The following is a 112,463-nucleotide window of genomic DNA, read 5'->3' on the forward strand; positions in this document are numbered from 1 at the left end:
CGCATCTTCGCGCCTCATCGTCACCGAGGGCATTCATGATCGCTTCGTGGCGGCCATGGGCGAACGGATGAAGGGGCTTGTGATCGACGACGCCTTGAAGGCCGGCACCCAGATCGGTCCGGTGGTCGATGAGAGCCAGCTCAACCAGGACACCGACTATATCGCCATCGGCCGCCAGGAAGGCGCCAAGCTTGCCTTCGGCGGCGAGCTTCTGAAGCGCGACACGCCCGGNAGCCAGCTCAACCAGGACACCGACTATATCGCCATCGGCCGCCAGGAAGGCGCCAAGCTTGCCTTCGGCGGCGAGCTTCTGAAGCGCGACACGCCCGGTTTCTACCTGCAGCCGACGCTGTTCACCGAAGCGACGAACGCGATGCGCATTTCTCGGGAAGAGATCTTCGGGCCGGTCGCATCCGTCATCCGCGTCAAGGACTACGATGAGGCGCTCACTGTCGCCAACGACACGCCCTTCGGTCTGTCCTCGGGCATCGCCACCACCAGCCTCAAGCACGCGACCCATTTCAAGCGCAATGCCGAGGCCGGCATGGTGATGGTCAACCTGCCGACGGCGGGCGTCGATTTCCACGTGCCCTTCGGCGGYCGCAAGGGTTCGTCCCACGGCTCGCGCGAGCAGGGGCGCTACGCCGCCGAGTTCTACACCACCGTCAAGACGGCCTACACGCTCGCCTGAAGCACGCCGTCATCGGACCCGCGTGAACGGTGCGGGCCGCATAAGGAAGGAAGAGATGAAGAAGAAAGCTGAATGGCCGCGCAAGCTGCGTTCGCAGGATTGGTTCGGCGGTACCGGCAAGAATGCCATCATGCACCGCTCCTGGATGAAGAACCAGGGCCTGCCCGCCGACACCTTCGATGGCCGGCCGATCATCGGCATCTGTAACACCTGGTCGGAGCTGACGCCGTGCAACGCGCATCTGCGTGATCTCGCAGAGCGGGTGAAGCGCGGCGTCTACGAGGCCGGTGGCTTCCCGGTCGAATTCCCGGTGTTTTCCGTTGGCGAAAGCACGCTGCGGCCCACGGCGATGATGTTCCGCAATCTTGCGGCCATGGACGTCGAAGAGGCGATCCGCGGCAATCCGGTCGATGGCGTCGTGCTGCTCGGCGGTTGCGACAAGACCACGCCGAGCCTGCTGATGGGGGCTGCCAGCGTCGACATCCCGGTCATCCTCGTTTCTGGCGGCCCGATGCTGAACGGCAAGTGGCGCGGCAAGGATGTCGGCTCGGGCACGGCGATCTGGCAGTTTTCGGAAATGGTGAAGTCCGGCGAGATGTCGCTCGCCGAATTCATGGATGCGGAGCAGGGCATGGCCCGCTCGGCCGGCAGTTGCATGACCATGGGCACGGCCTCGACCATGGCCTCGATGGCCGAAGCGCTCGGCATGACCCTGCCCGGCAATGCGGCGATCCCTGCCGTCGATGCCCGCCGCCGGGTGATCTCCCAGCTCTCCGGCCGCCGCATCGTCGACATGGTCAAGGAGGATCTGAAGCCTTCGGATATCCTGACGAAGCAGGCCTTCGAGAACGCCATTCGCGTCAACGGCGCGGTCGGCGGCTCGACCAACGCCGTGCTGCACCTCTTGGCGCTTGCCGGCCGTGTCGGTGTCGACCTCAGTCTCGACGATTGGGATCGCCTCGGCCGCGACGTGCCGACGATCGTCAACCTGCAGCCGTCGGGCAAGTACCTGATGGAGGAGTTCTATTATGCCGGCGGGCTGCCGGTCGTGATCAAGGCCGTGGGCGAAATGGGCCTCCTTCACAAGGATGCTGTGACCGTCACCGGTGACACGATCTGGAACGACGTCAAGGATGTCGTCAACTACAATGACGACGTCATCGTGCCGCGCGACAAAGCGCTGACCAAGTCCGGCGGCATCGCGGTGCTGCGCGGCAATCTTGCGCCCAAGGGCTGCGTGCTGAAGCCGTCCGCCGCATCGCCGCACCTGATGCAGCACAAGGGCCGGGCGGTGGTGTTCGAGAGCATCGAGGACTACCACGCCCGCATCAATCGCGATGATCTCGACATCGACGAGACCTGCGTGATGGTGCTGAAATATTGCGGCCCGAAGGGTTACCCGGGCATGGCCGAGGTCGGCAACATGGGCCTGCCCCCGAAGGTGCTGAAAAAGGGCATTACCGACATGATCCGCATCTCCGATGCGCGCATGTCCGGCACGGCCTACGGTACGGTCATCCTGCACACGGCGCCGGAAGCGGCCGATGGCGGCCCGCTGGCACTGGTTCAAAACGGCGACATGATCGCCGTCGACGTGCCGGCCCGCACCATCCATCTCGATGTCTCCGACGAAGAACTGGCCCGTCGTCGCGCTGCCTGGGTGTCGCCGGTGATGCCGCTCAAGGGTGGTTATGCCGGCCTCTACGTCAAGAGCGTGATGCAGGCCGACACGGGCGCGGATCTCGACTTCCTCGTCGGTCCGCGCGGCGCGGAAATTCCGATGAACCGCGACAGCCACTGACGCTGTCGGCGCGAGAGCGGACAGTTCGCTCTTGTCTTTGGCGCTCAACACAGCTTGCGTCATAACAGACGCGCAAAGGCCGCCGTCGCACCGTAATTGCGGTGCGACGGTCCCAGGTGCCAGCGTCGAGGAGGCCGCTGCGAGCTGAGCAGGCTTGGCGCACCCGCAAGCATCGTCGCGGGACGGGACCTGTAACTTTTATGCTCGCACTGACCCGCGACCGTCTTCATCGCTGCAATCAGCCCTAGTCGGCGGGCCTGTTCATCTTCCCTTACCTCTGGGTAACCACTGACCGCGCGGTGCGTATTGGCCTCGCAGCGTCGACGTCATAGTTTTCTCCCGCGACGTTGCGTGCCTGCAGGTGGGCGGCCGCGGCAGTGCTCCATTGATCGGAGACGATCGAAGGATAAATGCAGCAGCCGAACAGCCGTCAGCTATCTTGCGGCGAGAAGGAGCATGCTCCTCGACTTGGCCGTCGGAGCGTGTCGGAACCTATGATCTAAGGGAGTGAAGAAGCGTGCCGTTAACAGATCTTATCGATTCGTATTGCGCTGCCTGGTCGTCGGAGGACGCCGAGCAGAGGCGGGCGTTGCTGGTGCCGATCTGGGCCGATGGCGCAACGTACACGGACCCGACGGTTCATGCCGCCGGTGCAGAAGAACTGCTCGCGCACATTGCAGGTATTCAGGCTGGGCACCCGGGCGCGCGTATTACTCGGACAAGCGACGTGGATGTTCATCATGGGATCGCACGCTTCGCCTGGCGATTTGTGATGCCCGACGGATCATCTTTCCCCGAGGGTCTGGACATCGCATTCCTCGATCCCAACGCGACGCGCATTACGCGCATCATCGGCTTTTTCGGGCCATTGGCCAGCCTTACAACGGCGCGCGTCTCATCAGACGTCCTTTGATCCGCTAAGAGCCTCAGAACGATCACCGCACCACTTTCAGTGCGGCGATCCTGTTTGGGTGCCAAGGCCATCGTTTCGAAAAGACACGCCTTCGGCCGCATCTTCGCCCTGTGTTATCCACACCGGGCAAAACCCTCGCTTTTCGGCTGATCCGCTGCAACCGGCAGCAACCCTGCGACGTATCCCCTTTGTCGGGGCCATTCCGACCCTGACCTTGTTAGGAGGACGATCATGCGGAGGAATGTATTTGCGTTGTCGCTCGGTCTTCTTGCGACGGTGGCGCTGTCCCAGCCGGCATTTTCACAGAGTGCGAACGGTCTTGGCGTCGGCGTGTCCGTCGGTGGCCCGAGCGGGCTGAACGCCAATGTCGGACTTGGTGGCTCGAACGGCCTTAAGGCCGATGTCGACGCATCGCTCGGCGGCGCAAACGGCGTCAATGCCAACGCAAACGCCTCGATCGGCGGTGCGCAAGGCGTCAACGCCGATGTGCAGGCGAGCGCCGGCGGCGCCAATGGCATCAACGCGGATGCCGATGTCGGCCTTGGCGGCGGAAAAGGGCTCAACACTTCGGTCAATGCCACGGTCGGTGGACGGAATGGCCTGACTGCTGGTCTCAAGGCCAATGCAGGCGGCGGCAACGGCGTCGGGCTTGGGCTCGGCGTGGGAGTTGGAACGGGATCCGGCGGCGGGAGCTCCGGGGGTGGCGGCAGCGTTGGCGGTGGAACCGGAGGCGGTTCGGGAGGCTCGGTTTCACCAGGCGCTTCGATGGCCGCGTTCAATGCACTGCCCGTCGGCGAGCGGGTCAAGCTGATCAAACGCTGTCGCGATGTCGTTGGCGGCGGTTATGACAGCGGGCTGGTTTCGCTCTGCCGCATCCTGCAGGCGAGCGCCTCGCGGTAGTTGCAACACCCTGCAGCTTCGGCGGGGCGTCCTCGCCGCCCCGCCTCAGGCCCTACTGACTCTGATTTTGGCTCTGGCCCCGGGCCTGGCTTTGGTTTTGGCTTTGCTGCTGCTGTTCGACCGTGACCGACACCTTCAGCGTCTCCTTCGCCTCGCCGTGGATCAGCCCGGAGATGGGGGCGGCGTCGCGGTAGCAGAGGCCGGAGGCGATGCGGACATAGCGATCATCTGGGCAGATCTTGTTGGCTGCATCGAAGCCGACCCAGCCGAGCCCGTTGAGATGCACCTCGGCCCAGGCGTGGCTGGCCGTCTGTTCGGGGTGCCCCTCCATCATCAGGTAGCCCGAGATGTAGCGCGCCGGTAGATCGAGCGAGCGCGCCGCTGCGATCAGGATATGGGCATGGTCCTGGCAGACGCCCTGGCCGCTTTCCAGCGCATCCTCGGCCGTCGTTTCCGCATGGGTCTCGCCGGGTTTGTACGTCACCGCCTCGTGGATCGTCTCCATCAGCGCATGCATGCGGGCAAGGGCGGTGTCACCTTCGGCGGATTTTGCGAGCTCGCGGATGAGCTTTCCGGCCTTGGTAAGCGGTGTTTCGCGTGCAAAGAGCCACAGCGGCACATAGGACTGGTGCGGGCCGAAGACGCCGGCGCGGTCCTCCGTGTGGACCTCGCCGGAGGCCGTGATATGGATCGTTTCGCGGTCGCCGTCGATGCTGACGAGGTGAACACGGTTGCCGAAGTGGTCGTCGTAGTTCACTTCGATCGCAGCGCCATCGACGAGGGTCTCCCAGCCGAGCACGGTCTGGCCCACCTGGGTGAGCGGCGTCAGCCGCAAGCGCTGCAGGGCATACTGCACGGGCTCGTCATAGTGATATTCGGTCGTGTGGCTGATCTTCAGGTGCATGCCATCCTCCGATCTAGAACGCTTCCGGTCAAAACGGAGTTGTGAAAGCGCTCTATCTCCTTGTTTTTACGCAATTCCAAACGCGAAACGGCGTTACACTTTCGCTGAAACTGCTCTAGTAGAATCGGTAGCCGTCGGAGATTTCCTGTCCCAGACGGTTGTTGTGGCTGATGAATTCTTCGAGATACTCATGCAGCCCCTGATCCATGATGTCCTTGATCGACTGGCTGCGCAGCGACGCTAGCGTCCGGTCGGCCGTCTCGTGGGCGGCATGGCGTTCGCCATACTCCCGCTCGAGATAGCCGAGGTTGCTGGCGATCTTCTCGTAGCAATAGGCAAGCGAGCGCGGCATGCGGCCGTTGGAAATCAGGAAGTCGGCGATGTTGGCGGGGCGAAGTTCGGCGTCATAGACCCAGCCATAGGCGCGATGCGCCGAGACCGAGCGCAGGATCGATTCCCACTGCACATTGTCCATCGACGAGCCGACGGCGGCGACCGCCGGCAGAAGCACGTAGTACTTCACGTCAAGTATGCGGGCGGTGTTGTCGGCCCGTTCGATGAAGGTGCCGATGCGCGAGAAATTGAAGATCTCGTTTCGAAGCATGGTGCCGTGGAAGGCGCCACGGATGAGGCCGGCGCGGCGCTTGATCATGTCGATGATCTCCGGCATGTCCGTCGGGCGCGCCTTCTTCGACAGCATTGCCCTCATCTCGAGATAGCACTCGTTGGTGGCTTCCCAGGTTTCGCGCGTCAGCGCCGTGCGCACCATGCGGGCATTGTGACGCCCCGCCTCGATGCAGGACATCACGCTTGAGGGGTTGGCCCGGTCGCGCAGCAGGAAGTCGATCGCGTCGATGCTCGTCAGCGTTTCGTGCACCTCGTCATAAAGTTCGCGCACGCCCGCACTTTGCAGCACACCGTCCCAGTCGCCCTCCGTTGCCTCGCTGCGGGTCAGCGCCATGCGCAGGCCGGCATCGATCAGCCGGGCGCTGTTTTCGGCGCGTTCGATATAGCGGAACATCCAGTAGAGGCCGTTTGCAGTTCTTCCCAGCATCTCTCAGTCCTCCAGCACCCAGGTGTCCTTGGTCCCGCCACCCTGGCTGGAGTTCACGACGAGCGAACCGGCTTTCAGCGCCACGCGCGTCAGGCCGCCGGGGATGATCTGGACCTTGTCGGAGACGAGGACATAGGGGCGAAGGTCGACGTGCCGGGGCGCGATGCCCTTGTTGACGAGGATCGGCACGGTGGAAAGGGAAAGCGTCGGCTGGGCGATGTAATTGGTCGGGCGGGCTTTCAGCTTCTCGGCGAAGACGGCGCGTTCCTTCCTGGTCGCCGTCGGGCCTACCAGCATGCCGTAGCCGCCTGAGCCGTGGACCTCCTTGACCACCAGCTCTTCCAGATGCTCGAGCACGTATTTGAGACTCTGCGGCTCGGAACAGCGCCAGGTCGGGACGTTTTCCAAGAGCGGCTTGCGGCCGGTATAGAACTCGACGATCTCGGGCATGTAGGAATAGATCGCCTTGTCGTCGGAAATTCCGGTGCCGGGCGCGTTGGCAATGGTGATGTTGCCGGCGCGGTAGACGTCCATGATGCCGGGAATGCCGAGGGCGGAATCCGGTCGGAAGGTGAGTGGGTCGAGGAAGTCGTCATCGACGCGGCGGTAGAGCACGTCGATCGCCTCGTAGCCGCGGGTGGTGCGCATCTTCACCTTGCCGTCGATCACCCGCAGGTCCGATCCTTCGACGAGCTCGACGCCCATCTGGTCGGCGAGGAACGCGTGTTCGTAGTAAGCCGAATTGTAGATGCCGGGCGTCAGCACCGCGACGCGCGGCTTGCCGCTGCAGCCGGGAGGGGCTAGCGACGAAAGGCTCTGCCGCAGCAGGTAGGGGTAGTTCTCGACCGGGCGCACGCGGTTCTGATGGAAGAGTTCCGGGAACATCTGCATCATCGTTTCGCGGTTTTCCAGCATGTAGCTGACGCCGGACGGGGTACGCGCGTTATCTTCGAGAACGTAGAACTGGTCTTCGCCGGTTCTGACGATGTCGGTGCCGACGATATGGGTATAGACGCCGCCCGGCGGGCGGAAACCGATCATCTGCGGCAGGAAGGCTTCGTTCTTCTCGATCAGTTCGCGCGGGATGCGGCCGGCGCGGATGATTTCCTGCTTGTGGTAGATGTCGTCGAGAAAGGCGTTGAGAGCGATGACCCGCTGTTCGATGCCCTGGGCGAGCTTGCGCCATTCGCGGCCGGAGATGATGCGGGGGATGAGATCGAAGGGGATGAGCTTTTCGGAACTGTCTGCGTGTCCGTAGACCGCGAAGGTGATGCCGGTTTTCCGGAAGATGTTCTCGGCGTCCTTGGATTTCGCTATGAGCCGATTTCTGTCCTGGCTGGCATACCAATCATGATAGGTCGAATATGGCTGGCGCGGACTGCTGTCCGCATTCATCATTTCGTCAAATGCCAAAGGCGTGGTCCCCTTATTTTTGACCATTTGAGTACAAGGCTGGTTGCAATGCAAGAAGCGTGCTCAGTCGCCTGAAAAGAAAGTTGGCCACGCCAGAAGCGCCCGTTCGCGGGGAAATCTGCCCAACGACAGGGCAGCCGCATCCGGTCGCAGAAAGTGGTTGCGACCGGGTGGGCAAGAAATATGCACTTGCTCTAAATTTGGACGCGGGCGCCGAAGCTAGCCGAGACCCAGGCAGACGATCGCGAGGACCGCGAGGACACCGAGCACCAGCAGCGACAATGTGGCGGCAGCACTTGCACGCGGCCCGCAATGGGCGAGCGCGCGGATGTCGACCTCAAGGCCGAGGGCGGCCATGGCGATGACCGTCAGCCAGGTGGAGACCGTCACGGCGTCGGTCGCGAGTGTGTCGGAGATTGCGCCGCTGTTGCGGGCGATCGCAACGGCGAGGAAACCCAGAATGAACCAGGGAACGAAATGGAGGATCGTGGCGAGGCGCGACTTCCGTTGTCCGGGCGCTTTGCATTCCGGCTCGGTATCGCGGCTGCCAATTAGCGAGAAGCAGAAGACGACGGGGCCGAGCATCAGCACGCGCACGAGCTTGACCAGCGTGCCCACCTGGACCGAGAGCGGGCTGAAGGGGCTGGCCGCGGCCAGGACCTGGGGTACGGCATAGACGGTCATGCCGGCAAAGACGCCGTAGCCCTGAGGCGTCATGCCGAGCCAACCGCCGACGAAGGGCAGCGACAGGACGACGGCGATGCCGAGGATGGCGGTAAAAGAAATTGCAGCTGCGACCTCCTCGCCGCGGGCACCGATGGCCGGTGCGACGGCGGCGATCGCCGAGTTGCCGCAGATGGCGTTGCCGCAGGCAATCAAGGTCGCCAGGCGTTTCGGCAGCCCGAGCATGCGCGCAATCACGTAGCCGGTGGAAATCGACAGAAGAACCATGGCGACGATGGTGACGAGCAGGGTCGGCCCGCTCGCGGCGATCGCATCGAAGCTCAGCATCGCGCCGATCAGCACGATCGCTGTCTCCAGCAGGACTTTCGCCGAGAAGTGGATGCCGGAGAGGAAGCGGGGGCCGGGTGTCCAGAGGCTGCGGACGATAGCGCCGAGAAGGATCGCGAGAACGAGCGCTTCCAGCCAGGCGCGGCCGGTCCAGCGCCGCTCGATCCATTCCAGACCGATGGCCGCAAGTGCGACGAGACAGCAGAGGAAAAGGCCCGGAAGAATGCACGTCAGGCGGGAGGCGACTGAGGAAAATTGGGAGCGAAATGGGGAATGCGATCTGGACATGGGCGCAACCTACGCTCATCCATGAATCAGTCTAACGGATTATTCTTGTCATTCTGATCGATTTTTGCGATTGATCTACCATGACACTCGATCAGCTTAAAATCTTCGTCGCGGTCGCCGAGCGGCTGCACATGACCAAAGCCGCCGAGGCGATGAACGTCACGCAGTCGGCCGCAAGCGCGGCCATCGCGGCGCTCGAAACCCAGCACGACATCAGATTGTTCGATCGCGTCGGCCGCGGCCTGACGCTGACCGATGCCGGCAAGATCTTCCTGCCGGAGGCAAAGGCGGTGCTCGCCCGGGCGCTCGCCGCCACTGCCTGCCTGCGCGATCTCTCGGAGCTTCGCCGCGGCGAACTGTCGATCGCTGCCAGCCAGACGGTCGCGAGCTATTGGCTGCCGTCGCGCCTTGCCCGCTTCACCCACGACTATCCCCAGGTCGATGTGAAGCTCACCGTGCGCAACACGGCCGTCGTCGCCGAGGCGGTGGAAGAGGGCACGGCGCAGCTCGGCTTCGTCGAGGGGCGCGTGGATGGCGCCAAGCTCGACCATCGCCGCGTCGCCGTCGATCGCATCGCCGTCTATGCCGCGCCCTTGCACGCGTTCGTTGGGGCTGCCGTCAATCTGGAAATGCTGCTTTCTGCGCGCTGGGTGCTGCGCGAGGAAGGCTCCGGCACGCGGGCAATGTTCCTGCAATCGATGAATGATCATGGAGCAGACGTCGATCGGCTCAGGATCGAGCTTGAGCTGCCCTCGAACGAGGCGGTGCTGACGGCGGTCGAAAGCGGTCCTTTCGTCACGGCCGTTTCCCGGCTCGCAGCACAACCTTTCGTCGATAGCGGCCGGCTCGTGGAACTGCCGTTCGAACTGGCTGAGCGCAGCTTCGAGCTTTTGACCCACCGCGAGAGGCAGTTCAGCCACGCGGCGCGGGCCTTCGTGGAACTGCTTTGAGGCAAATTCCGTTTTGCTCCAGGGCTTGCCATGCGGGAGACCCCTGGCAATCGCTGCAGGATCTCTTTTTTAAGAGGCGACCATGGTGTTCGAAATTGTCGAGAGACCCGCACAGCGCATTTCCGGATCGTTCTGGGAGGGCACCTTCGGCGAGGCGGCCGATGGTGCCGTTCGCCGGCTGATCGCCGAAATGCAGGGGCATCACCAGCATCTGCATCCAGGCGATCATGCAGCCTTGGTCGGCATCTCCTGGAACGATCGCCCGGATGGATTCCGCTATCTCGTCGGCTATGTTTCCGACAAGGCAGAGACGACCGTGCACCCAGGCTTTGTCGACCTGCCGGCCATGCGCTTCGTCACGGCCCTGCATCACCCTGATAGTGGCGACGTCTTTGCCCATTACCAGAGAATGTTCGACTGGATCGCGGCCGAAGGCCACGCGGTCGATACCGCCTTGCTGCACTATCGCGAGGAGTACGATCCCGGTTTCGTCTCGCTGTCGCTATCCTCGCTCAGGCTGATGGTTCCGATTGGCTGATGCTTCCCATCAGAAAAATTGCTTTGACCATCGATACCGGCGCGGATACTTGCATGAGTGCTTAAATCGGAGGGATTTGAGCGCGAAATCAGCGGCAGATCAAAGCGTTACAACAGCCCGACGCGCTTCAGCGAGGGCGGTTCATTGCTTCCACCTGCCGCCGTCATTCCGATAGGCTCACCATGCTCGCCCGTCTGGCTCCCGCCATCTTCGTTCTGCTCTGGTCCACCGGCTGGGTGGTGGCGAAATATGCTGCGGTCTACGCAGATCCGCTGACCTTTCTCGTGTTGCGCTACACGCTGGCGATCGCGCTCTTCATCCTGTTCTGCGTCGTCACCGGCGCACGATGGCCGAAGTCCTGGAAAATGGCCGGTCATGCGATCGTGTCCGGCATGTTCCTGCACGGGCTCTATCTCGGGTCGGTCTGGTGGGCGATCGGCGAGGGCGTGCCGGCCGGCATTTCCGGCATCATCGCCGGCCTGCAGCCGCTGATGACCGCGGTCGCCGCGGCCTTCGTCATCGACGAGAGGCTGAGCACGCAGCAGAAGCTCGGGCTGGTGCTCGGCTTCTTCGGCATTGCGCTTGCCGTCCTGCCGAAGGTGCTGGCGATCGACACGGGGGCGACGCCGATCCACTTTCTGCCTGTGATCATCAACGTGCTCGGCATGGGCGCCGTCACCTATGGCACGCTCTACCAGAAGCGCCATCTGCAGAGCGGTGACATCCGCACCATCGCAGCGCTGCAATATCTCGGCGCGCTGATCGTGACGATCCCGCTGGCGCTGATGCTCGAAGACTTGCACGTCACTTGGAACCTCCAGGTGGTTCTGGCACTTGCCTGGTCGGTTCTCGGGCTCTCGATGGGCGCGATCGCGCTGCTGCTTTATTTGATCCGTCGGGGGCAGGTGTCGCGCGCAGCGTCGCTGATCTATCTCGTGCCGCCGCTTGCCGCCGTGCAGGCGTGGCTCTTCTTCGGCGAAGCGCTGACGCTGCCGATGGTCATCGGCACCATCATTGCCGTTGCCGGCGTCTATCTCACCAACCGCAAGCAGGCGTGAAGCACGACGCGCGAGAGTGTGAAGCGGTTTTGCAATAGCGGCATGCGCTTGGCCCAAAACTAAAACGGCGGGCCGAAGCGACCCGCCGTTCACATTTCAAAATTCTACGCTGGCTTTTGCGCGCCCGGTTGACGCGCAGCGCCTGGGTCAGCCCTGGTGGCCGCGATTGCCGCCATTGCCCCGACGCTGGCCCTGGCCGCCTTCGCGACGCTCGCCACCGCCACGGTTTTCGTTGCGGCCGCCATGGTTGCGGTCACGACGTTCGCCCTGCTTCTGGCCGGGACGTCCGTGGTGCTTCTTGCCTTCGTGGTTGCGGTTGCCTTCGCCACGGCCGTCGGTCTGCGGATGGCCGTGATCGCGGCGCTCCTGGCGCTGCGGGCGACGCTCGTCGCGCAATAGGTCGTCACCGGTGAAGCCGCTGGTCGCAGCAACCGGCTCGCCGGCCGGACGCTCACGGCGCGGCGGACGGCCGCCGTTCTGGTGGTGACCGCCGCCATTGCCCTTGCGGTGGCCGGCGCCGTTGTTGCCACGGCCGCCGCGGCCCTTGGCCGGACGCGCCTGGTCGGCGGGAGCCTCGCCGCTGGCAACGGCAATGTTGATGCCCATCAGCTTCTCGATGTCGCGCAGCAGGCGGATTTCGTCCGGCGCGCAGAAGGCGATGGCGATGCCGTCGCGGCCGGCGCGCGCGGTGCGGCCGATGCGGTGAACATAGGCATCCGGCACTTCCGGCAGGTCGTAGTTGTAGACGTGAGTAACGCCGGGGATGTCGATGCCGCGGGCGGCGACGTCGGTCGCGACCAGCACGCGGATCTCGCCGTCACGGAAGGCCTTGAGCGCGCGCTCGCGCTGGCCCTGGCTCTTGTTGCCGTGGATCGAGGCGGCCTTGAAGCCGACGTGGTCGAGATGCTTCATCAGCTTCTCGGCGCCATGCTTGGTGCGGCTGAAGATCAGCGACAGGCCGTCCGGGTTCTCTGTCAGCGTCTTCTTGAGGATGGTCGTCTTCAGGTCCTTGCCGGGAACGAAGTGAACATACTGTTCGACCTTGTCGGCAGCCTTGCCCGGAGGCGTGACTTCGACCTTGACCGGGTTGGTCAGGTACTCGCCAGCAAGCTCGGCGATCTGCTTCGGCATGGTGGCCGAGAAGAGCAGCGTCTGGCGGTTCTTCGGCACCAGCTTGGAGATCTTGCGCAGGTCGTGGATGAAGCCGAGGTCGAGCATCTGGTCGGCTTCGTCGAGAACCAGGTAGCGGCCCTGCGTCAGCGTCACGGCCTTGCGGGCAACGAGGTCGAGCAGGCGGCCGGGGGTTGCGACCAGGATGTCGACACCGCGGGCGAGCTGTTCGGTCTGCTTGTTGATCGAGACGCCGCCAACGACAACGCCGATCTTCAGCGGTGACTTCTTGACGAACAGCTTGAGGTTGGCGGCGATCTGGTTGACCAGTTCGCGGGTCGGCGCCAGAACCAGGGCGCGAATGTTGCGCGGATCGGGGCGCTTGCCTTCGGCAACGAGCTTCTCGATCATCGGCAGGCCGAAGGCGGCCGTCTTGCCGGTGCCGGTCTGGGCGAGACCGATGAGATCGTTGCCCTTCAGCACCAGCGGGATCGCCTGAGCCTGGATCGGGGTCGGCTTTTCGAAGCCGTTGGCAGTCAGGGTTTCCAGAATGTGCTCGGAGAGGCCGAGATCTTTAAAGGTGGACAAATGCATATACCTTTTGGGGGCGCCAAACGCATTCGCCGGAACCGCATCGTTGCTGTTCCGGTGTCGTTCGGCGTCAAGAACCCCGCGTGAATTGGGAACTTGTGGGTTGAATTAAGTCGTCAAGCGCCTGTGCTGTACCGCCTATCGCGGTGATATGTGCGCTATCCTTCTTCACGGCTTTCGATGTCTGCCGAGGGCGCGCTCACGCGGCGGCCGGAAGGTGACGCTGGGCACCATGTCGTTGGTTTGGACGAAAAAGTCAAGGTCCATCTTTTCGCAGGTGCGAAATGAGATCTACTCAAGCGCGAGATCGAAGCCCGCTTCTGCCGCTTCCTGGCCGTTGACGAGGATGACGATGCGATGCGCGCCCGGGTAATAGCGACGGGTCGTAATGGGCCGGATCGCATGGCGTTTCTCGATCTCGATCGAGCCGCCGGGGACAAGCGTCGCGGATGTCCACTTGAAGACTTTCGGCGAGGTCGCACCGTTTGCCTTGCGATGGTGCACAGCGTAGTCGATCATCACCTTCTGGCTCGTCTCGGCGTCATGGCTGACGGCGAGGCGCAGGCCGAGGCTTTCGCCAAGCACGATGTCCGAACGATCGAGCGAAAAGCGCGCATTGATGCCGGCCGGGGGAGCGAAACCGAAATTGCCGAGCGCGTCCGCGTGCCCCTGCTTCAGCAGCGTGCGCGAGGCGTGGCGCAGAAGCTGGCGGCGCTCCGGCGATGCGTCGCCGATCTGTTCGGCGACGAAAGCAGCCACCAGATCCGAATGGTCCTTGGCGATGTCGTTGAGGCTGTTGGCAACCGAGCGGCGCACATACTCCTCGGGGTCGTCGAGAAGCGCGGTCAGGATCGGCAGGATCGGCTGCGGATCGCGGATGAGCTGCAGCAGTCGCATCGCCCAGGGCAGGCGCGGGCGGGTGCCTTCGCTCGCCAGTCGCCGGACGTGATGGTTGGGATCCTTCGTCCAGTCCCGGATCGTCGCGAGGGCGCGCTCCTGGTCGCGATCGATGAAGACGCGGATGCCGAACTCGGCTGTGAAATGCGGCGTCAGCGCCCGCAACAGCGACAGCGACAGGTCGAAGTCGTCGAGGCCGCGCAAGGCGACGTACTGGCTGAAGGGCAGCAGCGACCAGCCGCTGATACCGTCCGCGCCGTCGCGAGGAAGGCAGGCGTGGAGGTTGGCGGCCGCCTCCGGAAACGCCTGCGGCAGCGTCTCGACCAGCGCGTCGCGGATCTGCAGCGAGCGCTGCATCAGCTCCAGCGCCTCCAGCCCGTCACCCGCAAGCGCCACGAACCTCTTGCGGTCGAAACCGGCGGCGTTGCGTTCGAGCGCATCGGCGATGGCGATGACGACACCGGGGTGCAGCAGATTCTTCAGTGGTTCGGCCATCGCTCAGGCAGTCCTTTGCTCGTCCAATTCCGGGCCGGTCAGATCCTCTGGCCGCCGCTAAAATGCTGCACGAGCATTACCGCGCTGATCGTCGCTGCGTAAGGTGCGAACTCCGGATCGACCCGGACGCGCTCTCCGGCCGATTGCGCAGCCTCCAGTGTCTCCCATTCGACCAGGTCTGCGAACATGCCCGAGGTCTCGCAGGAATCGACCGCGCGCCAGGAGACGAAGCCCGGATAGCGGGAAACGGCCTGCATCGCTCGCTGGCGCGTGGCTGTGGCCGCCGGCCTGTCGGTGACGATGCAGACAGCAAGTTCAAGGATGTGATCGCTGGTCATGATGAGGCTCCCTGTGAGTTGTCGCTTGATTTAACACAGGGCAACTGACAGCCTTATGGCCATTATCGACGGTGCCGTGCTTGTGGACACGCGATGCGCGCGGTAGCCCTTTTGAACGAAGTCTTGCCGCGGGGAGGCCAGGCATGAGACCCGCCGACCGGCTGTTTCGCATCATCCAGCTCCTGCGCGCGAGCGGCCGGGTGATGACGGCGCGCGAGATCGCCGAGAAGATGGAGGTCGCCCAGCGCACCATCTATCGCGACATGGAGCACCTGATCGCCTCCGGCGCGCCGATCGACGGCGAACGCGGTGTCGGCTATCTCCTGCGCGGTGCGTTCGATGCGCCGCCGCTTGCCTTTACCTTCGAGCAGCTGGAAGCGCTCGCTTTCGGCGCCCGCGCCGTGCAGATGCTCGGCGACGGCAGGCTCGCCCAGGCGGCGCGCGAGGCGATGGAGAAGATCGCCCATGGTCTGCCGCCCGAACATCGGCAGCGGCTGACAGCCGCGCCCCTTCGCGCCTTCCGCTCTTCGCTCCAGCCGGAACCGCCGGCGCTGCTCGGCGAGATCCGCCTGGCGATCGCCGGTCGCCGCAAGCTTCGCCTGGCCTATGACAGCCTCAAGGACGAACATTCCGAGCGCACCATCTGGCCGCTCGGCCTCAGCGTCTTCGGCCACTTCTGGCTGCTGACGGGCTGGTGCGAACTGAGGTCGGATTTCCGCGATTTCCGGGTCGACAGGATCAGCACGCTTCGTGTCCAGCGCGAGCGTTACGAGGTGACGCCGGAACGCAGCTTCGAAGCCTATATCGCGCGGATGTGACCGGCGCATCCGGCCAAATAATCAGCATCATCGCCACCTTCCGATGGAACCGGATCGCCGCTCGTTCGTTTCCTTTACAGGGTTTTCATGACCCTTCGCGATCCACACCTTTCACTGGGAGACAATCGTGCAGAACCGGACTTGGATACTGGCCGCGGATGGCAACACCGCGCGCATCGTCAAGGGCGTGAACCTGTTGAAGGAAGAGCGCCAGCGGCCGGAGGAGGAGACCTTTCACACCGAACCGAAGCGCGTTCAGGACATCATGGCCGACAAGCCGGGCCGGTCGCATTCGTCCGTCGGACACGGACGCTCGGCCATGGAATACAAGAGCGATCCCGTTCGCGAGGAGCAGCAGCGCTTTGTTGCGGACGTGGCCGGAAGGCTGGAGAGCTACGCCGCCAACCATGCCTTCGACAGCCTGGTGATTTGCGCAGCACCCCGGACGCTTGGCGATCTCCGCAAGCAGCTTTCCGCCCATGTCCGCGAGCGGACAGTCGCCGAGATCGACCGCAACTGCGTGGCTGCAACCACCGAGCAACTGATCGCAACGGCACGGGCCGCGGTGTTCCCTTAAGGCTCGGCCGCAGCCGGACTTCGTAACGCTTTCCGGTTTACCCAAGGCGTCCCGTCAGAAGTCGGTGGGGACGCCGCCCTCGGCCTTGCGTTTGGCGACAAAGGCATCGAGTTCCTCCTCGATCGCCGGATCGAGGGGCGGGCGCTCGTATTCGTTCAGCTTCTGTTTGAAGATCCGGTTGGCGTGATCGTATGTCGTCGGCCGCCCGGCTTCGGTCCAGGTCTCGAAGTTGCGCCAGTCCGACAGGATCGGTGAATAGAAGGCGGTCTCGTAGCGCTGCAGCGTGTGCAGCGTGCCGAAGTAATGGCCGCCCGGGCCGACGTCGCGCACGGCATCGAGGCCCAGCGCATCTTCGCTGACATCAAGCGGGATCAGGTATTCCGCCACCATCTGCAACATGTCGACGTCGAGAATGAACTTCTCGAAGGAGGCCGTAAGCCCACCTTCGGTCCAGCCGGCGGCATGCATGACGAAATTGCCGCCCCCTTGCGTCAGCGCCCAGAGCGACATGGCGGATTCGTAGGCCGCTTGAGCGTCCAGCGTATTGGCGGCGTTGGTGTTCGAGGTGCGGTAGGGGATGTTGTAGCGGCGGGCGAGCTGGCCCCCGGCGACCACCGCCTTCATGTATTCCGGCGTGCCGAAGGCGGGCGCTCCGGTCTTCATGTCGACGTTGGAGGTGAAGCCGCCATACATCACGGGTGCGCCGCGCCTGACCATCTGGGTGAAGGCGATGCCGCAGAGCGCTTCGGCGTTCTGCTGGACGAGCGCACCGGCGATCGTCACCGGCGCCATGGCGCCGGCGAGCGTGAAGGGCGTGACGACCACCACCTGGTTGCGCGAGGACATCTCGATGATGCCCTGCAGCATCGGCCCGTCGAGCCGGAGCGGCGAGGAGGTGTTGATGATGGTGAAGAGCGACGGCTCGCGCTCCATCTGCTCCATCGTGATGCCACGGCCGATGCGGGCGATCTCGATGCCGTCGGTGTTGCGCTGCTTGCCCAGCGAATAGACGTGGAACACCTTGTCGGTGAGCTTCACCATGTCGGAGAGGCAATCGAGGTGGCGCACCGAGGCATGGATGTCGACCGGCTCGACCGGATAGCCGCCGGTCGTGTGGACGATGTCATAGGACTGCGCGAGCTTCACCAGCTTTCGGTAGTCTTCCTGGTTGCCGGTGCGGCGGCCGCCGTCCCGGTCTGCGACGAACGGCGCGCTGGCGATCTGGGCGAAGACGAGATTGTTGCCGCCGATCGCGACATTGCGGGCCGGGTTGCGGGCGTGCATGGTGAAGGCCGGAGGAACAGAGGCGATCATGTCCATGATCAGGCCGCGGTCGAAGCGCACCCGGTCGGTGCCGGGCGTCAAGTCGGCGCCAGCCGCCTTCATCCGCTCGCGCGCCTCCGGCAGGATAACGTCCATGCCGATCTCTTCGAGGATCGTTAGCGATGCCTCATGCACCGATTCAAGCGCATCATCCGAAAGTACGGTGGATTTCGCCAGCGTATTGACAAGATTGAGATATTTCCCGCCGGGAGACTTGCGCACACGCTCGGCGCTGCGCCCGCCCGGGCGGCGTCGGCGCTCCAGCGGCGTCGAGGTTGCGTCGCCGGTTGCTGCATCGGGAAACTGATCGTCGTTCATGAAAGACCCACCGTGTTGCCGATGGGGAGTGTGTCGCAGATTCGAGACGGCGATGGCCCGCCATTTGCGACAGTTCAGTTCTCTTGTGGAGTAAAACGCTTGCGCTGACGCATTTCTGCAGTCGGGTGGCGCAACCGTTCAAGACAGGCCGCAATCGCGACGAGCGCTAGGGTCGGTCGCCCCGCAGCATCTCGCGTTTGCCGGCAAAACCCTTGCGCTTCTCGACGGCAAAGCCTGCGGCCTGCAAATTGCGTCGGACGAAACCGGCGGCGGCATAGGTGGCGAAGCTGCCGCCGGGCGTGGTCTTTTCGAAGACCAGCCGCATCAGTTCCTCCGACCACATGTCGGGATTGCGCGACGGCGCGAAGCCGTCGAGATACCAGGCTTCGAACGGGTCTTCCGCGCGGGCGACGCCGCCGAGTGCCGCGCCGCAGACGACCGTGAGGCTGACGCCGTCACCAAAGTCGATCTGGACATCACCATCAGGCTCGACCGGCCAGCGCGAGGCCAGCGCCTGGTGCTCCGTGTCGATCTCTGGCCAATGGCTGAGGGCGCGCGAAATCTCTTCGGCCGCCATCGGAAAGCGCTCGAAGGACACGAACTGCAGCTGGTCGCCAGCGGCCGCGGTCATCTTCCACTGGCGCCACGTCTCGCAGAAATTGAGCCCGGTACCGAAGCCGAGTTCGCCGATGCGGAAGGTGCCCGCACCGACCCAACGATCGGGCAGGCCGTTGCCCGACAGGAAGACGTGGCCGCACTCCAGCCGCCCGTCGGTGCGGCAATAAAAGTGATCGCCAAACTCCCGGGAATAGGGCATATCGCCCTCGTGCCAATCAAGGTTCTGGTGCGCCGGGGGCTCGATCGGGTCTGCGGATCCTGTCATGGCCAAGGCGATAATCCGCCGGCCGGAGAAGGTCAATCGATGAGCGAGCTTTTGGTCGTCGGCGGCGGCATCATGGGGCTGTGGGCCGCCATTTGCGCCACGCGCAGGGGCATGGCCGTGCGGGTCGCCGAGCAACAAGCGATCGGCGCAGGCGCCAGCGGTGGCCTTTTGGGCGCGCTCATGCCGCATATGCCGGATCGCTGGAACGATAAGAAACAGTTCCAATTCGACGCGCTTGTGACGCTCGAGGAAGAGATAGCGGCGCTCGAGGCGGAGACAGGGCTTTCGACCGGCTATCGGCGGACGGGTCGTTTGATCCCGCTTGCCAAGCCTCACCTGCGCGATATCGCCCTCCGGCACGAGCAGGATGCACGGAGCCATTGGCGCGCGGCCGACAGGCAGTTCCACTGGCACGTGAAGGACGACGGGCCTGAGGGCTGGCCGGGTGCTGCCGCGGCGGCGCATGGCATGGTCTTCGACACGCTCGCCGCACGGGTTTCGCCGCGTCGCATGCTTGCTGCGCTCCGCACAGCGCTCCTGCAGGCACCGAACGCCTATTTAGACGAGGGCAGGGGCGTGCGCCGGATCGAGCCGGAACGCGGCCGGGCCGAACTCGACGATGGCACCCGGATCGATTTCGAGCATTGCATCATCGCGGCCGGCGTCGGCAGTTTTCAACTGATCGACGACGTGTCGGTGCCGCTGGCGGAAACGAGCGGCACGGCTGTCAAGGGGCAGGCGGCACTGCTGCGCGCGGAGATCGATCCGGCGCTTCCGGTGATCTTTGCCGACGGCGTCTACATTATTGCCCATGACGACGGCCATGTGGCGGTCGGCAGCACCAGCGAAAACAGTTTTGCCGATCCCCTGTCGACGGACGAGCAGCTGGATGAGCTGCTTCGGCGCGCCGTAGCGCTCGCGCCGCGCCTGGCGGGTGCCGAGGTGGTGGAGCGATGGGCAGGGTTGCGCCCGAAAGCGACGGGGCGCGAGCCGATGGCAGGCCGGCATCCGGACCATCCGAACGTCTCGGTCCTGACCGGCGGGTTCAAGGTGAGCTTCGGCATCGCACACCGCCTGGCGCGTTTCGTCGTCGAAGAGATCGCCGGTTCTCCGGCGATCGATATTCCCGATTCTTTCTTCTGCCGGAATCACATAGCCGCACTTCGCGAGAAACATCTTTAGGGCCGGACATGCGAAGGGCCCCGCCCGCGGCGGGACCCGAAAGATCGAAAGTCAGGCATTACATCCAGTAGGGCGGCACGCCGTAGTAGTCGTAGACACGGCGTCCGTTTTCCGCGTTCCAGTCGTATTCTTCGGTGCCGTGATATTTCGGCGCGTTTTCGACCTGATCGCGAGTCACATCAGTGCGATAGCCGCCGAGCTTCTCGTCATAGGTCAGCTTTGCCCAAGGCAATGGATAGTGGTCTTCGCCGAGGCCGAGAAAACCGCCGAAGCCGAGCACCGCATAGGCGACGCGCCCGCTGCGCTTCTCGATGATCACGCGCTCGATCGAGCCGATGTGTTTGTCGTCGGGGCCATAGACCCTCGTGCCTTCAACCTTGTCGCTTGCGATCAGGTCGTGGGTCTCCTTGATCCGGGCGTCCTGAAGGTTCGCATTGTGATAGGTCACGCTTCTTCTCCATCCTTGTTTTCCTACCTTTTAGGAACGGGCGATGGGCCGGATGGTTCCGAAAAACGAGGGGTGACGTTCGCACCGCTGCCGCGCTCATCCCCGGCCGACTTCGTCAATCTGTCACGCAAATCACCTAAGACGCGGCCATTGGACAAGTCGGGGTGAGGGCGGAAAACCGCAGCTATTGCTCATCCTGCGCTGACGGATACCCGGAGCCAGCCGATGCGCTATGCCATTTGTTTTACGCCGCCGATGGCCGACCCGCTTTCCGCGACCGCTGCAAGCTGGCTGGGGCGCAATGTCTATTCCGGGGAACCTGCCGAGTTGCCGTCGGTCGCGGGCTTGAGCGCCGCGGATGTCGCCTATCACACGGCGGTTCCGCGACGCTTCGGCTTTCATGCGGTGATGATGTCGCCGTTCCGCCTGCATCCGGACATGACGGAACCGAAGCTTCTGAAGGCGCTGATGCATTTTGCCGGCGCCCAGACTCCGTTCGAAATCGATCGCCTGGAGGTCGCCCGCATCGGCCGATGCTTCGGGCTGATGCCGCAGGTGCCGAGCACGGCCATGCATCTGCTTGCGGCCAACGTCATCCAGGAGTTCGACGCCTTCCGCGCGCCGCTCAGCGAAGACGAGATCGAGCGCTCCGATCCGGACCGGCTGACCGCCCCACAGTTCTCCAACCTGCACCGTTGGGGCGATCCGCATGTGATGGACGAATACCGTTTCCACATGATGCTGACCGGTCCGCTTGCGCCAGACGCGATGCGGCGGCTCGAGGCGCCGCTCCGTGACCTGTTCGAGCCCTGCCTATCAAAACCGCTTTCGATCGGCAGCCTTGCGCTGTTTGTCGAGCAGGAGACGGGCGCACCCATGCGGGTGCATTCACAGCACCCGCTCGGCAAGATCTCGACGAACACGCGCGCAGAGCGGGCGAAGCGGGCCGCCGCCGACCCATCGCTGGCGCCGCAAGGCGCGGTCCGGCCGCTGCCGCTGATCGTCGCTGCGCTGATGGCGCAGCGCTAATCGGAAACGGACGCGGGCGAAGCTGCAAAGAGCAGCGCTTTCGGATAGGGCAGGCCGAGGTCCGGCATGTCCGCCGGCGCGAAGTAGCGCAGCGACTTCGTTTCGCCATCGGTGATCGGCTGCTGGGAACCGACGATCCGGCATCGATAGAGGGTAACCACATATTCGACGTGGTCGCCGTTCGGGTAGGTGTAGCGAAACGCTTCTCCGCCGAAGACGCCCAGTATCCGCTCGACCGAGACCGGATAGCCGGTTTCCTCCATGACCTCGCGGATGACCGCATCGACAGGCGTCTCGCCCGGCTCGATCGCGCCGGCCGGCAGGCTCCAGCCTTCGCCACTTGCTTTCTCCTGCAAGAGGACCCGGCCATCGGAATCGACAATGACGGCCGCCACTGACGGGCAGAGAAGCAGGCCGGGACCGACTTTTTCGCGGAGCGCTTGAATGTAGGATTTCATCTCGATGAGGGCCGTTGTCCTTGCCGATCCATTCAACGCTGTTTCGAAAAATCTCTCAACCTCGGGCTCAGCCGAATTTTTCTGGTAATTTCCGTCAGGGCCGTGGCGCTGCCGCTGCCCTGCCTCACGTCATTTCGGTATCGACAATCCGGTCGGCGGTGATACCGTTCCTAAAAATTCGAAGGGTGATTTGATGTCTGAGACTAAGTATCCGCGCGACCTCGTTGGCTACGGCCGCAATCCGCCGAAGGCAAACTGGCCGGGCGATGCGCGCATCGCCGTGCAGTTCGTGCTGAACTACGAAGAGGGCGGCGAAAGCTGCATTCTCGATGGCGACCCAGCGTCCGAGTGCCTGCTGTCGGAAATTGTCGGCGCGCAGCCCTGGGCTGGCCAGCGTAACCTCAACATGGAATCGATCTACGAATACGGTGCCCGTTCCGGCTTCTGGCGGCTGTGGCGCATGTTCACCAGCCGCAACGTCCCGCTGACCGTCTATGGCGTGACGCAGGCCATGGCGCGCAATCCGGAAGCCGTCGCTGCCATGAAGGAAGCCGGCTGGGAAATCGCCAGCCACGGTCTGCGCTGGCTGGAATACAAGGACGTGCCGGAAGAGGTCGAACGCGAGCATATCCGCGAGGTCGTCCGCCTGCACACGGAGCTCACCGGCGAGCGGCCGCTCGGCATCTACCAGGGCAAGCCTTCGGCCAATACGCTGAAGCTGGTGCTGGAGGAAGGCGGGTTCCTTTACTCCTGCGACAGCTACGCCGACGAACTGCCCTACTGGGTGCCGGGTCTTTCGGCCGACAAGCCGCACCTGATCATTCCCTATACGCTTGATGCCAACGACATGCGCTTTGCGACGCCGCAGGGCTTTAACAGCGGCGACCAGTTCTTCAGCTACCTCAAGGACACATTTGACGTGCTCTACGAGGAAGGTCGCCAGGGCGACGCCAAGATGATGAATATCGGCCTTCACTGCCGTCTCGTCGGCCGCCCGGGCCGCGCTGCTGCGCTCGCTCGCTTCATCGACTACGTCATGTCGCACGACAAGGTCTGGGTGCCGCGTCGCATTGACATCGCCAACCATTGGTACCAGCACCACAAGCCGGAAGGGGCGCTCTGATGACCGACCGTGATGCCTTCGTTGCCCGTTTCGGTGGCGTGTTCGAGCACTCGCCCTGGGTTGCCGAACGCGCCTACGACCGAGCCGCGGCGACCGGGCTGACGGCGGGCACGGTGCATTCGGCGCTCTGCCAGGCCTTTCGCACGGCGCTGCCGCGCGAGAAGATGCAGGTGCTGCGCGCGCACCCCGATCTTGCCGGCAAGCTGGCGATCGCCGGTAAGCTGACGGCGGACTCGACGGCGGAGCAGGCGTCTGCCGGCCTCGACCGGCTGACACCAGAGGAGCATGAGCGCTTCACCGCGCTCAACGACACCTACACGAAAAAATTCGGCTTCCCCTTCATCATCGCGGTGAAGGGGCTGACCAAGGGGCAAATTCTTGCCTCCTTCCAAAGCCGCATTGACAATTCGCCCGAAGAGGAATTTGAAACCGCTTGCGCACAGGTCGAGAAAATCGCCCGCCTGCGCCTGCAGTCGATGATTCCTGGAGACGAAAATGCCTGACAAAACCGTTCGATGCCTGTCCCCGCTCATGAGGAGGGCCCTCGAACTGGATCGGACATCCGCAAGCGCAAAATCGTCCTGCGAGGTCTCCGCATAATGTCGCGCCTGCTCGAAATCGAACCGCTGACACGCGAGGCCTTCGCTCCCTTCGGCACCATCATCGAAGCCGATCCGGCAACGATGCGCCACATCAACGGCGGCAACACGGAACGTTTCCACGGTCTTGCGCGTGCCGATGTCGTCGGCGACGGCGCCAATGTCATCATCAACATCTTCCGCGGCCAGCCGCGGTCTTTCCCCTATTCGGTGACGATGATGGAGCGCCACCCGCTCGGCAGCCAGAGCTTTTCGCCGCTCGACGACCGCCCATGGCTCGTCGTGGTGGCGGACGACGAGGACGGGCGCCCGGGCACGCCGCGCGTTTTCCAGGCGAACGGCCGGCAGGGCGTCAACTACGGCCGCAATATCTGGCACCACCCGCTGATGTCCGTCGGCGCCGTCAGCGATTTCCTCATCGTCGACCGCGAAGGGCCGGGTAACAATCTCGAGGAGTTCTTCTATGACGAGCCTTTCGTCATAGACAGCGCTATCTAGCAGGACGTGCGCGCGGCTTCTGACAGCATCCCGCGCCAATGTGTGAAAGAGAGAAGCCATGAGCAGCGCCGGCCGCCTGACCACCCATGTTCTCGATACCGCTCTCGGGAAACCGGCCGAGGGTCTGCGCATCGACCTCTACTGGCTGGAGGGGGAAGAGCGGCAGTTGATCCGCACCGTACATACCAACAGCGACGGCCGTGTCGACGGCCCGATGGTCGAAGGCATCGGCTTCATGGCCGGCAACTACGAGCTGGTGTTCCATGCCGGCGACTATCTGCGCCGGTCCGGCGTTACACTGCCGGAGCCGGCCTTCCTCGACCGCATCCCCTTGCGCTTCGGCATCGCCGATCCGGCGAGCCATTATCACGTGCCGCTGCTTCTCTCGCCCTATGGCTATTCGACCTACCGCGGCAGCTGAGATTGAAGGATGAGTGTTCGTGGTGATGCAAAGGGTGATATTTAAAATATAATTTTCAATGGCTTAAACATCATCATTTCTCTTGGATCCAAGCGATATGTTTTTCAGATTGCTGGCCTCTCTGTGCCTCGTCCTTCTCTGGAGTGCCAATGCCAGCGCCGGCGTTATCGAAGGCGTAGGCGCCAAGAAGCTTGAGGTGGTCGACCCCGTCGAGCAAAAGCCGATGGATGCGGTCGTGTTCTTTCCAAGCCCCGACCAGACGGATGTCAGCAGCATCGGACCTTACGAGGTCGACGTGTCTCGATCGGCGCCCATCGGTGACGACCGCTACCCTTTGATCATGCTCTCGCATGGCAGCATGGGGAGCATGTGGGGCCACCACGACCTGGCTTCGTCCCTCGCGCGGCAGGGATACATGGTCGTCAGCGTCACGCATGTCGGCGACAATTTTCAGGACACAAGTCGGATCAGCACCGCCGGCGCCATCTACGGACGCGCCATGCAGATATCGGCGGCTTTGACGGCCACCCTCGATGATCCCGTCCTTGCTCTGCACATCGACCGCGAGCGGATCGGCTTCGTCGGGTTTTCCGCAGGCGGGACGACGGGGCTTATCCTGGCGGGAGCCAAGCCTGACCTTTCCCGTCTTGTAGGCTATTGCGCCAAACGTCCCGATGATCGCCATGTCTGCGAAGCTCGCGGGCGCATCGGGGTGGAGGGTGCCGAACTTGGGGCTTCAGCCGACGCGCGAATCCGATCCTTCGTTTTGCTGGCACCGCTCAGCGTCCTCTTCCCTACGGAAGGGCTAAAATCCGTTGCGGCTCCGATATCGGTCTATGTCGGCGAAAAGGATGAGGAGCTATCGCCTGATGACAACGCCCTGGCGCTTGCGCGCGACATGCAGTCCGAAATCCGCGTCGAGGTCGTCCCAAACGCCGGGCATTTCACGTTCCTTGCTCCGTGCTCGCCGCAAATGAGAGACGCCGTGCCCGCGATATGCGCGGATCCTCCCGGGGTTGATCGGGTAGAACTCCATCGCACCATCAACGCTGAAATCGCAGCCTTTTTCACCAGAACGCTTGCTGTGGCGGTTCCGTAAGCAATCTTCGCCACGAACTCGGTTGTCCGAAGCCGACCTTATCGACGGCGAGCCGGGTACTTCGGATTGAGAGAAGACCCTGAAGCCCTCCCTCATCCGGGCAACAAATGCGGATCGCTGACGCGGTCGATCAATCCGCGAGAATGTCGCGGTTGACGTCGTTGATATCGCGCTTGCCGCAGAGGGCCATGGTGATGTCCATCTCCTTGCGGATGATTTCCAGCGTCTTGGTGACGCCCTCCTTGCCCATGGCGCCGAGGCCGTAGAGGAAGGGGCGGCCGATATAGGTGCCCTTGGCGCCCATGGCGACGGCCTTCAGCACGTCCTGGCCGGAGCGGATACCGCCATCGATATGCACCTCGATCTGGTGGCCGACCGCATCGACGATGCGCGGCAGCATGCTGATCGAGGAATGGGCGCCGTCGAGCTGGCGGCCGCCGTGGTTGGAGACGATGATCGCGTCGGCACCGGTCGCCGCTGCCATCTTGGCGTCCTCGGGGTCGAGAATGCCCTTGAGGATCAGCGGTCCGCCCCAGCGTTCCTTGATCCAGGCGACATCCTTCCACGAGAGCTGCGGGTCGAACTGTTCCGCCGTCCAGGCGCCGAGCGACGAGAGGTCGGTGACGCTTTTCGCGTGGCCGACGATGTTGCGGAAGGTGCGGCGCTTGGTGCCGAGCATCTTCATGCACCAGCCGGGGCGCGTCGCCATCTGCCAGAGGTGCTTCGGCGTCATCTTCGGCGGTGCCGAGAGGCCGTTGCGAAGATCCTTGTGACGCTGGCCGAGGATCTGCAGGTCGAGCGTCAGCACCAGCGCCGAGCACTTCGCCGCCTTGGCCCGGTCGATCAGGTTCAGCACGAATTCGCGTTCGCGCATGACGTAGAGCTGGAACCAGAAGGGCTTGGTGGTGACCGAGGCGACGTCCTCGATCGAGCAGATGCTCATCGTCGAGAGCGTGAAGGGCACGCCGAAGGCTTCAGCCGCCTGGGCTGCCAGCATTTCGCCGTCGGCGTGCTGCATGCCGGTGAGGCCGGTCGGGGCGAGTGCCACCGGCATCGACACCTTCTGGCCGATCATCGTCGTTTCCAGCGACCGGTCGGTCATATCCACCAGCACGCGCTGGCGCAGCTTCACCTTGGCGAAATCCTCCTCGTTGGCGCGATAGGTGCCTTCGGTCCAGGCGCCGCTGTCGGCGTAATCGAAGAAGAGTTTCGGCACCCGGCGCTTGGCGAGCGCCTTGAGATCGCTGATTTCGAGGATTTGCGTCATGGATAAGGCCTTCGTCCAACGGAGATTGAACGAGCCATTACCATGTTTGGCAGAGGCTTGTTAATAGCCAGAACGCAGAGAGGTCAATTTTCTTGACCTCTCTGCTTTTGGTCGGTCATGCGGCGGCAAGCGCCGATTTTGCCGGCTTGCCGGCGACATAGGTTTCGACGATCGACCGGTCGTCGCCCATGGTCTGCAGCAGGAAGAGTTCGTCTGCCAGAGAGTTGACCACTTCGGCCCGAAGCGCCATCGCCGGCGTCGCCGCCATGTCGAGCACGATGAAATCGGCGTCGGTGCCGGCTTCCAAAGTTCCGATCTTGTCGACCAGCGATAGCGCCTCGGCATTGCCGCGGGTCATCATGAAGAAGCTGTCGAACGGGTTCAGCCGCTCGCCCTGCAGCTGCAGGATCTTGTAGGCCTCGTCGAGCGTCTTCAGCATGGAATAGCTGGTACCGCCGCCGATGTCGGAGGCGACCGAGGTGCGCACCGGCTTTTCGCGGCGGCTGAGCGCGCGCAGCGGGAAGAGGCCAGAACCGAGAAAAAGATTGGAGGTCGGGCAGAAAACGGCGACCGAGCCGGTCTCGCTCATGACATCCGCCTCGCGCTCAGACAGATGGATGCAGTGGCCGAACAGGCTCTTCGGTCCGAGCAGGCCGTAGCGGGCGTAGACGTCTGTGTAGTCCTTGGCTTCCGGATAGAGTTCGCAGGTAAAGGCGATCTCGTCGCGGTTTTCCGAAAGGTGCGTCTGGAGGTGCAGGTCGGGGAATTCGTGCACCAGCGACTTCGCGACGTCCATCTGCTCCGGCGTTGAGGTGATGGCGAAGCGCGGGGTGATCGCCACATGATTGCGGCCCTTGCCGTGCCATTCGCGGATGACCGCGCGGGTTTCGTCGTAGCTCATCTGCGGCGTGTCGAGCAGGCCTTGCGGGGCGTTGCGGTCCATCATCACCTTGCCGGCGACCATGCGCATGTCGCGGCGCAGCGCCTCGGCGAAGAAGGCATCGGCCGACGCCTTGTGAACCGAGCAATAGGCGGTTGCTGTTGTCGTGCCATAGCGCACCATCTCATCGAAGAAGCGCGTCGCGATGCGCTCCGCATGGGCGGTCTCGACGAAGCGGCACTCCTCGGGGAAGGTGTAGGTGTTCAGCCATTCAAGCAAGTTGGCGGCATAGGAGGCCATGACCTGCATCTGCGGGAAATGCAGATGCGTGTCGATGAAGCCGGGCACGATCAGGTGTGGGCGATGGTCCACTTCAGCGACGCCGTCAGGCGCGCTTGCCTTGACCGCAGCATAGGAGCCGCTCGCGGCGATCTGTCCCCCCTCAATCAGAAGCGCACCGTCCCTCTCGTAGCTGTAGGCGGCGCTGTCGTCGATCGACGATGGCGCGCGGTTGAAGCTCAGCAATCGGCCGCGGATGAGGGTGGTCGTCATTGTGTCTTGCCTTCCTCGACGGCGCTTTCGAACCAGGCTGTCAGAAGCTGGCGCTCGTCCGTCGTCATGTCTGTCACGTTGCCGGGCGGCATCGCATGGCTGCGCCCGGCCTGGATATAGATTTCGCGGGCATGGGCGGCAATCTCCGCGTCGCTTTCGAGCATCACGCCCTTCGGCGCCTGGGTGATACCCTCATAAACCGGTTCTGCCGCATGGCACATGGAACAGCGTGTCGAGACCGTGTCCTTGACTGCAGGGAAGTGGGCATTGGCGGCGAAGCGGCTGAAGGCGGGCGCAACCTCGGCCTTTTCGCCGCCGGTCAGCACCTTCGGCACGGTCGAAAGCCACATGATCAGGATGAAGAGGAGGGCGGTGACGAGCCAGGTCCAGGTCGGCCGGCCCTTGCGGGCGTGGGTGGTGTTGAACCAGTGGCGGATGGTGACGCCCATCAGGAAGACGAGTGCGGCGATGATCCAGTTGAACGCGGTGGCAAACGCAAGCGGATAGTGGTTCGACAGCATGAAGAAGATGACGGGCAGCGTCAGGTAGTTGTTGTGCAGCGAGCGCTGCTTGGCCTGCGCGCCGAGTTTCGGATCCGGCGTGCGGCCGGCGATCAGGTCGGCGACGACGATCTTCTGGTTGGGGATGATGATGAAGAAGACGTTGGCCGACATGATCGTCGCGGTGAAAGCGCCGAGATGCAGGAAGGCGGCGCGGCCGGTGAAGACCTGCGTATAGCCCCAGGCCATGACGACCAGCGCCACATAGAGCAGTGCCATCAACCCCCAGGTGTTCCTGCCGATCGGCGACTTGCAGAGCAGATCGTAAAACAGCCAGCCGATGCCGAGCGAGGCGAGCGAAATCAGGATCGCCGTGGTCGCCGAGATGTCGAGCACGTGGCGGTCGATCAGGAACAGATCGGCGCCGCCATAGTAGACGACACAGAGCATGGCGAAGCCAGAAAGCCACGTCACGTAGGATTCCCATTTGAACCAGGTGAGATGCTCGGGCATCGAGGCCGGTGCGACCAGGTATTTCTGGATGTGATAGAAACCGCCGCCATGGACCTGCCATTCTTCGCCATAGGCGCCGACGGGCAAGTGATCGCGCTTCACGAGACCCAGGTCGAGCGCGATGAAATAGAAGGATGAGCCGATCCAGGCGATGGCGGTGATGACGTGCAACCAGCGCACGGCAAAGGCCAGCCATTCCCAGGCGATGGCGAACTCGTACATTCAGATCCCCTTTGTCTCCGTTGCCTCACTTTGCGCATAAACCACGGAGGGGAAAAGGGGCTTCGACGCTCCTCAAGCGCTATTTGCTTGCAGGAAGTTCGGCGCGCAAAGTTCGCCGAGGATCCAGTCGCGGAAAATCCTGATCTTGGGTGTGTTGCGGCGGGCGTGCGGATAGGCGAGCCAATAATCGCAGCCGTCGCTGCAGCGCAGCTCGAAGGGCTGGTAGAGCCGACCGAGCGCCACGTCATCGGGGTAGAATTCCGGCGTCAGGATCGCCACGCCCTGGCCGGCGATGGCGGCGCGCGCCTCGAAGGATTGCGCGCCGAGGCGGCTGTGCGGCCGTCCTTCGAGATCGGGATCCTTGACGCCGGCGGCCTTGAACCACATCGGCCACCAGGGGTCACCGGGATCGATGATGCGCAGCTTCAGCAGGTCGCGCGGCTCGTGCACGCCGCCAATGGTCTCGGCAAGCGCCGGACTCAGCATCGGGCTGAATTCCACCCGCATCAGCGGATGCGTGTCGAGGCCGGGCCAGACGCCGGCACCGGAGCGGATGGCAAGGTCGGCCGGTTCGCGGGTAAAATCGGTGAGCGAGTCGCTGGTCGTCAGCCGAACGGCGATGTTCGGATGGGCGAGCTGGAAGCTGCCGATGTTGCGGGCAAGCCATTGCGAGGCGAAGGTCGGCGTCGAGCTGATCAGGAGCGCGCTGTCGATATCGCCACGGGCATTCGAAACCGCTTCCTGCAGCATCTCGAAGGCTTCGGTGACGCGCGGCGCCATGCGCTGGCCGACTTCCGTCAGCGAGATCTGGCGCGGGCGCCGCAGGAACAGCGGCTCGCCGACATTCTCCTCGATCAACTTGACCTGGTAGCTTACGGCCGTCTGGGTCATGCCCAGCTCTTCACCGGCCTTGGTGAAGCTGCCGAGCCTTGCGACCGCCTCGAAGACCCGCAGCGCATTCAGCGGAAACTGCTTCGACATCTTCATGGATAAGTTCTCTTGATGCATCCAGACGGATGTTCGATTGGATTTCGATCCTCCTCCACGGCATCCTTCAAGTCAACTTCCCAAGACGAAACAGGTGCTGAAATGACTTGCGACACTTACGAACGTACTGAAAGAAAAGCATTTCTTTCATTCGAGCCGGTCGCCCGGCTCACAGCCGCCCTGTTCGGTGGCCTTGTTGCCCCCAAGCCGATGCTCGATGTCAACACGCTCTCCGATCATATCAAGAGAGACATGGGTTTCATGGATGTTCATAGCCCGCACCGCGACGACGAGGAGGCGATGGCCAACGCTCGCCGCCTGTTCAGCATCAATGAACTGCCGCGGATCTGAGGCAAATCGTGATGGCTGTCAGCGATTGCGCAGACGTTCGACGGCCATCAGCACACGCTCCGGTGTTGCCGGAGCATCGAGCCGCGGGCACTCGCGGTAGTCGGCGACACTCGCCACCGCCATCGACAGGGCTTCCAGAACCGAGATCGGCAGCATGAAGGGCGGCTCTCCCACCGCCTTGGAGCGGCCAATGGTCTTCTCGGCGTTGCTCGACCATTCGGCAAGCTTGACGTTGAAGATCTTCGGCCGGTCGGAGGCAAGGGGGATCTTGTAGGTGGAGGGGGCGTGCGTGCGAAGCCGTCCCTTGTCGTCCCACCAGAGCTCTTCCGTCGTCAGCCAGCCCATCCCTTGCACGAAGCCGCCCTCGATCTGACCGAGGTCGATCGCCGGATTGAGCGAACGGCCGACGTCGTGCAGCACGTCGACCCGGTCGACCATGTATTCGCCGGTCAGCGTGTCGATCGAAACCTCCGAAACCGCAGCGCCATAGGCGAAGTAATAGAAGGGTGTGCCGCGGCCGCTGGCTCGATCCCAGTGGATCTTCGGCGTCTTGTAGTAGCCGGCGGCCGAAAGCTGGATACGGCCCATATAGGCCTGCTTGATGAATTCAGGGAAGGGGATCAGCTCCTCGCCGATCTTCACGTGGTTGGCGACGAAGCTGACATTCTCGGGCGTCGTCTGCCAGCGCTCGCAGGCGAAACCGACGAGACGGTCCTTGATCTGGCGCGCGGCGTCGAAGGCGGCCATGCCGTTCAAGTCAGAGCCCGAAGAGGCGGCGGTCGCCGACGTGTTCGGCACCTTGCCGGTCGTCGTCGCAGTGATGCGAACGCGGTCGAGGTCGACCTGGAAGCTGTCGGCGATCACCTGCGCGACCTTGATGTAGAGGCCTTGGCCCATCTCGGTGCCGCCGTGGTTGAGGTGGATCGAGCCGTCCTGGTAGATATGCACAAGCGCGCCCGCCTGGTTGAAGGCGGTCATGGTGAAGGAGATGCCGAACTTCACCGGCGTCAGCGCGATGCCCTTGCGGATGACGCGGCTTTCCCGATTGAACGCGAGGATCGCCTGACGGCGCGCCTGATAGTCGGCGCTTTCTTCCAGCTCCGCGACGATCTGCGCGATGATGTTGTCTTCGACCTGCTGATGGTAGGGCGTGACATCGCGGCCGGAGCCCTTGTCGCCATAGAAATTCAGCTTGCGGATTTCGAGCGGATCCTTGCCGAGCTGGTAGGCGATTTCCTCGATGATGCGCTCGCCGCCGACCATGCCTTGCGGGCCGCCGAAGCCACGATAAGCGGTGTTTGAGACCGTGTTGGTCTTCAGCGGCTGTGAGGTGAGCTTCACATGCGGATAGAAATAGGAGCTGTCCGCATGGAACAGCGCACGGTCTGTGACCGGGCCGGAGAGGTCCGAAGAGTAGCCGCAGCGCGCCGCGTAGTTGGCATGGACCGCATGGATGCGGCCCTCGTCGTCGAAGCCGACGTCGTAATCGACGAGGAAGTCGTGGCGCTTGCCGGTTGCCGTCATGTCCTCGTCGCGATCCGGGCGGAACTTGACGGCGCGGTTGAGCTTCTTCGCCGCGACCGCGGCAAGGGCTGCGAACTGGTTTCCTTGCGTTTCCTTGCCGCCGAAGCCACCACCCATGCGGCGCACGTTCACGGTCACCGCATTGGAGGGCACGCCGAGCACGTGCGAGACCATGTGCTGGATCTCGCTCGGATGCTGGGTCGAGGACCAGACGGTGACCTCGTCGTCCTCGCCGGGAATGGCAAGGGCGATATGGCCTTCGAGGTAGAAATGCTCCTGTCCGCCGACGCGCATGCTGCCTTTGAGCCGCCGTGGCGCCTTTTCCAGCTCCGCCTCGGCATCGCCGCGCTGCAGCGTGAGCGGCTGGGTGACCAACTGCCCGCCATGGGCGACGGCATCGAGAATGTCGGTGAAATGCGGCAGGTCGCGATAGGTGATCTTGGCGAGCCTTGCCGCCCGACGGGCGATGTCACGGGTTTCTGCAATCACGGCGAAGGCCGGCTGGCCATGAAACTGCACGAGGCCATCGGCAAGCACCGGCTCGTCATGCAGGTGGCTCGGGCTGATGTCGTTGGAATGCGGCATGTCCTTGGCGGTCAGCACCAGCATGACACCGGGCACGGCGGCGACGGCCGAAAGGTCCATGGCGGTGATTTCCGCATGCGCCCGGTCGGTCATGCCAAGCGCGCCATGCAGCGTGCCCGCCGGCTCGGGCATGTCGTCGATGTAGTCGGCGGTGCCGGAGACATGCTTGTGGGCGCTGTCGTGACGCTGGGAAACATGCATCTCGCCGCGGATCGTCTTGCGTTCCTCGAAGGTGGATTTGTCCATGACTATCGGCCTCCCGCAGCAAAGCGAACCAGTTGCGCCGGCTCGCCGCCGCTTTCCAGGAAGAAACGCATCAGAAGGTTCTTCGCCGCAAGCATGCGGTAGTCGCTCGTTGCCCGCCAGTCGGTGAGCGGCTGGTAATCGCTCTCGAAGGCGGCTTGCGCGGCGCGGACCGTTTCCTCGGTCCATGGCTTGCCGATCAGCGCCGCCTCGACGTTGCTGGCGCGCTTGGGCGTCGCGGCCATGCCGCCGAAGGCGATGCGGGCGGAGCGGACGATGCCGCCATCCACCGATAGACGGAACGCGCCAAGCAGCGCGGAGATATCTTCGTCGCGGCGCTTGGAGATCTTGTAGGCGGCAAAGAGATCGCCCGCCGGCAGGCGCGGCACGAAGATGCTTTCGACGAATTCGCCGGGTTGGCGATCCTGCTTGCCATAAGCGATGAAGAAGGATTCGAGCGGCAACGTCCGCCGACCGGCGGTCGAGCGCAGGGTCACCGTCGCGCCAAGCACGATCAGGGGCGGCGGACTGTCGCCGATCGGTGAGCCGTTAGCGATATTGCCGCCGATCGTGCCCATGTTGCGCACCTGTTCGCCGCCGATGCGGTTGATCAGCGGACCGAGCCCGAGAAACGTCTTGGCGAGGGCGGCATAGGCCATGGTGTAGCTGACGCCGGCGCCGATAATCAGGCCGTCCGCGGTTTCCTCGATCTGCTGCAATTCGGTGATGCCGTTGATGAAGATCACCGGGTTGATCGCCCGCATCTGCTTCGTCACCCAGAGGCCGACATCGGTGGAGCCGGCAACGACCGTCGCCCCGGGATGGTCGGCGAGTGCTTCCGCCAGGCCACTGCCGTCGGCCGGCACGATCAGACAATATTCGCCCTGGCGGAGTGTGATCGTTTCCGTCGGTGCCAGCGCCTTCAGCCTGATGGTGATCGTTTCCCGCTCCCTGGTGATCGGATCGAAGATGTCGGAGGGGCGCGCCTCTGCCGCCGCTTCGGCCGCGCGCACGATGGGCTCATAACCGGTGCAGCGACAGAGATTGCCCTGCAGCGCCTTTTCGATATCGGCGCGGCTGGGGCTGTCGTTGCCAAGCCAGAGGCCATAGAGCGACATGACGAAGCCGGGCGTGCAGAAGCCGCATTGCGAGCCGTGAAAATCGACCATTGCCTGCTGCACCGGATGCAGCGTGCCATCCGGACCGGCGAGATGCTCGACGGTGACGACATGGGTTGCCTGCAGCGAGCCGAGGAAGCGGATGCAGGCGTTGACGCTCTCATAGACGAGCCGGTCGCTGACCAGCCGCCCGACGAGCACGGTGCAGGCGCCGCAGTCGCCCTCCGCACAACCTTCCTTGGTGCCGGTCAGCCGGCGTTCCAGCCGCAGATAGTCGAGCAGCGTCGTTGTCGGTGCGATGTCGGAAAGAGCGACCTCGCGGTCGTTGAGGATGAAGCTGATTGAACCGGTCGGTTGGGGCATGCCATTCATTCCCTGCTGCTGCATACGTCCTGAAATCACTTTGATCTTAGGTGGTTATGCAGAAAAGCAAAGGGCTGGGCGGACTTTTGCACGCCATGCGGGCAGCGCGGGGGGCATCCGGTCCGCGCTGCCGACCACTTGACGAATGTCGGCCGTTACTGCGCCGTCCAACCGCCGTCCATCGACACATGGGTGCCGGTGATCTGTGCCGCGTCGTCGCCGGCGAGATAGACGGCAAGGGCTGCGACCTGTTCGACGGTGATGAACTTCTTCGTCGGCTGCCCCTTCAGCATCACGTCGTTGATCACCTGCTGCTCGGTGATGCCGCGGGTGCGGGCTTGATCGGGGATCTGCTTTTCGACGAGCGGCGTCAGCACGTAGCCCGGGCAGATCGAGTTCGCGGTGATTCCGCTTTCGGCCACTTCGAGCGCCACGGTCTTCGTCAGACCGAGAACGCCGTGCTTCGCCGCCACATAGGCCGCCTTGAAGGGCGAGGCGACGAGGCCATGGGCCGAGGCGATGTTGATGATGCGGCCCCAACCCTTCGCCTTCATGCCGGGAATAGCGGCGCGGATCGTGTGGAAGGACGAGGAGAGGTTGATCGCGATGATGCGGTCCCATTGCTCGATCGGGAAATCCTCGACCTTCTCGACATATTGGATACCGGCATTGTTGACGAGGATATCGACGCCGCCGAAGCGGGTCGTCGCCGTGGTGATCAGATCGGCGATCTCGGCTGGCTTCGTCATGTCGGCGGCATGATAGACGACCGTTCCTGTCGTCAGCGCGCTCACGTCGTCCGTCGCCTTCTTGATTTCGTCCGGGCTACCGAAGCCGTTCAGCACGATATTGGCGCCACCCTTGGCGAAGGCCTTGGCGATCGCAAGCCCGATGCCGCTCGTCGAACCGGTGATGACCGCTGTTTTCGTCATTGCTGCTCTCTCCCTTTGTGGCGCCGCGCACTGCTTTGTTGCGGCGCAACAGCGCCAGCCTACGCGGAAAACGCCGGCGCTGACAATTGTGTTTTTGGGATCGGGACCGCAGAGTTGAGGAGGGGAATGGCGAAGTCGGCGGTTGCGTTTTGTTTTCGTTTGACATTCGTTTTGCCATCGTATTGAAGTTTTCGAAATGAGATCCCGCCTTCAAGGCCGGGTGAACAAACATGCGTGTGGCCGGGGAGGGGCATATGGGCGGATATATTCTCGCGATCGATCAGGGTACGACCTCGAGCCGGGCGATCATCTTCGACGGTCAGCAGCAGATCGCCGGGGCCAGCCACAAGGAATTCAAGCAGTATTTTCCGAAATCCGGGTGGGTCGAACACGATCCCGAGGAAATCTGGCAAACGGTGCTTTCGACGGTTGAGGACGCTATCGCCAAGGCCGGCATCAAGGCCGGCGACCTTTCGGCGATCGGCATCACCAACCAGCGCGAAACCGTCGTCGTCTGGGATCGCAAGACCGGCAATCCCATTCACAACGCCATCGTCTGGCAGGACCGTCGCACCGCCTCCTATTGTGATCGGCTGAAGAAGCAGGGGCTGGAAAAGACTTTCACCCGGAAGACGGGCCTGCTGCTCGATCCCTATTTCTCCGGTACCAAGCTCAACTGGCTGCTGACCAACATCGACAGGGCGCAGGCCCGCGCCGCCAAGGGCGAACTCTGCTTCGGCACCATCGATACCTTCCTCATCTGGCGGCTGACCGGCGGCAAATCCTTCGTGACCGACGCGACCAACGCCTCGCGCACGCTGCTCTATAACATCGCCGAAAATGCCTGGGACGACGAGCTTCTGAAGATCCTCAAGGTGCCGCGCGCCATGCTGCCCGAGGTCAAGGATTGCGCCGCCGATTTCGGCGTTACCGATACCGCACTTTTCGGCGCGGCGATCCCGATCCTCGGCGTTGCCGGCGACCAGCAGGCGGCGACCATCGGCCAGGCCTGCTTCAAGCCGGGCATGTTGAAATCCACCTATGGCACCGGCTGCTTCGCACTGCTCAACACCGGCAAGGACATGGTGCGTTCGAAGAACCGGTTGCTCACCACCATTGCCTACAAGCTTGATGGCGAAACCACCTATGCGCTCGAAGGCTCGATCTTCGTCGCGGGTGCTGCGGTGCAATGGCTGCGCGACGGGCTGAAGGTGATCAAGGCTGCGCCCGATACCGGGACGCTTGCCGCAAGCGCCGATCCGACGCAGGACGTCTATCTCGTGCCGGCCTTCACCGGGCTCGGCGCGCCGCATTGGGATCCGGACGCGCGCGGCGCGATCTTCGGCATGACCCGCAACACCGGTCCGGCGGAGTTTGCCCGCGCGGCACTCGAAGCCGTCTGTTACCAGACGCGCGACTTGCTTGAGGCGATGCACAAGGACTGGCGCAGCAACGGCAAGGAGACGGTTCTGCGCGTCGACGGCGGCATGGTTGCCTCCGACTGGACGATGCAGCGGCTTTCCGACCTGCTCGACGCGCCGGTCGATCGGCCCGTCATCCTGGAAACGACTGCGCTCGGCGTCGCCTGGCTTGCCGGCAGCCGCGCCGGCGTCTGGCCGAAGCAGGAAGACTTTGCCAAGTCCTGGGCACGCGACCGCCGCTTCGAGCCCGCCATGGACGAAAAGACGCGTAAGGCCAAGTTCAAGGGTTGGCGCAACGCGGTCAAAAGGACGCTGAGCTAAGAGCCGGGCGAGCGGCGATTTTCGCCGCGCGTCCGTTTCTCCCGACCATACTCTGCCTTCCGGGCCGACGCGCGGTGCCGCAAACCGGGCCGCCGTCAGTCGATGACAGCGACCGCTTCCACCTCGAACAGCATGCCGTCGACCGCCAGCTTGGGCACGGGTACCAGTGTCTGCGCCGGCAGCGTCGCGCCGAACATTTCCTTGACGCTGCCGGTCAGGACCTCGAGCTTGGACATGTCGTGGTCGACCACGAAGATGGTGAGCTTGGCGACCTGGTCCGGCCTTGCGCCGAGCCCCTCGAGCGCTGCGCCCAGATTGGCATAGGCCTGCTTGACCTGAACCGCGAAGTCGGGAGACAGGCCGCCGGTGCTATCCTGGCCGCCCTGTCCTGAAATGTAGGCCACCCGTGCCCCGGCAGGCACGATCACCGCGGTGCTATAGCCATGCGGCGTCGGGTCGTAGAGGTTCTTGGGGTTGACGACCGTCAGCTTGGCCGCCTGCTCGCTCGCGGTGGCCGCCGTGGAAACGCCCGTAGTCATGATGATGAGTCCTCCGATCATGAGATGTCTGATTGCGCGTGACATGGTGTTCTCTCGTCTCCGAGGTCTGCGCGCGATGCCGCTTGCAGGCCTGCAGGTTTGACCTTTCGCCGACGCTCTTGCTATTGACTCGTACAGCGTACGACTCATTTACATCGTACGCCGTACGAGTCAATCGTTCAGGATCGACATCCGGCGCGTTGTCGGCGTAAATCGACACTCCAATCAGCAAGGAAGACGCATGGCGGCGAAAGGGAACGGCGGGCAGGGCAAACGCTCCCAGCGGATAGAGTCGGCAGCCCAGGCCGGGAAGAAGCCGGGCGGCGAGCCGTCCCTGTCTCTGGAGCGCATCGTGGCGACTGCGGTCGAATTGCTGGACGCCGAGGGTATCGACGGCTTGAAGATGCGCCGTCTCGCCGACCGTCTCGGTGCGGGCGTCATGAGCCTCTATTGGCATGTCGCCAACAAGGAGGAGGTTTTCGACCTGGCGCTCGATGCGGTGTTTGCCTATCGCGCCCCCCCGCAAAGGATCGAGCCCGAGGACTGGCGCAGGGATGTGGTTCACATGCTCGAAGACTGGCGCGCAATCATGCTGCGCCATCCCTGGTCGGCGTCGCTGCTGCCGCGCCGGGCGCTCGGCGCGAATGTACTCGGCCGCCTGGAAACCATGAGCGAGGTGCTGTCGAGAGCCGGCGTTGCCGACGCGGACATGAATGTCGCGATCTGGTCGCTCTGGAACTACGTGCTCGGCGCCACCGTCACCCGGGCGAGCTTCGCGCTTTCGCACGCCGACCAGGCTGCCGGACAGAAGCGCCTCTCGGCGCTCAGCGAACGCTACCCGACGATCGAGCGCACGCGCCTGCTCCTGGACAGCGATTGGGATGGCACGTTCCGGAAGGGCCTCGACGTCCTGCTTGACGGTCTACCGAGAGGGTAAGGTCTCGTTCGTATGCATCCGGGAAACACAGCGTTTCCCGGATGCGCATTTGCTGCTCATGTGTGCGCCAACTATCTGTTGTGCAAACAGAAAAAGGACAGACCTCATGGAACTCGGGCTTTACACATTTGCGGATGTCGATCCGAACGCGGATCACAAGGGCATGGAGGGCCAGCGTCGCCTCAAGAACCTTCTCGAGGAAATCGAGCTTGCAGATCAGGTTGGCCTCGATGTTTTCGGGCTCGGCGAACACCATCGGCCTGACTACGCGGCCTCCGCGCCGGCGGTCATCCTCGCGGCCGCAGCGGCAAAAACGAAGAATATCCGGCTGACCAGTGCCGTCACGGTGTTGAGCTCGGACGATCCCGTACGCGTCTTCCAGCAATTCTCGACCCTTGATCTGATCTCGGGCGGCCGCGCCGAGATCATGGCCGGTCGCGGGTCGTTCATCGAATCCTTCCCGCTCTTCGGCCAGTCGCTCGATGACTACGACCAGCTCTTTGCCGAAAAGCTCGACCTCCTGATGGCGCTGCGCGAAAGCGAAAAGGTCTCGTGGGCCGGCGAGATGCGGCCGGCGATCCATGATCGCGGCGTCTATCCGCGGCCGCTGCAGGAGGTGCTGCCGCTCTGGATCGCCGTAGGCGGCACGCCGCAATCGGTGGCCCGCGCGGGTGCGCTCGGCCTGCCGGTGGCGCTTGCGATCATCGGCGGAGAGCCGCGCCGGTTTGCGCCGCTGTTCGATCTCTACCGCGAGGCGGCCCGGCGTGCCGGCCAGGACGCCGCCAGGCTGAAGACCAGCATCAACGTGCACGGCTTCATCGCCGATACGACCGATCTTGCCGCCGACCAGTTCTACGGGCCGCAGGCGGAAGTGATGAACCGCATCGGCCGCGAGCGCGGCTGGGGACCGACGAACCGGGCGCATTTCGACCAGGCGCGCAGCCCCTCCGGCAACCTCTTCCTCGGTGATCCGGAAACGGTGGCCGAGAAGATCGTCGAGAACTGGAAGCTGTTCCGTAACGATCGCTTCCTGCTGCAGATGGCGATCGGTCCGATGCCGCACGACCAGATCATGCGCGGCATCGAACTCTACGGCACCAGGGTGGCGCCGCTCGTGCGCCAGGCGTTGGCCGAGGAAAGGGCAGCAGCGGCGGCCTCCGTCTGACCATTCGACGACCGGGGCTGGGGCCCGGCTCCGGTCGTCCCGCTCGACGCTGGCATAACGCGTTGCGACACGCTACATGTGAGCGCGAAAGCGAGACACGGATGACCCTCAACAACGAAGAAGATCTGCTGCGGCTGAAGGAAATCGGCCGCATCTGCGCCAATGCCCTGCAGACGATGGGCGAGGCGCTCGAGCCCGGCATTACCACTGCGGAACTCGATGCGATCGGCCGCAAGGTACTGGAAGAGGCCGGCGCACGCTCGGCGCCCGAACTCTGCTACCAGTTTCCTGGTGCCACATGCATCAGCGTCAACGAGGAAATCGCCCACGGCATTCCCGGCAACCGCGTGATCAAGGCCGGCGATCTCGTCAACATCGACGTCTCGGCCGAAAAGGACGGCATCTTTGCCGATACCGGCGCCTCGTTCCCGGTACCGCCGGTCACGGCCGCGATCGACCGGCTCTGCCGCGATGGCAAGCGGGCGATGTGGGTGGGCCTCAAGCAGGTGCGCCCCGACCAGCCGCTGGCTGCCATCGGCAACGCGATCGGCGACTTCGCCCGCAAGAACCGCTATTCGCTTGTCACCAATCTCGCCAGCCACGGCATCGGCCGCTCGCTGCACGAGGAGCCGACCGAGATCGCCACCTGGCCGGATCCGCGCGAACGTCGCCGGATGACCGACGGCATGGTCTTCACCGTCGAACCCTTCCTGTCGATGGGCGCGCAATGGGCCGAGGGCGGCAACGACGACTGGACGCTCTACAGCGACCCGCGCGCGCCGACGGTGCAGTATGAGCACACAGTTGTCGTCACCCGCGGCGGGCCGCTGGTGGTGACACTACCGGGCTGACCCAGGGATACGGCGGCGGCCTGCAGCCTCCGTCGTCCTCCAGACGATTTTTTGCTCCATCGCCGCGATGCATGATCTGCCGCCGTGATGTGGTGCACCTCACCTTTTAGGCGATTGGTCTAAGCCATTGAAATCGGCGATCGTTCGATTTCTTCAATAGATCCTTCAATTATTGTCGTTTGTCGTGCGTCGTGTTGCGGCGCAATAAAATGATATGACCACGCTCGACCGACCGCTGCAGACCAACATCTCCGCCACGGCAACCGCCGGCGCCATCGCCATGGCCGTCGCCATGGGCTTCGGACGCTTCTCCTATACGCCGATCCTGCCGGCGATGATGGTGGATCTCGGCCTGTCGCCGGGTGATGCCGGGCTCATCGCCTCGGCCAATTTCGTCGGCTATCTCGCCGGCGCCATTCTTGCGGCCTATGGCTGGGCCCATGGGCACGAGCGGCGGATCGGTCTGCTGTCGCTCGTCGCCACGACGGCTCTGCTGGCGGCCATGGGCCTCTCGTCCTCCGTCGTCGTGCTGGCGCTGATCCGTTTCCTCGCCGGCCTTGCCAGCGCCTTTGCGATGATCTTCATCTCCGGCATCGTGCTCGGCCATGGCGTGCTCGCGCGCTCGGAACACGTGCCGGCCGTTCACTTTGGCGGCGTCGGCCTCGGTATCGCGTTTTCATCGCTTTGCGTCTGGGCGAACCCGATCGCGGGTCACGCCGGCCTGACGACCTCCATGGGCGACTGGTTTACCGGCGCGCTGGTCGGATTGGTCGGGACGATCGTCGTTGCCGCACTTCTTCCCGGCGTTCCGTCGTCCGGTTCTGGTCCGGTGCGCGAAAGGCCGCTGCGCTGGACGCGGCCGCTGACCGTAGTGACGTTCACCTATGCGCTCTTCGGCTTCGGCTACGTGATCACCGCAACCTTCCTCGTCACCATGGCGCGCGATCCGAGCGGCGGCCACAGCATCGAATTTCTCGCCTGGCTGCTAACGGGGCTTGCCGCAGCGCTCTCCGTCTATCTCTGGCGCTTTGCCGTGCCGCGCTTCGGTCTTGCCGGTGTCTACGCGATCGGCCTTCTGGTCGAGGCGGTCGGGCTGGTGCTGACGGTCAGCCTGCCTTTGCCCTATGCGCCGCTTGCCGGCGGCCTGATGCTCGGCGCAACCTTCATGATGATCACTGCTTATGGCCTGCAGATCGGCCGGAAGCTGGCGCCCGAGAGCCCGCGCAAGGCGCTTGCGTTGATGACGGCTGCTTTCGGTATTGGGCAAATCGTCGGTCCGCTGGTCGCCGGCTGGCTTGCGGAGCGCACCGGCAGCTTCGCCGCACCAACCTTGATCGCGGCTGCCGTTCTTTTCCTGTGCGGTGGGGTCATCGTCGTCGAGCTGAAGCGGATTTCACAGGCATTGAGGGCCTGAGCAGCGGCGAAAAAAGACCCTCCGGCACCGGCGCGCGCCTGGATGAAATAACAGTAACGTTTACATTACCCGATTGTTGACGACGGCGCTTTGCCCTAGTTTCGGCGCTTCGGGAGGCGAGTTGTTCGTCTCCACCGAAACGAGAGTGCCGCACTTGTTCCTATCCTTCTTTCCGAAGCCGAAGCTCTTCTTCATATCTTTTGTCGTCTGGTCGCTGGTTGCCGTAGCCTTCTGGTATGGCGGTGGCGAACAGCTGGGTGCCGTCTTCGGAATGCCGCCTTTGGCCGCGGATGCGCCGCCGATCACCGGCATCTCTGCCTTCTGGTCGCCGGCCTTCATCTGGTTCTACCTCTATTTCGCGCTTGTCGTCGGGCTGTTTGCCGCTTTCTGGTACGTCTACTCGCCGCACCGTTGGCAGAACTGGTCGATCCTCGGCTCGGCACTCATCCTCTTCGTCACCTATTTTCAGGTGCAGGTCAGCGTCGCAATCAACAACTGGTACGGCCCGTTCTGGGATATGATCCAGGCAATCATTGCGAAGACCAAGGTGGTTCCTGCAGCGGAAGTCTACGGAGAAATCTCCGTCTTTCTCGGCATCGCCATGGTCGCGGTCGCGGTCGGGGTCATCACACGCTTTTTCGTCAGTCACTACATCTTCCGTTGGCGAACAGCGATGAACGAATACTACATGGCCAACTGGGACAAGCTGCGCCATATCGAAGGGGCCTCGCAGCGCGTGCAGGAAGACACGATGCGCTTTTCCACTACAGTGGAAGGGCTTGGCGTTAGCCTGATCGATAGTGTGATGACGTTGATAGCGTTCATGCCGGTCTTGATCCGGCTCGAGTCGCACGTCACCGAATTGCCGCTCATTGGCGTCATCCCGTATCCGCTCGTTACGTCCGCTATACTTTGGTCGCTGTTCGGTACGGTGTTCCTGGCTCTCGTTGGTATCAAGCTGCCGGGCCTCGAGTTCCGCAACCAGCGCGTGGAAGCTGCCTACCGCAAAGAGCTGGTTTATGGTGAGGACCATGCTGATCGCGCCCAACCGCCGACGGTCGCCGATCTCTTCGATAACGTTCGCCGGAACTACTTCCGGCTCTATTTCCACTATTTGTACTTCAACGTTGCCCGCATTTTCTATTTGCAGATCAATGGTATCTTTTCGCTGGTGATCATCGTGCCTTCGATCATCGCCGGCAAGGTTGCGCTTGGTGCGTTGAACCAGATCTCGAATGCTTTCGGGCAGGTGTCGTCGTCATTTCAGTACCTAGTTTCGTCCTGGCCGACGATCGTCGAACTGTTGTCGATCTACAAGCGCCTGCGCGCATTCGAAGCGGCAATCGATGACGAGCCGCTGCCGCACATCGACCAGAAGTTCATTGCGGTTGGCGGCAACGAAGAGCTGGCCTGAGGCGAGCGAAAAAAGCCAATCAGAAGGCGGTTCGACCCGCCTTCTTTTTTGCCTGCTCGATCAGCGGCAGCGCCTGGGCGTAGCTGACGCAGGCGACGTCGGGCTTGCCGCAGACTTCGCCCAGCAGCCGATCGAGCGCGCGCCAGTAGGCGCCGCCGTTCATTTCGACGAAATGGAAGCCGAGCTGCAGTGGGATGCGGTCGCCCGCATATTCCCGGTCGAAGGCTTTCCTGTAGGCCTCGTAGGTGCGCTCCTCGAAGCGGGCGCTGTCCTTCTTGTTCTCCACACCCATGGAGTGGCGGACGAAGAGATTGTAGTCCATGCCGATGACAGGGCGCTGCGACGGCCCTTCGGGGATCAGCGGCAGTCCGAAACGCGGCAGGCCATCCTTTGTCGTCGGCCAGCCCGGACCCTTGGTCACCAGGCTTGCGTCATAGGTGAAGTTGTCCGCCTTGAGTGCCGGCAGCAGGCCGTCGCTCAGCGACAGATAGGGCGCGCGGAATCCCTTGATCCCGGTTGCGGCGAATTCGGCCCAGCCGGCCGGCTCGGCCTCGGGCTTGTCCGCCTTCTTCCAGGCGTCCTTGAGCGCCGCGTTGAAGGTCGAAAACTCGCTTTGCCAGTCGGCTTTGCTCCAGCCCTTGCCGTCGAAGTGGCCGCAGGCGTGGCTGGCGATGTCGTGGCCGTCGAGATGGGCCTGCCAGATGTGGCCGACGCGGGCCGCGATCTCTTCACGGCTCTGCGCGAAGCCGACATTCGAGCGGCCTGCCTTCTGGCCCGGCGGCTTGTAGAGCGTCTTGCCGTCCGCCCGGGTCATCAGAAAGGTGCAGGAGAGGAAATAGGTGAAATGCGCACCGGTGCGCTTGGCCATCGCCAGGCTTTTTTCCCATAGCGCGTTGTCATGCGCGCCGTCGAACGAGACGATCACCAACTGCCTGTCACCGGCGGGCGCGGTGGCCGGCGACGCCGGCTCGGCCCTGGCAAGAGCGGGAAGAAGGGCGAGCGAGAGGGCAAGCGGAATACGGATCATGATCAACTGCACTGTTTTGGTTTTGTCGCAAATGGTTCGAAAATGCGGCAATCCTTTGATCGGTCTGGAAAAAACGCGCCATCAAGGCTACTCCATAGCAACCTGGGCGGAATCGGTCCGGGAACCGAATACACTGGAAATCAACACGCTTCAGCGGCCAGCTCCCGTCTTTTCCGACGAGCGGCGCTGAGTTTGCCCGATACTCGAACAAAGCGGTGGCCCCATGGCGATACTCGTTCTCGGCATCCTTCTTTTTCTCGGCCTGCATCTCATCCGCGTCGTCGCGCCCGGTTTCCGCGCCGGCGTCATCGAGCGCCGCGGCAAGGGCACCTGGATGGGGATCTATGCAATCCTCAGCCTCATCGGCCTCTGTCTGATCATCTATGGCTTCGGCCAGGCCCGCAGCGAAACGGGCATGCTCTACGATCCGCCCGTATTCATGCGCCACATCGCACTGCTTCTGATGCTTTTTGCCTTCATCTTCCTTGCTGCCGGCTTCCTTCCGGCCGGGCGCATCGCGGTTGCGGTCAAGCATCCTCAGGTGCTTTCGATCAAGGTCTGGGCGCTGGCGCATCTGCTCGCCAACGGCGAGACGTCCTCCGTCCTGCTGTTCGGCTCGTTTCTCGCCTGGGCGGTGATCCTGCGTATCTCGCTGAAACGCCGCGAGCGGGCAGGCGAACGCGTACTGCCGGTGTTCAAATCGGCCTCCAACGACGTGCTCGCCATCATCATCGGCCTCGTCGCCTACGTGCTCTTCGTCTGGAAGCTGCACGAATGGTTGATCGGCGTTGCACCGGTCGTCATGGGCTGATGCAATTTCCAGCAAAAGTGCACCGCGGTTTTGCGTCCGGAATTGCAGTAACAGAAAATTTAGAGCGACGGAGTCGGCCTCGTGTCGGCCATAGGCGCTCTAAATCGCGTCGGCCCCCTTACAAGCGCCGCAAAATCGGGTAGAAGGCGCAAAATCCATGAGAGTGCGGCGGGTGCGGCAAGGACCCCTCGTGCATGCTCGAACAGTTTGAGAGTGTCCGTTTCGCCGATCGTCATATGACCGTTGGCGCGACGGGCCAGTGTGCAGGCAAGGCCGGGGCAATAGATGGCGAACCAAGACGACAGCTTTATCCGCGAGGTCAATGAGGAACTGCGTTCCGACCAGATGAAGAGCATCTGGGCCCGCTTCGGCGGCGTCATCGTGGCCATCGCCGTGCTTATCGTACTCGGCACCATCGGCAAGGTCGGCTTCGATTACTGGCAGGATGGCGCCTCCTCGAAGTCGGGCGATGCGTTCCTGCAGGCGTTGAACCTCGCCAAGGAAAACAAGACGGACGAGGCGCTCGCCGCCTTGAACACGCTGGAGAAGGACGGCTACGGCGCCTATCCGGTGCTGGCGCGTCTGCGCGCTGCCACGCTGCAGGCGCAGAAGGGCGAGACAGAGGCGGCTGCCAAGGCCTTCTCCGCTATCGGCAAGGACAGCAGCGTCCCGGCAGCTATCCAGGAGGCAGCGCGTCTGCGTGCAGCCTACCTGCTCGTCGATACCGGCGGTTACGACCAGGTTTCGGCCGAGGTCGAGCAGCTTGCTACGCCGCAGAACAACATGCGCCACTCGGCGCGTGAAGCCCTTGGCCTCGCTGCCTACAAGTCCGGCGACTACGCCAAGGCGAAGACCTGGTTCCAGCAGATCGTCGACGATGCGCAGAGCCCGCGCAACGTCACCGGTCGCGCCCAGATGCTGCTCGACGTGATCGCCGCGAGCGGCAAGGCATAAGACGACAGCCCATCCCACCGGAAGGGCACAGGGTGAAAGACCCTTTCGAATCAGCGCATGATCCCAATGTCGGTCTCGACCTTGGGATTGTGCGCTAAAGCGTTTAAAGCAGTTTCAGCAAAAGTGCTCAGCGGTTTTGCGTCCGGAACTGTGAGAGACAAGGCAAGCAGTTCCAGCAAAAGTGCTTAAGCGGTTTTGCGTTCGGGATTGCCGAGTACAATCGGAACAGTTCCTGCTGGGACTGTCGCTGCCCGATGCGGCAGAAAACGAATTTATGAGCGCAGCCGCCTTGTTGGCAGCAGCGCTCCAAGCGGAAACGGATAGATCCATGAGCTTCACCGTCGCCATCGTCGGGCGTCCCAATGTCGGCAAGTCCACCTTGTTCAACCGTTTGGTCGGCAAGAAGCTGGCGCTCGTCGACGATACGCCGGGTGTCACCCGCGACCGTCGCCCGGGGGACGCCAAGTTGATCGATCTGCGCTTCCGCATCATCGACACGGCCGGTCTCGAGCAATCGGGACCCGACACGCTGCAGGGGCGCATGTGGGCGCAGACCGAGGCCGCGATCGACGAAGCCGATCTTTCGCTGTTCCTGGTGGACGCCAAGGGCGGCCTGACGCCGGCAGACGAGACGCTTGCCGAAATGCTGCGCCGCCGCGGCAAGCCGGTGGTGCTGGTCGCCAACAAGTCGGAAGCACGCGGTTCCGACGGTGGCTTCTACGATGCCTTCACGCTTGGCCTTGGCGAGCCGTGCCCGATCTCGGCCGAACACGGCCAGGGCATGCTCGATCTGCGCGACGCGATCGTCGCTGCGATCGGCGAAGACCGGGCCTACCCGCCGGAAGACGACGTGGCCGAAACCGATATCGATCTGCGCCCCACGTTCAAGGACGACGGTGAAGACGAAGAGGTGGAGACCGCCTATGACGAGACCAAGCCGCTGCGGGTGGCGATCGTCGGCCGGCCGAACGCCGGCAAGTCGACCCTGATCAACCGCTTCCTCGGCGAAGACCGGCTGTTGACCGGCCCGGAAGCCGGCATCACCCGCGATTCCATCTCGGTCGAATGGGACTGGCGCGGTCGCACCATCAAGATGTTCGACACTGCCGGCATGCGCCGCAAGGCCAAGGTTCAGGAGAAGCTCGAAAAGCTCTCGGTCGCCGACGCCCTGCGGGCGATCCGCTTTGCCGAAACGGTGGTCATCGTCTTCGACGCGACCATCCCTTTCGAGAAGCAGGATCTGCAGATCGTCGACCTCGTGCTGCGCGAAGGCCGGGCGGCCGTTCTCGCCTTCAACAAGTGGGACCTGGTCGAGGATTGGCAGGCGGTGCTTGCCGATCTTCGCGAAAAGACCGAGCGGCTGCTGCCGCAGGCCCGCGGCATCCGTGCCGTGCCGATTTCCGGTCACACCGGCTACGGCCTCGATCGGCTGATGCAGGCGATCATCGAGACCGACAAGACCTGGAACCGCCGCATCTCCACCGCGCGGCTCAACCGCTGGCTGGAATCGCAGACGGTTCAGCATCCGCCACCGGCCGTTTCCGGTCGCCGGCTCAAGCTCAAGTACATGACCCAGGTGAAGGCGCGCCCGCCGGGCTTCATGATCTCCTGCACGCGGCCGGACGCGCTGCCGGAATCCTACGTGCGCTACCTGATCAACGGCCTGCGCAACGATTTCGACCTGCCGGGCGTGCCGATCCGCATGCACTTCCGTTCGGGCGACAACCCGTACGAGTCCAAGGCGAAGAAGCGCCGCTAAAGAGGGAGCGGAAAACCAAACAGGCTTTCCGTCTGCATCCTTCCTAAAGTTCCTGAAAAGTGACCCCGCCGCTCACGCGGCAGGCAGCTTCTCCCGCGCCACGAGCGCGCCGTGATGGCCGATGACGCCGGCAGCGACGCTTGCCGCAAGGGCGGCGGCCTGGGCTGGCTTGTCGCCCGCCACCAGGCGGGAGACGAAGGCGCCGTTGAAGCTGTCGCCGGCACTGGTCGTATCGACGACGCGCTCGACCGGGGTCGCCGGCACATGCTCAACCGGGGCATCGCCGAAGGCGAGCGTCACACCCTTCTCGCCATCCTTGACGACAAGGTTGGTGGCGCCCAGGCTCTTGTAACGGGCAATCGTCGCGTCGATCGATGCATCGCCGAAATGGGTCATCTCGTCGTCGAAGCTCGGCATCACCAGGGTCGCGGCGCGGGCACCGTCGGTCAGCGTGCGGCGCATGCGCTCGGCATCGTCCCAGAGACGCGGGCGAATGTTCGGGTCGAAGACCACCGTCTTGCCGGCAGCCTTGGCGCGGCGCAGTTCCGACAGCAGCGTTTCTACGGCATCGGGCGCAAGGATCGCCAGCGTGATGCCGGAGAAGAGGATGAGGTCGGAGGCTTCGATTGCGCGTCTGAGGTGCTCGGCGTCGTCGGCAAGCAGCTTGGCAGCCGAGTGCGAGCGCCAGTAGGAGAAGCTGCGCTCGCCGTCCTTCAGATGGATCATATAGAGGCCTGCCGAGCGGTTCTCGATGCGACGGACGGCCGAGGTGTCGATCGCTTTTTCCGCCATGAAGGCCAGCATCTCGTCGGAAACCGTGTCGGTGCCGACGGCGGAGCAATAGGCGACGGTCCAATCAGCAGGCATGAAGAGCCGCGCATAATAGGCGGCGTTGAACGTGTCGCCGGCATAGCCTTTGCGCAAGAGCCCGCCTTCCGCCTGCATGAGCTCGACCATGCACTCTCCGATCGCAAGCATCTTTCCGGCCAACGACTTTCCTCCTCACAAGATTTCGTCTGAGACGGGATAAGGGTCTCGATCGTTCTCGGCAAGAGATAGTTTCCGGCTGTTTGGTGGCGATCCGTGCGTGGCGGTGAATGGCGTTTACTCCGGCGCCGGGCAACGCTACACCTTTGCGCGACAGACCGTCTTCAGGGGGCTTACATGGCGTCTCGGCAGGTATCGGGTGACGATTGGTGGCGCGGTGCGGTGATCTATCAGGTCTATCCGCGCTCGTTCCAGGATACCGACGACGACGGCATCGGCGATCTCAAGGGTGTCACCCGCAGGCTGCCGCACATCGCCTCGCTCGGCGTCGAAGCGATCTGGCTGTCGCCGTTCTTCACCTCGCCGCAGGCCGACATGGGCTACGACGTCTCGGATTACTGCGACGTCGATCCGATGTTCGGAACACTCGCCGATTTCGACGAGATGCTTGGCGAGGCCCATCGTCTTGGCCTGAAAGTGATCATCGACCAGGTGATCTCCCACACCGCCGATCGCCATCCCTGGTTTGTCGAGAGCCGCTCCAGCCGAACGAACGGGAAGGGGGACTGGTATGTCTGGGCCGATCCTAAGCCGGACGGCACAGCGCCCAACAACTGGCTGTCGATCTTCGGCGGACCGGCCTGGGAATGGGACGGGGTGCGGAAGCAGTATTACATGCACAACTTCTTAGGCTCGCAGCCGGACCTCAACTTTCACAATCCCGAAGTTCAGGACGCGGTGCTCGATGCTGCCCGCTTCTGGCTGGAGCGGGGCGTCGACGGCTTCCGTCTAGATACGGTCAACTTCTACTTCCACGACAAGCACTTGCGGGACAACCCGCCGCTCGTGCCGGATCCGGATGCCACCAGCAACGATGCGCCCGACGTGAACCCCTACGGCATGCAGGACCATCTCCACGACAAGAGCCAGCCGGAAAACATCGCCTTCCTCGCGCGGTTCCGGGCATTGCTTGATCGCTACGAAGGCCGCATGACCGTCGGCGAGGTGGGCGACGGCGCCCGCTCGCTGAAGACCGTGGCCGCCTATACCAGCGGCGGCGACAAGCTCAACATGTGCTATACCTTTGACCTCCTGGGGCCGGACTTTACCGCGACCCATATCCGCCGCTGCGTCGAGAACTTCCAGGAGGCGGTGACCGACGGCTGGGTCTGCTGGGCCTTTTCCAACCACGACGTGACGCGCCATGTCAGCCGCTTTGCCCGCAATGAAGCGGAGCGGGAGAGGGTGGCGCGGCTGGCGATCACACTGCTTTCCAGCCTGCGCGGCTCGATCTGCCTTTATCAGGGCGAGGAACTGGGGCTGCCGGAGGCGGAGCTTGCTTTCGAGGATCTGCGCGATCCATATGGCATCCGTTTCTGGCCCTCCTATAAGGGCCGCGACGGATGCCGCACACCGATGGTTTGGGAGCACGCGGCGGCCAATGCCGGCTTTACCGCCGGCAAGCCGTGGCTGCCGGTGCCCGAGGATCATCGGCGGCTTTCGGTCGACGCCCAGCAAACCGGGGACACGGTGCTCGATCACTATCGCGCGACGCTCGCCTTCCGCCGATCGCAGCCGGCACTCAGCGATGGCACGATGCGGTTCCTCGACACGAACAGCGATCTCCTGGCCTTTGTTCGCGAGAAAGACGGCGAGCGGCTGCTCTTCGTCTTCAATCTCACCCGGGAACCGCTGGAGTTTCTGGCGCCGTCGGCGGTTGAGCCCCTGGAATTGCCCGGATATCCGGCACGGCCTGAAGCCGGTAGCATCAGGGTTGCCGGACTGTCGGCCTTCTCAGGGAAGTTCTGATGCGCGTATTGTTGATGGATGGCGAAACCATCGGCCGCTGGGTCGAGATGCGTCTGGCGCTCTGGCCGGATACACCGGCGGCGGATCATCGCGCCGAAGTCGAATCCAGTCTCGCGGAGGGCGACCGCTACGCTTCGTTCCTTTGCGAGGACGAAGCCGGCGTCGCTGCCGGTTTCGCTGAAGCGTCGATCCGCCACGATTACGTCAACGGCTGCGAGACCTCGCCCGTCGGCTTCCTCGAAGGCATTTACGTCTTGCCCGCCTACCGCCGTCGCGGCGTGGCGCGCGCCCTGATCACCGCGGTCGAACGCTGGGCGACAACCCGGGGCTGCCAGGAACTCGCCTCCGACACGGCGACCGACAATCTGAGGAGCCAAAGCCTGCACATGGCGCTTGGCTTTGAGGAGACGGAGCGCGTCGTCTATTTCCGCAAGGAACTGGCGCCCGCCGTGGCCGACAACTGAGTGCCGCCGCCAATCACCCGATCAGCATGAACTTGTCGACATCGACCAGCCCGCGATCCGAGATCTTCAGATGCGGGATGACCGGCAGCGGCAGGAAGGCGAGCTGCAGGAAGGGTTCCTCCAGCGTTGCGCCGAGCGCGAAGGCGGCGTGGCGCAGGTCGTGCAGCGTGTCACGGACGCTCTCATAGGGCTCGAGGCTCATCAGGCCTGCGACCGGAAGCGCGATCTCGCCGGTCACCTTGCCGTCCTCGACGACGACGAAACCGCCCTTGATCTCGCCGAGCCGGTTGGCGGCGATCGCCATGTCCTCGTCGTTGACGCCAACGACGCAGATGTTGTGGCTGTCATGGCCGACGGTCGAGGCGATCGCGCCTTTCTTCAGCCCGAACCCCTGCACGAAGCCATTGGCATGATTGCCGTTGACGCCGTGGCGTTCGATGACGGCGACCTTGATGATGTCGCGGCCGAGATCGACGCCGGTCTGGTTGCCGACCGCCGGCAGGCGGTAGCGGCGGTGCTCGGTGATGATCTTGCCGGGCAGAACGCCGATGACCGAGGTGTCGCCGTCTGCGACCGGAATGCCGAAGGCGCTGGCATGGACTTGGCCGGCCTTGACGCTGTCGAGCCCGACGGGGGCGACCGTCTTGCGGGTGGCAAAGAGCGCGTCGGTGACGCGGCGACCACCGGAGAACACCGTTTCGGCCTTGCAGTTTTCCAGGCTGTCGATGACCACGAGATCGGCGCGCCAGCCGGGCGCGACCAAGCCGCGGTCGCGCAGACCGAAGGCGCGGGCGGCCGAGATCGAGGCGGCGCGGTAGATCGCCAGCGGCTCGACGCCGGCGGATATCGCCGTGCGGATCATATGGTCGAGGTGACCCTGCTCGGCGATGTCGAGCGGGTTGCGGTCGTCGGTGCAGAGCGCCAGGTGCGGCGACAGCCGCTCGGTGATGATGGGCATCAGCGCATGCAGGTCCTTGGAGACCGAGCCCTCCCGCACGAGGATGTGCATGCCCTTGCGGATCTTCTCCATGGCTTCTTCAGCGCTGGTGCATTCATGATCGGTGCGGATGCCGGCTGCCAGATAGCCGTTCAGGTCCTTGCCCGAAAGCAGTGGAGCATGACCGTCGATATGGGCGCCCTGGAAGGCATCGAGCTTGGCGAGGCAGACCGGGTCCTTGTGCACAACACCCGGAAAGTTCATGAACTCGGCAAGGCCAATGACTTTCGGATGGTGGCGGAAGGGCAGGAGACGTTCGATCGGCAGGTCGGCGCCCGACGTTTCGAGATGCGTCGCCGGCACGCAGGAGGAGAGCTGGACGCGGATGTCCATGATCGTCTCGAGCGCCGAATCCAGGAAATACTCGATGCCCTCGGTGCCGAGCACGTTGGCGATCTCGTGCGGATCGCAGACGACGGTGGTGATGCCGAGCGGCAGGACGCAGCGGTCGAACTCGTGCGGCGTGACCAGCGAGGATTCGATGTGCAGATGGGTGTCGATGAAGCCGGGCACGACGATGCGGCCCGTGATGTCGATTTCCTCGCGCCCCTCGTAGCTGCCGAAGGTGCCGACGATGCGGTCGCCGGAGATCGCGATGTCGGAGGCGACCAGTTCGCCAGTGACGAGATCGAAGAACTGCCCGCCCTTCAAGACGATGTCAGCCGGCTCGCGTCCAACGCCCTGATCGATATAGCGTTCCAGCGCTTCGGACATGAGGCAACTCCATTTCTTATACGCGCCCCGGATGCTCTCTCGGCGGGACGACGCTTGGTTTCATTGTTGCGGATAAGAGTAACCCTTCCCCCGTTGCCGGGGAAAGGGTTCTGACGGTCTCGACGAGGCCTGCTTAGATATTGCTGTTGAGAACGGCGCGCAGCTTGCCGAACAGCTCGTCGATTTCTGCCTTGCTGATGATCAGCGGCGGTGACAGCGCAATGATGTCGCCGGTGGTGCGGATCAAGAGGCCGCTCTCATAGGCCTTGAGGAAGGCGGAGAAAGCGCGCTTCGTCGGCTCGCCGGCGATCGGCTGCAGCTCGATCGCGCCGATCAGGCCGAGATTGCGGATGTCGATGACATGCGGGCAGTCCTTCAGCGAGTGCAGGCCCTCTTCCCAATAGGGTGCCAACTCGGCGGCGCGGGTCAAGAGGCCCTCTTCCTTGTAGGTATCGAGCGTGCCGAGGGCGGCGGCCGAGGCGATCGGGTTGCCCGAATAGGTGTAGCCGTGGAAGAACTCGATCATGTGCTCCGGGCCATTCATGAAGGCATCATGGATCTCGGAGGTGACGAAGACCGCACCCATCGGGATGACGCCGTTGGTGAGACCCTTTGCGGTCGTAATGATATCCGGCTTCACGTCGAAATACTGCGCGGCAAACGGCGTGCCGAGGCGGCCGAAACCGGTGATGACTTCATCGAAAATCAGCAGGATGCCGTGCTTGGTGCAGATCTCGCGCAGTTTCTGCAGGTAGCCCTTCGGCGGGATCAGCACGCCGGTGGAGCCGGCCACCGGTTCGACGATGACGGCTGCGATGGTGGAGGCGTCATGCAGCGTAACGATACGCTCGAGTTCGGTCGCGATATCGCCGCCATGCTCGGGCTCGCCGCGGGTGAAGCCATTCTGGGCCGGCAAGTGGGTGTGCGGCATATGGTCGACGCCGGTCAGAAGCGTGCCGAACATCTTGCGGTTGGAGACGATGCCGCCGACCGAAATGCCGCCGAAGTTGACGCCGTGATAGCCGCGCTCGCGACCAATCAGGCGGAAACGCGAGCCGTCGCCCTTGGCGCGGTGATAGGCGAGTGCCACCTTCAGCGCGGTGTCTACCGATTCCGAGCCAGAGTTGGTGTAGAGAACGTGGTTCATGCCCTCGGGCGCGATGTCGACCAGGCGGTTTGCCAGTTCGAAGGCCTTGGGGTGGCCGAGCTGGAAGGCCGGCGCATAGTCGAGCTCGCCCGCCTGCTCACGGATCGCCTCGGTGATCTTCGGGCGACAATGGCCGGCATTGACGCACCACAGACCCGCCGTGCCGTCCAGTACCGTGCGGCCGTCATGGGTCGTGTAGTGCATGTCCTTGGCGCCGACGAAGAGGCGCGGTTCCTTCTTGAACTGCCGGTTCGCAGTGAACGGCATCCAGAAAGCACGCAGGTCGTTCGGCGTGTTAAGGCGGTTCGACATTCCAGTTCTCCTCGGTCTCTCTTGTCGTCCGGGCGGTGCTGCCGCCCAAATTTTTACCCTTTGGTCAAACTATCAGGGCGCCGAGGCGCGTCAAGCCTCGCACCGGTCCGCCAGACAGGTCGCGACGGGTCTTGGCGACAGCGAAATTTCGCCGCGCCGCCGGATCTTTTCTCAAGCTTAACTTGTTTGCGGCAACGCTCTGCTGCCATGGCTTGTCGGCTCCGTGGCGCCTTTTGGGCGGCCGGCGAGTTCGGAGTTGGAAACGTGTCGAGGTTCGGGATAGCACACGCGGCGATTGCCGTGCTCTTCCTGCCGGGCCTGGCAAAGGGCGCCGAACTGATTGCTGACGGCCACTTTGACAAAAGACAGGACACGTTCTGGGCGAGCGACGGGCTGGCGTTCGCGCGCGAGAACGGCCGGCTTTGCGTCGAGGCTGCGCGGGGCGGTGAAGCCTGGAGCCAACTCATCGGCACCAATGGCTTGAAGCTCGAGCCCGGTCGCATCTACCGTTTGTCGATGAGGGTGATCGCCGAGCCGGCGCGCAGCGTCCAGGCAAGGGTGCAGCGCGCCGCCGATCCCTGGACCATGGTGGACGAATTCACGATGGAAGGCACGCCGGAGGGCAGCCTTTTTTCGGCGGAGTTCGCGGGGCAGGAGCCGGACGAAGCGCAGCTCGTTTTTCCGCTTGGCGGCGGCGAGAGCGGCCGTGTCTGCCTCGACGACGTCTCGCTGGTGGCGACCGGGGTTTCCTCGCCGGCGGCGCGGCGGGCGGCCGAAGGGCCGGCCATTCGCGTCAACCAGCTCGGCTACCTGACGGATGGCCCGAAGCGGGCGACCTTCGTCGCCGATGCGAAACAACCCATCGATTTTCGACTGTTGGATTCTGCGGACAGGATCGTCGGCAAGGGCAAGACGCAGCCCCACGGTTTCGATCCGACGGCCGGGGTCGAGACGCAGGTTGCGGACTTCTCAGCGTTCAAGACGCCGGGCGACGGCTATCGACTGGTATCCGGCGACTGGGCAAGCGACCGCTTTTCGATCGGCGAGGATCTCTACATGCGGTTGCGGGTCGATGCGCTGTCCTGGTTCTACCCGCAAAGAAGCGGGATCGAGATCAGGGGGGCGATCGCCGGCAAGGCCTATGCCCGGACGGCCGGCCATGTCGGCGTCGCGCCGAACCAGGGCGACAAGGCGGTTACGTGCCTTGGCGGCGCGCAGGCCGAGGCGCTCTACGGCGGCTGGTCCTGTTCCTACCAACTGGACGTCACCGGCGGCTGGTATGACGCGGGCGACCACGGCAAATATGCGGTGACCGGAGCGCTGGCTGCTGCCCAACTGCTGGCCGCCTACGAACGCGGCCTGACGTTTGCGCCCACATCGGCGGTGATGCGCGACGGGCTGTTGCGTATTCCGGAAAACGGCAATGGCCTTCCGGACATCCTCGACGAGGCGCGCTGGGAGCTGGAGTTCCTGCTGCGGATGATGGTCCCGGACGGCGAGCCGCTCGCCGGCATGGTGCACCACAAGATCCACGATACGGCTTGGACCGCCGCACCTATGCTGCCGGGCGACGACCCGCAGCCGCGCGCGCTTTACCGCCCCTCGACCGCGGCGACGCTCGATGTTGCGGCGGTGGCTGCCCAGGGCGCGAGGCTCTTTGCCGAGCATAACCCGACATTTTCCGCGCGGCTGCTTTCGGCGGCGCGCAAGGCGTGGGTGGCGGCGAATGCCAATCCGGCGCTCCTCGCCCCCAAGTCCGATGGGTTCGGCGGCGGCGGCGACTACGACGACGACAGCATTTCCGACGAGCTTTTCTGGGCGGCGACCGAGCTTTATCTGACGACCGGCAACGGCGAATATCTCAAGACCCTGCGGGCCTCGCCGCTCTGGGAGGCGGATGTGTTTTCGCCCGGCGGCGCTTTCAACTGGCGAGACGTTGCCGGCTTCGCGCGGCTGCAACTCGCCCTTTATGGCAGGGCGCTGCCGGCGGTCGATCAGGAAACGATCCGCAATTCGGTGCTCACGAGCGCGCAGCACCTGCTGTCGCTGCAACAGGCGGAGCCATTCGGTATCGTCTACCGGCCGAACGAGCGCCGCTACGACTGGGGATCGAACCAGTTGATGCTGCAGAACATCGTCGTGCTGTCGGCCGCCTACGATCTCTCCGGCGACAGGGTCTTTCTTGACGGCGCGCGCGAGGGCATGGACTACATCCTCGGGCGCAATGCGATGGGGCTTTCCTACATAACCGGCTATGGCAGCCGCTCGCCGCAGAACCAGCACAGCCGCTGGTATGCCCGTCAGCGCGATCCGCAGCTGCCAAATCCGCCCGTCGGTTCGCTTGCCGGCGGTCCGAACTCGACCTTTGTCGATGACATCGCCAGGGAGCGGCTGCGCGGTTGCGCGCCGCAAACCTGCTATGTCGACGATATCGAAGCCTATGGGTCCAACGAAATCGCCATCAACTGGAATGCGCCGCTCGTTTACGTCGCGTCGTTCCTGGCCGACGCGCGATAGGAGACTGAAAGCGTGACCTTGATTGCCTTTGTCGGAACCGGCTTCGTCGCCGACTATTACATGACGACGCTTGCCAACCATCCGGAGCTGCGGCTCACCGGCGTCTGGGATCGCGATGCCGAGCGCCTCGACGCGTTCGCACGCTACTGGAAGGTTTCGCCCTACGCCTCGCTCGACGCCGTGCTTGCCGATCCCGCGGTGTCGATCGTCGTCAATCTGACGACGCCGGAGAGCCACTATACCGTAAATTTCCGGGCGCTTTCGGCCGGAAAGCACGTCTATTGCGAAAAGCCCCTGGCGATGACGGTGGAGCAGGCGAGCGAACTCGTCGACCTGGCAAGGGCCAAGGGGCTTGTTCTGGCCGGTGCACCGGCCAATGGGCTCAGCGACGCGCAGGCGCTCTGCGCCCGTCTGCTTGCGGACGGTGCCATTGGCACGCCGCGGCTTGTCTATGCCGAGATGGAAGATGGCCCGGTGTTCAAGGCCAACTGGCGCGCCTGGCGCAGCCGCTCGGGCGCCCGCTGGCCGGGCGTGCATGAGTTCGAGGTCGGCTGCACGCTCGAACATGCGGGTTATGCAGCAAGCTGGCTTGTCTCCCTCTTCGGCCCGGTCGCCGAAGTCAGTGCCGTCTCGGCGCTGACCTTTCCGGACAAGGGGCCGGGAACCGAGACGCTGGCGCTCGGGCCCGATTTTTCCGTGGGTTGCCTGACGTTCCGCTCCGGCCTGACGGCGCGGGTCACCTGCGGCCTGGCGGCGCCGCGCGACCGCTCGCTGACGATCATCGGCGAAAAGGGCATGATCACCGTTCGCGATCTCTGGGACAATCGCTCGCCGATCCATCTGGAGATCTTCGGGGCGAAGCGGCCGCTCCTGCATCGCGGGCTCGACTGGCTGGAGTGGAAACTCGGCCGCAAGCTTCCGCTTCGGCTCTATCCCGGAACCAAGATGCGCTATCCGACGGCGCCATCGGCAAGTGCGCTTCCGGCCTTTCCGTCGCAGATCGATTTCGTGCGCGGCATTGCAGTGCAGGCGCAGGCGCTCAAAGGCGGCGAAACACCGTTTTTCTCCGGCGCGACGGCGCGACATCTAACGGAGGTGGTGTTGGCGCTCAACGGCGGCTGGCGGGACTACCGTCCGCTCGACCTCTAGAGGCGCAGCGTCGGCCACGTTTTGCGTTCCGTTTCGAGGTAGAACTAGCCTGCCTCAGGTGTCCTTGAGCGGACCGTCTCGATGATTTCCAGGGCCTTTATGCTGGCCGATAGCGGCATCAACGGATGTTCGCTGCGGCCCTCGAGAATCGCCGCGCTTGCTGCCTCGATCTCGAATTGCAGGCCGCTCCCGGGGAAGTGATGATCGTGGCGGGTAAGGCCGGGCAGGGGGATATGCCGGGCCAGCCGGCAGGTCGTTTTTCCGTTGAAAGCCAGTAGCTTGCGCGCCGCGCCGCCGGTGACAACGAAGAGGCGGCTTGCCTTCAGAAACGGCGTGTCGATAACCAGCGTGCCGCGCTCGCCCTCGATAACGAAGCGATTGTGCCCGTTTCGATCGAAGCCGCAGCCCAGTTCAGCGTCAAAGCCGTCATAGGCCAGCTTGATCTTGGCTGAACTGTCGACGCCGGTCGGCGCGCGCTTCCATGTGCCATCGACGGACCCGGGGTGCCCGAACAGATTGAGGCAAAGGGCGATCGGATAAATGCCGAGGTCGAGCATCGACCCGCCGCCGAGCGCCGGATCGAAGAACCGGCTGCCGGCGTCGAACGGTTTCTCGTAGGCGAGGTTCGCCCGGACATGGCGGATCGCGCCGAGCGTTCCGGCCGCGAGCAGTTCGCGAACCCTGGAAATCGCCGGAAGGAAACAGGTCCACAGTGCCTCCATGGCGAAGGTGCTGCCGGCGGCAGCGGCGTTTGCAAGCGTGCGCGCGTCGGCCGACGACGTCGTCAGCGGCTTTTCGACGAGAACGGCTTTGCCGGCGGCCAAGGCGAGGGTGGCCTGTTGAAAGTGCTCAGCATTGGGTGAGGCGACGTAGATCGCGTCGATATCGGGAGAGGCCGCCAGTGCCTCGATGCCCTGATAGCCGCGGATGCCGCCGAAACGCCCAGCGAAGCTCTCGGCCTTCTGCGCGCTGCGGGACGAGACGGCGACGAGGCTCGCATGGGTTGCGAAGCGGAAGTCCGAGGCAAGACTGTTTGCGATCGTGCCGGTTCCGGCGATGCCCCAGCGGACCTTGTCACGCATATCCCGATGTCCGCTTTCCGGCTGATTCTGTCGCGGCGCATCGTGCCCCGGAAGTCTCAAGGCTCGGTAAATGCCAGCAAGCGCCGGCACCTTTCGCGTGCAAACTGGGAAGACTATCCGCCAAAGAATAAGCCCCGCGCGATTTCTCGTGTGGGGCTGTCCGAACGGGTCCGCAGATGCGGACCGAATATCAGGCCGATTTACGGACCGGAGTCTTTTCTGCAGTGGCGCTCTGGTCGTCACCGTAGATTTGATTGAGCGTGCCTAGAATCCGCATGACCGCGTCGGATGAGCTCGAATAGTAAATCGTCTGCGCATCGCGACGGGTGCTGACGAGATTCTGAGCACGGAGCTTAGAAAGATGCTGGGAGAGAGCCGACTGGCTCAGCCCAACCTTGTTGGCCAATGCGCCGACTGCCATCTCTTCCTTCACGAGGGAATCGAGGATGAGGAGGCGCTTAGGATTTGCCATGGCCGAGAGGAAACCGGCTGCTACCTCGGCTTCATCGTGTTTTTCAGGCGAAAGTGGCTGCATTGCGTGCTCCATGCGAAAATTACATCACACGTAGTTATGGTTGACGAAGCAAGATAATTAGTCGTGATGCATAAAAGGGCAACCACCTACTGCAAGAAATGGGGGTAGCTCTCCAGCGATTAACCGTTAAGTTCACGCAAAATTGCCCGTAAATTGGAACTATCTTCGATAGGTGTCGGGAACTCAAGGCGTTTTAGCTGATCGCCATCTGCAAGATCGAGCCCCGCGGCGTCGATACCCACGACTTTCCAGTTGCCTTCCGGTGCCTTGCAGAGCTTCACCGCATAGCGCTGAACTGCGTCAGAATGATCCGTATTCATGTGATCGATCGCGTTCGCCTCCATCGCGGCGAGCGAGGCGATGGCAGGCGTGTCGATCAGAAGGTCTTCGGCGGTCAAAACATAGGCGCGGCCGAAGCCGCCGTTGAGACTGGCACGCAGCGGCGACAGCCGGAAGAAGCCGAAATCGGGAAAATCGACGTAGAGTTTCGACTTGGGGTGGCGGCGGACGAATCGCTCGCGGATGCGGGTATGTGCTTCGCTGTCGCGCGCAACCTGTTCGGCGGTGCATTGCACGGTCAGGCGAGGATGGGCGAGCGGGTCGCCCTTGCCAGGCTCGCCGGTCAGGAGCGAGGCCCTGGCGTCGGCCAGCAGCGCCTGCGTGTGTGTCGACAGTTTCGAGATCAGGATGACAGGCACCCCGTCGACATCCATGCCGACGAGCACGCGGCTGACGAAGGGGAAGCCGCCGCTCTCCGGCTCGATCGCCGCAAGCGATGCGCTGCGCGCGCCCCGCAGAAGCGTGCGGGCCAGCGTGCGGGCTTCGTTATCGGTGTCGCGCAGAACGTTCGGCTTGTCGCTCATGGTCTTTCCCTTTTCCTGCCATGCGGTCGTCGCCGGGACGAAAAAAGCCCGGAACGACGCTCCGGGCTTTTATTGGCTTGTTGAGCGGCTTCGTCAACTTTTGTTGCGGTGGCGCGTCAGTCCCTGGACGATATCCTGGGCGTCGATCGTACCGACCACGGAACCGTTGTCGACGACCCCGATGCTGCCCGGCTGGCGGGACATGGCGTCGAGGATGTCGACGAGCGGTGTCGTGGGCTTGGCCGTCGCGGTCACGCCGGCAACAGTCACTCCGCGCTGGACGCCGGTCTGCATCACGTCCTTCGCCGTCAGCATGGTGATCGGGTTCATGTGCTGGACGAAATCGGCGACATACTGGTTGGCCGGGTTCTTGACGATATCTTGAGGCGTGCCGCACTGGATGATGCGCCCGCCCTCCATGATGGCGATGCGGTTGCCGATGCGGAAGGCCTCGTCGAGATCGTGGCTGACGAAGATGATGGTCTTCTTCAGCCGCCGCTGGAACTCCAGCAACTCGTCCTGCAGGCGGGTGCGGATCAAGGGGTCGAGGGCCGAGAACGGCTCGTCCATCAACAGGATCGGTGCACCGGTCGCAAAGGCGCGGGCAAGCCCGACGCGCTGCTGCATGCCGCCCGAAAGCTCGTTGACCTTGCGACCCGCCCATTTCGAGAGATTGACGAGTTCGAGCTGTTCGCCGACGCGCGCCTTGCGTTCGGCGTCCGGCATGCCGGCAAGCTCAAGCCCGAAGCCGACATTGTCGGCGACGGTGCGCCAGGGCAGAAGCGCGAACTGCTGAAACACCATCGAGACCGTGTGCATGCGGAAGTCGCGCAGCGACTTCGGATTGGTTCGATAGGGATTGAGCGCACCATTTGCGGTCTTCACCTCGACGTCGCCCCGCACGACCGGGGCAAGGCCGTTGACCGCGCGAAGCAGCGTCGACTTGCCGGAGCCCGAAAGCCCCATCAGCACGAGGATCTCGCCCTCGGTGATTTCGAGCGAGGCGCCGGCGACGCCGAGCACGAGGCCGGTTTCGGCGCCGATCTCGTCGCGGGTCTTGCCCTGGTCGACCATCTGCAGCGCGACTTGAGGGTTGTTGCCGAAGATGATGTCGACATTCTTGAAAACGACGGCGTTGGTCATGCGCCTTCTCCTTCGTCGGACGAGCGGAAAAGGCGGTCGAGAATGATCGCCAGGATGACGATGCAAAGGCCAGCTTCGAAGCCCTTGGCGATGTTGACCGTGTTCAAGGCTCTCACGACCGGAACGCCGAGGCCGCTGGCGCCGACGAGCGCGGCGATAACCACCATCGACAGCGACAGCATGATGGTCTGGGTGAGGCCAGCCATGATCTGCGGCATGGCAAAGGGCAGCTCCACCTTGCGCAATACCTGGCCGGGCGTCGCGCCGAAGGCCTGTGCGGCTTCCACCAGCGACGGCGGCGTCGAGATGATGCCGAGGCGCGTCAGCCGGATCGGTGCGGGAATGGCGAAGATCACGGTCGCGATCAGACCCGGAACCATGCCGAGGCCGAAGAGGATCAGCGCCGGGATCAGATAAACGAAGGTCGGGATCGTCTGCATCAGGTCGAGGATCGGCCGCATGACGGCGTAGACCCATGGGCGACGGGCGGCTGCGATGCCGAGCGGCACGCCGACGGCCATGCTCACGGCGGTGGCAGCGAGCACAAGCGCCAGGGTTTCCGTCGTTTCCTTCCAGTAGCCCTGGTTGATGATCAGGAGCAGGCCCAGGCCGGTGAACAGCGTTATGCCGATCGAACGGCGGAACCACCAGGCGAGCCCGGTGATGACGGCGACGACGATCAGCGGGTGCGGGGCATAAAGCACCCAGAGCAGCGAGTCGGCGACGGCCTGAAGGAAGCGGGCGAGCTGGTCGAAGAAGAAATCGAAATTCGTCGTCAGCCAGTCGACGAATGCCTTGGCCCAGCCGCCGATGGGGATGCGGTTATCGGTCAGATATTCCACGAAGGTAATCCGTCTCGTCAGGTCAAAAAGGAGCGCATGACGCGGTGAAAAAAGGCGGGGTCATTCCCCGCCTTGATGCCGATCAGAGGCCGAGCGCGGCCTTGACTGCGGCCAAGCCGTCGCCGCCATCCTTGGCGGTCACGCCGGCGAGCCACGGATCGACGGCAGTCGGGTTGGCCTTCAGCCATTCCTCGGCCGCCTTGTCCGGCTCCTGGCCGTCGTTCAGGATCTTGCCCATGATCTCGTTTTCCATCTGGAGCGAGAACTTGAGGTTGGTCAAAAGCTTGCCGACGTTGGGGCACTCGGTGGTGTAGCCGGCGCGCACATTGGTGAAGACTTCCGCGCCGCCGAAATTGGCGCCGAAGATGTCGTCGCCACCCGAAAGATAGGTCAGCTTGAAGTTGGCGTTCATCGGATGCGGTTCCCAGCCGAGGAAGACAACCGGCGCGCCGTCCTTTTCGGCACGGGCGACCTGCGCCAGCATGCCCTGCTCGGAGGATTCGACCACTTCGAAGCCCTTGAGGCCGAAGGTATCCTTGTCGACCATGTCGATGATCAGGCGGTTGCCGTCATTACCCGGCTCGATGCCGTAGATCTTGCCGTCGAGTTCGGTCTTCTTGGTGGCGATATCCTTGAAGTCCTTGATGCCGAGCTCGGCGCCCTTGGCGTTGGTCGCCAGCGTGTACTTGGCACCGACCAGGTTCGGCCCGAAGGATTCGACCGACTTGTCGTCGAGGAAGGGACGAACATCGTTTTCCTGGGTCGGCATCCAGTTGCCGAGGAAGACGTCGATGTCCTTGTTCTTGAGCGAGGTGTAGGTGACCGGAACCGAGAGAACCTTGATGTCGGTCTGGTAGCCGAGGCCCTTTAGAACGGTGGAAACGGTGGCAGTGGTCGCGGTGATATCCGTCCATCCGACGTCGGAGAAACGGACGGTGCCACAGCTTTCCGGCTCGGCAGCTGCAGCCTGCTGAGCGGTGATGGCGACGACCGAAACGGCGCCTGCCAGTATCAGTTTGAGAGAGAGTCGTTTTTTCATCGTTGTCGTTCCCCTGCCTCGATTATTGTTTTAGCCAAACACCATTGGATAGCGAATTCAAGCGCTTTGATGTCGGAGGAAGTGTATTGCGTCAATATGCTGGCGGGGTGCACGATGCGACGCTCGATGTCGCAATGTCCACGAAATAGTCTAGTCCGCCGAAAAACTGTGGGTGCTGCAAACGGGCTCTGGCCTTCCCGGCCAAGCCTCGTCATTACCCAAAAAACGGAAAAACCGGACGCGGTGACTATGGCCAAACTCTATTTCAGCTATGCGACGATGAATGCGGGCAAGAGCACGATGCTCCTGCAAGCCTCCTACAACTACCAGGAGCGCGGCATGCGCGTGGTGATGCTGATCGCCGCCCATGACGACCGGGGCGGCGTCGGCCGCATTTCCTCCCGCATTGGTCTTGGTGCGGACGCCATTCCCTTTCACGGCGACGACGATCTCTATGGGCTGATCGATCGGTTGCACTCGGATGGCGAAGGCGAGATCGCCTGCATCTTCGTCGACGAGGCGCAGTTCCTCAATGAGGGGCAGGTCTGGCAGCTCGCCCGCGTCGCCGACCGCATCGGCATTCCGGTCATGGCCTATGGTCTGCGTACGGATTTCCAGGGCAAGCTGTTTCCGGGCTCGATGGCGCTGCTGGCGATTGCCGACGAGCTGCGCGAAGTGCGCACCATCTGCCATTGCGGCCGCAAGGCGACGATGGTCGTGCGCCTGGACGGTGAGGGCAAGGTCGCGCGCGAGGGCGCCCAGGTCGAGGTTGGCGGCAACGAGAAATATGTCTCCTATTGCCGGCGCCATTGGGACGACCTGATGCGCTGCGAGTGAGTGCGGCGTCGTGGCGGCTTGAAACCGCCACGCGCGCGATGTCATTCTCCGCTCTATCGCACGCCAGGGGTCTTAGATGTTGCGTCTCGTCACCAGCCTTTCCATCACGCTCTGTCTTGGCACACTCTGTCTTGGCGTAACGGTCGCCCATGCCGGCGGCGACGCTACGGCTGGCGCTGCCGTCTTTCGCAAATGCGCGGCCTGTCACACGGCAAGCGAGCCGACAAACCGCGTCGGCCCAAGCCTCATGGGTGTCGTCGGACGTCCGGCCGCATCCGTCGCCGACTACAACTACTCCGATGCAATGAAGGCCTTTGGCGCTGAGGGTCGCGTCTGGGACGAGGCGACGTTGAGCGAATACCTGCTGAGCCCCAAGGCAATGGTCGGTGCCACCAAGATGGCTTTTGCCGGTCTGAAGAAGCCGCAGGACATCGCCGACGTGATTGCCTATTTGAAGGCGTCGCCGGCTGCCAAATAGGGACGACGCAAACCCCGGACGGAAAGCCGTTTCCCATCTTTCCTGGACCTGCGCGCGGCAATGCCGTCGATATCTCAAGCACTTCGCTGTGGTGGCTGATCAAAAAGCTGCCGGGAAAGGCTTGTTCTCTTTCGGTAAACACCCTTTATATAACTGCAATCGAAGGCTGAATAATTCAGCCGGGCTGGCGGATATCGCCGCGGTGGACCGAGGGGCAGGACATGGCGACTCTTCAGAATTTTGACGCGGAGATCGAAAAGACGAAGGGCGTGGTCGAGCAGATGCGCGGCAAGCTCGAACAATCAGGTGTCGTGCTCGAACAGTTCGCCAAGGCCGAAACCAAGCTTGGCGACGTCAATTTCGACATCGAGAATGCCCGCATCCAGGACGTGATCAACCAGCAAAAGGTGATGGAAGCCAACATCGCCGACCTGATCATCGGCCTCGAAGACGCGACCAATGTCTTCGGCTCCGAATTCGAGAGCATGAAGAACTATACGGGCTACGAGAAGTTCATCGGCATCTTCTCCAAGCAGAAGATGCAGCGCATGCGCACCGACCGCGTGCGCAACATGTCGCTTGCCGGCAACCTGCAGGAACTGCTTTCCAAGTCCGACATGATCGTCGGCATCCTCAAGGAACAGAAGTCGATCCTCGACCAGCGCTACAAGACTTCGGAGCAGAGCCTGATCCAGGTGATCGAGCGCCGCAAGGGCACGATGGCGAACCTCGAAGCGGTGCAGAAGCGCATCGAGGAACTGAACCCGCTGCTGCTCGACATCGAAAACCGCATCGCCGCCTCGATCGAGCAGAAGGTGCGCACCGAGCTCGAAGGCGAGCGCTCCGCGCTTGCGACCGAATATAATGAGAAGCAGGCCAAGGAACAGGAACTGCTGGCCGAGAGCCAGACGCTCGAGCGCTATACCTCGATGTTCCAGACCTTCGTCGATTCGCTCAACAACCAGATCGCCGCGCAGAACACGCTGATCAACAAGCTGACGATCGATACCGAGCAGCGCATCGTGCTCTACAAGGCGCTGGAAGATTCGCTGAAGACCGCCGCCCAGCAGGACGTCGCCCACAAGATCAACACGCTCGGCAGCCAGGTCGATACGGCCGCCGAGGAGACGATGGCCGGCATCGGTGCCGCAGCGCAACGCCACATCGGCGATCTCCTGGAAATGCATGAAAAGAACATGCTTTCAACGCAGGATATCCAGCGCCGCAAGAAGCTGGCAGACGATGCCTTTGCCCGCCGCTTCCAGGCTGTCATGGACAAGCACAACACTGCCAATTACGTGAAGCAGTGAACGGGCGGCGCATGATCCGAACCGAGTTTGCCTTTCGGCACGCGCCACGGGGATTTGCATGAAGGTCGCGGCTTCATCCGCTGTCGCACAGTATTTCGCGTCGATCCACGCGGCACTCGCCGGGCTTGAGCTCTTTCTCGGCGACCGCAACTCGCCGCTCTATCGCAACACCGTCGTCGGTGAAGTGATCGTTCCCTATCTTGGTCGGTTGAAGGCCTCGATCGACTGCTGGGAGAACCGGATCGGCTTCGTCGACCAGTTCCGGATTTCGCGCGCCGAAAGCGGCTTTCCGGTCTTTCAGAACGTGCTGGAACTGGAGAACGATCGCCAGACGGCGACGAAGCGCCTGGCCGATATTCCATCGGCCGATGCGCTGCGCGACGAGATGGTCGACTTCATCTTGAGGCAGAAGGCGTTTCCGGAAGCGCTGCAGACGCGCATGGCCGAGCGGCTCTATCTGGAGCAGATCGGCAAGGGCGAGATCTTTTCGCCCTTCATCCTGCCGGAGACCATCCGTGTCGCCGTCAATTCCAAGACGATGCGGCCCTATTATATCGTGAGCTGGGGCGCCTTCGACGGGGCCAATACTCTGCCGATGGTCTACATGGCGACGATCGAGGATTCCTCGGAAAAGATCGTCGACATGCTGGTGACCGCTGATGGCAAGCTCAACCCGCAGGTGGAAATTCCTCTGCCGGTTGGCGGCCTGCTCAATCCGGAGCTTGCCAGCCGCTTTGACGATTTTGCGTCCAAGAACAGCAGCTATTCGCTGACACCGGTGACGATCGCCACCAATCTCGACAAGGATTTTGACGAGCTGCATCCGAAGCAGTTGCGTCGCATCGTGCTCGGGCCGTTCTACTCGGCCGGGATCACCGAGAACAATGCGCGCATCAACGACATCCTCTCGAAGGTACGCAAGACCGAGAACGCCTGGCTCCTGACCTGGACGGTGCAGGAGGTCTTCTCGAAATCGGAGCGGCCGGCCAAGCGCGGCTTCTGGTCGTCGACCCCGGCGCAGGAAGAATTCCACATCGACACCGCCAATCTGGAAGCGACGCGCATGGGGGTTTCTTCCTACGAGAAGCACGCGCTGGTGCCGCACGACGCCTACCAGGCGCTCTATGCCGCCGGCGAGGCGGAACAGGTGTTCGGCGACTACAAGGTGCATGTCATTTCGGGCAACCAGGTCGTGAGCGAGGTTTGACGATGACACTCAATACGGGGCTGACGACGCTGCACGAGGACGACATCGCCAAGCACCAGGCGGTGGCGCAAGGGTTGGTGACGAAGCTCATCATCCTGGAGCGGGAAGATGCCGCCGCCGGAACGTCGCTTGCCGGCACCGGCCGGCGCTTCGTGTCGACAGTTTCGACTGGCGGCCAGCGGCGCACGCGCGAGGTGGAGCTGACGAAGACGATCCAGGCGGTGCGCCAGGGCGACCCGATGTTCTCTCCGGCCCAGCACGCCGTGCTCTACCGGACGCGCCGCGGCATCCAGGTGGCGCTGGCCGTTGCCGATGTCTTTGCCCGCCAGACGAGCCTCGAACAGCTGCAGGCGAAGAACGCCACCTCGCCGCTTGGCGGAGAGGAGGCGAACCAGTTCAAGGCGCTGCTGTCGGCTTCGGCTTACGTCGCGGCCTTCACACTCGCTGCCTATCTCGGCGCGACCCTGGCGGGCGAGGGCGAGCCGGTCGACGATGCTGTCGAGCCCGACTTCCTGTTCGACACGCCGCAGGACGCGCTGAAGAGCCTGATTTCGGCGCTCGATCGCGGTCTTGCCGGGGCCCCCGATGATCTGGCGCTGACCGCCCGGGCGCGGGCCTTCTCGCGGGTGGCGATTGAAGGGCTGATTGCCCGCAAGGCGCGCTTTACCGGGCTGCAGAGCTTCGAGACCGTGCATATCCGGCTCGACCAGGACGATTTTACGCTGAACGGTTTGGACGTCGCACCCGGCCAGAAGCGCAAGCCGCTGGTCATGACCTTCAAGAAGCCCGAGGAGATCATCGGCAACCACATCGCCAAGTATCAGGCGCTGAAGCTTGCCAAGATGCTGATGGCCTACGACTTCGACCGGCAGATGAACCCGTTCGTCGAGCTCGGCGGCTTCCTCTTCACCTTCATCGGCGACGGCATGCCGGGCACCGGCAAGACGATCCTGATCCAGATGCTGGCCGGCATGCTCAACGATTATTGCGAGATCGCCGGCTACGCCTTCCACTACGAGAACTTCGGCGTCGACCAGATCTCCTCCTATCAGGGCAAGTCCGGGCAAAACTGCAAGGAGTTCGTCAACAACGTCATCAATCCGCGGGCGATCGGTTTCGGCACGATCGACGATGTCGACCAGGTGGCGGCGAAGCGCTCCGACGATCGAGCCTCTGCCGGCCAGCACGAGGTGACGGCGGTGTTGATGGAGAGCTTTGCCGGCGCCTCTACCGTGGTGCGCGGCAACTGCACCTTCGGCATGTTCTCCAACTACCCGGAGAATGTCGACGATGCGCTGCGCCAGCGCGCTGGCGCCCGCTGGCTGGTCGATGGGCCGCAGACCGAAGACGACTACATCGACATCTTCGCGCTGCTCGTCGGCAAGAACCACAAGATCCCGCTTGGCGAGCACCAGCTTTTCGAGGGGCAGGAGATCAAACGCGCGGTTGCTCAGTCCTATGCTGAGCACGCGCGGCCGAAGGAAGATGGCCTCGTCGCTGTCTGGGAGCGTTACGAGAAGGAGAAGGGCGCGATCGCCTCGCTGGCCGATGTCGGCGCCTATCTGCACATGATCAAGGAGGCCGAGCCGCGCTTTACCGGTCGGGCGATCAAGAACATCACCGACGCGATCAAGCTGAGAGCAATGGACGTGGAACTGCCGGATGACTGGTTCAAGGACGCCGGCTCCTTCATGCACAAGGGCTATGACGAGAAGAAAGCGATGATCGAGGCGCTGCGGGGTCCGATCACCATCGACATGGTGCTGCAGGAGATCAACCGCTACGCCGACAGCGAATTCCGCTACACCGACAAGTCGGACGATGCCGCCGTCACCGACATCATCCGCCGCGAGCGCCAGCGCGAAAAGGCGATCCGCGAGATCGAGGCGATGAAACGCGACGGCCGGTGGCAGGGGTGATGCTAGGAAAAACAGACCGATGAAACGCCTGCTTGAAGCGGAACTCATCTATGGACGGCTGCTCGATATCTCCGAGCCGCATCTGATCGCGCGCTACAACAAGGCGCTCGAAGGGTTTGGCCTGCGATCGACGGCGCTGACCCAGTTCAGCATCGACATGACCGGCTTTTCGCCCGAGATCGCCGAGGAACTGGGGGATCGGGACTACCTCGATCCGAACCGGGTCAACCGCCGCTTCATCATCATGACGCCGGAGCAGGCGGAGCTGCCGGTCGTGCATACGAGCTTTTCCAACACGGCCGCGCTGATGCACGAGTTCTTCAACGCCAACAGCCGTGCGATCAACGCGATTACCATCAAGGATGCGCTCTATGGCGAGATCGAGGATTCGGTCTCGGTCGTAAACGACATCGACGATCTCTTGTCGATCAACGAGGTGCGGTTCCGGGTGCTTTCGGCCGAGGACATGCTCGGCAAGGCGGCCGAACTGCGTGGTCTCGTCGACCGCTTGAAGAAGGTGCCGACGGCCTGGGCCGACGACGAGATGCTGACGCGCATGGTCGAGCTTGCCAAGCAGACCGGCGATATCCGCCAGAACGCACTGGTGCCGGATCAGCTCGTCTTCCATCACGAAGCCTTCTGGGCCAATCATTTCGGCGGCGTCTATGTCTTTCTCGACGACAAGACGACGACAGTCATCTGCGACCCCTCGGTGCCAGGCTTCCGCCGCTCGCGGCCCTGGCAGGTGAGCTATATCGCCATAAACGATCACGCCCGGATCTACGATTTCCTCGCCTCGACCAAGCGGCTGCAACTGCCGCAGGCCTCCTGGGTCGAGGATTCCGGGCTCTATCAGCACCGCGCAGACATGGTGGTGCGCGGGCTGATCAACGAGAGCGACCCGACGGCCGATCTTGCCAATGCCGACCGGATCTGGCTGCAGACCTGGATGCACCGATATGCCGCCGCGGTCGCGAAAGACGGCGCCTATCCGTTCCTGCAGGAGATGATCCGCACGGTCGCTGCCACCGGCACGATCAGGATGCAGGACGTGGCGCCGGCAAATCGCTTCATGTTGGTGCGCGCAGCACCCACCCATCCGGACCAGTGGCTGGTCAACCGGTTGATATCCCAGCTCGTGCCCCGCGATTTCGTCTCGCGCTTCGTCTTCGACAAGCAAGGTTTCTACGACGCCTACGAGCGTTATAGCGAAACCTTCAAGGAGTATGTTGTGGCGACGCTGACCGGCACATATCTGAAAGACAAGGCGGCCTTCCGCCACAAGCTCTATGGGCTCAGAGAGGAATAGGACATGTTCGATCCGATCGTTGCGTTTTTCCAGCGTGTCTTCACCGCGATCGGGCGCGGCATCGGGCTCGTCGTTGCCTGGCTGCTTTGGCCCTTCGTGGCGGCGGGCAACTGGTACCGGCAGCGCAGCTGGCTGCTCAAGGGGCCGATCGGCCTCATCCTCATCGGTCTGGTCCTGTTCTACGGCTACTTCATCTGGCAGACCCAGGCCTGGACGAACTTCAACGAAGACTACATCGACCAGTACAAGCTGGCAGAGCGCAAGGTGCCCGCCGGCTCGCCGATGAGCGGCCCCGGTGCGACGTCGACGGGACAGTCGACGACCGGCGGCACTGCCAACAACCTTGCGGGTGTCGCAACGCAGCCGATGGAATCGACGCCGGAGGCGCTCGCGGCCGTTCAACTGCCGGCCGGCACCGTGTGCCAGACGTCGGCGATCGTCGATGTCACCGCCGACCTCATCGATTTCAATGTCAACGAGAATGCCTGGATCTCGTCGATGCTGCTCTACAAGGTCGGTCTCTTCGGGCTCGACTGGGACGACACGCCCTGGCTCGACAACAAGGCGTCGTTCCAGCGCGGGGTCAACCAGGCGATCCGCCGTACTTCCGTGGAGCTCGTCGACTCGCTCGGTCGCATGCGCGGCACCTCGGGCATCAACAACGCCCTGCAGAGCGCGCGCGGCAACATGCAGTTCGATGAAGAGACCTGGTACTTCGGGATCAACCCGTTCGGTCCGAAAACTCCGACGCCGAGCTTCTATCGCGCGGCGATGAAGGATCTGAGGTCTTTCAACACCTCGCTCAGCAAGTGTGAGGCGATTTTCGACGGCCGCTCCGATAACCTCGTCGAGTTCCTCGACCGTGTCGCCAACGACCTCGGCAACACCTCGGCGATCCTGCGCGAGCGCTCGGAAAACCACAATGGCGGCTGGTTCGACACGCGTGCGGATGACCGCTTCTGGTTCGCCTATGGCCAGCTCTACGGCTACTACGGCATCCTTTCGGCCGCCGGTGCCGACTTCGACAACGTCGTCGCCCAGCGCGGCCTGTTGCCGATCTGGACGGAAACGATCAAGCAACTGCGGGCAGCACTCCGCATCCAGCCATGGATCATCTCCAATGGCGAGGAAGCCGGCTGGATCATGCCGACGCATCTGGCGACGATGGGCTTCTATACGCTGCGCGTCCGCTCCAACATCGTCGAGATGCGCGACATCCTCGCGCGCTAAGACCGAACGGTAAGGTGGCGCCCGAGTATCCGGGCGCTGCCGATTACTTGAGTTCAAGCGGGACGCGGGTCGAAAACCGCAGACGCGTTTCCTCATCCCGCTCCGGTATCATGAACTGCGCCTTGAAAGGCGCGGGTAAAAACGAGACCCTGGGGAGGGAACTGTCATGGCGGAGGTCAAGTCCGATATCGAGATTGCGCGCGCGGCGAAGAAAAAGCCGATCCTGGAGATCGGGGCCGCACTCGGCATACCGCCGGAGGACCTGTTGCCCTACGGCCATGACAAGGCGAAGATCAGCGCCGATTTCATCGCCCGCCAGCGCGGGAAGAAGAACGGCCATCTGATCCTGGTGACGGCGATCAACCCGACGCCGGCAGGCGAAGGCAAGACGACAACGACCGTGGGCCTCGGCGATGGGCTGAACCGCATCGGCAAGAAGGCGATCATCTGCATCCGCGAGGCGTCCCTCGGGCCCTGCTTCGGCGTCAAGGGCGGTGCTGCCGGCGGCGGTTATGCGCAGGTTGTGCCGATGGAGGACATGAACCTCCACTTCACCGGCGATTTCCACGCGATCACCTCGGCGCACAACCTGCTGGCGGCGCTGCTCGACAATCACATCTACTGGGGCAACGAGCAGAACATAGACGTCCGTCGTATTTCGTGGCGGCGGGTGATGGACATGAACGACCGCGCACTGCGCAACATCGTCGGCTCGCTCGGCGGGATCGCCAACGGTTATCCACGCGAGACCGGCTTCGACATCACCGTTGCCTCCGAAGTCATGGCGATCCTCTGCCTTTCGGCGGATCTTAGGGATCTCGAGCAGCGGCTTGGCAACATCATCATCGGCTACCGCCGTGACAAGAGCCCGGTCTTTGCGCGCGACATCAAGGCCGATGGGGCGATGGCGGTGCTGCTCAAGGATGCTATTCAGCCAAACCTGGTGCAGACCCTCGAAAACAACCCCGCCTTCGTCCATGGCGGCCCCTTTGCCAACATCGCCCATGGCTGCAACTCGGTGATTGCGACGACGACGGCACTGAAGCTTGCCGACTATGTGGTGACCGAAGCCGGCTTCGGCGCCGATCTCGGCGCGGAAAAATTCTTCGACATCAAGTGCCGCAAGGCCGGGCTGAAGCCGGATGCCGCGGTGCTGGTCGCGACCGTCCGCGCGATCAAGATGAACGGCGGCGTCAAGAAGGACGACCTCGGGAAGGAAAATCTGGAGGCGCTGCGCAAGGGCTGCGCCAACCTTGGCCGGCATGTGCAGAACGTCAAGAAGTTCGGCGTACCCGTCATCGTCGCGATCAACCACTTCACCTCCGATACCGAGGCCGAAGTGCAGGCTATCAAGGATTATGTGGCGACGCTTGGCGCCGAAGCGGTGCTCTGCCGCCATTGGGCCGAGGGCTCCGCCGGCATCGAGGAGCTGGCGATGAAGGTGGCGGCACTTGCCGAGGGCGGACACTCGCAGTTCTCGCCGCTTTACCCCGACGACATGTCGCTCTTCCACAAGATCGAGACGATCGCCAAGGACATCTACCATGCGAGCGAGGTGATTGCCGACAAGTCGGTGCGCGACCAGCTGCGCAGCTGGGAAGATCAGGGTTACGGCCATCTGCCGATCTGCATGGCAAAGACGCAGTATTCCTTCTCGACCGATCCGAACCTGCGCGGTGCGCCGACAGGCCATGCTGTGCCGATCCGTGAAGTGCGGCTGGCCGCCGGCGCCGGCTTCATCGTGGTGATCACCGGCGAGATCATGACGATGCCCGGCCTGCCGAAGGTGCCTTCGTCGGAAAAGATCTTCCTCAATGATCAGGGCTACATCGAAGGGCTGTTCTAGGCGCTTCCTGCCTGCCTGAAAAACAATGCCGCGCATCCGGGTGGATGCGCGGCATTCTTGTGTCCGGGGGTCTCCCGCGGCGGAATCAGGCGGTGAGGCTGAGGAAGTCTGCCTTGCCGAGCGGCACGCCCTTGTGGCGCAGGATGTCGTAGGCGGTCGTCAGGTGGAAGTAGAAGTTCGGCAGCACGAATTTTAGCAGGTATTCCTCACCCGTGAGCGTCACCTTCAGGTTCGGGAAATTCAGCACGACTTCGCGACTGTCGCTGTCTTCGAGATCGACAGGGCGCACCGTTTCAAGGAAGGCGACGGACTTGGCGATGCGCTGGCGCAGTTCGTCAAACGTCTTTTCCTCGTCCGGGAACCGGGGCACTTCGATCGACGTCAGCCGGCCGACCAGGCCCTTGCTGGTGTCGCTGACACGCTGCACCTGACCGGCAAGCGTCAGCATATCGGGCGCCAGCCGGGCGTGGACGAGATCATCCGTGGGGATGCCCTTTTCCTCAGCGAAAGCCTCTGCCTTGTCGAGCAGCTTGGTGAGGACACCAAGGCCGCGAACGAGTGCGGGAATGGAGAGCTGGTACATCGTCAATGCCATGACAGATTTCCTTGAGATTAGGCGCAAAGCGGGTGGATTTTCCTCGCGCCGTATTTGGGAGCCGGGGCGGGCTCCTGCAAGGCGCGCAGCCCGGTATCTTTTGGGCTACGAGGGGCCTGCGGGAGACGACAGGACGCAGGCGCCTTGCTCTGGTCAGGACATGTGGTCTCGTGCACTGATCCGCGCAGGAACGCATCAGGGATGCCACGATGACGCCAGAGGAACTCCAGTCCTATCTTCATAACCACATCCCGCTGTCAGCGGCGATGCAGGTCCGCGCGGATGCGGTGAGCGACGATCATGTGCTGCTCTCGGCGCCGCTTGCACCCAACATCAACCACCGTGACACGGTGTTCGGCGGCAGCGCCTCGGCGCTCGCGATCCTGTCGGCCTGGTCGCTGCTGCATGTGCGCATGCGCAAAAGCGGCGTTGCGGCGCGCCTGGTGATCCAGAGCAACCGGATGGATTATCTGAAGCCGGTCGCCGGCGCTTTCGCCGCACGCTCGTCGCTGGCGGATGCCGGGCAATGGCCGGGCTTTCTGCGATTGCTCGAACGTCGGGGCAGGGCGCGCGCCGTGGTCGTTGCCGACCTCCTCGACGGCGACACCTTGGCCGGTCGCTTCGAGGGCGAGTTTGTCGCCCTTGGCTACGACAACGCCTGACGAGCGCCAGCGCAAGGAGGCTCATTCCTAGCGGCAGTAGCGGTAGTCGTTGCGGCGCTCGATGACGTCGAGATGCAGGTGGGTTTCGTGGGCGGCGTCGCTGCCGGGGTCGAGCACAGTCTTGAAGTAGAGGCAGGCGGACGCAGTGACCGCGCGCTGGAAGGCACCGTCCATGGTGCCATCCTCGTCGCGCGGCTGGATGGCGATCGTCGCGCCGTTGCTTAACGTGAAGGACGCGATGTCGACGGCGTTGCCGTGGGCGTGCTCGGAGATTTTGCCCGTCGTCGCATTGTTGCGCAGGCGGCAGATATAGGTCGATGCCTGGTTCAGCGCCTTGATCTTGATGGTCTTGTCGAAGGCGACTTCGGCGGCCGGCTGGGCGGTCTCCTTGGTCCAGCGTGCAAGCGCCAGCGCCGTTTCGCACCGCATAAGCCCCTTAGGCGCGAGTGTGACGGCGGGCAGGATGCTCGTGACCTCCAGTGGCTTGTCGATGCCGCAGCCCTTGCCGTCGTCGATGCGTTTGGCTTCGACAAACGTCGCTCCGATCGCCTTCAGGTCGGCGACACACTTTGCGTAGTCGGCGGCGTCCTCTGCTTCGACCGGCGGATAGACGATCGGTGCCGGCTTTTCCTCTTTCTTGTCGTCGACGGGCTGGTCCTTTTCGCCTGTGGCCGGCTTTTGATCCTTCGCCGCTCCTTCACTCCCGTCCTTGGGCTTTGGCTGCGGCACGGGCTGTTCGTCGCCAGTCGGCACCTCTGGCTGATCGGCCTTGCCACCGTCCGTAGGCGTCGCCGGTTTCTCTTCGGGTGTGGGAGCAGCCTCTTTCTCTCCCGCCTCGCTCGGCGGCTTTTTTAGCGGGATCGGTCCGGATTTCGGCAGGCTGGCGCCGGTGAGGATCAGGAGTGACAGCAGGATCAAGGGAAAAGAGCGACGCATCCGGGTCCTTTCGCATTGCCCCCGCAGCGGGGCCTGGAAGGGAGGGAACGCACGGAACCGGATCTGGTTTCATCCGGCCTTCGGCAAAAGCGTTGCAGTTTAGCAACGCCTCGAATTGGCACGACCCCATAAATTGTGGGGACTGCCTTTGTATGTTGACAAGAACACTCATGTTTTTTATGCGGCTTAAATGAGGCGACGACATGTCGCGCCGCTCTAGAATCTACCGCCCAGCCAGCCCCTTGAGTTTGCCGCTCAACAGCAAGCCCGGCCTCCGAAAATCAAAGGATTGGTCCATGCTCACCCGGCATCGTCGCCTGGCTCTTTTGGCTTGCACGACAACTCTTGCAATTTCAGTCGCTACCGTCGCATTCGCGCAAAGCGCAACAACCCAGGCTAAGTCGGAAGAGAAGGCCGAGGAGACAAAGAAGGGCGAAACTTACCTCTCGCCGATCGTTGCCAAGGGCGGGCGCACCGCTGACCCCTATGCCAAGCCCGGCCCCGTCAGCGTCGTCACGACGGACCAGATCGATCTGCAATCGGGGCAAGAGACTGACGACCTGTTGCGCAGCGTTCCCGGCACCTCGACCGCGAACAACCCGCAAAACCCGGGCGTCGCGGTCAACATCCGCGGTTTCGAGGGTTCCGGCCGCGTCAACATGATGATCGACGGCGTGCGCCAGAACTTCCGCTTCACCGGCCACGAAGCCCAGGGTTTTGCCTATTTCGATCCGGCATTCCTTTCCGAAATCGATGTGACCCGCGGCGCCGTGACCGGGGTTGGCGGCGGTGCACTGGCCGGTTCGGTCAACTTCCGGACCTATGATGTCGAAGACCTGATCCAGGACGGCAAGAACTACGGTGGCATTGCTTCGGCTACGTACGGCACAAACGGTGCCGGCTGGTCGGAATCACTGATCGGCGCTTACCGTTTCAATGACGTCTTCTCCGTGCTCGGCGGCATCAGCAAGGCTGATCCCGGCAACTATGACAACGGCAACGGGGTCGAGGTACCCTTCACCGAGGAAGACCTTCTGTCGGGCCTGTTGAAGTTCGAAGTGACGCCGGACAAGGATCACACCTTCAAGCTCACCGGCCTCACCTATGACAACGACTTCTTCGCGAACTCCTACTTCCAGAACGTGAAGAACCAGACGGTTTCTGCAAGCTATTCCTACACGCCGGACAACGAACTCATCGATTTCCGTGCGAACGCCTACTGGAACCGGCTAAAGATGAAGTACGACACCGACATTCGCGGTGGCGGCACGGCGGCCGGTCGGCGCATCACCGACACGGGTAAGGGCTTTGACATCTCGAACACCTCTCTGTTCGACCTTGGCGACGTTGCCGTCAAGGCGAACTACGGCGTCGAGTATTTCCGCGACGACTACGATGTCATCAACAGCACGGCCCGGCCGGGGGCCGGCGTCAACGGCAGCGGCACCAATGCCACCACCGGCGTCTTCAGCAATACGACCTTCACCTATGGCATGCTGGATCTGACGGCAGGCCTGAGATGGGATCACTTCAGCCTCGATGGCTCCGGCGCTGTCGTTGCCGGCAACCCGATCGGTCTGCCGGCCGGCCCTTACACCGTCGATAAGTCCGAAGGTCGCCTCAACCCGAGCATCACGGTCGCGCTCAACCCGACGGAGTGGTTCCAGCCATACGTTACATACGCGGAAACCTCGCGTTCGCCGACGGTCAACGAGACCTTCGCCGGCGGCACACATCCGGGACCGTCGGGCCAGTCGTTCTTCCCCAATCCATTTCTTGAGCCGGAGACCTCCAAGGGCTGGGAAATCGGTGCGAACTTCGCCTTCGACGGGCTGCTCGATCCCAGCGACAGCCTGCGGGTCAAGGCCAACTACTTCCATAACCGCGTCGACAACTACATCACCGCAGCGATGCTCAACGGCGGTCGTCAGATCTTCTTCGTCAACAATCCCGGGATCTCGACGGTCCAGGGTTTCGAGTTGCAGGCGGCGTATGACGCCGGATACGTCTTCGGCGACCTTGCCTACACCTACACCGAGAGCGATCTGCCGTCGCAGATCAATGGTTTCGGCGTGCAGAGCTACCTGCCTGAAAACATTGTCAGCGCAACGCTTGGCGCCCGGTTCCTCGAAGACCAGCGCCTGACGGTCGGTACGCGCCTCTACGCCGTTTCGAACGCGTTTGTCGGCGAAATCAATCGTACGCCGCCGAACGTTCCGGGCTACGGTCTCGTCGATCTCTTCGCCAACTACAAGTTCGAAAACGGCTTTGAAGTCACGGCTCAGGTCACGAACCTGTTCGACAAGACCTATACGCCGTCTTCGAGCACCATTGCCGGAAGCACGATCGATACCGGCCGCGGCCGCACCTTCCTGGTGACGGCGAAGGCGAAGTTCTGATAGGATCAGATCAATTCCAGTCGGGGCGGCTCTTTGGGGCCGCCTCTTTTTTTGGCGCAACCGTGACGATGCGCGCCGCTTTCCCGCTTGCGCAAGTCCGCAACCCGAGCTAACACTTTCGCCCATGGAAAACGCACGCAACATTTCGATCTGGTGGTGGGCTCGCTGAAGCGGCCTTGACCAGTCATGCGTGATTGAGAGATGAAGCCGCCCGGAGATTTCGAGGCGGCTTTTTTGTATCCAGGCCGCTCAAGGACCGGGCTTTTACGGAGCGAGGCGAATGGCAACGGTAATTCTCGAGGACGGCTCGGAGAGCTACACCACCAAGGGCGGCATTACGGTGACGCGCCGGCGGCGGGAAGCGTCCTATGGCCAGGCGATCGCGAGCTATGTGGACAAGCTCGACGAACGCCGCGGTGCAGTGTTCTCCTCCAACTACGAATATCCCGGCCGCTACACTCGTTGGGACACGGCTGTCGTCGACCCGCCGCTCGGCATCTCCTCCTTCGGCCGCTCGCTCTGGATTGAAGCCTATAACGGCCGCGGCGAAGTGCTGCTTGCGATCATCGCCGAGCATCTGAAGACCGTCGCCGACATCACGCTCGGCGCTTCGACCAGCCGTCGCCTCGACCTGACGATCAACGCGCCGGATCGCGTCTTCACGGAAGAAGAGCGCTCGAAGATGCCGACGGTGTTCAGCGTGCTGCGCGCCGTCACCAATCTTTTCCATTCGGCCGAGGATGCGAGCCTCGGGCTCTACGGTGCCTTCGGCTACGATCTCGCCTTCCAGTTCGATGCGATCGACCTGAAGCTGAAGCGTCCCGACGACCAGCGCGACATGGTGCTGTTCCTGCCGGATGAAATCCTCGTCGTCGACCACTATGCCGCCAAGGCCTGGATCGACCGCTACGATTTCGCTAAGGACGGCAAGACCACCGAGGGCAAGGCGGAAGAGATCGCCAGCGAACCCTTCAAGACCGTCGACAGCATTCCGCCGCATGGCGACCATCACCCGGGCGAATATGCCGAACTCGTCGTCAAGGCGAAGGAGAGCTTCCGCCGCGGCGACCTTTTCGAAGTGGTGCCCGGCCAGAAATTCTTCGAGCGTTGCGAGAGCAAGCCGTCGGAGATTTCCAACCGGCTGAAGGCGATCAATCCGTCGCCCTATTCCTTCTTCATCAATCTCGGCAACCAAGAATATCTCGTCGGGGCATCGCCGGAAATGTTCGTGCGTGTTTCCGGCCGCCGCATCGAGACCTGCCCGATCTCGGGCACGATCAAGCGCGGCGACGATCCGATCGCCGACAGCGAGCAGATCCTGAAGCTGTTGAACTCCAAGAAGGACGAATCCGAACTCACCATGTGCTCGGACGTCGACCGCAACGACAAGAGCCGGGTCTGCGTGCCGGGCTCGGTCAAGGTCATCGGCCGCCGCCAGATCGAGATGTATTCGCGCCTGATCCATACGGTCGACCATATTGAGGGACGCTTGCGCGACGACATGGACGCCTTCGACGGCTTCCTCAGCCACGCCTGGGCGGTGACCGTCACCGGTGCGCCGAAGCTCTGGGCCATGCGCTTCATCGAAAGCCATGAGAAGAGCCCGCGCGCATGGTATGGTGGCGCGATCGGCATGGTCGGCTTCAATGGCGACATGAACACGGGCCTGACGCTGCGCACGATTCGCATCAAGGACGGTATCGCCGAGGTGAGGGCAGGGGCGACGCTGCTCTACGATTCAAATCCGGAAGAAGAAGAAGCCGAAACCGAACTGAAGGCCGCCGCCATGATCGCTGCCATTCGCGATGCGAGATCCGCCAATGCCGGCAAGGCCGGTCGCGACGTTGCCGCTGTTGGCGCCGGCGTCAACATCCTCTTGGTCGATCACGAGGACAGCTTCGTCCATACGCTTGCGAACTATTTCCGCCAGACGGGGGCGACCGTCACGACGGTGCGCTCGCCGGTGGCCGAAGAGATCTTCGATCGGGTGAAGCCGGATCTCGTCGTGCTTTCGCCCGGACCTGGCAATCCCAAGGATTTCGACTGCAAGGCGACGATCAAGAAGGCGCGGGCGCGCGACCTGCCGATCTTCGGTGTCTGCCTCGGGCTGCAGGCGCTTGCCGAAGCCTACGGCGGGGATCTCCGCCAACTGGCGATCCCGATGCACGGCAAGCCGTCGCGCATCCGCGTGCTGGAGCCCGGAATCGTCTTCTCCGGCCTCGGCAAGGAAGTGACCGTCGGTCGTTACCATTCGATCTTTGCCGATCCGGCGAGCCTGCCCGCGGAGTTCATGATCACCGCCGAAAGCGAAGATGGCACAATTATGGGCATCGAGCACACGAAGGAGCCGGTGGCGGCGGTGCAGTTCCATCCGGAATCGATCATGACGCTCGGCGGCGACGCCGGCATGCGGATGATCGAGAACGTCGTGGCGCACCTCGCCAAGCGCGCCAAGATCAAGGCCGCCTGATTAGCCCGGCAATCCCCTATTCCGGGATGGAGCAGATGTTGACGAAGACAAGGTGCCGCTTCCACCGTGGAGGCGGCCCTTTCTGTTCCTACTGTGCCGCCTGAATGGCCGGCACATTCTCGCAGCGATCGGCAAACAGTCGCTCGCTCAGAAAATCGACGAAGACGCGGACCTTGGGGGAGAGGTGACGGTTTGACGGCCACAGCAGGTGGAACTGTCCGGGCGCGTCGAGATGGGCGTCGAGCACTGTGTGCAGTCTGCCGTCGCGAAGATGGTGGCGGGCGAGAAAGTCCGGCAGGCAGCCGATGCCGAGGCCGCTAAGCACGGCGCCGCCGAGCGCTTCCATGTTGTTGCAGTTGAGCACGGTCTTGAGGCGCGGCTCCTTTCCCTCAGGCGGCAGCGTGATCGGCCATTCCTGCAGCTTGCGGCTGTTGGGAAAGCGGAAACGAACCGCATGGTGTCCTTCGAGGTCGCGGGGGCATTCGGGCCTGCCATGCTCTCGAAGGTATGACGGAGCAGCGCAGAGCAGAAGCTGGAACGGCCTGAGCGCGCGCGTCATCAGTCGTGAATCCGGCAGCACGCCGCTGCGGATTGCGACATCCACTTCCTCGTCGATCAGGTCGACGATGCGGTCGTTGAAGTCGAGGTCGAGTTCGATTTCGGGATAACGCCGTACGAACTCCGGCAGCACCGGCAACAGCAGGTGGTAGCTGACGATCGGCACGCTGACGCGCAGCCGACCGCGCGGCGTCGCCACGGCGTCCGCCAATGACGCCTCGGCGTCGTCGAGATCATCGAGGATGCGGCGGCAGCGCTCGTGAAAGAGGCGTCCCTCCTCGGTCAAGCGGATACTACGGGTCGAGCGCTGCAGCAGGCGGACGCCGAGTTCTCGTTCGAGAGTGGTAACAGCCTTTCCGACCGCGGAAGCGGACAGGCCGAGCACGCGACCGGCGGCGACGAAACTGCCGAGGTCGGCGGTGCGGACGAAGGCGGTCAAGCCGCTCAAGCGATCCATGCTACCTCCATTCGAGCGTTTTGTTCCGGTATGATCGGAGCATTGATGCCGTTCTCATCGAATTATGTCGAAACTATCCTGCATTCGTCAATCGATACCCGGCAAGTGTCGACCTCAAGACGCAAGGTCCTACCGGGCCTGCGCGGGTATCCCCTTTGCTCGAACGGATGGAACGGGGAATGAGAACCGAAATTCGAGAACCGCGCGGGCGCCGGCTCGTCCTTCTTGCGGTCTGTTGCGCCGCCGCGGCAATGCCGCTCACCTTCACCGGACCGGCGGTGGCGCTGCCGTCGATCAGTCGCAGCCTCGGCGCCGATCCAGTTGCCCTCAACTGGGTCACCAACGCCTTCATGCTGACCTTCGGCAGTTCGCTGATGGCGGCCGGTGCGCTTGCCGACAGTTTCGGTCGCAAACGCGTGTTCCTGGGTGGTCTTGCGGCCTTCCTGCTGTTTTCGGCCGGGCTCGCCTTCGCTCGGGATATCCTATGGTTCGATGCCCTGAGAGCGCTTCAGGGTATTGGGGCAGCCGCCGCCTTTTCCGGCGGCATGGCTTCGCTCGCACAGGAGTTCGACGAGAACGAGCGGCTCCGGGCCTTCAGCCTGGTCGGCGCCAGCTTCGGTGTCGGCCTTGCCTTTGGGCCGATCGCCTCCGGCCTGATGGTCGAGGCCTTCGGCTGGCCGGCGATCTTCGTCCTGGTCGTGGCGCTCGCCGGCCTGTCTCTGGCACTCGGTGCGGTCTTCCTGCGGGAAACACGCGATCCGGACGCTGCTGGCCTCGACTGGAAGGGAGCGGCAAGTTTCACGGCGGCGCTCACCGCACTCACCTTCGGCATTCTGCAGGGTCCGGAAAACGGCTGGAGCCATCCGCTCGTGCTCGCGATGCTCGCGGCATCGGTGTTCTTCTTCCTGGCCTTCTGGCGGATCGAGCGTTCGGTCGCGCGGCCGATGCTGGATCTGACGCTGTTTCGATATCCGCGTTTTGTCGGCGTGCAATTGCTGGCGGCAGCCCCCGCCTACGGCTTCGTGGTGCTGCTCATCCTGCTTCCGGTCCGCTTCATCGGTATCGAAGGCATGAGCGCCGTCGCGGGCGGGCAGATGATGATCGCCATGTCCGCGCCGCTTCTGATCCTGCCGATCGCGGCGGGCCTTCTGACGCGCTGGTTCACGCCGGCGGTTATCTGCGGTGTGGGCTTGCTGATATCGGCGGCCGGGCTCCTCTGGCTCAGTCTGTTTCCGGCGGGGTCAGGGCCGGCCACGCTGCTTGCACCACTGATGATGATCGGTCTCGGCATCAGCTTGCCTTGGGGGCTGATGGACGGGCTTGCGGTCAGTGTCGTGCCGAAGGAGCGCGCCGGGATGGCGACGGGCATCTTCAGCACCACGCGCGTGGCCGGGGAGGGCATTGCGCTGGCGATCGTGACCGCCATCCTCTCTGCGCTTACGGCCTGGAACCTCGGATCGGAAGCCGGCGCCACTGCGGCTCCCATGGCGCAGCGCATCGTCACCGGCAATCTGCCCGCGGCGATGCAGCTTGCCCCTGAGACATCGCACGCCGCGCTGCTGCAGGCCTATGGCGACGCGTTCAGCGTCCTGCTTCTGGTTTTGACCGGCATCACTGTCGCAACTGCGGCCGTGGTATTCTTCTTCATCGGCAGGGGCGATAAGGCCGCCGGTGATGCGGAGATCGAAGCCGGTGCTCTGCCTTTCGAGGCGATTGCCTGCGGAGAAACCGGAACCGGCCGATCCAATCTTTGACAAGCGCCGCTTAATCCAGCATATGCTTGTCCATCGACCGCCTGCGCGAAAATTCGCGCGGGCGGTTTTGCGTTTGAATGGGCTTGCGTTTGCAACTCGTTTGCATCTGCACGAGGAATGACAATGACGACTGGAACCGAAAACCGCACCGTGCTCCGCCTTGCTTTCTGGGGCATACCGCTCTCGCTCGCTGTGCTCGGCCTGAAGCTGCTTGCCTGGTGGCTGACAGGCTCGATCGCGCTTCTCTCCGACGGGCTGGAGTCGACCGTCAACGTGATCGCGGCGGTCATCGCCTATCTGATGATCGGCTATGCTTCCAAGCCGGCCGACGCCGGGCACCCCTTCGGTCACCACAAGGCGGAGTATTTCTCGGCCGTTATCGAAGGCGTTCTGATCGTCGTTGCGGCACTGCTCATCGTCTGGGAGGCGGTGCCGGCAATGATGGCGCCAGTGTTGATGGAAGCACCGGCTCTGGGCCTGGCGATCAACTTCGTCGCCGGCGTCATCAACGCCATCTGGGCCTATGTGCTGATCACCGCCGGCCGCAAGCACCGCTCGCCGGCACTCAGCGCCGACGGCCACCACATCCTGTCGGACGTCGTCACCTCGATCGGCGTTCTCGTCGGCCTCGTGCTTGCGATCGCCACCGGCTACGCGATCCTTGATCCGCTGCTGGCCGTCATTGTCGCCTGCAACATTCTTTACCAGGGCTGGATGGTGATCTCGCGCTCGATCGACGGGCTGATGGACCGGGCCGTCTCGGGTGAGGAAGAAGACGCGATCAAACAGGCGATCGCCGCCAACGCCGCGGGTTCGCTCGGCGTGCACGATCTGAAGACCCGTCAGGCCGGTCCGGCGATCTTCGTCGATTTCCACATGGTCGTGCCGGAATTGATGCCGGTCGGCGAGGCGCATGACATCTGCGACCGGATCGAGGATGCGATCCGGGACGTGCATCCCGGTGCCAAGATCGCGATCCATGTGGAGCCCGAAGGTGAGAAGGCGCACGGTGTGCGCGTCAAGACGACGGTCGGGCGCCACTGATTCAAGGTCGACGGCACTTCAACCGTGACGAGGTTTCCTTCTTGAGGCAGTTCTGATTTAAGGGCCGCAAACGGAGCGGGCCGACGAGGGCAGAGGCCAGTCGACCGCACCCACGCGCGGATGTTCTCATGGAGCAACAGGCATATGAGCAAGACTGACGTATCCGGCCTTTCGCAACTGGGCGCAAAGGTCGACCTGCCGCAGAGCCCGGAAGACGCGGTGCTGGAGCGGGTCCCGAGCGGCAACAAGGGCAAGGACTATCTGGTGCGTTTCACCGCGCCGGAATTCACCTCGCTCTGCCCGATGACCGGCCAGCCGGATTTCGCCCATATCGTGATCGACTATGTGCCGGACGAATGGCTGGTCGAATCGAAGTCGCTGAAGCTGTTCCTGCATTCCTTCCGTAACCACGGCGCATTCCACGAAGATTGCACCATCGAGATCGCCCAACGGCTGGTGTCGTTGCTTCAGCCACGCTGGCTTCGCATCGGCGCCTATTGGTATCCGCGCGGCGGCATCCCGATCGACGTCTTCTGGCAGACCGGCAAGCCGCCCGAGGGCCTGTGGCTGCCCGACCAGGGCGTGCCGACCTATCGAGGCCGCGGCTAAAGCGGGAGATCCCCCGCTACGGCCTGAGTGACTGGCGTTTGAGCCAGGCGTCAACGATGCGCGCGGCAACCTGATCGGTCGGGTCGCGCGTGTCCACTTCTAGGTCGTAGGCGCAGTAATCGTGCGTCTTCAGGTGAAAGCGGGCTTCGCCGATCGTGCGGTCGCCGCGCTCGCGCTCGCGACGCTCCAGGTCTTCGATGGGCGCGTGCACTCCGACCCAGAAGATGTCCAGATGCGCGGTTTGCCTTCTGATATCGTCGGCCCAGCTCTTCTCCTCGACGATGTGCTCGACGATCAGGTCGTTGCCGGCCTCGGCGAAGGCTGCGATCGAGCGATGAAATCCGTCGAAGAACCTCGCGCGTTCGCCGCGCATTCCAGGATGCATGCCGCGCCTAAGGACCCGAAATCCGGCGTCGGCAAGCTGGTCGGAGGCATAGTAACAAAAGGGCTCCGGGAGGATTTCCCGGAGCGCCTTTGCCAGCGTTGACTTTCCGGCACTCGACGTGCCGTTCAGAAAGATAATTCGTCCGTGCTGCATGCCCGTTTGATTTCAGCTGAAGATCAAGGCAGCGCCGGCTAGAGCCGTGAGACCGCCGAGGACGCGGGCAAGCAGGCCGCCGCCGGAGAGGCGCTGAAGGGCGATGCCGAGGCCGATGCCGGCCACGTGCAGCGCGGCGGTGGCGAGGATGAAGCCGACCGAGAAGGCAAGCGCCCCGGCGCTACCGAGTTCGCCGCCATGGGCATGGCCGTGGAAGAGGGCGAAGACGCCGACGATCGCAGCGGATGCTGCCGTGTCGAGCCGCACCGCCATGGCAACAAGCAGGCCGAGTGCCACCACCGAGGCGAGGATCGCCGGCTCGACGAAGGGCAGGCCGACACCGGCAACCGCCAGCGCGAAGCCCGCTGCCATCATCGCGACGAAGGCCGCCGGCACGACGACGAGCGCCCGGCCGCCGATCTGCGCCGCCCAGAGGCCGACGGCGACCATGACGAGGATATGGTCAAGTCCGAACAGCGGATGCGAGAAGCCGGCGGCAAACGAGCCGTGCTCTGCCGGATTGAGATGGGCGAAGGCGGGTGCGGCGGAGGCGATCAGCGCGGCAGTGGCGATCAGGATGCGTCTGTTCATGCGTGTCCCCATGGATCGGCGGGACCTGGGAGGCTGGCCCCACTCTTGAGTGTTTGACGCGACCGATCTTATTGGCCTCCGTCCCCCTGTCTATACGGCATTTGGCGGTAGGTGTTTTTACCATAAGCATAGTCGACCTTGCTGCTTTGTCGCCGCTTCGGTTTGTTGCATTGTCTTCGGGGTCGAGTCGCATTATCTGACTTTGACTGAAGACTTCATGAGACGCCGGAGAAAAACGGATGATGAACGACGACGAGGACGACAAGAAGACCGAATTGCCGCTCGGCAAGGAAACGGAGGCGAACCTTTTCAAGTCGCGTTCGATTTTCATCTACGGGTCGATCAATCAGGAACTGGCGCAGAAGGTCTGCTCGCAGCTCGTGGCGCTTGCCGCCGCCAGCGACGAAGACATCCGCATCTTCGTCAATTCGCCGGGCGGCCATGTCGAATCGGGCGACAGCATCCACGACATGATCAAGTTCGTGAAGCCGAAGGTCTGGACCATCGGCACCGGCTGGGTCGCTTCCGCCGGCGCGCTGATCTTTGTCGGCGCTCCCAAGGAGCGTCGCATTTGCCTGCCGAACACCCGCTTCTTGCTTCACCAACCGTCGGGCGGCACCCGCGGCATGGCGTCGGACATCGAGATCCAGGCACGCGAAATCATCAAGATGAACGATCGCCTGAACAAGATCTTCGCCGACGCAACCGGCCAGCCGGTCGAGAAGATCGCCAAGGACACGGACCGCGATTACTGGCTTTCTGCTGAGGAAGCGAAGTCCTACGGCCTCGTTTCGCGGATCATCTCGTCTGCTGCGGACATCTGAGTTCGCAAGCAAGTCAAGGATTTGGAGGGCATCGGCATTTCGCCGGTGCCCTTTTCTTTTTGCGGTGATCCTTGCCATCGCGTGGCTTGCTCCACTCTGGCAAGCCGTGTATAGGCTTTGAGCATGACCAAGGCTGACGCATATCGGATCGCCTCGATCCCCGCCGGACACGATACCAATCGTGCGCCGTCGCGCGCCTTCGCCTCGCTTCTTCTTCTCGGCCTTACTCGCGGTTGCCGGGTTCGCTGAGGAGCGCCCGGCGGCCGAAAAGCCACGCCGGCGGATGCTCCTCGACCCCATCAAGTGTTTTAGGATAAAGGCGCGTTCGGCGCGGCATTAGCCATCGCAATCCGATCCCCGATCGGGTATGGCAAGGCGGCCAGGACGTCCAGTGATGAAGAGAAGCTGCAATGATCCAGAAATCCCATCCCGTTAAGATTGGCATGCCGGAAGCGGCGGTGAAGTACCAGGCCTATCCGCAGATCGCGCTCACCGACCGCACCTGGCCGTCGAAGACGATCACCAAGGCGCCGATCTGGTGCTCGGTCGACCTGCGTGACGGCAACCAGTCGCTGGTCGACCCGATGGGGCACGATCGCAAGGCCCGCATGTTCCAGCTGCTGCTCGACATGGGCTTCAAGGAAATCGAAATCGGTTTCCCCTCGGCCTCGCAGACCGATTTCGATTTTGCCCGCTGGTGCATCGAGGAAGGCAATGTCGCCAAGGATGTGTCGCTGCAGGTGCTGGTGCAGTGCCGGCCCGAGTTGATCACCCGCACCTTCGAAGCGCTGGAAGGCGCGCACCAACCGATCGTGCATTTCTACAATTCGACGAGTGAACTGCAGCGCCGCGTGGTGTTTGCCAAGGACGTGCGCGGCATCAAGCAGATTGCGACCGACGCAGCCAAGATGATCACCGACATGGCGGCCAAGGCCGGCGGCGGCTACCGCTTCGAGTATTCGCCGGAAAGCTTTACCGGCACCGAGCTCGAAGTGGCCTTGGAGATCTGCAACGCCGTCACCGAGATCGTCAAGCCGACGCCAGACAACAAGCTGATCCTGAACCTGCCCTCGACCGTCGAGATGGCGACGCCGAACATCTATGCCGACCAGATCGAATGGATGTGCCGCAACCTCGACAACCGCGAAAGCCTGATCATCTCGCTGCACCCGCACAACGACCGCGGCACCGGCATCGCCGCCACCGAATTGGGCCTGATGGCTGGCGCCGACCGCGTCGAAGGCACGCTGTTCGGTAATGGCGAGCGCACCGGCAACGTCGATGTCGTGACGCTGGCGCTGAACATGTTCACGCAGGGCGTCGATCCGCAGCTCGACTGCTCCGATATCGAGCGGATCAAGGAAGTCTACGAATACTCCAACCAGATGGTCATTCCCGAGCGCCATCCTTATGTCGGCGAACTGGTCTACACGGCCTTCTCCGGCTCGCACCAGGATGCGATCAACAAGGGCATGAAGGCGATCAAGACCGCCAACAAGCCGCTCTGGGAAGTGCCGTACCTGCCGATCGATCCGCGTGACGTCGGCCGCTCCTACGAGGCGATCATCCGCATCAACTCGCAGTCGGGCAAGGGCGGCATCGCCTACATCCTGCAGGAAGACTACGGCATCAACCTGCCGCGCAACCTCCAGGTCGAGTTCCGCGAGGACATCCAGCGCATCACCGACGAGGAAGGCAAGGAGCTGCCGTCCAAGCGCATCTACGAGCGCTTCATCGAGCGCTACGTCGAGCAGCCGGGCGCGCGCATCAAGTTCGTCGACCATCACACTTATCCGGTGGGCGAGCACAAGGGCGTGCGCGTGGTGGCGGCCGAGATCACCGACAATGGCGAGGTCAAGCGCATCGAAGGCAAGGGCACCGGCCCGATCGACGGCTTCATCAATGCGCTGTCGATCTATCTCGGCATCGACCTCTCGGTTGCGGATTACTCCGAGCACTCGCTGCAGCACGGCTCGAACGCAGCCGCGATCGCCTATGTCGAGATGGAGCACCCGGGTGGCAAGCTGTTCGGCGCCGGTATCAACACCAACATCGTTGCCGCCTCGCTCGAAGCGATCGTTTCGGCGGCAAACCGCGTACTCGAGATGAAGCGCGGCTGATACGCTTTAGCGTGACGAATGAAGCCGCGTCGGGGAAACCCGGCGCGGCCTTTTCGTTTCAGGGGTAGGGGATGCCGTCGATCTCAGATCGTCGCGGCGACGGCTTCGGCGATGTCCTGCATGCCGACATGGGAAGACGGGCCGACGAGCACGAACGAGGCGCCGCCTCGCTGCCAGGAGACCATGCCGAGATCGTCGCGGATGCTCTCGTCGAACTGCTCCGCCTGCGGGCCGGTGGTGTTCTTGAGGAAACAGATCGCGAAGATTTCGCCTTCGGTGCTTCGGTAGACGAGCTGCGCCACGGGCTTGCCGTTGGCGACGAGCAGCCGGGCGCCCTCGAAGGTCAGGCCCTTGCCGGAAAGCTGCGGGACCTTGAAGGGAACGCCGACGCTTGCGGCAAGCCAGGTCTCGATCTTCGGTCCCTCTGTCGCCGGGACCTCGACCAGATGCTCCTTCTGCCGCGAATAGATGCGGTGATAGTCGGCGATGTCGTCGAGCCAGCCACGCGCCGCGGCGAGCTTGGTCGGCTCGCTCCCGGTGTTCGCCGTCCCGACGATGAAGCCGGCGCCGCCGCCGAGCAGCAGCAGGGCCACCGATGCGGCAAGCATGCGCGGCCAGACCCGCGCGTGCCGGACAGTGGTCGTCGTTGCCGCAATCCGCTCGGTCTTCGGATTGACCCCTGGACCCTGCTTGATTTGCCGGACAAGAGCGAGCGGCACGGGATCGTGCAGGAAATCCTCGAAGGCGGTATCGCCGAAGCTGCTGCCGGCCTTCAGCCTCTCGAACAACGCCTTGGCGTCCTCGTCGCGGGCGAGAATCGCGTCGAGTTCGGTTCGTTCAGCTTCGCCGATCTCGCCGTCGATATAGGCAGAAAGGCGCACTTCGAGCGCTTGACCCCTTGTCTGTTGCAACGGTCAGGCCCTCCTTTCGGTATTCTCTGAGATCATCGCCGCGAGCCTGAGGCGCGCGGTCGACAGTCTGCTCATGACTGTGCCGATCGGAATGCCCAGGATATCGGCGGTCTCGCGATAGCTGTGGCCTTCGACATTAACCAGCAGGAACACGCTCGCCAGTCCCTCGGGCATCGACAGGATCATCTTCTGCAACTGATTGGCGTAGACGGCTTTTTCGGCCGACGGCTCGATGCTGAGTTCGTCATGTCCGAGCGCATCGACGGTGCCGCTGCCGGTGCGAACCTTGCGCTTGCGGATTTCGTCGACCCAGAGATTGCGCGTCATCGCGTAGACCCAGCTTTCCAGCCGGCCCTCTCCGTTCCAGAGGTGGCTGCGGGTGATCGCGCGCTCGCAGGCTTCCTGGACGAGGTCGTCGGCGTCATTGGCATTACGCGTCAGCGTCATCGCGAAACGGCGCAATTTGGGCAGCAGGCTGACCAAGTCGCGTCTGAAGTCCTTCGTTTCTGCCGCTGGACGCATTTCTCTTCCAATGAAACGTGCCGGATCATGCATTTATTCGCCGTGCTGCGCACGAGCGGATGATATGAAACATTTGCTCCTTAGTCTGCAAGGGAAGTCCCGGAACGGAAAGCAAATTCTGCTGCTTCATGGCGCCTTTTCCCAAAAAGCTTTCGCTTGCCCGCGGCCGTTAATCACGCGTTTCGTTACCGTTAACTGCAATGGTGGCCGGAGATCGCGTCAAAGTTCGGCCCGAATCTGGCCGGACCTCATGCACAACTGCAGGTCGACGTCGGGGATACGCCAATGAACGCACAGCATCGCAATGGCATGAGTATTGTCAGGTTTGTCGGGAGACATTGTGGCGGACGCCGCATTCGGGGAGGTGCGGCCGTCATTCGCACGGCAGCGCTGGTGCCTTTGTTTGCGGGGCTCGCCGCCTGCCAGAGCGCCCAGGTCATGGAAACGGGGTCTCTATCGTCCTACAAGGATTTCGTTGCCAGCGACGGGATGGTGACCAAGACGAAGTACCGGGTGGATTCTGCTGCCACCAAGAACGTCAAGACGGTGCATGTGATCCCGACGACCTTTGCCGCCACCGCGGATCTCGACAAGCTCGGGGATCCGCAAAAGAAGCTGGTGGCCACGGCGATCGACCGGTCGCTCTGCGAAGCCCTGAGCGAGCAATTCGACGTCGTGCCGATCTCCAAGCCCGCCGACATGGCGGTGCGCTCCGTGATCAGCAAGGTCAAATCGACCAATGCAGTCGTCGCCGGCGTGTCGACCGTCACCTCGGCCGTCGCTCCGATCCCGGTTCCGCGCATTCCCATCGGCCTTGGAAGTCTCGCGGTCGAGGCGGAGGCATTCGACCCAATGGGCAAGCAGATCGCCGGGCTGGCATGGGCGCGTGGCGCCAACATCCTCACCAACGGGTCCCGCGCCTCGACGGCCGCCGACGCCTTCGAGCTTGCAGGCGACTTCTCAAGCGACTTCAGTGCGCTGCTCGAAAAATCGGGTGACCCGATGAAGTCCGATTTTGAGCTGCCGTCGATGAAGAGCGTCAAGAACAGCGTTGCCTATGCCGTCACCGGCAAACCCACCGATCCGGATTGCGCCGTGTTCGGCAAGGGATCCGGTCTCGGCGGCATCGCCGGCGGCGCGCTCGGCCTGCCGCCGGAATGGTCGGAGAAGAAGAACGAGGCAAAGTCGATTGCTGACGGCACGACGGGAAGCGGTCCCTCAGCAGGCGGGGCGAAGGGAAATGCAGCCAAGGCAAGCGAGCCCAAAAAGAACGGGCCGGCGGCAAGCGGGTCGAAGAAAACCTAGCGTCCCAGTGCGTGTCCGTGGCACGTCGGATCGAGGGCGGCGCCTGGCGCCGCCCGTCCATGTTACCGCCCGGTCAGTACTGGCGGACGCCGCCGAGCGACTGCAGCAGGGCGCGGTAAGCCCAGGTGTTTTCGCCGCCGCGGTCGCGGATCTCGACGAGTTGCACACGCGCTTCCTCGACGCGGCCCTGTTCGATCAGCGCCTGGCCCATGTAGGAGCGGGCGAGGATGTAGTTCTCGTCAGCCTGGAGCGCGCGTTTGTAGTACTGCATGCCGAGTTCCATGCGCCCGGCCTTGCGGTTGGCATAGCCGAGGTAGTTGAGCACCCGGGCGCTCTGCTGGTCCTTGACGGCGCCGAGCACCCTGATCGAATTTTCATACTGGCCGGCATAGGCGAGTTCGCGGGCAGCCTGGAACAGGATATCGTCGCCAAGGTCGCTCTTCTTGGCGTCAACGCAGGCCTTTTTCTTGGCGTCCCACACCTTGCCGTCGGTGCATTCGCTGGTCGTCTTGGTTTTCTTCGGCGGTTCGCTCGTATCCTCGCCGGCGGCCATCACCGCATGCGCCATGAAGCTGGTTGCCCCGGCGGCAAACAGGGCGAAAACGAGGTTCTTGTGGTTCATCATGCCATCTCCCATTGCTGGCGCATGACCGCGAAAGCCTCGCGCTGTTTCAAACGACTGCGTGTCCTGCATTCGCGCAGAGGCGGGCGCGCTGCCATGCGGCGGCGGACCGGAGTATGACGCAGCAGGGCCGGGGTTTATTCGCCGGGCGATGAATTTTCTGCGGAGGGAGGCTGCGTTCGCCTAGAAGCGTGTGGTTTCGGCGAGCGACACCGTGGTGGCATCGTCGTTCAGGGCGTAGCGCTCGCGCGTCAGGTGCCAGTTCCCGGCTTCACCGGCGACGGTGAACAGGTTGTAGGCTGCCGGCGGCTTGTGGCCGCCAGGACCTTGCGAGGCCGAGGCGATGCCGACAACCGGGACAGGGGCATGCTGGCCCTTCAGCCAATAGACAGTGTTGAGGTGCGTGTGGCCGTGGATCACGAGTTCGGCGCCGCCGGACGAGATCGTCGCAGCAAAGCGGCGAATGCCGATCATGCGCTTGTGCATCGAGGTTGCGCCGCGGATCGGCGGATGGTGGATCATAACGATGCGAAAGAGCCCGGCTTCGCCGGCTTGTCTCAGCAGATTGACGGTGGCGCGGGCCTGGCGCTGGCCGAAATAGCCGCTGGCGGCAAAGGGCGGGGTCGCAACGGCGGTCGAGCAGCCGATCAGCGCCACCGGGCCGCGCACGCGCATGTAGGGAAAGCAGCGGTGCCGGTCATGCCAATGCGCCGGCGCATCGTCGCCGCGCATATAGGGATACCAGGCACGGGTGGTCTTCTCGTAGGCGCCCGGAACATAGGCGTCGTGGTTGCCCGGAACGACGGAGATGTTTTCCGGCTTGCCCGCATCCTCCAGCCATTCGGTGACCGCCTTGATCTCGAGCGAGGAGGCGAGATTGACGAGATCGCCCGTCATCGCCAGATGGTCCGGATCCTTCTTCTCGATGTCGGCCAGCAGGGTGTCGAGCGTACCGGTGAAGAGATGGCGGCTGCGGTTGCGGTGCCAGTTGACGAAACCGGTGATGCGCTTGGAAGCGAGTTCCCTGAGGGATAGCTCGGGCAAGGGCCCGAGGTGGACGTCGGAAATATGGGCGAGTTTGAACATCGACCCCGTCTAGCGCATATTCCGGCCGAGGGGAATCAGGTCGCCCGATGAATCGCGTGTGGCCGGGACGAGGAAGGAAAAAACGCCTGGAACAAGATCGGCCACCGGAGATGCGGCGCTGGTATCTCCGGCTGCTGATGTGGCTTGCGCATGGCTATTACGCTGTTGCGCGTGGCATGACGATGGGTGTGCGGGCGGCCTGTTTCGATGGCGAGGGCCGCGTTTTCCTCGTCCGCCACTCCTACCTGCCGGGCTGGCACCTGCCGGGCGGAGGGCTCGACCGCGACGAGGCCTCGATCGACGGCTTGCTGCGGGAGTTGCGCGAGGAGGGGAACCTCGAAGTTTCGGCGCCGCCGGTGCTCATCCAGGTCTACTACAACAGGCGCACGAGCCGCCGCGACCACGTCGTCTTCTACCGCTGTGACGGTGTCAGCCAGAGCGCGCCGAAAACGCCCGATCTCGAGATTTCCGAAAGTGGCTTCTTCGCACTGGACGCGCTGCCTGACGACACCACGCCGGCAACACGCCGCCGGCTTGCGGAACTTGCCGGCGGCATCGCAATCGATCGCTACTGGTAGCGATCGATTGCCCTTTCAGTGCAGTGTTACAGCGCCTCGCGGCCGTGCGGGGCGGTGAGGTCGAGCACCGGGCCCACCGGCACGACGCCGGTCGGGTTGATGGTCGTGTGGCTGCGGTAGTAGTGCTCCTTGATGTGGCGCATGTCGACCGTCTCGGCCACGCCCGGCACCTGATAGAGTTCCCGCAGATACCCTTGGAGGTTCGGATAGTCGGCGATCCGGCGGATGTTGCACTTGAAGTGGCCGACATAGACAGGATCGAAGCGCACCAGCGTCGTGAATAGCCGCCAGTCGGCCTCGGTGAGGCGGCTGCCGGTGAGGTAACGGTGCGAGCCGAGGCGCTCTTCCAGCTTGTCCAGCCGGGCAAAGAGTGCCGTCACACTTTCCTCGTAGGCGGATTGCGTGGTGGCAAAGCCTGCCTTGTAGACGCCGTTGTTGACGTCGTTGTAGACGTCGGTGTTCATCGCATCGATCTCGCCGCGGAGCTCTTCCGGATAGAAATCGAGCGTCGAGCCGGTCAGGCCATCGAAGGCGGAGTTGAACATCCGGATGATCTCGGAGGATTCATTCGAAACGATGGTGTTCTGCTTCTTGTCCCAGAGGACGGGCACGGTCACGCGGCCGGAATAGTTGGCATCGGCGCGGGTATAGACCTGCCACAGCGCCTTCGAGCCGAAGAGATGATCGCCGGTGCCGATGCCGCCGTCCTTGAATTCCCAGCCCTGGGTGAGCATCAGCGGATCGACTACGGAAACGGAGATCAGGTCCTCGAGCTTTTTCAGCTTGCGGAAGATCAGTGTACGATGGGCCCATGGGCAGGCGAGCGAAACATAGAGGTGATAGCGATCGGCCTCGGCCTTGAAGCCGGCGTCGCCGCTCGGGCCGGCCGACCCGTCCGCCGTCACCCAGTTGCGGAACTGCGAAGCGCTGCGCTTGAAGTGGCCGTTCGTTGCCACCGTGTCGTACCAGACGTCCTGCCAGACGCCATCTACCAACCTGCCCATCGGACAAACTCCTTCGTGATCGTTGCGTCAATAGATAGCGCTTCCAGCGACATTCGATAGGTGGCGAAATCGGAACAGTGCGTTTTAGGCTTTGACAGAGGGCAAATTTCTGCTATCGGCGATTTCACAACTTTTTTCGTGTCTGGAAGAATCCGCACAGATGATGTTCTCGGGAAACCTGCGACGACGCTGATGCTGCCAACGCCCTCATCGGGCGAAGCCATCCCTATGTCTGTTCGCATGCCTGGTTTCTCGATCTCATGAAAAAGCACGATCTCGTCTATCTGACCGAAGACGCGTCCCATGACGCAGCCATCGAAATCATCAACGAAGAAGCTTTCGGCCCCGGCCGGTTTGCCCGGGCGGCCGCGCGCATCCGCGAGCAGGGGCCGCATGACCGGTCGCTGTCCTTCATCTGCGCCGACAATGGCGAGACGATCGCATCGGTCCGGATGACGCCGGTCATGGCGGGCTCGATCAAGGGCCACCTGCTCGGACCGCTCGCCGTCAGGCCGTCGCACAAGAACCAGGGCATCGGCCGGGAACTGGTGCGTATCGCGGTCGAGGCGGCGCGGCGCAAGGGCTCACACGCGGTGATCCTTGTCGGCGATCCGCCCTATTACCAGCCGCTCGGCTTCGAGAAGGTGCGTTACGCGGCACTCGAGTTCCCTGGGCCGGTCGACCCGGCGCGGGTGCTCGTCGTGCCGATGGCAGAGGGTGTGCATGCCGGACTTGCCGGCGTTATCTCCTGGCGGGATGATAGGCTGATGCAGGCGGAGCCGATTGCGTTGCCGCTGGCCGTCTGATCCCGGACCTTATCGCGCGACGAGCGATTTCTTCAGAAACACCCGGGTTCGGCCAACAGGGAAATCCGGCAGTTCACCGAAGGCCGCATAGCCCTGACGCTCGTAGGCGCGCAGGGCCTGCGGGTTGAAGGTGTCGATCCAGGCGCTGTGGCAGCCGCGATTGCGCGCTTCGTCCTCGGCCGCCTGGAGCAACTTGCCGGCAAGCCCCTGTCCGCGAAGATCTTCCGGTAACCACAGCCATTGCACGAATAGCCAGCCCCAGCCGGTGTAGCCGTTCAGGCCGCCGCAGGCTCCCTGTGCCTCGGGGCCGCCGACAAGGACGGCGAGGGGGCGTCGCTCCGACGGGCCGACGTCGGCGGCGTTGAAGGCTGCAAGACCGTTGCCGATTGCTTCGATCGCCTCGGGCGGCGGGGCGTCGGTGACGACGAACATCGGCCTTTACCTTTCGACACGGCGCATGCTGAAGACATCCAGGCGGTCTTCGCCGACATCCGTCTCGTCGAGCTGCCAGCCGAGACGCTCGTAGAAGGCGCGCTTGCCCGAGAGGGCGCAAAGATGCACGGCTTCGGCGCCGGTATCGAGCGCCGCCTGCGCTGCCTTCAGCACGATGTCGCCGCCGATACCTGCCCCGCGGAACGGCGGATCGACCCAGACGGCAGCGACCCACGGCGTGAGATCCGGTCGCTCCTCAAGATCGGAGGCGATGACCGAGGCGGTGCCGACGAAACGGTCGCCGGCATGCGCCACCAGACACAGCGGCTCGGCACCGTCGGCAAGGCTCGCCTGAAGCAGGCCGGTAATGTGTTCCAGCGGAAAGCCATGCGGTTCCCACCAGGCGCGCCAGACGCGGTCGGCCACGGCATCGAAGAAATGTGGTGCGTCGCGAAGGTCGCTGACGACCATGCTGCTGTCGCTCATCGTCCCTCGCGATACCAGGTGGCGGAAATCAGCAGCAGCAGCGCCGCAAGACCAAGGAAGCCGGTAAACAGCGGCACTGAATTGACGCCCTTCAGCACGGTTTCGTCGGTCATGCGGATCGAGAGCCGCTGGTCGTCTGCCGCTCGGATCGAGCCCCTGACCGGCAGAACCGTGGGCAGGTCGAGCGGTCCATCGGCACTTGCGAGGCGCCGCACGATGCCCTTGGTCTTTTCCGCCCAGGGACGCAGCTTGTCCTCGGTCGAGATCGCGGCCTTGAATTCCGGAGCGTTGGGGTCGCCGACATGGGCAAGAGCCGTGAGGTCGCCGTTCGACATCTCGAAGAGCCCGGTTTCCGTGGTGGCGACTTCGGCCGAGTAGAGGCCCGGCTGGCGTTCGGTCAGCTTGACGTCCTGCTTCCCGCCGGAGGGAGCGACCAGCGTCACCGGACCCGGATCGCCATCGATCGTCTGGCGGGTGATTTCGAGCGTCCGGCCGCGCGCGCGTGCCGTTAGCGCCTCTTCTTCGAGCGAGGGCTCCTGCATCAGCCAATGGGCGGTGCGGCGATAGAGCGACACGTGGGGTCCGCCGCCTTCGAAGCCGCGAGCCCAGAGCCAGCCCTGATCGGAGAGCAGCATGGCGACGCGGCCCTTGCCGACACGGTTGAGCACCAGCAGCGGTTTGCCGTCGGCCGCTTCCATGACCGTATGGCCCTGCGGTCGGTTGACGTCCACGGTGCGGAACCAGCGGCCCCAATGCGGCGGCTCGCTGTCGGAGCCTTCCAGACCGCGGGTCACCGGATGCTTCTTTCCTTCCTCCGACAGGCGCGGGAAGAAGGCCTTTTCGTTCATGACGCCCGTCGGCGCGGCCGGCAGCACTGCCTCAAGCGGTGTCGCTGCAATCGAATCGTCACCGGCATGTTCGGGACCTGCCGCAATTAGCAGCGCGCCACCGTTCTCCACATATTGCGCGATGTTGTCGTAGTAGAGGATCGGCAACAGACCGCGGTGCTGGTAGCGGTCGAGGATGATCAGATCGAACTCGTTGATCTTGTCGACGAAGAGTTCGCGCGTCGGAAAGGCGATCAGCGATAGCTCGTTGATCGGCGTGCCGTCCTGCTTTTCCTGCGGACGCAGAATGGTGAAATGTACGAGATCGACGGCCGCATCGGATTTCAAGAGGTTGCGCCAGGCGCGTTCACCGGCATGCGGCTCGCCGGAGACCAAGAGCACGCGCAGGTTCTCGCGAATGCCGTCGAGCACGTGGACCGCGCGGTTGTTGGCCGTCGTCACTTCGCCCGGAACGGCATCGACGGCGAATTCGAGCACGTTGTTGCCGCCGCGCGGAACGTTGAAGGCGAACGGGACGTCCGTGCCGGGCTCGGCGCGCTCGCGGGCGATCTCGTTGCCGTTGAGGCGGATCGTGACTTCGGCGCTGCCGCCGGGTGCCGCCCCGTCGTCGACCACCCGGAACGAGAGCTTCTGTTCCTCACCGACGATGCCGAAGCGCGGCGGGTTGATCAGTTCGACACGCCGGTCGAATTCATCGGGCTTGCCGGTGATCAGCCCGTGCACGGGCGCGTCGAAACCGAGCGCGCGAGCGACATCGGGCACATCGTGGATCTGGCCATCGGTGACGAAAATGGCGCCGCCGATGCGCGCCGGGGGAACGTCAGACAGCGAGGAGGCAAGCGCGCCAAAGAGATTGGTCGACGGCGAGACATCTGCCGGATCGGTGTTTGCCTCGATGATCCGCGGCTCGATCAGCGGTATGGCCGCCAGCCGTTCCTTCAGGCCCTCGACGGCGCGATCGGTCTGCGCGGTGCGGTCGCCGTTCCGCTGGCTCTGGCTGCGGTCGACGACGACGGCGACGATGGTCGAGAGCGGATCGCGCAGCTCCACGAAAATGGAGGGGTTGGCGATCGCCAGTCCGAGCGCTGCGAGTGCGGCCAGGCGCAGCCAGGCGCCGCGCACCTTCTGCCAGAGGCCATAGGCGATGAACAGCGCCGCGATTGCGAGCAGCGGGACGAAGTAGATCCACGGGATCAGCGGGGCAAAGCCATAGGTCATCGATCGGCCCTCACTGTCCAAGCCTTTGCAGAAGGTCCGGCACGTGAACCTGATCGGCCTTGTAGTTGCCCGTCAGCATATACATCATGATGTTGACGCCGGCGCGGTAGGCATATTCGCGCTGCATCTCGTCCGGCGGCACTGTCGGCAGGAGCGGTGCGCCATTGACGTCCACGGCCCAGGCACCGGCAAAATCGTTGCCGGTGATCATGATCGGCGTGACGCCGTCGCCGCCGCGCACGGGGCGATTGCTGCGGTCTTCGTCGTCATTGGGGGCGGCCTCGACCCAGAGCTGGCTTTCCGCATAGCGCCCGGGGAAGTTCGAAAGCAGATAGAAGGCCTTCGTCAGCACGTGGTCGGAGGGCACCGGCTCCAGCGGCGGAATGTCGAGCCCGCTCAGCATCGCCTGCAGGCGCTGCACGTTGGGACTGTCGCCGGCGTCCGACGGTGTCAGCGAGGAAAACTGGTCGCGCGTGTCGAAGAGCACGGTGCCGCCGTTGCGCATATAGGCGTCGATCCGGCTCATGACCCGGCTGCTCGGCATCGGGGCGGTGGCCGAAACCGGCCAGTAGATGATCGGATAGAAGGCCAGTTCGTCCTGTTCGAGGTCGACGCCGACGGGCGCTCCTGGTTCGAGCGCCGTCCGGTAGGTCAGATAGTTGCTGAGGCCGATGAGGCCCTGTTCGGAGAGGCGGTCGACCTCCTGCTCGCCGGTGATGACGTAGGCGAGATGGGTCGTGTCCAGCCGCTGCAGCGTCTGCTCGTCGCTCGGCTGGCTGTCCTGCGCATGTGCGATCGCCGGGGCGAGAGCGGCTACAAGGCCGAGCGTCGCAAGGCCAAGGGTTGCGACCAGTGCCGCGGTCGCGGCGCCGCGGCCTGCGCGCCGGCGCAGCCCGGCGAGACCGCCGGCCATGTAGAGAACGATCAGCGTATCGAGGACGAAGAGCGCCAGCGCCAGCCCGAAGAGGTAGGGTCGGATCGAGAAGGGCCGGGCGCCCTCCAGTCCTTCGGCCCGCGCTCCGACGAGATTGCCTGTAATCGGGGTGAGCTTGCCGCCGTCAGGCAGCAGATTGTTGGCGACGAAACCTTCCTCCGAGCCGTAGAGGCCGGGGGGGGTGTCGGCGGAAACGGTGGGCGCGATGCCGGGTGCGATTTCGAGCGGTCGAGCGCTGCCGGTGTCGCCGGTCAGTTCGCCGCGGGCGCTCACCAGGCGATAGGGGGGCAACGTCTGTGCCTTGCTTGGCTGATCGCCGGCAACGCCGCCGGCGCGCGACAGCTGGATGGAGCGGCGCAGCATGTCGACGAACGAGCCGGAGATCGGCAGGTTCGACCAGTTCGGATCGGCGCTCACGTGGAAGAGCACGATGCGGCCGCGGCCGCGCTCGGCGGTCGTCACCAGCGGTGTGCCGTCGGCGAGGTTGGCCCAGGTCCGCTCCGTGAGATCGGGTGTCGGTTGCGCCAGCACCTGGCGCTTTACCAGCACGTCACGCGGGCGTTCCAGTCCGGCAAAGGGGCTCGAGGACGGATAGTCGGCAAGCGGCTGCGGTTCCGACCAGGAAAGCGCGCCGTCGAGCGTACGCTCGCCCTGCCGGAGCACGACCGGTACGAGCGGGTCGTCGGCGGGCGCGCCGGCGAGCCTCGGGCCGGCGAAGCGCACCAGCATGCCGCCATTTTCCAGCCAGCGTGTGACCAGCGGGTAGCTTTCGTCCGGCAGACGGCCGACGTCGGCCATGACGAGGATCGACGGATTTTGCGCCAGAAGCTCGGCGATTGCCTTCCCGACCGCCTCTTCGCGGGGTTCGATCAGGTCGGCATGCGGCTCGAGCGCGCGCTTGATGTAGTAGAGCGGCGAAAGCAGCGGCTGCGACTGATGAACCTCGCCGCTGAGCAGCGCGACCCGGCGGCGGCGGTTGCCGTCATCGAGCAAGTGCAGGCCGCCGGCCGTCGCCTGGCCCTCGATCGTCAGACGTGCGAAGTCGTTGCGCAGCTCGAAGGGCGCCTTCAGCAAGGCATCCGCCGTCGTGGCGCCCGTCGCGAAGCGAAGCTCGCCCTCGGCGATCGCCGTGCCGCGAATGTCACGGGCAAGCACGTAATAGGCGCGTGGCTCGCCGAGCGGCAGGCGCGAGGCGGTAACCCGCATTCCGTCGTTTTCGTTGGTCGCTGCCGTTAGCGCGATGGCGCTTTCCGCATTGCCCTCGACCCGGCGGACATTCGTAGCGCCGAGCTCTGCGATCTGCTGCATCGTCCCGCCATTCGACGCTTCGATGCCGTCGCTGAGGAAGGCGAGGGTGCCGGGCGGAGAGCCGGCAAGCGCGGCCTTTATGGCAGCGAGTGCCCGCTCTCGGTCGGCCGGCAGCGGTTGCGGCTGGGCGGCGGCCAGGCGGTCGCGCGCCGCGGCGGCGGAAGCGGGCGTCGCGTCGTGCTGGCGGTCGGTGGTAAAGACGATCGAAACGGGAAGCTCCTTGGCTTCCGCGTCGTCGATCAGCGCACCGGCGGCTTCGACCCGCTGGTTCCAGTCGGAGACCGTCGCCCAGCTATTGTCGATGACGAGGGCAAGCGGACCGGCTGACGAAAGCGTGTTCTGCCGCGGGTTGATCACCGGATCGGCGATCGCAAGGATAAGGGCGGCGGCCATCAGCATGCGCAACAGCGTCAGCCACCACGGGCTTTGCGCCGGGGTCTCCTCACGCTTCATCACCGACGCGAGGATGCGCAGCGGCGGGAAGACTTCGGCCGACGGCCTTGGCGGCGTCATGCGCAGCAGCCACCAGATGACCGGCAGGGCAACCAGGGCGGCAAGGATGGCCGGATTGGTGAAGAGGAAGGCGAGGCCGCTCATAGCTGGCCTCCGTGGGTCGCGCGTCCCGGCATGCCGGAGAGATAGGTGTGCACGGCGACGAGCGCCTCGGAGGCGGGCCGGTCGGTCTTGTGCGGGGTGAAGGTCCAGCCGAGATGGCGCAGCGTCACGCCCAGCGTGTCGCGGCGGCCAATATAGGCGCGCTGATAGTCTTCACGCAGCACTTCGGCGCGGCCGGCGGTCAGCTTCTCGCCGGTCTCCGGGTCGGTGAATTCGGTCCGGCCGGAATAGGGAAACACTTCTTCGGCCGGGTCGGCGATCTCGACCACATGGCCGCGCAGGCCGCGTCTGGCCAGCGGGCCGAGGCGGTCCATGATCTTTTCGGCAGGATCGAGAAAATCGCCGATCAGCACGAGGTCGCTGGCGCTGCGGATCATTCCGGTTTCCGGCAGGCCCTCGGCAAGTGGGCTCAGCATGATGGCGGTCGCCAGCCGTTCGGCGGCGTTGCGCGCCGAGACCGGCTCCATGATGCCCGGGCAGCCGATGCGCTCGCCCGAGCGCGCGAGGATTTCGGCGAGCGCCAGCATCAGTACCAGCGCACGGCTCTCCTTGGACACGGTGCCGAGCTTCGACTTGTACATCATCGACGGCGAAAGATCGGCCCACAGCCAGATGGTGTGGGCGGCTTCCCATTCGCGGTCGCGCACGTAGGTATGGTCGTCACGGGCAGAACGCCGCCAGTCGATGCGCGACATGCTCTCGCCGTCCGAATAGGGCCGGAACTGCCAGAAATTCTCGCCGATGCCGCGCTTGCGCCGGCCATGCCAGCCGGAAATTACGGTGTTGGCGATCCGTCGCGCCTCGACCAGGCAATCGGGTACGAGCATGGCGCGCTGCTGCGCTCGTGAAAGCACTTCACTGGCGGGAGTACGCGAGACTATGTGCCCGACGGTGGCCATGCGTCAGCCTCTGGCCTGCTTCACCAGATCGGCGACGACGTCGCGCACGGTCATGCCTTCGGCGCGGGCGGCGAAGGTCAGCGCCATGCGGTGCTGAAGCACCGGTTCGGCCAGCGCCAGGATATCGTCGATCGAAGGCGCCAGACGGCCGTCGTAGAGCGCGCGGGCACGGGCGCAGAGCATCAGCGCCTGGCCGGCGCGCGGGCCTGGCCCCCAGGCGACGTTCTTGTCGGTCGCAGCATTACCGTTGCCCGGACGGGCGGAGCGCACCAGCGAAAGGATCGCGTCGACCACCTTCTCGCCGACCGGCATCTGGCGGATGAGGCTCTGGATCTGCAGCAGCCGGGCGGCATCGATGACCGGGTGGGCGGTCGCTTCGCCGACACCTGTGGTTTCGAGCAGGATCTGCCGCTCGGCCGTGAGGTCCGGATAGCCGACGTCGACCTGCATCAGGAAGCGGTCGAGCTGCGCCTCGGGCAGGGGATAGGTGCCTTCCTGCTCAAGGGGGTTTTGGGTCGCGAGCACATGGAAGGGCGCCGGCAGGTCCTTGCGGGCGCCGGCAACCGTGATGTGGTACTCCTGCATGGCCTGCAACAGTGCCGATTGGGTGCGCGGCGAGGCGCGGTTGATTTCGTCGGCCATCAGCAACTGCGTGAAGATGGGGCCGGGAATAAAGCGGAACGAGCGATGGCCGGCCCCGTCCTGGTCCATCACTTCGGAACCGAGAATATCCGAGGGCATCAGGTCGGGCGTGAACTGTACGCGGCTGGAATCGAGCCCCAGCACGGTGCCGAGCGTGGCGACGAGCTTCGTCTTGGCAAGGCCGGGAACGCCGACGAGCAGCGCGTGACCGCCGGAGAGGACCGCGAGCAGGGTCTGCTCGACGACGCTTTCCTGGCCGAAGATGACTTTGCCGACTTCCGCACGCACCCGGGCGATTTCGCCCAGCGCACTTTCGGCCGCAGCGACAATCGCCTTCTCGTCGATCGCGTCAGCCGCGCCCTTCATCACACTCATGGTCATACTCCCCGGTCGCCCGTTGTTAAACCGAATCGCTCCTACAGCGCCGCGCGTCCTTATAGAGCGCGCCAGGCTCGCTGTAATATTGAGCCGCCGCATGACGCCTGTCCTTGGATCGATCCCGATACAAGGAATCATGCGGTAGCCTGGATTTCAGTCGCCAAAATCCAATTTAGACCCTGCCGGACGGCTGACAAGTCGGCGCCGACGCACTATCTCGTGAGATATCAAAGGTCTCGATGCAAAATCGAGGTCAAACGGGACGGAACAATGGCAGAAGCCGAAATTCAGCAAACCGGCGATGCGGCCGGACTGGCGGCCCTGATTGCGCGTGCCGCCGGGCAGACCGGCGAAAAAGCGCGCGGCCTGCCACCGGTGGACCGCTGGAATCCGCCGTTTTGCGGTGACATCGACATGGAGATCCGCGCCGACGGAACCTGGTTCTATCTGGGCACGCCGATTGGCCGGCAGCCCTTGGTGCGGCTGTTTTCCACCGTTTTGCGCAAGGACGAGGATGGGCGCACCTATCTCGTCACGCCTGTGGAAAAGGTCGGCATCCGCATCGTCGATGCGCCCTTTGTCGCCGTCGAGATGAGCGTGACCGAGGGGGAGGAGGGGCAGGTCCTGACCTTCCGCACCAATGTCGGCGACGTGGTCGAAGCCGGGCCGGAGCATCCGCTCCGCTTCGTCATACATGGCGAGAACCGCGAGCTGAAGCCTTACCTGCATGTGCGAGGGCGGCTGGAAGCCCTGGTGTCGCGGCCGGTCATGTATGACATCGTCGAGCTCGGCGAGACGGTTGCGATCGACGGCACCGAGATGTTCTGCGTGCGCTCGGGCGGTGCGGTCTTCCCGATCATGCCGGCAGCCGAGTTGGAAGCGCTTTCCCGATGAATGCGCATCCCTTCTCAGCCGACGAGTTTCGTCGTCGGGCGCTGACCCAGATGGGTGGGCCGATCGAGACCTCCTGGCGCGAGCACGGCGACTTCCTGCTCAATCCGGGCATCGTGCCCTATCTGGAGACGCTGAAGCTCAAGGATGCCGCGGTCCTGGTGCCTGTTGTTGATGATGGCGACGATGCGACGGTTATCTTGACGCAGCGCACCACCAGCCTGCGCAAGCATTCCGGCCAGGTCGCCTTTCCGGGCGGTGCCGTGGACCCCGAAGACCGGTCGGTCGAAGTGGCGGCGCTGCGCGAGGCGCAGGAAGAGATCGGGCTCGATCCGCGCTTCGTCGAAACCATTGGCCGGCTTCCGCATTACATGGCCATGTCCGGTTTCCGCATCACCCCGGTGCTGGCGGTGGTCAAGCCGGGTTTCGAGCTCGTGCCCAACCCGGAAGAGGTCGAAAGCGTCTTCGAGGTGCCGCTGTCGTTCCTGATGAACCCCGGCAATCACGATCGCGGCAGTGGCCACTGGCAGGGCGAGGAACGGCATTTCTACCGGATGCCCTATGGCGGCCGCAACATCTGGGGTATCACCGCCGGAATTCTGCGCATGCTCTATGAAAGGCTTTATGCATGACCTCGGTTGCTGGCGAAGGCTGGTTCTCGACGCCTTCTCTGCGTCGCGTTTTCGATGTGTTCAATGTCGACGGCGGCGAAGTCCGGGTTGTCGGTGGCGCAGTGCGCAACAGCTTGATGGGCTTGCCGGCCGGCGATATCGACATGGCGACCACCTGGCGCCCCGACGAAGTCGCCGAGCGGGCGAAGGCGGCCGGCATCAAGGTGGTGCCGACCGGCATCGACCATGGCACGGTGACGCTCGTCATCGACGGCACGCCCTATGAGGTCACGACGCTTCGCCGTGACGTTGCGACCGATGGCCGCCGTGCGGAAGTGGCCTTCGGCACCGACTGGAAGGCCGATGCCGAGCGGCGGGACTTCACCATCAACGCACTCTACGCCAACGACCGCGGCGACGTCTTCGACGATGTCGGGGGGCTCGCCGACATCGAAACGCGGACGCTGCGCTTCATCGGCGATGCCAGCGAGCGTGTCGCCGAGGACTATCTGCGCATCCTGCGCTTCTTCCGCTTCTTCGCCCATTACGGCCGCGGCCGGCCGGATGCCGACGGCTTGCGTGCCTGTGCCCGTGCGCGCTCGAAGCTTGCAACGCTTTCGGCCGAGCGGGTCTGGGCGGAAACGAAGAAATTGCTTTCGGCCGATGATCCCGGCCGCGCGCTGCTCTGGATGCGCCAGGCCGGCGTGCTCACCGAAATCCTGCCGGAAACCGAGAAATGGGGCATCGACGCAATCCCGGAACTCGTTGCCGCCGAGCGGGCCTTCGGCTGGAAGCCGGACCCGCTTCTGCGCCTTTCCGCGATCGTGCCGCCGGATGAGGAGCGTCTGGAGGCGATGGCAGAGCGTCTGCGTGTCTCGAAGGCGGAGGCTGCCTATTTCAGCCGCTGGGCGAAGGCGCCTGCGGTCCCGGCGACGATCGTCGACACGGCATTCGATCGGTTGCTCTATCGTCATGGCGTGGAAGGGATCGTCGTAAGACTGCGACTGGCGCTCTCAACAGCGCGGCGCAAGTCGGAAGGCGACCCGGCGTTTTTGTCCGAGACCGCTTCGCTGCGGCGGCTCCTGGCACGGGCCGAGGCCTTCAAGCGGCCAAGCTTCCCGCTGAATGGCGGTGACGTGCTGAAGGCCGGCGTGCCGGCCGGCCCGCGTGTGGGGGAAATCCTCGGCGAACTCGAAAATCTCTGGATCGAGCGCAACTTCAATCTCGACCGGGCAAACCTCGTCGCCCGGCTCGAAGCCATGGTGCAGCCGTCCTGATCAGGCCGCCTTGGCCGGACGGCTTAAGCCGCCTTGGCCGGACGGCTAGGCCGCCTTGGACTCGTCGGTGATCCGGGCCTTGATGTTGTCGATCATGTTTTCGCGGATGACGGTCTCGCCATGCGTTTCACGCATGTGGTCGACGACGCGGCGCACGATTTCGGCATCGTTGTCGGCTCGGGTGTGCCATTCGCAACCCGGGACGAGGGAACCGCATTCAAACAGGCGCATGGTTGCTTCCTTCCCTGTGTAAGTTTGATGCGAGAGCGCGGCGCGCCGGTCGGGCGACCGCACGGTCAGAGTAGCATCAACCCCCGGCACGGCCAATTGTTCCCACCGAACGCGCGACAAGAAACCGTTATAGACAAGCGGGCCGATGGTGTTATGGGTTTGCGGTAACAAGAGACGCAAAGGCCCTTTTGCCCATGACCTCCACCGTTCAATCGGAACTGATTGCCGCCATCCGGAACATTCCTGACTATCCGAAGCCGGGCGTGATGTTTCGCGATATCACCACGTTGCTCGGCAATCCGCGCGCCTTCCGCCGCGCGATCGACGAACTGGTGCATCCCTATGCCGGCACCAAGATCGATAAGATCGCCGGCATCGAGGCGCGTGGCTTCATCCTCGGTGGCGCGATCGCGCATCAGCTCTCGTCGGGCTTCGTGCCGATCCGCAAGAAGGGCAAGTTGCCGCACGACACCGTGCGCATCGCCTACAGCCTGGAATACGGCGTCGACGAGATGGAGATGCACAAGGATGCGATCCAGCCAGGCGAAAAGGTGATCCTGGTCGACGACCTGATCGCGACCGGCGGCACGGCGGAAGCGGCCACCAAGCTCTTGAAGCAGATGGGCGCCGAGATCGTCGCCGCCTGTTTCGTCATCGACCTGCCTGAACTCGGCGGCCGCAAGAAACTCGAAGCGCTCGGCGTCAATGTCCGCACGCTGATCGAGTTCGAGGGCCACTGATCGGTCGTTGCGGGATGGGTGCGGAGAACCGCGCCCTTCCTTAGGCCTACATGCGGTTGATCGTCCGCAGCATCAATTGCACTTCGCGCTGGGCTGCCGGCGACAATGTCTCCACTTCGGTGAGCCAGAATTTTTCGGCTTCCGGCGGCTCGTCTTCCCAGCTTCTGACCGATGTTTCGTTATCATCGATGACGACGCGACGGTGACCGCCAAGACGCAGATATTCGTCCGCCAGTTCGCGGACGTGGGTTTTTTCCATAGCCGCTCCTCCGCTAGCAATGGTCGCTGCCCGCAAGCCGCTTGAGCGCGGCCAAGGGCGCGCAACCTGTAGCCCGAGAGTGTACACCCGGCGAAAGGCGATTTTAAGAAATGATGGTGGTTGGCCGGTTTCGTCCGGTCAGACGAACTCGATGACCTTGCTCTCGAAACGGATCACCGCTTCGCCGTGCTGGTTTTCGCCTTCGCACAGGATCGTGTTGACCCGCCAGCCGGGCTTTGAAGCAAGCGACCGGCTTTCAAGAAACGTGACGAAGTAGGTGACCGTGTCGTCGGCATAGACGGGCTTCAGCCATTTCAGGTCACGAAATCCGGGCGAGGGGCCGAGGTTCGGCGCCTTCAGGCCTTCCGCGGCAAGCCGGCGTTGCTCGTTTCGCCAGAACTTGACGAAGCACTGCATCCACCCGGCGCAGGTATGCCAGCCCGAGGCACAAAGGCCGCCAAACAGCGAATGCCGCGCCGCTTCCGCATCGAGATGGAAGGGTTGGGGGTCGAAGTCGGTGGCAAACCGGATGATGTCCTCGGCCGTAAAGGTCAGGCTGCCGATCACGGTCCGGCTCTTGGCCGCGTAGAATTCTTCCATCGTCATCATCAGGCTTTGCCCTTGTCGCGGCAGCGAAAGAGAACCGAGCATTCGGAAACCGCCACGGGTTCACCGGCCTGGTTATTGATTTCGTTTCGGAATTTGACGATGCCGAGATCGGGTTTCGACTTCGAACGGCGCGCCTCCAGCACGAGGCTGAAGCCCGAGAGCACGTCGCCGGCAATGACCGGCTTCCTCCAATCCATGAAATCGATGCCGGGCGAGCCCTGGGACGTGGAATTTCCCATGAAGGCATCGAGCATCATGCGCATGCCGATGGCGCTGGTGTGCCAGCCGGAGGCGGCGAGACCACCAAGAATGCTGCGTTTTCCCGCTTCCTCGTCGAGGTGCATCGGCTGCTGATCGAATTCGTTGGCAAACGCGATCATCTCCGGTGGCTTCATCTCGACCGGCTTGTAGTCGAACCGCCGGCCTTCGGAAAAATCCTCGAAGTAGAGCATGCTTGCCTTGTCCCGTCTGATTTGTTGCCGCATTACCTACTGCATAATTTCCGGAAGCGGAATCGATTTGCGCGGAGATGCGCAACATCGCGGGTCGCTCGCGACGTTTCGCGGTTGCGCTTGGCTCTTGTCCATGCAACCAGCTGATAATCCGTCCCATCCGCTCGTGTCTTGACTGAGGAAAGCGCGTGACCGAACTGAACAGAGCGCTCGCGGGCGCAGCCGAAAAAGGCATCATATCCGCGCATCAGGTGCGCGATCTCGAAGTCTATCTGGCTGATCGCGGCTTCCGTTTCGGACCGGCGGCATCGGATGCCGCGGCCGACAGGGCCGACGCCGCGCTCGATGCGCGGGCGGCGGAAGACAGCGAACAGCCGCGCTTCATCAGAGGCTTTCACGACATCCTGATCACCATCGGCATCGTGGTCGTGCTCATCGGCCTGTGGGGCCTGACCGGTCCGCTTGCAACGCTGCCGGTCATTCTCGTGCTTGCGGAAATTCTCGTGCGGCGCCAGCGTCTGGCGCTGCCTTCGGTGGTGCTGACGCTCGCGCTCGTCCATTGGGTCGCAATGACGTCGATGTGGCTGGTGGACGATCATGAGGACACCTGGCACCCGCTTACCTTCACCCTGGTCTACGTTGCTACCTTCCCGATCCCGCTGGCGCTGTTCTACTGGCGCTATCGCGTTCCGCTTGCGCTGGCCGGTCTGGTGCTGTCGATCGCGCTCACCTGCGTGGTGGCGGTCCTGCTCGCATTCGAGAGGGTCCTCGGTATCGACGTGGCCAACCCCGATTACGTCCTGCTGCTTCCATTGACCCTGCTCGTCGGGGCACTGGCTGTCTTCGCGATCGCCATGCGCTACGACGTTTCGGACCCGCAGCGGCTCACCACCCGTTCGGACATCGCCTTCTGGCTGCATCTCGCAGCCGCGCCGGCTCTGCTTTACTCGCTGATGGGACTGGTGTTCCTGGTCAATGGCGGTGCAACGTGGTGGGACGGACAGGCGAGCTTCAATCAGGCCGCTTCCGCCATTGTGATCGTCGCCGTGTTCATGCTGGTCGGGCTCGTCATCGACCGCCGCGCCTTCGTCACATCGGGGCTGTTGTCGCTGGGCGGCGCGATCTGGACCGTGCTGAGCAAGACCAATGCATCGCTCGACAGTTACGTCTTCATAGCCTTGGCGGTCGTCGGGGTAACGGTCTTGTTCATCGGCATTTTCTGGCAGCGGCTGCGCCGCATGGTCATCGACCTCTTGCCGGAAACGATAACGGCGCGGTTGCATGCCGCGCCGTAGTATCAAGTTCTGATGTGCTCCGATCCCGCGCCTTGAGTGCGGGATCAGACCGACAGGTCTTACGTGTTGAAGCGGAAGTGGATGACGTCGCCGTCCTGGACGACGTATTCCTTGCCTTCGTCGCGGGCCTTGCCGGCTTCCTTGGCGCCCACTTCGCCGCCAAGTGCGATGTAGTCTTCAAAGGCAATGGTGTTGGCGCGGATGAAGCCGCGCTCGAAGTCCGTGTGGATGACGCCGGCGGCCTGCGGAGCCTTGGTGCCGCGCTGGATTGTCCAGGCGCGCGTTTCCTTGGGGCCGACGGTGAAATAGGTGATGAGGTCGAGCAGCTTGTAGCCGGCACGGATCAGTCGGTCGAGACCGGCTTCTTCGAGACCGAGCGCGCTCAGGAACTCCTTGGCTTCTTCCTCCGGCAGTTGCGCCACTTCCGACTCGATGGCAGCGGAGATCACGACGCTTTCCGCCCCTTGCGCCTTGGCCATTTCGGCCACCGCGCGTGTGTGTTCGTTGCCGTCGACGGCATCGCTTTCCGCGACGTTGCAGACATAGAGAACCGGATGGGCGGTCAGGAGGTTGAGACCCTGCAGGATGCGCAGTTCTTCGGCATCGAGCGTCGAAAGCAGCGTGCGGACCGGCTTGCCGTCCTGCAGAAGCTTCAGCGAGGCTTCCATGATCGGAAGCTGTGCCATCGAATCCTTGTCCTTGCCGCCGGCGCGCTTGCGGGTCTGCTCGGTGCGGCGCTCGAGGCTGTCGAGGTCGGCGAGCATCAGCTCGGTCTCGATCGTCTCGGCATCGGCGACCGGATTGATGCGGCCTTCGACGTGGGTGATGTCGTCATCCTCGAAGCAGCGCAGCACGTGAACCACGGCGTCCACTTCGCGGATGTTGGCGAGGAACTGGTTGCCGAGGCCTTCGCCCTTCGATGCGCCGCGCACCAGGCCGGCGATGTCGACGAAGGAGATGCGCGTCGGGATGATTTCCTTCGACTTCGCGATGTCGGCCAGCTTGCGCATGCGCGGATCCGGCACCGCCACTTCGCCGGTGTTCGGCTCGATGGTGCAGAAGGGATAGTTGGCCGCTTGCGCCGCTGCCGTCTTGGTGAGTGCGTTGAAGAGCGTGGACTTGCCGACGTTCGGCAGTCCGACAATACCGCATTTGAAGCCCATGGGGTCTCGTCCGTATCTTAAAATTCCGTTGGCGTGGCTATGCGGGAAGGGCGCTCCCCGGTCAAGGGCGCAGGCCCTGTTCACGGTAAATAAGGGGTCGAGGCCGTTGAACGCGTGCTCTTCGGGCCGCATATGCGCTCGGATTTCCGCCGGCCCTGTTCGGCGGCCAAGAAATTGAGGAGCCCCGCATTGATCGACCAGAAGTTCTTGTTTCCGCGCGTGCCGGTTGCCGTCGTCGATATTGGCGACACACTCGAGGCGCTGTTGATCCGCGCGACGCTCGAAAGCATGGGCGCCGTCGTCACGCTGCATCTGCCGGGGACACCAGGCGATTTCCTGACCTTGCTCGCTGGCGGCGAGCTCGTTCACCAGCACCTGATCATTTCCGGCCACGGCGACGAGAACGGCTTCGTCTTTGGCGAATACATCGAGGAAATCGACACCTCGATGCTCATCGAGGGCAGCCTGCCGCCCGCCGTTATCGCCGAACATGCCAGGCTTGACGGCAAGATCGTGCTCAGCACCTGCTGCGAGACCGGTGGCAAGCGCTATGGCGATGCCTTTGTCAAAAAGGGAGGGGCGGCCCTCTACGTTGCGCCTGACGGCTCGCCGGAGGGGGCGGACGCGCCGCTTTTCGTGCATTGCTTCTTCCATGCGCTGCTGGCGCGCA

At 63.4% G+C, this 112,463-nt stretch carries 108 protein-coding genes and 1 pseudogene (1 of these 109 only partly in view); 58 read left to right on the forward strand and 51 right to left on the reverse strand.

The window, feature by feature from the left end:
- From ASD01_RS36380 to ASD01_RS09370, 5 genes and pseudogenes are all read left to right on the forward strand, one after another.
- Positions 1-231, forward strand: a 231-nt coding sequence (locus ASD01_RS36380; protein ID WP_156623636.1) for an aldehyde dehydrogenase family protein, incomplete at both ends; no start/stop codon positions are given.
- A gap of 1 nt (position 232) precedes the next feature.
- Positions 233-691 (forward strand): annotated as a pseudogene (locus tag ASD01_RS09355) (aldehyde dehydrogenase family protein); the annotation flags it as partial.
- 55 nt (positions 692-746) lie between these two features.
- Entirely contained in the window at positions 747-2,492 is a 1,746-nt protein-coding gene (gene araD / locus ASD01_RS09360; RefSeq protein ID WP_034803454.1) for an L-arabinonate dehydratase, read from the forward strand.
- 589 nt (positions 2,493-3,081) lie between these two features.
- Positions 3,082-3,405 carry a nuclear transport factor 2 family protein gene (locus tag ASD01_RS09365; protein ID WP_127889350.1) on the forward strand — a complete coding sequence of 108 codons (324 nt, stop codon included), beginning with the start codon at positions 3,082-3,084 and terminating at the stop codon, positions 3,403-3,405.
- A 231-nt stretch (positions 3,406-3,636) separates the two neighbouring features.
- A complete protein-coding gene (locus ASD01_RS09370; protein ID WP_034803457.1) occupies positions 3,637-4,305 on the forward strand; it encodes a hypothetical protein in 669 nt (222 codons plus the stop codon).
- 52 nt (positions 4,306-4,357) lie between these two features.
- Here the strand turns inward: ASD01_RS09370 and ASD01_RS09375 are convergent, their stop codons facing one another.
- The 4 genes from ASD01_RS09375 to ASD01_RS09390 all read right to left on the reverse strand — a co-directional run bounded on the left by ASD01_RS09375 (position 4,358) and on the right by ASD01_RS09390 (position 8,975).
- Positions 4,358-5,209, reverse strand: coding sequence for a transglutaminase family protein (locus ASD01_RS09375; protein WP_034803458.1), 852 nt, complete (start codon positions 5,207-5,209; stop codon positions 4,358-4,360).
- Positions 5,210-5,324: 115 nt separating this feature from the next.
- A complete protein-coding gene (locus ASD01_RS09380) occupies positions 5,325-6,263 on the reverse strand; it encodes an alpha-E domain-containing protein (RefSeq protein ID WP_034803460.1) in 939 nt (312 codons plus the stop codon).
- A 3-nt stretch (positions 6,264-6,266) separates the two neighbouring features.
- The gene (locus ASD01_RS09385; protein WP_034803477.1) at positions 6,267-7,661 is read right to left on the reverse strand and encodes a circularly permuted type 2 ATP-grasp protein; all 1,395 of its coding nucleotides are present in this window, start codon (positions 7,659-7,661) and stop codon (positions 6,267-6,269) included.
- Positions 7,662-7,895: 234 nt separating this feature from the next.
- Entirely contained in the window at positions 7,896-8,975 is a 1,080-nt protein-coding gene (locus ASD01_RS09390; protein WP_082572793.1) for a YeiH family protein, read from the reverse strand.
- An 80-nt stretch (positions 8,976-9,055) separates the two neighbouring features.
- Here ASD01_RS09390 and ASD01_RS09395 point away from each other — a divergent pair, with 80 nt between their 5' ends.
- From ASD01_RS09395 to ASD01_RS09405, 3 genes are all read left to right on the forward strand, one after another.
- Entirely contained in the window at positions 9,056-9,925 is an 870-nt protein-coding gene (locus tag ASD01_RS09395; RefSeq protein ID WP_034803462.1) for a LysR family transcriptional regulator, read from the forward strand.
- Positions 9,926-10,007: 82 nt separating this feature from the next.
- The gene (locus tag ASD01_RS09400) at positions 10,008-10,463 is read left to right on the forward strand and encodes a GyrI-like domain-containing protein (RefSeq protein WP_034803463.1); all 456 of its coding nucleotides are present in this window, start codon (positions 10,008-10,010) and stop codon (positions 10,461-10,463) included.
- 182 nt (positions 10,464-10,645) lie between these two features.
- Positions 10,646-11,521 carry a DMT family transporter gene (locus ASD01_RS09405; RefSeq protein ID WP_034803471.1) on the forward strand — a complete coding sequence of 292 codons (876 nt, stop codon included), beginning with the start codon at positions 10,646-10,648 and terminating at the stop codon, positions 11,519-11,521.
- Positions 11,522-11,668: 147 nt separating this feature from the next.
- Here the strand turns inward: ASD01_RS09405 and ASD01_RS09410 are convergent, their stop codons facing one another.
- The 3 genes from ASD01_RS09410 to ASD01_RS09420 form a co-directional block, all read right to left on the reverse strand.
- Positions 11,669-13,219 carry a DEAD/DEAH box helicase gene (locus ASD01_RS09410; protein WP_060528915.1) on the reverse strand — a complete coding sequence of 517 codons (1,551 nt, stop codon included), beginning with the start codon at positions 13,217-13,219 and terminating at the stop codon, positions 11,669-11,671.
- 294 nt (positions 13,220-13,513) lie between these two features.
- Positions 13,514-14,614, reverse strand: a complete 1,101-nt coding sequence (locus ASD01_RS09415; RefSeq protein WP_034789023.1) for a DNA alkylation repair protein — start codon at positions 14,612-14,614, stop codon at positions 13,514-13,516.
- 38 nt (positions 14,615-14,652) lie between these two features.
- A complete protein-coding gene (locus ASD01_RS09420) occupies positions 14,653-14,952 on the reverse strand; it encodes a hypothetical protein (protein WP_034789021.1) in 300 nt (99 codons plus the stop codon).
- 143 nt (positions 14,953-15,095) lie between these two features.
- Between ASD01_RS09420 and ASD01_RS09425 the strand changes: the two genes are divergently transcribed.
- On the forward strand, positions 15,096-15,770 hold the full coding sequence (locus tag ASD01_RS09425; protein WP_034789019.1) for a helix-turn-helix transcriptional regulator: 675 nt from the start codon (positions 15,096-15,098) through the stop codon (positions 15,768-15,770).
- A 127-nt stretch (positions 15,771-15,897) separates the two neighbouring features.
- A complete protein-coding gene (locus tag ASD01_RS09430; RefSeq protein ID WP_034789016.1) occupies positions 15,898-16,347 on the forward strand; it encodes a host attachment protein in 450 nt (149 codons plus the stop codon).
- 54 nt (positions 16,348-16,401) lie between these two features.
- Here the strand turns inward: ASD01_RS09430 and ASD01_RS09435 are convergent, their stop codons facing one another.
- Positions 16,402-17,988, reverse strand: a complete 1,587-nt coding sequence (locus ASD01_RS09435; RefSeq protein ID WP_060643896.1) for a trimethylamine methyltransferase family protein — start codon at positions 17,986-17,988, stop codon at positions 16,402-16,404.
- Between the two features lie 166 nt (positions 17,989-18,154).
- Positions 18,155-18,871, reverse strand: coding sequence for a tRNA (5-methylaminomethyl-2-thiouridine)(34)-methyltransferase MnmD (mnmD, locus tag ASD01_RS09440; protein ID WP_034789095.1), 717 nt, complete (start codon positions 18,869-18,871; stop codon positions 18,155-18,157).
- 39 nt (positions 18,872-18,910) lie between these two features.
- Here mnmD and ASD01_RS09445 point away from each other — a divergent pair, with 39 nt between their 5' ends.
- On the forward strand, positions 18,911-20,053 hold the full coding sequence (locus ASD01_RS09445) for an NAD(P)/FAD-dependent oxidoreductase (protein ID WP_034789009.1): 1,143 nt from the start codon (positions 18,911-18,913) through the stop codon (positions 20,051-20,053).
- 58 nt (positions 20,054-20,111) lie between these two features.
- Here ASD01_RS09445 and ASD01_RS09450 read toward each other — a convergent pair whose 3' ends face one another.
- The gene (locus ASD01_RS09450) at positions 20,112-20,501 is read right to left on the reverse strand and encodes a PRC-barrel domain-containing protein (RefSeq protein ID WP_034789006.1); all 390 of its coding nucleotides are present in this window, start codon (positions 20,499-20,501) and stop codon (positions 20,112-20,114) included.
- Positions 20,502-20,726: 225 nt separating this feature from the next.
- Between ASD01_RS09450 and ASD01_RS09455 the strand changes: the two genes are divergently transcribed.
- A complete protein-coding gene (locus tag ASD01_RS09455) occupies positions 20,727-21,530 on the forward strand; it encodes a DUF1045 domain-containing protein (RefSeq protein WP_034789003.1) in 804 nt (267 codons plus the stop codon).
- Here ASD01_RS09455 and ASD01_RS09460 read toward each other — a convergent pair.
- A complete protein-coding gene (locus ASD01_RS09460; RefSeq protein WP_034789092.1) occupies positions 21,527-21,988 on the reverse strand; it encodes an NUDIX domain-containing protein in 462 nt (153 codons plus the stop codon). The genes ASD01_RS09455 and ASD01_RS09460 overlap by 4 nt on opposite strands.
- A 193-nt stretch (positions 21,989-22,181) precedes the next feature.
- On the opposite strand from ASD01_RS09460, the gene puuE reads away from it, so the two are divergent.
- The 4 genes from puuE to uraH all read left to right on the forward strand — a co-directional run bounded on the left by puuE (position 22,182) and on the right by uraH (position 24,629).
- Positions 22,182-23,111: an allantoinase PuuE gene (puuE, locus tag ASD01_RS09465; RefSeq protein WP_034789000.1), complete on the forward strand. Its 930-nt coding sequence runs from the start codon at positions 22,182-22,184 to the stop codon at positions 23,109-23,111.
- Entirely contained in the window at positions 23,111-23,614 is a 504-nt protein-coding gene (uraD, locus tag ASD01_RS09470) for a 2-oxo-4-hydroxy-4-carboxy-5-ureidoimidazoline decarboxylase (RefSeq protein WP_060528881.1), read from the forward strand. The genes puuE and uraD overlap by 1 nt, the downstream gene beginning before the upstream one ends.
- Before the next feature lie 96 nt (positions 23,615-23,710).
- Positions 23,711-24,208 carry an ureidoglycolate lyase gene (locus ASD01_RS09475; protein WP_034788995.1) on the forward strand — a complete coding sequence of 166 codons (498 nt, stop codon included), beginning with the start codon at positions 23,711-23,713 and terminating at the stop codon, positions 24,206-24,208.
- Positions 24,209-24,266: 58 nt separating this feature from the next.
- A complete protein-coding gene (gene uraH / locus ASD01_RS09480; protein WP_034788993.1) occupies positions 24,267-24,629 on the forward strand; it encodes a hydroxyisourate hydrolase in 363 nt (120 codons plus the stop codon).
- Between the two features lie 73 nt (positions 24,630-24,702).
- Here uraH and ASD01_RS36610 read toward each other — a convergent pair whose 3' ends face one another.
- Entirely contained in the window at positions 24,703-25,065 is a 363-nt protein-coding gene (locus tag ASD01_RS36610; protein WP_244495220.1) for a hypothetical protein, read from the reverse strand.
- On the opposite strand from ASD01_RS36610, the gene ASD01_RS09485 reads away from it, so the two are divergent.
- Complete coding sequence (locus tag ASD01_RS09485; RefSeq protein ID WP_244495218.1) at positions 24,997-25,728, forward strand: alpha/beta hydrolase family protein; 732 nt, start codon at positions 24,997-24,999, stop codon at positions 25,726-25,728. The genes ASD01_RS36610 and ASD01_RS09485 overlap by 69 nt on opposite strands.
- Positions 25,729-25,858: 130 nt before the next feature.
- Here ASD01_RS09485 and ASD01_RS09490 read toward each other — a convergent pair whose 3' ends face one another.
- From ASD01_RS09490 to ASD01_RS09505, 4 genes are all read right to left on the reverse strand, one after another.
- Positions 25,859-26,995, reverse strand: a complete 1,137-nt coding sequence (locus ASD01_RS09490; RefSeq protein ID WP_034788987.1) for an alpha-hydroxy acid oxidase — start codon at positions 26,993-26,995, stop codon at positions 25,859-25,861.
- 115 nt (positions 26,996-27,110) lie between these two features.
- Positions 27,111-28,427 (reverse strand): guanine deaminase, encoded by a 1,317-nt coding sequence (gene guaD / locus ASD01_RS09495; protein ID WP_060643897.1) that lies wholly within the window; start codon positions 28,425-28,427, stop codon positions 27,111-27,113.
- On the reverse strand, positions 28,424-29,662 hold the full coding sequence (gene puuD / locus ASD01_RS09500) for a urate hydroxylase PuuD (RefSeq protein ID WP_034788980.1): 1,239 nt from the start codon (positions 29,660-29,662) through the stop codon (positions 28,424-28,426). The genes guaD and puuD overlap by 4 nt, the downstream gene beginning before the upstream one ends.
- Before the next feature lie 72 nt (positions 29,663-29,734).
- Positions 29,735-30,649 carry a LysR substrate-binding domain-containing protein gene (locus ASD01_RS09505; protein ID WP_034788978.1) on the reverse strand — a complete coding sequence of 305 codons (915 nt, stop codon included), beginning with the start codon at positions 30,647-30,649 and terminating at the stop codon, positions 29,735-29,737.
- A gap of 12 nt (positions 30,650-30,661) precedes the next feature.
- On the opposite strand from ASD01_RS09505, the gene ASD01_RS09510 reads away from it, so the two are divergent.
- Entirely contained in the window at positions 30,662-31,000 is a 339-nt protein-coding gene (locus ASD01_RS09510) for a hypothetical protein (protein ID WP_143106240.1), read from the forward strand.
- An 18-nt stretch (positions 31,001-31,018) separates the two neighbouring features.
- On the opposite strand, the gene xdhB is transcribed toward ASD01_RS09510, so the two are convergent.
- From xdhB to ASD01_RS09525, 3 genes are all read right to left on the reverse strand, one after another.
- Positions 31,019-33,355 (reverse strand): xanthine dehydrogenase molybdopterin binding subunit, encoded by a 2,337-nt coding sequence (gene xdhB / locus ASD01_RS09515; protein WP_034788974.1) that lies wholly within the window; start codon positions 33,353-33,355, stop codon positions 31,019-31,021.
- 2 nt (positions 33,356-33,357) lie between these two features.
- Positions 33,358-34,833 carry a xanthine dehydrogenase small subunit gene (gene xdhA, locus ASD01_RS09520; protein WP_034789086.1) on the reverse strand — a complete coding sequence of 492 codons (1,476 nt, stop codon included), beginning with the start codon at positions 34,831-34,833 and terminating at the stop codon, positions 33,358-33,360.
- A 155-nt stretch (positions 34,834-34,988) separates the two neighbouring features.
- A complete protein-coding gene (locus ASD01_RS09525) occupies positions 34,989-35,765 on the reverse strand; it encodes a 3-hydroxybutyrate dehydrogenase (protein WP_034788972.1) in 777 nt (258 codons plus the stop codon).
- Positions 35,766-36,019: 254 nt separating this feature from the next.
- Between ASD01_RS09525 and glpK the strand changes: the two genes are divergently transcribed.
- Positions 36,020-37,507, forward strand: coding sequence for a glycerol kinase GlpK (glpK, locus tag ASD01_RS09530; RefSeq protein ID WP_034788970.1), 1,488 nt, complete (start codon positions 36,020-36,022; stop codon positions 37,505-37,507).
- 95 nt (positions 37,508-37,602) lie between these two features.
- Here the strand turns inward: glpK and ASD01_RS09535 are convergent, their stop codons facing one another.
- Positions 37,603-38,091, reverse strand: a complete 489-nt coding sequence (locus tag ASD01_RS09535; RefSeq protein ID WP_034788969.1) for a RidA family protein — start codon at positions 38,089-38,091, stop codon at positions 37,603-37,605.
- Positions 38,092-38,287: 196 nt separating this feature from the next.
- On the opposite strand from ASD01_RS09535, the gene ASD01_RS09540 reads away from it, so the two are divergent.
- From ASD01_RS09540 to sbmA, 5 genes are all read left to right on the forward strand, one after another.
- Positions 38,288-38,983, forward strand: coding sequence for a TetR/AcrR family transcriptional regulator C-terminal domain-containing protein (locus ASD01_RS09540; RefSeq protein WP_034788966.1), 696 nt, complete (start codon positions 38,288-38,290; stop codon positions 38,981-38,983).
- Between the two features lie 106 nt (positions 38,984-39,089).
- Positions 39,090-40,148, forward strand: a complete 1,059-nt coding sequence (locus ASD01_RS09545; protein ID WP_034788963.1) for an LLM class flavin-dependent oxidoreductase — start codon at positions 39,090-39,092, stop codon at positions 40,146-40,148.
- A 101-nt stretch (positions 40,149-40,249) separates the two neighbouring features.
- Positions 40,250-40,999 (forward strand): type I methionyl aminopeptidase, encoded by a 750-nt coding sequence (map, locus tag ASD01_RS09550; protein ID WP_034788960.1) that lies wholly within the window; start codon positions 40,250-40,252, stop codon positions 40,997-40,999.
- A 214-nt stretch (positions 41,000-41,213) separates the two neighbouring features.
- A complete protein-coding gene (locus tag ASD01_RS09555) occupies positions 41,214-42,413 on the forward strand; it encodes an MFS transporter (protein ID WP_167550696.1) in 1,200 nt (399 codons plus the stop codon).
- 154 nt (positions 42,414-42,567) lie between these two features.
- Positions 42,568-43,827 (forward strand): peptide antibiotic transporter SbmA, encoded by a 1,260-nt coding sequence (gene sbmA / locus ASD01_RS09560; RefSeq protein ID WP_034789080.1) that lies wholly within the window; start codon positions 42,568-42,570, stop codon positions 43,825-43,827.
- Positions 43,828-43,846: 19 nt separating this feature from the next.
- Here the strand turns inward: sbmA and ASD01_RS09565 are convergent, their stop codons facing one another.
- A complete protein-coding gene (locus tag ASD01_RS09565; RefSeq protein WP_034789068.1) occupies positions 43,847-44,854 on the reverse strand; it encodes a polysaccharide deacetylase family protein in 1,008 nt (335 codons plus the stop codon).
- Between ASD01_RS09565 and ASD01_RS35445 the strand changes: the two genes are divergently transcribed.
- The 4 genes from ASD01_RS35445 (at position 44,853) to der (ending at position 48,378) form a co-directional block, all read left to right on the forward strand.
- The gene (locus ASD01_RS35445; RefSeq protein WP_060528884.1) at positions 44,853-45,044 is read left to right on the forward strand and encodes a hypothetical protein; all 192 of its coding nucleotides are present in this window, start codon (positions 44,853-44,855) and stop codon (positions 45,042-45,044) included. The genes ASD01_RS09565 and ASD01_RS35445 overlap by 2 nt on opposite strands.
- A 33-nt stretch (positions 45,045-45,077) precedes the next feature.
- Complete coding sequence (locus ASD01_RS09570; RefSeq protein WP_034788957.1) at positions 45,078-45,665, forward strand: NnrU family protein; 588 nt, start codon at positions 45,078-45,080, stop codon at positions 45,663-45,665.
- A 285-nt stretch (positions 45,666-45,950) separates the two neighbouring features.
- Complete coding sequence (locus ASD01_RS09575) at positions 45,951-46,619, forward strand: tetratricopeptide repeat protein (protein ID WP_034788954.1); 669 nt, start codon at positions 45,951-45,953, stop codon at positions 46,617-46,619.
- A 328-nt stretch (positions 46,620-46,947) separates the two neighbouring features.
- Positions 46,948-48,378, forward strand: a complete 1,431-nt coding sequence (der, locus tag ASD01_RS09580) for a ribosome biogenesis GTPase Der (RefSeq protein WP_034788953.1) — start codon at positions 46,948-46,950, stop codon at positions 48,376-48,378.
- 72 nt (positions 48,379-48,450) lie between these two features.
- On the opposite strand, the gene ASD01_RS09585 is transcribed toward der, so the two are convergent.
- On the reverse strand, positions 48,451-49,368 hold the full coding sequence (locus ASD01_RS09585) for a sugar kinase (RefSeq protein WP_034788952.1): 918 nt from the start codon (positions 49,366-49,368) through the stop codon (positions 48,451-48,453).
- A gap of 174 nt (positions 49,369-49,542) precedes the next feature.
- Here ASD01_RS09585 and bglA point away from each other — a divergent pair, with 174 nt between their 5' ends.
- Both bglA and aac(6') read left to right on the forward strand, forming a co-directional pair.
- Positions 49,543-51,174: a beta-galactosidase BglA gene (gene bglA / locus ASD01_RS09590; protein WP_034788951.1), complete on the forward strand. Its 1,632-nt coding sequence runs from the start codon at positions 49,543-49,545 to the stop codon at positions 51,172-51,174.
- The gene (gene aac(6'), locus ASD01_RS09595) at positions 51,174-51,638 is read left to right on the forward strand and encodes an aminoglycoside 6'-N-acetyltransferase (protein WP_060643898.1); all 465 of its coding nucleotides are present in this window, start codon (positions 51,174-51,176) and stop codon (positions 51,636-51,638) included. Before bglA ends, aac(6') begins: the two co-directional genes overlap by 1 nt.
- Before the next feature lie 13 nt (positions 51,639-51,651).
- Here aac(6') and ade read toward each other — a convergent pair whose 3' ends face one another.
- Positions 51,652-53,349: an adenine deaminase gene (gene ade / locus ASD01_RS09600; RefSeq protein WP_060528885.1), complete on the reverse strand. Its 1,698-nt coding sequence runs from the start codon at positions 53,347-53,349 to the stop codon at positions 51,652-51,654.
- Between the two features lie 133 nt (positions 53,350-53,482).
- Positions 53,483-54,808: an omega-aminotransferase AptA gene (gene aptA / locus ASD01_RS09605; protein WP_034788948.1), complete on the reverse strand. Its 1,326-nt coding sequence runs from the start codon at positions 54,806-54,808 to the stop codon at positions 53,483-53,485.
- Between the two features lie 264 nt (positions 54,809-55,072).
- On the opposite strand from aptA, the gene ASD01_RS09610 reads away from it, so the two are divergent.
- Together ASD01_RS09610 and ASD01_RS09615 are read left to right on the forward strand one after the other, a co-directional pair.
- A complete protein-coding gene (locus ASD01_RS09610) occupies positions 55,073-57,325 on the forward strand; it encodes a glycoside hydrolase family 9 protein (RefSeq protein WP_051659146.1) in 2,253 nt (750 codons plus the stop codon).
- Positions 57,326-57,385: 60 nt separating this feature from the next.
- Positions 57,386-58,474 (forward strand): Gfo/Idh/MocA family protein, encoded by a 1,089-nt coding sequence (locus tag ASD01_RS09615; protein WP_051659145.1) that lies wholly within the window; start codon positions 57,386-57,388, stop codon positions 58,472-58,474.
- Between the two features lie 44 nt (positions 58,475-58,518).
- Here ASD01_RS09615 and ASD01_RS09620 read toward each other — a convergent pair whose 3' ends face one another.
- From ASD01_RS09620 to ASD01_RS09645, 6 genes are all read right to left on the reverse strand, one after another.
- The gene (locus ASD01_RS09620) at positions 58,519-59,556 is read right to left on the reverse strand and encodes a Gfo/Idh/MocA family protein (RefSeq protein WP_034788942.1); all 1,038 of its coding nucleotides are present in this window, start codon (positions 59,554-59,556) and stop codon (positions 58,519-58,521) included.
- Positions 59,557-59,746: 190 nt separating this feature from the next.
- Positions 59,747-60,091 (reverse strand): ArsR/SmtB family transcription factor, encoded by a 345-nt coding sequence (locus ASD01_RS09625; RefSeq protein ID WP_034788940.1) that lies wholly within the window; start codon positions 60,089-60,091, stop codon positions 59,747-59,749.
- 119 nt (positions 60,092-60,210) lie between these two features.
- Positions 60,211-60,954, reverse strand: coding sequence for a HugZ family pyridoxamine 5'-phosphate oxidase (locus tag ASD01_RS09630; RefSeq protein WP_034788934.1), 744 nt, complete (start codon positions 60,952-60,954; stop codon positions 60,211-60,213).
- A gap of 93 nt (positions 60,955-61,047) precedes the next feature.
- Positions 61,048-62,097 carry a choline ABC transporter ATP-binding protein gene (gene choV / locus ASD01_RS09635; protein WP_034788932.1) on the reverse strand — a complete coding sequence of 350 codons (1,050 nt, stop codon included), beginning with the start codon at positions 62,095-62,097 and terminating at the stop codon, positions 61,048-61,050.
- Entirely contained in the window at positions 62,094-62,939 is an 846-nt protein-coding gene (choW, locus tag ASD01_RS09640; RefSeq protein WP_034788930.1) for a choline ABC transporter permease subunit, read from the reverse strand. Before choW ends, choV begins: the two co-directional genes overlap by 4 nt.
- Positions 62,940-63,021: 82 nt before the next feature.
- Entirely contained in the window at positions 63,022-63,978 is a 957-nt protein-coding gene (locus ASD01_RS09645; RefSeq protein ID WP_034788927.1) for a choline ABC transporter substrate-binding protein, read from the reverse strand.
- A gap of 249 nt (positions 63,979-64,227) precedes the next feature.
- On the opposite strand from ASD01_RS09645, the gene ASD01_RS09650 reads away from it, so the two are divergent.
- The 8 genes from ASD01_RS09650 to ASD01_RS09685 all read left to right on the forward strand — a co-directional run bounded on the left by ASD01_RS09650 (position 64,228) and on the right by ASD01_RS09685 (position 74,114).
- Positions 64,228-64,815, forward strand: coding sequence for a thymidine kinase (locus tag ASD01_RS09650; protein WP_034788924.1), 588 nt, complete (start codon positions 64,228-64,230; stop codon positions 64,813-64,815).
- A gap of 76 nt (positions 64,816-64,891) precedes the next feature.
- Entirely contained in the window at positions 64,892-65,293 is a 402-nt protein-coding gene (locus ASD01_RS09655; protein WP_034788920.1) for a c-type cytochrome, read from the forward strand.
- A gap of 221 nt (positions 65,294-65,514) precedes the next feature.
- Positions 65,515-66,603, forward strand: a complete 1,089-nt coding sequence (locus ASD01_RS09660; protein ID WP_034788917.1) for a coiled-coil domain-containing protein — start codon at positions 65,515-65,517, stop codon at positions 66,601-66,603.
- 58 nt (positions 66,604-66,661) lie between these two features.
- Positions 66,662-67,810: a hypothetical protein gene (locus ASD01_RS09665; RefSeq protein WP_034788914.1), complete on the forward strand. Its 1,149-nt coding sequence runs from the start codon at positions 66,662-66,664 to the stop codon at positions 67,808-67,810.
- A gap of 2 nt (positions 67,811-67,812) precedes the next feature.
- On the forward strand, positions 67,813-69,729 hold the full coding sequence (locus ASD01_RS09670) for an AAA family ATPase (protein ID WP_034788911.1): 1,917 nt from the start codon (positions 67,813-67,815) through the stop codon (positions 69,727-69,729).
- Between the two features lie 19 nt (positions 69,730-69,748).
- Positions 69,749-71,038, forward strand: a complete 1,290-nt coding sequence (locus ASD01_RS09675) for a DUF6638 family protein (protein WP_034788908.1) — start codon at positions 69,749-69,751, stop codon at positions 71,036-71,038.
- Between the two features lie 3 nt (positions 71,039-71,041).
- The gene (locus tag ASD01_RS09680) at positions 71,042-72,268 is read left to right on the forward strand and encodes a DUF2333 family protein (RefSeq protein WP_034788906.1); all 1,227 of its coding nucleotides are present in this window, start codon (positions 71,042-71,044) and stop codon (positions 72,266-72,268) included.
- Between the two features lie 166 nt (positions 72,269-72,434).
- A complete protein-coding gene (locus ASD01_RS09685) occupies positions 72,435-74,114 on the forward strand; it encodes a formate--tetrahydrofolate ligase (RefSeq protein ID WP_034788903.1) in 1,680 nt (559 codons plus the stop codon).
- An 85-nt stretch (positions 74,115-74,199) separates the two neighbouring features.
- Here ASD01_RS09685 and ASD01_RS09690 read toward each other — a convergent pair whose 3' ends face one another.
- A complete protein-coding gene (locus ASD01_RS09690) occupies positions 74,200-74,709 on the reverse strand; it encodes a DUF1993 domain-containing protein (protein WP_034788889.1) in 510 nt (169 codons plus the stop codon).
- 209 nt (positions 74,710-74,918) lie between these two features.
- On the opposite strand from ASD01_RS09690, the gene ASD01_RS09695 reads away from it, so the two are divergent.
- Positions 74,919-75,371, forward strand: a complete 453-nt coding sequence (locus ASD01_RS09695; RefSeq protein WP_034788886.1) for a thioesterase domain-containing protein — start codon at positions 74,919-74,921, stop codon at positions 75,369-75,371.
- Positions 75,372-75,398: 27 nt separating this feature from the next.
- Here the strand turns inward: ASD01_RS09695 and ASD01_RS09700 are convergent, their stop codons facing one another.
- Positions 75,399-76,307: an extensin-like domain-containing protein gene (locus ASD01_RS09700; protein ID WP_034788882.1), complete on the reverse strand. Its 909-nt coding sequence runs from the start codon at positions 76,305-76,307 to the stop codon at positions 75,399-75,401.
- 296 nt (positions 76,308-76,603) lie between these two features.
- On the opposite strand from ASD01_RS09700, the gene ASD01_RS09705 reads away from it, so the two are divergent.
- The 3 genes from ASD01_RS09705 to ASD01_RS09710 all read left to right on the forward strand — a co-directional run bounded on the left by ASD01_RS09705 (position 76,604) and on the right by ASD01_RS09710 (position 81,176).
- Positions 76,604-78,706 (forward strand): TonB-dependent hemoglobin/transferrin/lactoferrin family receptor, encoded by a 2,103-nt coding sequence (locus ASD01_RS09705; RefSeq protein ID WP_034788880.1) that lies wholly within the window; start codon positions 76,604-76,606, stop codon positions 78,704-78,706.
- 124 nt (positions 78,707-78,830) lie between these two features.
- Positions 78,831-78,875: a trpE operon leader peptide TrpLE gene (gene trpLE / locus ASD01_RS36165; protein ID WP_178385070.1), complete on the forward strand. Its 45-nt coding sequence runs from the start codon at positions 78,831-78,833 to the stop codon at positions 78,873-78,875.
- Between the two features lie 111 nt (positions 78,876-78,986).
- Positions 78,987-81,176, forward strand: a complete 2,190-nt coding sequence (locus ASD01_RS09710; RefSeq protein WP_034788877.1) for an anthranilate synthase — start codon at positions 78,987-78,989, stop codon at positions 81,174-81,176.
- An 88-nt stretch (positions 81,177-81,264) separates the two neighbouring features.
- Here the strand turns inward: ASD01_RS09710 and ASD01_RS09715 are convergent, their stop codons facing one another.
- The gene (locus ASD01_RS09715; RefSeq protein ID WP_034788874.1) at positions 81,265-82,191 is read right to left on the reverse strand and encodes a LysR substrate-binding domain-containing protein; all 927 of its coding nucleotides are present in this window, start codon (positions 82,189-82,191) and stop codon (positions 81,265-81,267) included.
- A 179-nt stretch (positions 82,192-82,370) separates the two neighbouring features.
- On the opposite strand from ASD01_RS09715, the gene ASD01_RS09720 reads away from it, so the two are divergent.
- The 3 genes from ASD01_RS09720 to queF all read left to right on the forward strand — a co-directional run bounded on the left by ASD01_RS09720 (position 82,371) and on the right by queF (position 85,598).
- Positions 82,371-83,945, forward strand: coding sequence for an MFS transporter (locus ASD01_RS09720; protein WP_051659140.1), 1,575 nt, complete (start codon positions 82,371-82,373; stop codon positions 83,943-83,945).
- Between the two features lie 123 nt (positions 83,946-84,068).
- Complete coding sequence (locus tag ASD01_RS09725) at positions 84,069-84,989, forward strand: cation diffusion facilitator family transporter (RefSeq protein WP_371273174.1); 921 nt, start codon at positions 84,069-84,071, stop codon at positions 84,987-84,989.
- A gap of 144 nt (positions 84,990-85,133) precedes the next feature.
- The gene (gene queF, locus ASD01_RS09730) at positions 85,134-85,598 is read left to right on the forward strand and encodes a preQ(1) synthase (protein WP_034788869.1); all 465 of its coding nucleotides are present in this window, start codon (positions 85,134-85,136) and stop codon (positions 85,596-85,598) included.
- A 16-nt stretch (positions 85,599-85,614) separates the two neighbouring features.
- Here queF and ASD01_RS09735 read toward each other — a convergent pair whose 3' ends face one another.
- Together ASD01_RS09735 and ASD01_RS09740 are read right to left on the reverse strand one after the other, a co-directional pair.
- Positions 85,615-86,136, reverse strand: a complete 522-nt coding sequence (locus ASD01_RS09735; protein ID WP_034788866.1) for a chloramphenicol phosphotransferase CPT family protein — start codon at positions 86,134-86,136, stop codon at positions 85,615-85,617.
- Between the two features lie 12 nt (positions 86,137-86,148).
- Positions 86,149-86,727: a HupE/UreJ family protein gene (locus tag ASD01_RS09740; RefSeq protein WP_034788864.1), complete on the reverse strand. Its 579-nt coding sequence runs from the start codon at positions 86,725-86,727 to the stop codon at positions 86,149-86,151.
- Positions 86,728-86,966: 239 nt separating this feature from the next.
- Between ASD01_RS09740 and ASD01_RS09745 the strand changes: the two genes are divergently transcribed.
- Together ASD01_RS09745 and leuA are read left to right on the forward strand one after the other, a co-directional pair.
- Positions 86,967-87,551 carry an ATP-dependent Clp protease proteolytic subunit gene (locus ASD01_RS09745; RefSeq protein WP_034788862.1) on the forward strand — a complete coding sequence of 195 codons (585 nt, stop codon included), beginning with the start codon at positions 86,967-86,969 and terminating at the stop codon, positions 87,549-87,551.
- A 410-nt stretch (positions 87,552-87,961) separates the two neighbouring features.
- Entirely contained in the window at positions 87,962-89,671 is a 1,710-nt protein-coding gene (leuA, locus tag ASD01_RS09750) for a 2-isopropylmalate synthase (protein WP_060518745.1), read from the forward strand.
- Between the two features lie 83 nt (positions 89,672-89,754).
- Here the strand turns inward: leuA and ASD01_RS09755 are convergent, their stop codons facing one another.
- Together ASD01_RS09755 and ASD01_RS09760 are read right to left on the reverse strand one after the other, a co-directional pair.
- On the reverse strand, positions 89,755-90,582 hold the full coding sequence (locus ASD01_RS09755; protein ID WP_034788856.1) for an anti-sigma factor family protein: 828 nt from the start codon (positions 90,580-90,582) through the stop codon (positions 89,755-89,757).
- Between the two features lie 3 nt (positions 90,583-90,585).
- Positions 90,586-91,104, reverse strand: coding sequence for an RNA polymerase sigma factor (locus ASD01_RS09760; protein ID WP_034788854.1), 519 nt, complete (start codon positions 91,102-91,104; stop codon positions 90,586-90,588).
- A gap of 285 nt (positions 91,105-91,389) precedes the next feature.
- Here ASD01_RS09760 and ASD01_RS09765 point away from each other — a divergent pair, with 285 nt between their 5' ends.
- Positions 91,390-92,409: a DUF3313 domain-containing protein gene (locus ASD01_RS09765; RefSeq protein WP_082584603.1), complete on the forward strand. Its 1,020-nt coding sequence runs from the start codon at positions 91,390-91,392 to the stop codon at positions 92,407-92,409.
- Positions 92,410-92,482: 73 nt separating this feature from the next.
- Here the strand turns inward: ASD01_RS09765 and ASD01_RS09770 are convergent, their stop codons facing one another.
- Both ASD01_RS09770 and ASD01_RS09775 read right to left on the reverse strand, forming a co-directional pair.
- Positions 92,483-93,031 (reverse strand): tetratricopeptide repeat protein, encoded by a 549-nt coding sequence (locus ASD01_RS09770; protein WP_082566327.1) that lies wholly within the window; start codon positions 93,029-93,031, stop codon positions 92,483-92,485.
- A 183-nt stretch (positions 93,032-93,214) separates the two neighbouring features.
- Complete coding sequence (locus ASD01_RS09775; protein ID WP_034788848.1) at positions 93,215-94,117, reverse strand: metallophosphoesterase family protein; 903 nt, start codon at positions 94,115-94,117, stop codon at positions 93,215-93,217.
- A gap of 110 nt (positions 94,118-94,227) precedes the next feature.
- Here ASD01_RS09775 and ASD01_RS09780 point away from each other — a divergent pair, with 110 nt between their 5' ends.
- Positions 94,228-94,695 (forward strand): NUDIX domain-containing protein, encoded by a 468-nt coding sequence (locus ASD01_RS09780; protein ID WP_034788845.1) that lies wholly within the window; start codon positions 94,228-94,230, stop codon positions 94,693-94,695.
- 26 nt (positions 94,696-94,721) lie between these two features.
- Here the strand turns inward: ASD01_RS09780 and ASD01_RS09785 are convergent, their stop codons facing one another.
- Positions 94,722-95,699: a glutathione S-transferase family protein gene (locus ASD01_RS09785; protein WP_034788840.1), complete on the reverse strand. Its 978-nt coding sequence runs from the start codon at positions 95,697-95,699 to the stop codon at positions 94,722-94,724.
- A 260-nt stretch (positions 95,700-95,959) separates the two neighbouring features.
- On the opposite strand from ASD01_RS09785, the gene ASD01_RS09790 reads away from it, so the two are divergent.
- Positions 95,960-96,505 carry a GNAT family N-acetyltransferase gene (locus ASD01_RS09790; RefSeq protein WP_034788838.1) on the forward strand — a complete coding sequence of 182 codons (546 nt, stop codon included), beginning with the start codon at positions 95,960-95,962 and terminating at the stop codon, positions 96,503-96,505.
- Between the two features lie 9 nt (positions 96,506-96,514).
- Here the strand turns inward: ASD01_RS09790 and ASD01_RS35455 are convergent, their stop codons facing one another.
- From ASD01_RS35455 to ASD01_RS09820, 6 genes are read right to left on the reverse strand one after another with little or no spacing between them, the layout of a single operon-like run.
- Positions 96,515-96,937, reverse strand: a complete 423-nt coding sequence (locus ASD01_RS35455) for a GNAT family N-acetyltransferase (protein ID WP_060528888.1) — start codon at positions 96,935-96,937, stop codon at positions 96,515-96,517.
- Between the two features lie 6 nt (positions 96,938-96,943).
- Positions 96,944-97,423, reverse strand: coding sequence for a GNAT family N-acetyltransferase (locus ASD01_RS35460; protein ID WP_034788837.1), 480 nt, complete (start codon positions 97,421-97,423; stop codon positions 96,944-96,946).
- Positions 97,420-99,489 (reverse strand): membrane protein, encoded by a 2,070-nt coding sequence (locus ASD01_RS09805; protein WP_034788833.1) that lies wholly within the window; start codon positions 99,487-99,489, stop codon positions 97,420-97,422. Before ASD01_RS09805 ends, ASD01_RS35460 begins: the two co-directional genes overlap by 4 nt.
- Positions 99,490-99,499: 10 nt before the next feature.
- On the reverse strand, positions 99,500-102,328 hold the full coding sequence (locus ASD01_RS09810) for a DUF4159 domain-containing protein (RefSeq protein WP_034788830.1): 2,829 nt from the start codon (positions 102,326-102,328) through the stop codon (positions 99,500-99,502).
- The gene (locus tag ASD01_RS09815; RefSeq protein WP_034788827.1) at positions 102,325-103,245 is read right to left on the reverse strand and encodes a DUF58 domain-containing protein; all 921 of its coding nucleotides are present in this window, start codon (positions 103,243-103,245) and stop codon (positions 102,325-102,327) included. Before ASD01_RS09815 ends, ASD01_RS09810 begins: the two co-directional genes overlap by 4 nt.
- Positions 103,246-103,248: 3 nt before the next feature.
- A complete protein-coding gene (locus tag ASD01_RS09820; RefSeq protein ID WP_034789050.1) occupies positions 103,249-104,262 on the reverse strand; it encodes an AAA family ATPase in 1,014 nt (337 codons plus the stop codon).
- 273 nt (positions 104,263-104,535) lie between these two features.
- On the opposite strand from ASD01_RS09820, the gene ASD01_RS09825 reads away from it, so the two are divergent.
- From ASD01_RS09825 to ASD01_RS09835, 3 genes are read left to right on the forward strand one after another with little or no spacing between them, the layout of a single operon-like run.
- Positions 104,536-105,159 (forward strand): DUF1285 domain-containing protein, encoded by a 624-nt coding sequence (locus ASD01_RS09825; RefSeq protein WP_034788824.1) that lies wholly within the window; start codon positions 104,536-104,538, stop codon positions 105,157-105,159.
- The gene (locus tag ASD01_RS09830) at positions 105,156-105,788 is read left to right on the forward strand and encodes a CoA pyrophosphatase (protein ID WP_034788821.1); all 633 of its coding nucleotides are present in this window, start codon (positions 105,156-105,158) and stop codon (positions 105,786-105,788) included. The genes ASD01_RS09825 and ASD01_RS09830 overlap by 4 nt, the downstream gene beginning before the upstream one ends.
- Positions 105,785-107,044: a CCA tRNA nucleotidyltransferase gene (locus tag ASD01_RS09835; protein WP_034788818.1), complete on the forward strand. Its 1,260-nt coding sequence runs from the start codon at positions 105,785-105,787 to the stop codon at positions 107,042-107,044. Before ASD01_RS09830 ends, ASD01_RS09835 begins: the two co-directional genes overlap by 4 nt.
- 45 nt (positions 107,045-107,089) lie before the next feature.
- Here ASD01_RS09835 and ASD01_RS09840 read toward each other — a convergent pair whose 3' ends face one another.
- The gene (locus tag ASD01_RS09840; protein ID WP_034788815.1) at positions 107,090-107,275 is read right to left on the reverse strand and encodes a DUF1059 domain-containing protein; all 186 of its coding nucleotides are present in this window, start codon (positions 107,273-107,275) and stop codon (positions 107,090-107,092) included.
- A 194-nt stretch (positions 107,276-107,469) separates the two neighbouring features.
- On the opposite strand from ASD01_RS09840, the gene ASD01_RS09845 reads away from it, so the two are divergent.
- On the forward strand, positions 107,470-108,015 hold the full coding sequence (locus ASD01_RS09845; protein WP_034788812.1) for an adenine phosphoribosyltransferase: 546 nt from the start codon (positions 107,470-107,472) through the stop codon (positions 108,013-108,015).
- A gap of 46 nt (positions 108,016-108,061) precedes the next feature.
- Here the strand turns inward: ASD01_RS09845 and ASD01_RS09850 are convergent, their stop codons facing one another.
- The 3 genes from ASD01_RS09850 to ASD01_RS09860 all read right to left on the reverse strand — a co-directional run bounded on the left by ASD01_RS09850 (position 108,062) and on the right by ASD01_RS09860 (position 109,335).
- A complete protein-coding gene (locus tag ASD01_RS09850; protein WP_034788810.1) occupies positions 108,062-108,274 on the reverse strand; it encodes a hypothetical protein in 213 nt (70 codons plus the stop codon).
- Between the two features lie 138 nt (positions 108,275-108,412).
- Positions 108,413-108,883: a MaoC family dehydratase gene (locus ASD01_RS09855; protein ID WP_089045006.1), complete on the reverse strand. Its 471-nt coding sequence runs from the start codon at positions 108,881-108,883 to the stop codon at positions 108,413-108,415.
- Positions 108,883-109,335, reverse strand: coding sequence for a MaoC family dehydratase (locus tag ASD01_RS09860; RefSeq protein WP_034789044.1), 453 nt, complete (start codon positions 109,333-109,335; stop codon positions 108,883-108,885). The genes ASD01_RS09855 and ASD01_RS09860 overlap by 1 nt, the downstream gene beginning before the upstream one ends.
- A gap of 188 nt (positions 109,336-109,523) precedes the next feature.
- On the opposite strand from ASD01_RS09860, the gene ASD01_RS09865 reads away from it, so the two are divergent.
- Entirely contained in the window at positions 109,524-110,630 is a 1,107-nt protein-coding gene (locus tag ASD01_RS09865) for a hypothetical protein (protein WP_034788807.1), read from the forward strand.
- A gap of 59 nt (positions 110,631-110,689) precedes the next feature.
- Here ASD01_RS09865 and ychF read toward each other — a convergent pair whose 3' ends face one another.
- Positions 110,690-111,793 carry a redox-regulated ATPase YchF gene (gene ychF / locus ASD01_RS09870; RefSeq protein WP_034788804.1) on the reverse strand — a complete coding sequence of 368 codons (1,104 nt, stop codon included), beginning with the start codon at positions 111,791-111,793 and terminating at the stop codon, positions 110,690-110,692.
- A gap of 189 nt (positions 111,794-111,982) precedes the next feature.
- Here ychF and ASD01_RS09875 point away from each other — a divergent pair, with 189 nt between their 5' ends.
- Positions 111,983-112,463: the 5' portion of a hypothetical protein gene (locus tag ASD01_RS09875; RefSeq protein ID WP_034788801.1), read on the forward strand. Its footprint extends 86 nt past the window's final position; 481 of the gene's 567 nt are visible here — the first part of the coding sequence; the start codon lies at positions 111,983-111,985; the stop codon falls past the right edge of the window.

The sequence above is a fragment of the Ensifer sp. Root423 genome (genome assembly GCF_001426275.1).
Classification (GTDB): Bacteria; Pseudomonadota; Alphaproteobacteria; order Rhizobiales; family Rhizobiaceae; genus Ensifer; species Ensifer adhaerens.

Bases quoted from the DNA above. Each gene is read 5' to 3' on its own strand.
- ASD01_RS09420 (WP_034789021.1), bottom strand. From the start codon at position 14,952: ATGACCAGCGATCACATCCTTGAACTTGCTGTCTGCATCGTCACCGAC.
- ASD01_RS09820 (WP_034789050.1), bottom strand. From the start codon at position 104,262: ATGAGTGTGATGAAGGGCGCGGCTGACGCGATCGACGAGAAGGCGATT.
- ASD01_RS09725 (WP_371273174.1), top strand. From the start codon at position 84,069: ATGACGACTGGAACCGAAAACCGCACCGTGCTCCGCCTTGCTTTCTGG.
- ASD01_RS09855 (WP_089045006.1), bottom strand. From the start codon at position 108,883: ATGATGACGATGGAAGAATTCTACGCGGCCAAGAGCCGGACCGTGATC.
- ASD01_RS09555 (WP_167550696.1), top strand. From the start codon at position 41,214: ATGACCACGCTCGACCGACCGCTGCAGACCAACATCTCCGCCACGGCA.
- ASD01_RS09505 (WP_034788978.1), bottom strand. From the start codon at position 30,649: ATGAAGATGTCGAAGCAGTTTCCGCTGAATGCGCTGCGGGTCTTCGAG.
- ASD01_RS09810 (WP_034788830.1), bottom strand. From the start codon at position 102,328: ATGAGCGGCCTCGCCTTCCTCTTCACCAATCCGGCCATCCTTGCCGCC.
- ASD01_RS09460 (WP_034789092.1), bottom strand. From the start codon at position 21,988: ATGAAATCCTACATTCAAGCGCTCCGCGAAAAAGTCGGTCCCGGCCTG.
- ASD01_RS09765 (WP_082584603.1), top strand. From the start codon at position 91,390: ATGAACGCACAGCATCGCAATGGCATGAGTATTGTCAGGTTTGTCGGG.
- glpK (WP_034788970.1), top strand. From the start codon at position 36,020: ATGGGCGGATATATTCTCGCGATCGATCAGGGTACGACCTCGAGCCGG.
- ASD01_RS09535 (WP_034788969.1), bottom strand. From the start codon at position 38,091: ATGTCACGCGCAATCAGACATCTCATGATCGGAGGACTCATCATCATG.
- ASD01_RS09735 (WP_034788866.1), bottom strand. From the start codon at position 86,136: ATGCAGCACGGACGAATTATCTTTCTGAACGGCACGTCGAGTGCCGGA.
- araD (WP_034803454.1), top strand. From the start codon at position 747: ATGAAGAAGAAAGCTGAATGGCCGCGCAAGCTGCGTTCGCAGGATTGG.
- ASD01_RS09660 (WP_034788917.1), top strand. From the start codon at position 65,515: ATGGCGACTCTTCAGAATTTTGACGCGGAGATCGAAAAGACGAAGGGC.
- ASD01_RS09485 (WP_244495218.1), top strand. From the start codon at position 24,997: ATGTGGGGCCACCACGACCTGGCTTCGTCCCTCGCGCGGCAGGGATAC.
- ASD01_RS09645 (WP_034788927.1), bottom strand. From the start codon at position 63,978: ATGAAAAAACGACTCTCTCTCAAACTGATACTGGCAGGCGCCGTTTCG.
- der (WP_034788953.1), top strand. From the start codon at position 46,948: ATGAGCTTCACCGTCGCCATCGTCGGGCGTCCCAATGTCGGCAAGTCC.
- ASD01_RS09710 (WP_034788877.1), top strand. From the start codon at position 78,987: ATGGCAACGGTAATTCTCGAGGACGGCTCGGAGAGCTACACCACCAAG.
- ASD01_RS09780 (WP_034788845.1), top strand. From the start codon at position 94,228: ATGCGGCGCTGGTATCTCCGGCTGCTGATGTGGCTTGCGCATGGCTAT.
- xdhA (WP_034789086.1), bottom strand. From the start codon at position 34,833: ATGCCCCAACCGACCGGTTCAATCAGCTTCATCCTCAACGACCGCGAG.
- map (WP_034788960.1), top strand. From the start codon at position 40,250: ATGACCCTCAACAACGAAGAAGATCTGCTGCGGCTGAAGGAAATCGGC.
- ASD01_RS09770 (WP_082566327.1), bottom strand. From the start codon at position 93,031: ATGAACCACAAGAACCTCGTTTTCGCCCTGTTTGCCGCCGGGGCAACC.
- ASD01_RS09570 (WP_034788957.1), top strand. From the start codon at position 45,078: ATGGCGATACTCGTTCTCGGCATCCTTCTTTTTCTCGGCCTGCATCTC.
- ASD01_RS09695 (WP_034788886.1), top strand. From the start codon at position 74,919: ATGACGCCAGAGGAACTCCAGTCCTATCTTCATAACCACATCCCGCTG.
- ASD01_RS09850 (WP_034788810.1), bottom strand. From the start codon at position 108,274: ATGGAAAAAACCCACGTCCGCGAACTGGCGGACGAATATCTGCGTCTT.
- ASD01_RS09690 (WP_034788889.1), bottom strand. From the start codon at position 74,709: ATGGCATTGACGATGTACCAGCTCTCCATTCCCGCACTCGTTCGCGGC.
- ASD01_RS09840 (WP_034788815.1), bottom strand. From the start codon at position 107,275: ATGCGCCTGTTTGAATGCGGTTCCCTCGTCCCGGGTTGCGAATGGCAC.
- ASD01_RS09455 (WP_034789003.1), top strand. From the start codon at position 20,727: ATGCGCTATGCCATTTGTTTTACGCCGCCGATGGCCGACCCGCTTTCC.
- ASD01_RS09860 (WP_034789044.1), bottom strand. From the start codon at position 109,335: ATGCTCTACTTCGAGGATTTTTCCGAAGGCCGGCGGTTCGACTACAAG.
- ASD01_RS09620 (WP_034788942.1), bottom strand. From the start codon at position 59,556: ATGCGTGACAAGGTCCGCTGGGGCATCGCCGGAACCGGCACGATCGCA.
- ASD01_RS09805 (WP_034788833.1), bottom strand. From the start codon at position 99,489: ATGACCTATGGCTTTGCCCCGCTGATCCCGTGGATCTACTTCGTCCCG.
- ASD01_RS09565 (WP_034789068.1), bottom strand. From the start codon at position 44,854: ATGATCCGTATTCCGCTTGCCCTCTCGCTCGCCCTTCTTCCCGCTCTT.
- ASD01_RS09740 (WP_034788864.1), bottom strand. From the start codon at position 86,727: ATGAACAGACGCATCCTGATCGCCACTGCCGCGCTGATCGCCTCCGCC.
- ASD01_RS09525 (WP_034788972.1), bottom strand. From the start codon at position 35,765: ATGACGAAAACAGCGGTCATCACCGGTTCGACGAGCGGCATCGGGCTT.
- ASD01_RS09425 (WP_034789019.1), top strand. From the start codon at position 15,096: ATGAGACCCGCCGACCGGCTGTTTCGCATCATCCAGCTCCTGCGCGCG.
- ASD01_RS09415 (WP_034789023.1), bottom strand. From the start codon at position 14,614: ATGGCCGAACCACTGAAGAATCTGCTGCACCCCGGTGTCGTCATCGCC.
- ASD01_RS09775 (WP_034788848.1), bottom strand. From the start codon at position 94,117: ATGTTCAAACTCGCCCATATTTCCGACGTCCACCTCGGGCCCTTGCCC.
- ASD01_RS09670 (WP_034788911.1), top strand. From the start codon at position 67,813: ATGACACTCAATACGGGGCTGACGACGCTGCACGAGGACGACATCGCC.
- aptA (WP_034788948.1), bottom strand. From the start codon at position 54,808: ATGTCGAACCGCCTTAACACGCCGAACGACCTGCGTGCTTTCTGGATG.
- xdhB (WP_034788974.1), bottom strand. From the start codon at position 33,355: ATGGACAAATCCACCTTCGAGGAACGCAAGACGATCCGCGGCGAGATG.
- ASD01_RS09830 (WP_034788821.1), top strand. From the start codon at position 105,156: ATGAATGCGCATCCCTTCTCAGCCGACGAGTTTCGTCGTCGGGCGCTG.
- guaD (WP_060643897.1), bottom strand. From the start codon at position 28,427: ATGACGACCACCCTCATCCGCGGCCGATTGCTGAGCTTCAACCGCGCG.
- ASD01_RS36610 (WP_244495220.1), bottom strand. From the start codon at position 25,065: ATGCGTGACGCTGACGACCATGTATCCCTGCCGCGCGAGGGACGAAGC.
- ASD01_RS09790 (WP_034788838.1), top strand. From the start codon at position 95,960: ATGAAAAAGCACGATCTCGTCTATCTGACCGAAGACGCGTCCCATGAC.
- ASD01_RS09650 (WP_034788924.1), top strand. From the start codon at position 64,228: ATGGCCAAACTCTATTTCAGCTATGCGACGATGAATGCGGGCAAGAGC.
- ASD01_RS09615 (WP_051659145.1), top strand. From the start codon at position 57,386: ATGACGACGCTTGCCAACCATCCGGAGCTGCGGCTCACCGGCGTCTGG.
- bglA (WP_034788951.1), top strand. From the start codon at position 49,543: ATGGCGTCTCGGCAGGTATCGGGTGACGATTGGTGGCGCGGTGCGGTG.
- ASD01_RS09845 (WP_034788812.1), top strand. From the start codon at position 107,470: ATGACCTCCACCGTTCAATCGGAACTGATTGCCGCCATCCGGAACATT.
- ASD01_RS09490 (WP_034788987.1), bottom strand. From the start codon at position 26,995: ATGACGCAAATCCTCGAAATCAGCGATCTCAAGGCGCTCGCCAAGCGC.
- ASD01_RS09380 (WP_034803460.1), bottom strand. From the start codon at position 6,263: ATGCTGGGAAGAACTGCAAACGGCCTCTACTGGATGTTCCGCTATATC.
- ASD01_RS09375 (WP_034803458.1), bottom strand. From the start codon at position 5,209: ATGCACCTGAAGATCAGCCACACGACCGAATATCACTATGACGAGCCC.
- ASD01_RS09445 (WP_034789009.1), top strand. From the start codon at position 18,911: ATGAGCGAGCTTTTGGTCGTCGGCGGCGGCATCATGGGGCTGTGGGCC.
- ASD01_RS09680 (WP_034788906.1), top strand. From the start codon at position 71,042: ATGTTCGATCCGATCGTTGCGTTTTTCCAGCGTGTCTTCACCGCGATC.
- ade (WP_060528885.1), bottom strand. From the start codon at position 53,349: ATGTCCGAAGCGCTGGAACGCTATATCGATCAGGGCGTTGGACGCGAG.
- ASD01_RS09370 (WP_034803457.1), top strand. From the start codon at position 3,637: ATGCGGAGGAATGTATTTGCGTTGTCGCTCGGTCTTCTTGCGACGGTG.
- uraH (WP_034788993.1), top strand. From the start codon at position 24,267: ATGAGCAGCGCCGGCCGCCTGACCACCCATGTTCTCGATACCGCTCTC.
- ASD01_RS09475 (WP_034788995.1), top strand. From the start codon at position 23,711: ATGTCGCGCCTGCTCGAAATCGAACCGCTGACACGCGAGGCCTTCGCT.
- leuA (WP_060518745.1), top strand. From the start codon at position 87,962: ATGATCCAGAAATCCCATCCCGTTAAGATTGGCATGCCGGAAGCGGCG.
- ASD01_RS35445 (WP_060528884.1), top strand. From the start codon at position 44,853: ATGATCAACTGCACTGTTTTGGTTTTGTCGCAAATGGTTCGAAAATGC.
- choV (WP_034788932.1), bottom strand. From the start codon at position 62,097: ATGACCAACGCCGTCGTTTTCAAGAATGTCGACATCATCTTCGGCAAC.
- ASD01_RS09625 (WP_034788940.1), bottom strand. From the start codon at position 60,091: ATGCAGCCACTTTCGCCTGAAAAACACGATGAAGCCGAGGTAGCAGCC.
- ASD01_RS09630 (WP_034788934.1), bottom strand. From the start codon at position 60,954: ATGAGCGACAAGCCGAACGTTCTGCGCGACACCGATAACGAAGCCCGC.
- puuE (WP_034789000.1), top strand. From the start codon at position 22,182: ATGTCTGAGACTAAGTATCCGCGCGACCTCGTTGGCTACGGCCGCAAT.
- ASD01_RS09715 (WP_034788874.1), bottom strand. From the start codon at position 82,191: ATGGATCGCTTGAGCGGCTTGACCGCCTTCGTCCGCACCGCCGACCTC.
- ASD01_RS09435 (WP_060643896.1), bottom strand. From the start codon at position 17,988: ATGAACGACGATCAGTTTCCCGATGCAGCAACCGGCGACGCAACCTCG.
- ASD01_RS09395 (WP_034803462.1), top strand. From the start codon at position 9,056: ATGACACTCGATCAGCTTAAAATCTTCGTCGCGGTCGCCGAGCGGCTG.
- ASD01_RS09400 (WP_034803463.1), top strand. From the start codon at position 10,008: ATGGTGTTCGAAATTGTCGAGAGACCCGCACAGCGCATTTCCGGATCG.
- ASD01_RS09815 (WP_034788827.1), bottom strand. From the start codon at position 103,245: ATGGCCACCGTCGGGCACATAGTCTCGCGTACTCCCGCCAGTGAAGTG.
- ASD01_RS09545 (WP_034788963.1), top strand. From the start codon at position 39,090: ATGGAACTCGGGCTTTACACATTTGCGGATGTCGATCCGAACGCGGAT.
- ASD01_RS09825 (WP_034788824.1), top strand. From the start codon at position 104,536: ATGGCAGAAGCCGAAATTCAGCAAACCGGCGATGCGGCCGGACTGGCG.
- puuD (WP_034788980.1), bottom strand. From the start codon at position 29,662: ATGTACGAGTTCGCCATCGCCTGGGAATGGCTGGCCTTTGCCGTGCGC.
- uraD (WP_060528881.1), top strand. From the start codon at position 23,111: ATGACCGACCGTGATGCCTTCGTTGCCCGTTTCGGTGGCGTGTTCGAG.
- ASD01_RS09760 (WP_034788854.1), bottom strand. From the start codon at position 91,104: ATGCGTCCAGCGGCAGAAACGAAGGACTTCAGACGCGACTTGGTCAGC.
- ASD01_RS09540 (WP_034788966.1), top strand. From the start codon at position 38,288: ATGGCGGCGAAAGGGAACGGCGGGCAGGGCAAACGCTCCCAGCGGATA.
- ASD01_RS09835 (WP_034788818.1), top strand. From the start codon at position 105,785: ATGACCTCGGTTGCTGGCGAAGGCTGGTTCTCGACGCCTTCTCTGCGT.
- ASD01_RS09405 (WP_034803471.1), top strand. From the start codon at position 10,646: ATGCTCGCCCGTCTGGCTCCCGCCATCTTCGTTCTGCTCTGGTCCACC.
- ASD01_RS09675 (WP_034788908.1), top strand. From the start codon at position 69,749: ATGAAACGCCTGCTTGAAGCGGAACTCATCTATGGACGGCTGCTCGAT.
- ASD01_RS09785 (WP_034788840.1), bottom strand. From the start codon at position 95,699: ATGGGCAGGTTGGTAGATGGCGTCTGGCAGGACGTCTGGTACGACACG.
- ASD01_RS09575 (WP_034788954.1), top strand. From the start codon at position 45,951: ATGGCGAACCAAGACGACAGCTTTATCCGCGAGGTCAATGAGGAACTG.
- ASD01_RS09390 (WP_082572793.1), bottom strand. From the start codon at position 8,975: ATGTCCAGATCGCATTCCCCATTTCGCTCCCAATTTTCCTCAGTCGCC.
- ASD01_RS35455 (WP_060528888.1), bottom strand. From the start codon at position 96,937: ATGTTCGTCGTCACCGACGCCCCGCCGCCCGAGGCGATCGAAGCAATC.
- ychF (WP_034788804.1), bottom strand. From the start codon at position 111,793: ATGGGCTTCAAATGCGGTATTGTCGGACTGCCGAACGTCGGCAAGTCC.
- ASD01_RS09665 (WP_034788914.1), top strand. From the start codon at position 66,662: ATGAAGGTCGCGGCTTCATCCGCTGTCGCACAGTATTTCGCGTCGATC.
- ASD01_RS09720 (WP_051659140.1), top strand. From the start codon at position 82,371: ATGAGAACCGAAATTCGAGAACCGCGCGGGCGCCGGCTCGTCCTTCTT.
- ASD01_RS35460 (WP_034788837.1), bottom strand. From the start codon at position 97,423: ATGAGCGACAGCAGCATGGTCGTCAGCGACCTTCGCGACGCACCACAT.
- mnmD (WP_034789095.1), bottom strand. From the start codon at position 18,871: ATGACAGGATCCGCAGACCCGATCGAGCCCCCGGCGCACCAGAACCTT.
- ASD01_RS09655 (WP_034788920.1), top strand. From the start codon at position 64,892: ATGTTGCGTCTCGTCACCAGCCTTTCCATCACGCTCTGTCTTGGCACA.
- queF (WP_034788869.1), top strand. From the start codon at position 85,134: ATGAGCAAGACTGACGTATCCGGCCTTTCGCAACTGGGCGCAAAGGTC.
- ASD01_RS09705 (WP_034788880.1), top strand. From the start codon at position 76,604: ATGCTCACCCGGCATCGTCGCCTGGCTCTTTTGGCTTGCACGACAACT.
- ASD01_RS09745 (WP_034788862.1), top strand. From the start codon at position 86,967: ATGATGAACGACGACGAGGACGACAAGAAGACCGAATTGCCGCTCGGC.
- ASD01_RS09700 (WP_034788882.1), bottom strand. From the start codon at position 76,307: ATGCGTCGCTCTTTTCCCTTGATCCTGCTGTCACTCCTGATCCTCACC.
- ASD01_RS09685 (WP_034788903.1), top strand. From the start codon at position 72,435: ATGGCGGAGGTCAAGTCCGATATCGAGATTGCGCGCGCGGCGAAGAAA.
- ASD01_RS09385 (WP_034803477.1), bottom strand. From the start codon at position 7,661: ATGATGAATGCGGACAGCAGTCCGCGCCAGCCATATTCGACCTATCAT.